Raw genomic sequence first — 106,124 nt, forward strand, 5'->3', positions numbered from 1 at the left:
TCGCCAGGTGAAAGCGCACGTCCGCCTGGGAGGCGATATCCGGGTCGCGGCTTTGCGTGGCCTCAAAGCAGGCGATGAGTTTCTCTTTGTCGGCGTCGGTTGCCCGCATGGCCGCGTGCCAGGCGGTACTGGTTTCGATGGCGTGACGCGCTTCAAGGATGTCGAAGCTGTAGTCCGGGTCGTTCTCCATCAGCGTTTTCAGCGGCTGAACGATGTTTTGCTCGGACCAGTCGTCATGCTGCCAGCGTACAAAGGTGCCGCCGCCGCGACGGCTCACCAGCACCCCTTCGCTGACCAGCGTCGCCAGCGCCTCGCGCAGTGAGTTGCGCGACACGCCAAGCTGGGCGGCGAGCTGGCGTTCGGCGGGCAACTTCATGCCCGCTTCCAGCTGTTGTTCTTCAATCAGCGCCCGCACGCGAGAGGCAATCTCGTCGGACAGGCGTCTGGGCATCACTATCATGGGATCATCCAGGTTAAGACATAGGCCTGCAGGGTGGTGATGACTCCGACCATACAGGTGAATATCAGGCTATGTTTCACGGTAAAGCGGAACAGATCCGACTCTTTACCGACCAGTCCCACCGCCGCACAGGCAATGGCAATGGACTGCGGGGAGATCATTTTCCCGGTCACGCCGCCCGTCGTGTTCGCGGCCACCAGCAGGACGTCCGACACGCCAATCTGCTGGGCCGCCGTTGCCTGCAGTGCGGCAAACAGGGCGTTAGACGAGGTATCGGAACCGGTCAGGAACACCCCCAGCCAGCCGAGGAACGGCGAGAAGAAGGTGAAGGCGTGGCTGGTATGGGCCAGCGCCAGTGCCAGCGTTGATGACAGGCCGGAGTAGTTCGAGATAAACGCGAACGCCAGCACCATGCCGATGGAGTAAATCGGCAGCATCAGCTCTTTAACGGTCGCCGCAAAGGTCTGTACCGCAGCCGCAGGCTTCATGCGCAGCCACACCACGGAAAGAATAGCGGCAAACAGGATGGCGGTCCCGGTGGCGGAGAACCAGTCGAATTTATAGACCGCGGCATACGGCGTGGCGGCGTGCACCACCGGCGGCATACGGGCGACCATCTTGTCGAGGAACGGCACCGAAACGTTAATGACCATGTCGTACAGCGCGCCGCCCGGGGCGAACAGGGCTTTAAACGGCGGGATGCTCCACAGCGTAACCGTGGCGGTCAGGAACAGGAACGGCGACCAGGCGCGGATCACCTGGCCTGCGGTGTAGCCGGTGCGGGCCAGCGTTTGATCGACCTGCGAAGCGCCCATGTCGGCGAAGCGGAAAATACGGACCGGCTGCCAGCGTTTCAGGAACAGCGTCAGGCAGACCAGCGACACCAGCGAAGAGATGATGTCTGGCAGCTCCGGGCCAAGGAAGTTCGAGCTGAGGTACTGGGCAATCGCGAACGAACCGCCCGCCACCATCACCGCAGGCCAGGTCTCCTTCACGCCGCGCCAGCCGTCCATAATCGCCATGATCCAGAAGAGGACGATAATGGTCAGGAACGGCAGCTGGCGGCCAACCATCTGGCCAATCTCAAAGCTGTCCAGACCGGTCACCTGGCCCGCGACCAGAATCGGAATACCCATCGCGCCAAACGCCACCGGCGCGGTGTTCACAATCAGGCACAGGCCCGCGGCATACAGCGGGTTAAAGCCCAGCCCCACCAGCAGCGCGGCGGTGATCGCCACCGGTGCGCCAAAGCCTGCCGCGCCTTCCAGAAACGCCCCAAAGGAGAAGCCGACAATCAGCATCTGCAGGCGCTGGTCCGGCGTGATGGAGAGAATCGACGAGCGGATGATGTCAAACTGCCCGGTTTTCACCGAGATTTTATAGACGAAGACCGCCGCGATGATGATCCACGCAATCGGCCACAGGCCGTAGAAGAAACCGTAGACGACGGAGGCCAGCGCGCGATCGACCGGCATCTTGTAGAAGAACAGCGCCACCATCAGGGCGATGGCGACGGTGTACGTCGCGGCAAGGTAGCCCTTCAGCTTGAGCTTAATCAGCGCAAAGAAGAAGAACAGGATCGGCAGCGATGCGATCAGGCTCGACAGCCAGATATTTCCGGCCGGGTCGTAGTTTTGTTGCCAGAGGCTCATGCAGGTCTCCTGGGGACCAGACAGCCTGCGCTGCGGGTGAGTCTCCGCTCATCTCTGCGTCACAGTCTGTGTAAAAGTGGTCCTGCCAATGTTGTGTTGTAGGGTTAATGACAATGAATGGTTAACCAGATGTTATGAGCTAGCAATGGTTTTGTGAGCGGAAATAATGGAATTGTGAACCGGGGGAGGATTGATTGCGCTATTGGTTGGACCAATTCACGCGAAGGGGAAAAGAGTAGGCCGGGTAAGCGCAGCGCCACCCGGCATGAAATCAGAACGCGGTCTTACAAAAGCCCGTCATCTCTTTCAGGCCCATTTCGCGGCCAAGCTCGGTCATCGGGTGAACCACTACCAGACCACGAACGCTTTTCTTCAGCTTGCCCATGTCGGCCTGCTCTTTTTTGGTGATCGCACGGCGGTGCGGCATGTTCATCAGCTTCTGCGCTTCTTTGCTCAGCTTCTGGCCTTTGACCTCGCGCAGGCGCTCGATCTCCGCTTCCAGCTTCGCGGTCTCTTTTTCAAGCTCGGCGTACTTCTCGGCGGAATCGACCAGCGACAGGCCCGCCATCTGGTGGCGGATCAGATCCAGGCGGTCGCTCAGGCGTTTAATTTCGTTCTTTTCGACTTCTTTCATGACAAATAACTCTGAAAACGGGGAATTTACAGGGAAGGATACACCAATGTGAGCAGGCTTACTTCTGAAACGCTTTTTTTAAGCTGATTCGGGAAATCAGCTCAGTCAGGGAAAGGACCATCGTAGAACGGACAACCTGTTGATAACGCAGCTTTTGCATCGCGTAGAGCTCCGGGTCGCTGTTATCAAACTGCGGTGCCGGAGGGAGCGCGGTGACGCAGTGCAGCTCGCCGAACGGCCCCAGGATCTCATCGTCGGTAAAGGTGTATTCGTTACCGTCATGGTTGAGTTCTTCGCGCAGCGCCATTAACAGCTCCGCATCTTCATACTCTTGTCGGTTCAGCACGCCAAGACCATAAATCAGCTTCAGACGCACGGATAAATCGCCCAGCGGTCCGTCTCCGTCCAGTAACGGTTCTACAGCATATTTTACCGCGTAGTCGTCTTTGCGAAACACCTGAAGCACCAGGATATTCACCGCCTCGGTTAACAGCTCGACGGCGGCAATCAGGAAACTTCGTACGGTTTTGCCAGCATTCAGACGCTCAAGCACACGATTTTCAAAGGCCTGGGTTTGTTCCATTATTGCCTGCATATCTGACAATCTGTAATCAGGGCGCAGGATTACCTGCGCCGCATTCTGCATCATTTGGTTGCGTTGTATGCGTTAACCGCCTCCACAACCACGTCGCTGTTGGCGTCCAGACCGGAAATCTGCGCCAGCGCAGCCTGCGCGCCCTGGGTATCAATCAGCTGAGCCAGTTCCTGCGCCTGTGGATCCTGCTCGCTGCGGTAGTGCATCGCGGCGGCAATTCCTTTCACCAGGTTGGCGTGCGGCAGACCGTATTCCAGCGTGCCCAGCAGCGGCTTAATCAGGCGGTCGCCCGCGCTCAGCTTACGCAGCGGCTGACGGCCCACGCGCTCAACGTCATCTTTCAGATACGGGTTTTCAAAGCGACCGAGGATTTTCTGGATGTATGCTGCGTGTTTCTCAGCATCAAAACCGTAGCGTTTGATCAGCACCGCGCCGCTCTCTTCCATTGCCCCTTTTACCACCGCGCGGATCTTCTCATCGAGGATCGCATCACGAATGGTCTGATGACCGGCCAATTTTCCGAGGTACGCGGTTATAGCATGCCCGGTGTTCAGCGTGAAGAGTTTGCGTTCGACAAATGCCATCAGGTTATCGGTCAATTCCATTCCCGGGATGGTCGGCAGCGCGCCTTTAAACTGGGTTTTATCGACGATCCACTCGCTGAAGGTTTCCACGGTCACTTCCAGCGGGTCGTTGGTGGCAGATTCTGACGGCGGAACGATGCGGTCCACGGCGGAATCCACAAAACCGACGTGCGCTTCCACCCAGGCTTTATCTTCATCTGCCACAGCGTTGAGAACGTGGCCTTTCAGCTGCGTGGTGCCGCGCACCATGTTTTCACAGGCGATGATGTTCAGCGGGGTGTCGATACCCTGCGCTTTACGTTTTGCCAGGCCTTTCGCGACCGCAGGGGCGATGCGCTCAAGCACAACCGGGCCCACGGCGGTGGTGACCAGATCGACGCTGGCGATAAGGTCAATAACGTCGTCGCCGATGCTGCTGACCGCGTTGACGCCAGATACTGTCTCAACCTGCTCGTTTTCGCCCACCACATGGACCTGATAGCTATGACGGGCATTCAGGGCATCCAGGACGACCTGATTCACATCGGCGAATGTCAGGGTAATGCCCGCGTCTGCCAGCAGTTTACCGATAAAACCACGACCGATATTACCTGCGCCAAAATGTAATGCTTTCATAGTGTTAACCTTCATCAATGTTTTTACCCGAGAGGGCTGGGGTGAGGAACGTTTTCCCCTCACCCTAGCCCTCTCCCCGGGGGGAGAGGGAGGAGTACCGTTATTTGTTAAGCAGAGCCAGAACTTCTTCAACGCTGGTGGTGTTCGCCAGACGCTCAATAACCGTCTCGTCATCCAGCGCGTTGGTCAGGCTGGTAATCACCTGAATGTGCTCGTTGTTGCGAGCGGCGATACCAATGACCAGACGGGCGATGTCATCTTCTTCTTCACCGAAGCGCACGCCCTGCGGGTACTGACAGAATACGACGCCGGTTTTCAGGACGCGATCTTTCGCTTCAACCGTACCGTGCGGCACCGCGATGGATTCGCCCAGATAGGTTGGCGTCAGTTTTTCGCGTTCCAGCATCGCGTCGACATATTCAGGCTGAACGTAGCCGCCTTTCACCAGCTGCTCACCGGCAAAGCGAATCGCGTCTTCTTTGGTGGCCGCGGTACGACCGAGGAAGATGTTTTCCGCACCCAGCTTAAACAGGTGGGCGTTGCTCTCGTCAAAGCTGTCCTGCAGGCTGGAGCGCACTTTCACTTCGTTGTCTTCGTGACGCTGCGCGGCAACCAGACGTTCGGTCAGGCTGGTGTACAGGCCGCTGTCGAGGAAGTTGGTCAGCGAAATGTGCTGTGCCTGCGGCACCTGGCGCATGGCGCGTTCGGTCAGATCGCGGTGCGTGATCACCAGGTCAACATCCGGCGGCAGGCTGTTAATGGCGCTGTTGGTCACGGAGATGTTGGTCAGGCCTGCATCCTGCACTTTCTTACGCAGCACGCCTGCACCCATTGCGCTGGAGCCCATACCGGCATCACAGGCAACGATGATTTTACGCACGTGGCTCAGGTCGTTAGAAACATCACCTGCTGCCAGTGGCGTTGCGCCTTTGGATTCGGCTTTCATGTCGTGCATACGACGGGTTGCGGCTTCGATGTCATCATCTTCTTTCACTTTGCTGGTTTTCAGCAGGATAGAAGAGACCACGAAAGAGACGGCCATTGCCGCAAAGATAGCTGCGAGGTTCGCGAAATAAGCGCCTTTTGGCGTCATCGCCAGTACCGCCAGGATAGAACCCGGAGAGGCCGGAGAAACCAGACCACCGCCCAGGACGCTCAGCGTGAACACGCCGGTCATACCGCCGAGGATAACGGCCAGGATCAGACGTGGGTTCATCAGCACGTATGGGAAGTAAATTTCATGGATACCGCCCAGGAAGTGGATGATCGCCGCACCGCCAGCAGACTGTTTTGCGCTGCCACGGCCAAAGAAGATGTACGCCAGCAGTACGCCCATACCCGGGCCCGGGTTGGCTTCAATCAGGAAGAAGATGGACTTGCCGAGATCGTGTGACTGCTGAATGCCCAGAGGCGAGAAGATACCGTGGTTGATGGCGTTGTTAAGGAACAGGATTTTCGCCGGTTCAACGAAGATCGACGCCAGCGGCAGCATCTCATGCGCCACCATGAAGTTTACGCCTGCCGCCAGAACTTTAGACAGCACTTCAACCGCAGGGCCAATGCCGAGGAAAGCCAGAATGGCGAGGATCATCCCGATGATGCCCGCAGAGAAGTTGTTCACCAGCATTTCGAAGCCGGATTTGATCTTACCATCAACCCAGACGTCGAATTTCTTAATCGCCCAACCGCCCAGAGGACCGGCAATCATCGCACCGAGGAACATCGGCATATCCGCACCGACGATAACACCCATGGTTGTGATGGCACCCACGACGCCACCACGGTCACCGCCCACCAGACGACCCCCGGTGAAACCGATGAGCAGCGGCAGGAGATAGGTAATCATTGGGCCAACAAGTTTCGCCAGCGTTTCGTTAGGCAACCACCCTGTCGGAATGAACAATGCAGTGATGATACCCCACGCGATAAACGCGCCGATATTTGGCATCACCATGTTGCTGAGGAAACGACCAAAGCTTTGAACTTTGATCTTGAAATCGGATGACATAAAACACCCCTTCTTCTGTTTACGCTTAGGCTTATGGCCCGAGGTTTATTGTTAATGAGGCGGCAGAGGTAGCCGGGCCCTGTTCTGATGCTGTGAAATCTGGCACTGAATCGTTCAACTGTCCAGACAGGGAAAATTTATGTGATGTGTGTCACGTAAAGGCAGGGGGTAGGGATGTCAATGAAGTGATCTCAATCACAAAATAAGTGGGCAAAAAAAATACGATGGCGATAAAAAAAGCAAAATCCACCCCTTTGTGTGATTACCGTCACGTTTTGTTATGGCGTGTTTGTTTCTGGATTGTGACTGATTTCACAAAATATTTTTATGCAGATTTCTCCGGCTGTGATCGGCGGCAAACTCTGCTTCGCGTTTCAGCGCCAGGATGATATGGCACGACACGATAAGCTAAAAAACCACTTTTGATGTGTGGTATGGCGAAAAGTTAAAAGGTGGATTACGCTCATATTGTAAGGTTAAGTCTATTATTATTCAGGATATATTTTGACACGCTTATAAACTTGCATGGAGATATTATAAAAACTCATACTCCCCGGCTCGGAAATAGTAAGCACATCCCCGTGTTTATAAAAAAATTAATTAGGTTGCGTACCGTTTTATTAATTTAATGAGTTGACGTTGTTTAAGTGAGGAGAATATGTTTCTCAACTATTTTGCGCTGGGCGTATTGATTTTTGTATTTCTGGTTCTTTTTTACGGAATCATCGCCATCCATGATATTCCTTATAATATGGCCAAAAAGCGTAACCATCCGCATGCCGATGCCATTCATACGGCAGGCTGGATTAGCCTGTTTACACTCCATGCCATCTGGCCATTCCTGTGGATTTGGGCCACGCTGTACCGCGAAGATCGCGGCTGGGGCATGCAAAACCACATCACAAAGCCTGATGAAGTTCCGGGCATGGATGCGCTGGCCAAACGCGTGGCGGAACTCGAACAAAAGCTGGCTGCAGTACAGCCCACTGCTGATAAGAACACGCTGGAGCGCTAATCATGGATCTGTTGATTATTTTGACCTACGTGGCATTTGCCTGGGCCATTTTTAAAATATTTCGAATTCCGGTCAACCAGTGGACGCTTGCCACCGCAACATTAGGCGGCGTATTTATTGTTGCCGGTCTTATTCTGTTAATGAACTATAACCATCCGTATACCTTTACGGCGCAGAAAGCGGTTATTTCTATTCCAATCACGCCGCAGGTGACCGGTGTGGTCAGTGAAGTCACGGATAAAAATAACCAGCTTATTAAAAAAGGCGAAGTGTTATTTAAACTGGATCCTGGCCGCTACCAGGCGCGCGTCGACAGACTCCAGGCTGACCTGGTAACCGCGACGCACAATATCGATAACCTGAAAGCGCAGCTGTCGGAAGCGGTTGCCAATACCACACGCGTCTCCGCTGAGCGCGATCGCCTCTATAAAGATTATCAGCGCTACCTGAAAGGCAGCCAGGCGAAGGTGAATCCTTTCTCTGAAAGCGATATCGACAACGCGCGGCAAAACTATCTGGCACAGGATGCCATGGTGAAAGGCTCCGTGGCTGAGCAGGTGCAGATTCAAAGCCAGTTAGACAGCATGGTGAACGGCGAGCAGTCACAGATTGCTTCGTTACGTGCCCAGCTTGCCGAAGCCAAATATAACCTGGACCAGACCGTAGTGCGTGCGCCGAGCGATGGTTACATCACCCAGGTGCTGATCCGTCCGGGGACCTATGCCGCCGCGCTGCCTCTGCGTCCGGTGATGGTCTTCATTCCTGAACAGAAGCGTCAGATTGTGGCCCAGTTCCGCCAGAACTCGCTGCTGCGTCTGAAACCGGGCGATGAAGCGGAAGTGGTGTTTAACGCCCTGCCGGGCCAGGTATTCTCCGGGAAGCTCACCGCAATTCTGCCGGTGGTGCCGGGGGGAACCTATCAGGCGCAGGGTGCGCTCCAGTCTCTGACGGTGGTGCCGGGCACGGATGGCGTTCAGGCCATCATCGAGCTGAGCCCTGACGCTGAAGTCGATGCCCTGCCGGACGGTATCTATGCCCAGGTGGCGGTCTATTCGGACCACTTCGCCCACGTCTCGGTCATGCGTAAAGTACTGCTGCGTATGACCAGCTGGATGCACTACCTCTACCTCGATCACTAATCCTTCCAGGGCAGGAATGCGACATGCAGACCTGCCCTTTTTTCATCGCTTGATCCATACTGACTTTTTTCCGGCATTAAGGATCAGGCAATGAAACTCATCGGCAGCTACACCAGTCCCTTCGTGCGAAAAATCTCGATTCTCCTGCTGGAGAAGGGGATTGAATTTGAATTCGTGAATGAACAGCCTTACAACGCGGAAAACGGCGTTGCGCAGTACAACCCGCTGGGAAAAGTCCCGGCGCTGGTCACGGACGAGGGCGAGTACTGGTTCGATTCTCCAATAATTGCCGAGTACATTGAGCTGCTGGGCGTTGCCCCGGCTATGCTGCCTGCTGACCCAAAAGCGGCGCTGGCGGTGAAGCAGGTCGAAGCCCTGGCCGACGGTATTATGGATGCGGCGTTAACCTCCGTACGGGAACAGGCAAGGCCCGCTGCCCAGCAGTCGGAAACGGAACTGTTACGCCAGCGGGAAAAAATCAGCCGCAGCCTGGACAGGTGTGAACAGCTTATCCGGGAGGGAAAGATCGACACCGACAGCCTGAACCTGGGGACCATCGCCATCGCCTGCGCGATTGGTTATCTCAACTTCCGCCACGTCTCCCCGGGCTGGTGCGTCGACCGTCCGCTGCTGGTGAAGCTTGCAGACACGCTGTTTAGCCGCGAGAGCTTTGCCCGTACCGAACCACCAAAGGCTTGACGCGGGTTATAACACTTCGCCGTCGGAGGCGGTACAATCCCCCCACATGTTAACTCCCTCTCCCGTCGGGAGGGGGGAAGATATTTACTCGCCAGGCGCCTTCATGACTACTCATCATTCGCTGTACAGCCAGATCCCCGCTACCGACCGTCTTCTTCGCGAACCCCGCATTCATGCCGTTGCTGAGCGTTTCGGCCATACCGCGACGGTGGAAATGTTACGCCTGCTTCAGGACGAAGCCCGATGCGCGATTCAGGCAGAAAACGCCTTGCCCGCCTGGTGTAGCGCGTGGGAGCAGGAAGTTGAACAGCGGCTGGATGAGAAGGCGCAAAGCGCATTACGCCCGGTGATAAACCTGACCGGAACCGTGCTGCATACCAACCTGGGGCGCGCGCAGCAGGCGGAAGAGGCCGTTGCCGCGGTCGTGCAGGCCATGCAAGCGCCCGTAACGCTGGAGTACGATCTGGACGGCGCCGGACGCGGGCACCGCGACCGCGCGCTGGCGGAGCTGCTGTGCCAGCTGACCGGCGCGGAAGATGCCTGCATTGTGAATAATAACGCCGCAGCGGTGCTGCTGATGCTGGCGGCCACCGCCAGCGGCAAAGAGGTGGTGGTGTCCCGCGGCGAGCTGGTGGAGATTGGCGGAGCGTTTCGTATTCCTGACGTGATGCGCCAGGCGGGCTGTACGCTGCATGAGGTGGGTACCACTAACCGTACCCATGCGAAAGACTATCGCACGGCGGTGAATGAAAATACCGCCCTGCTGATGAAGGTTCACACCAGCAATTACCATATTGAAGGCTTCACCAAAACGGTTGAAGAGGCGGAGCTGGCGGCGATTGGGCGCGAATTGAATATACCGGTGATTGCCGATCTCGGCAGCGGCTCGCTGGTGGATCTGAGCCTGTACGGGCTGCCAAAAGAGCCGATGCCGCAAGAGATGATTGCGGCGGGCGTTAGCCTGGTCAGCTTTTCCGGCGACAAACTGCTGGGCGGGCCGCAGGCCGGGATTATCGTCGGCAAGCGCGAGCTGATTGCGCAGCTGCAGCAGCATCCGCTCAAGCGCGCCCTGCGCGCCGATAAAATGACGCTTGCCGCGCTGGAGGCGACGCTGCGGCTCTATCTCCATCCGGAAAAACTGGCTGAGCGCCTGCCCACGCTGCGCCTGTTAAGCCGCGATGCCGCCTCGATTCGAGCCCAGGCCGAATTACTGCTGCCGCGCGTCGCCCCGCACTACCCCGATTTTGACGTTCGCATTGAGTCCTGCCAGTCGCAGATTGGCAGCGGTTCGCTGCCGGTGGACAGGCTGCCGAGTGAGGCGCTGACGTTCACGCCGCGTGACGGGCGCGGTAGCCATCTTGACGCCCTGTCGTCACGCTGGCGTGGCCTGCCGACGCCGGTTATCGGGCGGATTTACGACGGCCGAATGTGGCTGGATCTGCGCTGCCTTGAAGATGAAGAGCGATTTCTGGAGATGTTGTTGAAATGATTATTGCCACCGCCGGTCACGTTGACCACGGAAAAACCACGTTACTGCAGGCGATTACCGGCGTAAACGCCGACCGCCTGCCGGAAGAGAAAAAGCGCGGCATGACCATCGATCTGGGCTATGCCTACTGGCCCCAGCCTGATGGCCGCGTGCTGGGCTTTATTGATGTGCCGGGGCATGAAAAGTTTCTGTCTAACATGCTGGCGGGCGTGGGCGGCATCGATCATGCCCTGCTGGTGGTGGCCTGCGATGACGGCGTGATGGCGCAAACCCGCGAGCACCTGGCGATCCTGCAGCTAACCGGCAACCCGCAGCTGACCGTGGCGCTGACCAAAGCCGATCGCGTGGATGACGCGCGCGTCAGCGAGGTGCGCGAAACGGTCCAGGCGACACTGCGGGAGTATGGCTTTGCCGATGCATCGCTTTTTGTCACCGTGGCGACAGAAGGGCGTGCTATCGACGAACTTCGCCACCATTTACAGCACCTTTCATCACGCGCTCACGCCAGCCATCACCGCTTTCGTCTGGCGATCGACCGGGCCTTTACCGTAAAAGGTGCGGGGCTGGTCGTAACCGGCACCGCGCTGAGCGGTGAAGTCAGCGTGGGAGATACCCTCTGGCTGACGGGCGTGAATAAACCGATGCGCGTGCGCGGACTGCACGCACAAAACCAGCCCGCTGACCGTGCCCACGCCGGACAACGTATCGCGCTGAACATTGCCGGGGATGCGGAAAAAGAGCAGCTGAACCGCGGAGACTGGCTGCTGGCCGATGCTCCACCGGAACCGTCTGAACGCGTGATTGTCTCCCTGCAGACACACATACCGTTGACCCAATGGCAGCCGCTGCATATTCACCACGCGGCCAGCCATATCACCGGGCGCGTGTCGCTGCTGGAAAACGACCTTGCCGAGCTGGTATTCGATTCGCCGCTCTGGCTGGCAGACAACGATCGTCTGGTACTGCGTGACATTTCTGCAAGGGAAACGCTGGCGGGGGCGCGCGTGGTGGCGCTTAACCCACCTCGACGCGGCAAGCGTAAGCCGGAATATCTTCAGTGGCTGGCCGCGCTGGCGCAGGCCAAAGAGGATAACGCCGCGCTGCGGGTGCACCTCGATCGCGGGGCGGTGAGTCTGCGTGATTTTGCATGGGCACGCCAGCTGAGCGGGGAAGGCTTACGCCAGCTGACCCAGGAGCCGGGCTTTATACAGGCCGGAGACAGCCTGCTCAATGCCCCGGTTGCTGCGCAATGGCAGCGTAAGATACTGAACACGCTTGCGACTTACCACGAACAGCATCAGGACGAGCCAGGCCCGGGCCGTGAGCGTCTGCGACGCATGGCGCTGCCGATGGAAGACGATGCGCTGGTGCTGCTGCTGATCGAAAACATGCGCGAAAGCGGGGTGATTAAAAGCCACCACGGCTGGCTGCACCTGCCGGATCACAAGGCCGGGTTCACCGCAGATCAGGAGGCGATATGGCAAAAAGTAGCCCCGCTGTTTGGCGATGAGCCGTGGTGGGTTCGGGATCTGGCTCGCGAAACGAATACCGAAGAGCAGCTGATGCGGCAGGTGTTGCGCCATGCGGCGCAGCAGGGGCTAATCGTCGCGATCGTGAAAGATCGTTACTACCGTAACGATCGCATTGTGGCGTTTGCCAACCTGATCCGCGAGCTGGATCAGGCGCGCGGCTCGACCTGCGCAGCGGATTTCCGCGATCGGCTGAACGTGGGCCGCAAGCTGGCGATTCAGATCCTGGAGTATTTCAACCGCATCGGCTTTACCCGCCGTCGCGGTAACGATCATCTGTTGCGCGATTCGTTATTATTTCCTGAAACTCCGTGACCTCCGTCGTAAACACCGTTACCGGTTGGCGAGAAAATCGCCAGCCGGAACTACCCTTGTTGTACACCAACAGCAAGGAGACGGACATGACAAACAATCCTCCCTCATCGCGTATCCAGCCCGGCGAGTATGGTTTTCCCCTCAAGCTGAAGCCCCGTTATGACAACTTTATTGGCGGCGACTGGGTCGCGCCCGTCGACGGCGAATACTATTCCAACCTGACGCCGGTTACCGGCCAGCCGCTGTGCGAGATTGCCAGCTCCGGTAAGCGTGATATCGACCTGGCGCTGGATGCGGCCCACAAAGCGAAAGAGAAATGGGCTCACACCTCCGTGCAGGACCGGGCGGCGATCCTGTTCAAAATCGCCGACCGGATGGAGCAAAATCTGGAGCTGCTGGCGACGGCGGAAACCTGGGATAACGGCAAGCCGATCCGGGAAACGATGGCGGCTGACGTGCCGCTGGCTATCGACCACTTCCGCTATTTTGCCTCCTGTATTCGCGCGCAGGAGGGCGGGATCAGCGAAGTTGACAGCGACACCGTGGCGTATCACTTCCACGAACCGCTGGGGGTAGTAGGCCAAATTATTCCGTGGAACTTCCCGCTGCTGATGGCGAGCTGGAAAATGGCGCCCGCGCTGGCGGCCGGAAACTGTATTGTGCTCAAACCGGCGCGTCTGACCCCGCTCTCGGTCCTGCTGCTGATGGAAATCGTTGGCGATCTGCTGCCGCCGGGCGTGATTAACGTGGTCAACGGTGCGGGCGGTGAGATAGGGGAATATCTGGCCACCTCAAAACGGATTGCCAAAGTGGCGTTTACCGGGTCGACGGAGGTGGGCCAGCAGATCATGCAGTACGCCACGCAAAACATCATTCCGGTGACCCTCGAGCTGGGCGGGAAATCCCCGAACATCTTCTTCGAGGACGTGATGGAGGAAGAGGATGCCTTCTTCGATAAAGCCCTGGAAGGGTTTGCGCTGTTTGCGTTTAACCAGGGCGAAGTCTGCACCTGCCCAAGCCGCGCGCTGGTGCAGGAATCCATCTACGAGCGCTTTATGGAGCGGGCCATTCGCCGCGTCGAGTCTATCCGCAGCGGTAACCCGCTCGATAATGTCACTCAGATGGGGGCACAGGTCTCGCATGGACAGCTGGAAACGATCCTCAACTACATCGACATCGGCAAGAAGGAGGGGGCGGATATTCTCACCGGCGGACGCCGTAAGGTGCTCGGAGGGGATCTGCAGGACGGGTATTATCTTGAGCCGACGATCCTGTTCGGGCAGAACACCATGCGCGTTTTCCAGGAGGAAATCTTCGGACCGGTGCTGGCCGTGACCACCTTTAAAACGATGGAGGAGGCGCTGGCGATTGCCAACGACACGCCGTATGGCCTGGGGGCAGGCGTCTGGAGCCGCAACGGTAATCTGGCCTATAAAATGGGCCGCGGCATTCAGGCCGGGCGCGTCTGGACCAACTGCTATCACGCCTATCCGGCACACGCGGCATTTGGCGGTTATAAGCAGTCGGGCATCGGGCGTGAAACCCACAAGATGATGCTGGAGCATTACCAGCAGACCAAATGTCTGCTGGTCAGCTATTCCGATAAGCCCCTGGGGCTATTCTAGTCGCCCAGCTCAGGCCGTCCGTGGGCGGCCTGAGCGATTTGCTGGCGCAGGCAGTTCAGTACGCCATCCAGAACGTATTGCACGCGCCAGGGCTGGTATTCGCGTTTGCGGAAGATGGCGGTCAGATCGAGCCACCACTCTTCCTGATGCGGGAAGCAGGGGACGAGCATGCCTTTCGTTAATTCTTTTTTCAGGCTCTCTTTTGGCGCAAAAACAATCCCAAGATTATTTCTTGCCAGCTCCAGGGCCGTCTGCGTATTGTCGCAAATATAATTACCGGTCACCCGGTAGTCATGCACGTCATCGCTGCCGTGCACGCGGAAACGCCAGATGTTGGCTTCATCGACCAGCATGGAGTCAATGAGAATACAGGAGTGATTAATTAAATCTTCAGGTCCGGTTAAGGGATGTTTATTTAAATATTCTACGGTTGCGAAGGCCGTAACGGAATATTGTGTCAAAACGCTGGCCACCAGGCTTTCGTCTTTCGGCTGAGCATAGGTAATTAAAATGTCGCAGTCATCCGGAAAGGTAACGCCTTCTGAAAATTCATTCCGGTCCAGATTGTAGGTTTTCAGGGAGATGCGGATGTCGCCGATGTCTTCTATCTGATGGATCACGTGTCGCGCGAGGTAGGTCACGATACCTGTTGGGGCATAGATCGTCACTTTTCCGCGCTTTTCATGCTTATAATCAGCAATGAAATTAACAAGCTGGCTGTTCTTATCCAGCGTGGCATTCACGTAGGGGAGTAACGCTTCACCAAACTGGGTCAGGGCCAGCTGCCGCGTGGTGCGCTCAAAAACCTTGAGCCCAACCCGCGTTTCAAAATCAGACAGATATTTACTGACGTTGGCCTGCGCCATACCCAGCAGGGCGGCGGCATCACCAATGCTGTGGGTGGCTGCAATGACGGAGATAATTTTTAATTCGCGTGGTTTTAGCTGTAATGTACTCATTATGCACACCCATCTATATGATTTTATATATAATATTATATAAACCGCAGCGTTGCATTGGCAATTTTGTAACCATTATTATGCGCCTCGCTTGTTTGGCATATATATGGATTACATGGAATGACTATTAAATACAATTTACTGATCGCTGCCACGTTATTTGCATCAACGTCTGCCATGGCCGGTGAATTTTCACTTGGTGCGGGGGCTGTATTTAATGAGTCTCCTTACAAAGGCTATAACGAAAATACGACCGCAGTACCGTTGATTAGCTACGAAGGCGATCGTTTCTACGTTCGCCAGACCACGGGCGGATGGATCCTGTGGAAAGATGCAAAAAATGAATTGAGCCTGACCGCAACGTGGATGCCGCTGCATTTCGACCCTGACGATAACGACGATCATCAGATGAAGCAGCTTGATGAGCGTAAAGCATCCGCCTTCCTCGGTGGGGCGTACTACCGCCACGAAAGCTGGGGTTCGCTGAAAGTGGCGGTCTCTGGTGATGCCACGGATGAAAGCGGCGGCGTGATCGGCGAAGTATCGTACTTCCGTCCGATCAAAATGGAGCGCCTGACCCTGACGCCTTCCGTAGGTGTGTTCTACAGCGACGAAAGCTATAACGACTACTACTACGGCGTATCCGGTAGCGAGTCTCGCCGCTCCGGACTGGATCAATACACCGCCGGCGACAGCTGGACGCCATACGTTGGCCTGGCGGCTAAATATCAGTTAACCCAGAAGCTGTATCTTAACGCCAGCGCGGTCTACACCGTGTTGCCTGACGACGTGAAGAATAGCCCGATGATCGACCGCGACGACAGCTTCGCGCTGATGACCGGCCTGACCTGGCGTTTCTGATGCGGTAAAGCCGGGTGGCGGCGTTGCCTTACCCGGCCTACGATCTTGCCTGCACTGCTGTTCCTTAAAGCCCATCTCAATGCCCGATCACTGCCCGTAGTAGGCATTCGCCCCGTGCTTACGCAGATAATGCTTGTCGAGCAGCTCCTGCTGCATAACCGGTAGCTGCGGTGCGAGCTGGCGTGAGAACAGGCCCATGTACGCGCACTCTTCCAGCACGACGGCATTGTGGACCGCATCGGCAGCATCTTTACCCCAGGCGAACGGGCCGTGGGAGTGGACCAGCACCGCCGGGATCTGCATCGGGCTAAGATCGCGCTCCTCGAAGGTTTTGATGATCACTTCACCCGTCTGGTATTCGTATTCCCCTGCAATCTCTGCCGTGGTCATCAGGCGCGTGCAGGGGATGGTTCCGTAGAAATAGTCCGCGTGCGTGGTACCCCAGGCCGGTAAATCCAGCCCCGCCTGGGACCAGATAGTGGCGTGTCGCGAATGGGTATGCACGATGCCGCCAATCTCCGGGTAACGACGATACAGCGCAAGATGGGTAGGCGTGTCTGAAGAGGGTTTTTTATTACCCTCGACGACCTGACCCGTGGCGATATCCACCACCACCATATCCTCCGCCGTCATCACGTCGTATTCCACACCGGACGGTTTAATGATCATCATGCCGCTTTCGCGGTCAACCGCGCTGACGTTGCCCCAGGTAAAGGTCACCAGCTGGTGGGCGGGCAACGCCAGGTTTGCTGCCAGTACCTCGGCTTTAAGTTCGTCTAGCATGTCATGCCTCCTTCCTGCATACGGGCTTCAATCCAGCGGCGCGCCTGGATAATCTCCAGCACCGGCTCTTTTGCTTTTTCGGTCCACATTTCAATCAGAAATGCGCCGCGATAGTTCAGTTGATGCAGCGTGTTAAACACGCCAACGAAATCGACGCAGCCCTCGCCAAACGGCACGTCGCGGAACTGTCCTGGGCTTTGTGCGGTGACGGGTTGAGTATCTTTCAGGTGAATAGCCGCAATGCGGTCAATGCCCAGCGTCAGCTCGGCGGTGACGTCGTTACCCCACGCGCTCAGGTTGCCGACGTCCGGATAAACGCTGAACCACGGTGAGGCGAGCATGTCGTCCCACTTTTTCCATTTGCTGATGGAATTCATAAACGCGGTGTCCATGATCTCCACCGCCAGCATCACCTGTGCGGCGGCGGCCTGTTCTACGGCCCAGGCCAGCCCGTCGGCAAAGCGCTGTTGCGTCCCCTCGTCATGCGCTTCGTAATAGACGTCATACCCGGCAAGCTGGATGGTGCGAATGCCTAAGTCACGCGCCAGCCTGATGGCTTTGCTCATGATCGCACGGGCGCGTTCGCGCACGGTTTCATCGCGGCTGCCAAACGGGAAACGACGGTGGGCAGACAAGCACATAGAAGGGATCGCCACGCCGGTTTCCAGCATCGCTTCCACCAGAGAGGCGCGCTGCGTGGTGCTCCAGTCGAGGCGTGATAATCGCTCGTCGGTTTCATCGACAGACATCTCGACAAAATCGAACCCGCAGCTTTTCGCCAGTACCAGCCGCTCGGGCCAGGAGAGATCTTTTGGCAGCGCTTTTTCGTAAATACCTAACGGATGCTGACGCATGGTTACGCTCCCCAGATGTCGCGAATGTGCGAATGGAATGCCTGTGCCACCTGCGGCGGATTGGCGGCGCCTGCCAGCGCGCGTCCGGCAATAAAGGCTTTGACGTTGATTTGCTTAAACAGCGGCAGGTCGGCGGGGGTGATGCCGCCGGTAATAGAAAGCTGCAAACCGATATCGGAGAGCGCTTTCATTTTTGCGAGATCCGCCTCACCCCACTGCTGGCCGCTCGCCTGTGCGTCACGTCCGCGGTGATAAATGGCCTGCTTCACGCCGATGTGATGCCATGCGCGAGCATCGTCCAGCGTCCAGTGACCAAAGAGCTCCATCTGGATTTCTCCCCCGCGGCGCAGGGCCTCCTCGTGGCCGCGTTCAACGGTGGCCAGCGGGGCGGCGCAGATGATGGTCATCCAGTTTGCACCCGCGCCAAATGCCTGCTCTGCCAGGGTTTCTCCGGCATCGGCCACTTTCCAGTCCGCAACGATGATTTTATCTGGGCACTGCTCGCGCAGGGCGCGCACTGCGTTTAGCCCTTCGGTCAGGCACAAAATGGTGCCCGCTTCGACGATATCAACGTGATCGGCAAGCAACGCGACATCACGCTGCGCGGCCTGAAGAGAGGTATGGTCGAGCGCCAGCTGCAGTAATGGTCGGCTCATAGGTTGTTCTCCTTAACTCGGGCGTGATAGCCCTGTAGTGCTGAAATCAGTAGCTGATAGCGCTGATACTTGCGCTGATAGGCCTCATGGGCGCGCATGTCAGGCTCAATGACACGAATGTCGTGTCGGAGGGCGCATTGCGCCGCATGGAAGTCGGGATACACGCCGGTGCCGACCAGGGCGGCCAGCGCCGCGCCAGAACAGCCGGTCTCTTCTACCTGTGGCAGTTCAATCGCCAGCCCGCTGACGTCCGCAAGCATTTGCATCCACACGTCCGAATGGGTTGGACCACCCGTCACGCGCAGGGCATGAACGTGGGTAAAGCGTTCGAGCATGCGGTTGAGGTGGGTCATGTGGCAGAACACCACGCCCTCATAAACCGCCTGCAGCAGGTGCGCGCGTGTGTGTAGCGCCTGCATTCCGTAGAAACCGCTGGTCATCTCCAGCCCGGCGTTGCTGCCATAGAGGAACGGCAGGAAATACACATCGCTTTCGGCTTTCGGCAGGCTGGCGACGGCGTGGTTGATCTCGCTGAACGACATGTCGCCCCACTGCGCGGTGAGCCACTCAAGGTTGCCGGACGAGGTCGGGCTGGCTTCGTGAACGATGTACTGCTGCGGATGCACGTAGCGGCCATAAACGTAGGGGAAGGGTTCGTTGCTGCGAAGCGCACTGGCGATCCCGCTGGTGACGGCCCAGGTGCCCATCACGGCGTTAAGCGTGTGCTCGTCCTGCAGTCCGGCACAGAGCGCGGTGGAAACCACATCAAACAGTCCCCCCACGACGGGCGTGCCCGCCGCAAGACCGGTCAGGGCGGCTGCCTGAGCGGTGATTTCCCCGCAGATTTCTGCTGAACCGACAATCGGCGGTAGGGCGCCGTCAATCTCGCTGATCCCGAGCCAGCGCGTAAGCTGCGGGTCATACTGCCCGGTATTCATGTTGTAGAGATTGGACTCGGAGATGTTGCTCTCTTCACCGCCCTTCACGCCGGTCAGGCACCAGCGCAGATAGTCGTGCGCCATCATCACGCAGCCAATTTGCTGATACCGCTGCGGCTCGTTCTCTTTGACCCAGCGCAGAAGCGAGGCCGGATGCCCGGTCCACAGCGTCTGGCGCGTATGCGGGTAGAGTTTTTCGGGAATGCCGTCCTGCTGCCAGCGCTGCACAATCTCCAGTGCCCGGCGATCGGAGGAGAGGATGGCGTTGCCCAACGGTTGGTCTTGTTTATCGAGCAGAAACAGCCCCTTACCCTGCGCAGAAATGCCGACCCCATTGATCTGGTTGCCGTTTACGCCTGCATTCTTGAGCAACGCGGCGATGGTGGCGTGGCAGTGCTGCCAGAGCTGATGCATATCCCGCTCGGCGTAGCCCGCTCGCGGGCTGAGCGTGGCAACGGAGCGGCGTTCGATACAAACTTCTTTGCCCTGGCGGGTGTATAAACCGGCTTTTAGATAAGTACCGCCACAATCGATACCCAGCCAGAAGGGCTCTTTTTCACTCATCTTCATCTCGCTTAATTGCCGGGTGGCGCTTCGCTTACCCGGCCTACTGTTCGGTTTTCTCCCTCTCCCCGTGGGAGAGGGCTGTGGAGGGCATCAGGCCGCACGCTTATGGGGATTTACCGTGGGATTGGGCTCTGCCCCGGCATCGCATTTCGCCGGCAACAGCAGGGCCAGCAGCGACGCCAGCGCGAGTGAAACGGCCAGGCAGTAGACGCCTGCATCTTTGCTGTACAGGGTGATCAGCACGCCAACGGCATACGGGCCGCAGAAGCCACCGAGGTTACCCAGGGCGTTGATCACGCCGCGCGCGCCACCTGCCATTTCGGCGCTAAACAGTCTTGCCGGTATCGTCCAGAACACCCCCGCGGCGGATTGCAGGAAGAAACCACAGCCCACCAGTGCGGCATAGGCCAGCCAGATGTTTGCTTTCAGGGCAACGGAGAGGAACATGCAGAGCGCGAAGCCAATCAACGGCAGGGAGACAAACAGCTTGCGCTTGCCGGTGCGGTCAGAAAGCGAGGAGAACAGGAACATGCCCGCAATGGCGCCGATGTAGGGCAGGATGGCGAGCATCCCCACCTGACCAATGCTGGTGTGCGTCAGCTCCTTCAGAATGGTCGGCAACCAGAGGGTGTAACCGTAAATCCCGGTTTGATAGAAGAAATTCAGGGCGATCAGCTGCCACATGGTTTTGTCAGACAGCACCGCGCTGAGCGAGGCATTTTTCACCTCTTTTCCGGCGATGGCCTGCTGTTCAGCCGCCAGCGTTTGTACCAGATAGTTTTTCTCGGCCGCTGAGATCCAGCGGGCTTCCTGCGGACGGTCGTACACGGTGAACGCCCACAGCACCAGCACAACGACGGACATCAGACCTTCAATGATGAACAGCCAGCGCCAGTCAAGTGCGGTAATAATCCAGCCCGACAGCGGGGCGGTGATTATCCCGGCGATGGGTACGAACATGATCACAATTGCGTTGGCGCGACCGCGTTCGGCATCCGGGAACCAGTTGCTGATCATGGTGAGCACAACGGGTAGCATCCCGCCTTCCGCCACGCCGAGTAAGAAGCGCAGCACCAGCAGCTGGTACTGATTCGTCACGAGACCCGTGAGCACCGAGATCACCGCCCAGGCGACCAGTGACCAGCCGATAAATTTCTTGCCGCTACCGTGCACCGCAATCTTGCCGCCGGGTACCTGCAGGAACAGATAGCCGATAAAAAATATGCCGCCCGCGAGGCCTGCCATGGTGGCGGTAATACCTAATTCTTCGTCCATACCTCCCGGCATTGCAAACGCGATATTCACGCGGTCCATATATGAAATAATACAGGCGATAAGAATAGGAGGAATGATTCTTAGCCAGCGCTGGCGCGGAATGTCCGTATGTAGAGCATGAGTAGAAATATTCATAGTTAATCTCTCAGTAGGTAACCGGAATAAACTTTTCTTATTGTTATTGCGTTGCTTTATTCATTGCGCTGATACCGTCGCGCAAAATGGCGATGCGATGGCTGACATCAGCATTAGCATTTATTTCCAGTAATTTAATACCGGAGAATTTCAACGTTGCGGCGCTCGCCGCAGTAAAGAGTGATTTTGCATGTTCAGTGGACATCAAACTGTCAGTGCAGAACGAAGAAAATGGCGCGTGCAGATCCTGCCATTCACCGTATTCCCCACCGGGGGTGGTGCCTGAAAACATCAGCGCACCCAGTTTCCCGGCATCAAGCGCGGCCTGAACGTGGTCAAGGGGAAGGGTGGTGTTACGGCCTTCGATGGCCGACCGCGCCCAGTTGATGCAGACGCTGATATCCGTGTCTTTCACCACCTCCAGCACCTGCTCTAAGGGCAGGAAGCCTTTACGGGGTGCGACGCCGGTCATGGCATCGCAGTGTTCCAGCACCAGGTCGCAGCCCCAGTCCCAGCTTGTTATTTCACGGACGGAGCGGGAAAACGCGTCGGTGGCTTGTTCGACCGAGGCATTGCCCGCCTGCGGGGCCGCCTGCATCTCAAGAGCAATCACTTTCCCCGGGAAGCGGGTATTCACGGCGTTAATTTTTTTGTGCAAATGTCGGTAAAAGTCCACGCACGCTTTACGCTGCGCGTCGTCAGCCGAGGCCAGGCCAAACGCGCCGTTGATGCCGCGGCGCCGCATGGTTTCCATAACTGCCGTGACCACGATTTGCCAGTCCCCCGGGGTATGGCGGAACAGCCATTCGTCACCAAGGGGGTGAAGATTTTCAAGGCAAGGCTGTTCCAGCCCGCGAATATTCGGCGTGTCGGAAAGTTCCCGCCAGAAGGTTTGTTCTTCTTGTTCCCCTTTCTGGTGAAACGAGGGTGCGCAGGGGTACGCACCAATAATAAAACCGGTATTAGTCATTTCGCGTTCCTGTATTTATACCCGTCATACTTCAAGTTGCATGTGCGTTGGCTGCGCTCGTTCACCCCAGTCACTTACTTATGTAAGCTCCTGGGAATTCACTCTCTTGCCGCCTTCCTGCAACTCGAATTATTTAGGGTATATCAGAAAATTAATCTAATTCGCTGATTGCCACTTTCACCACAATCTTACGAATTGTGGTTTCCTTGTTTTTAATACAGGCAGGACGGTGCACATCCTGCGGAAAAAATATGGCATAGCTGCCGGGTATCATTTCGATAAACGACTCATTTTCACTGTTGTGATAAAAAATAATATCGCGTTGTTCCAGCAATGATTCGCTTATTTCGTTATTACCGGTATCAATCGCGATACCGATTTTCTCTTCACCCCAGGCCAGGAATTGGATATCCAGATAGCGGCGATGCACTTCCGGGCGATTCTCGTGCAGATCCTTTGTTGTCAGGTCGAGAACCTGGGCAAAAATGTTGCGACCTTCAATTTCTACTACGCCTGGCTCCAGGGTGGTGAAATCCGTCGTGCGCAGAAAATGAAGGGCTTTTTCAATCGCCCGCGGCAGGCGACACGGATTTGGCTGGGAAATATGTCCGAATATCATGGCCCACTCCTTACAGAGACTGGATTTTCGCCCACACGCTGTCGTCAACCGTGATGCCGTTGCGGCGGTTCTCTTCAAGCAAACGGGTAAATTCATGCCCCGGCAGGCGGATGGCGACATTCTCATCCGCGCGTTCGGCGGTGGTGATGAAGTCCATAATGCGCTGCAGTTTGGCATCGCGGGTTGGGCCATCGATCAGGCGATCCACCTCAATGGCGATGAAGATCTGCGATACGCCGTACTCGTCGCTGTTGTCCTGGGTCACTTCCGCGACGGACGATCCGTTTGAGAGCAGGGTGGCGATCATATCGAGCACGATGGATAAGCCGGACCCTTTCCAGTAGCCCATGGGCAGAATACGGCGGTTTTTCTCGATCACGCCCGGCTCTCTGGTGAGGTGACCTTCGTCGTCAAAGCCGCCATCTACCGGCAACGCGCGCCCGGCCAGGCGATTCACCTCCAGCATGCCGTAGGAGAACATCGACATCGACATGTCGACCATGGTGATCGGGTTCGACGGAATGGCAACGATCAGCGGGTTTGTGCCGATGCAGCACTCTTTTGATCCCCACGCGGGCATCACGGCAATCGAGTTGGTCCAGCAAATGCCGATATAGCCCTTCTCCGCCGCCTGCCAGCCGTAGCTGCCGCCGCGCATCCAGTGGTTCGCGTTACGCAGTGCCACCAGACCAATGCCGTGATCGGACGCCAGCTCGGTGGCGCGATCCATCATCTTCTTCGCCGTCAGGTTGCCAATGGAGCGCTGCGCATCCCACTGTTCGATGGCGCCTAATGTCATCACCCGTTTGGGCTGGGCGTCAGGAATGATATCCCCTGCATCAAGCTGCTGAATAAAACGCGGGAAACGGTTTACACCATGCGAATAGACGCCGGATTCCGTGGTGCGGGCAAACATCTCGGCGCAGGCGTCTGCGGTTTCCGCTTTCACGCCGCGGTCGAGCAGAACCCGATTGAACGCCGCTTTCAACTCTTCGAAGGTCACTTTCATCCCTGTTCTCCTGTTCTTTTAAGGGCAAGTGTGAGTGCTTTTTTATCGCTAAATTCCACTATGCGAAATATGATTTCAAATATAGCGATCAAATTTTGTCAGATCAACGACATTCATGTTTTTCAAAATCGATTAAAATCAATTGGTTGTGTTTTTTCTGTTGAGATCGTGAACTGACCCACACTTTGCGCTACCATCAGGGCGCGCTAAACAGGAGCCATGTAATGAGCATGAAAGAGAGCGAAATGACGCAAGAAAAAGAGAGGCCAGCAGGCAGCCAGAGCTTGTTTCGCGGCCTGATGCTGATTGAGATCCTCAGCAACTATCCGAACGGGTGCCCGCTTGCACATTTATCGGAACTGGCGGGGCTGAATAAGAGCACCGTGCACCGCTTGCTGCAGGGGCTACAGTCGTGCGGGTACGTGACCCCGGCACCCGCCGCGGGCAGCTATCGCCTGACCACTAAATTTATCGCCGTCGGGCAAAAGGCGCTGTCGTCGCTGAATATCATTCACGTGGCCGCTCCGCACCTCGAAGCGCTGAACATTGCGACCGGCGAGACGGTGAACTTCTCCAGCCGGGAAGACGACCACGCCATCCTGATTTATAAGCTCGAACCGACAACCGGTATGCTGCGCACGCGCGCCTATATTGGCCAGCATATGCCGCTCTACTGCTCTGCGATGGGCAAGATCTACATGGCTTTTGGTCATCAGGATTACGTGGCAAGCTACTGGGAAAGCCATCAGGAACAGATCCAACCTTTGACGCGCAACACCATCACTGAACTGAGCGCCATGTATGATGAACTGGCGGAAATTCGCGATCGCAGCATGGCGATGGACAAAGAAGAGAACGAGCTGGGCGTCTCCTGTATTGCCGTGCCGGTGTTTGATATTCACGGCCGCGTTCCGTATGCGATCTCTATCTCGCTATCGACGTCGCGCATGAAGCAGGTGGGCGAGAAGAACCTGCTCAAGCCGCTGCGCGAAACGGCAGAGGCTATCTCAAAAGAGCTGGGTTTTAACGTACGCGAGGCGTAACAGATGAACCGATTTATCATGGCGGATGCGGAAAAATGCATCGGGTGCCGCACCTGTGAAGTGGCCTGTGCGGTCGCGCATCAGGATGACTTCACCGCAGAGGCTTTTACCTCTCGCCTGCGGGTGGTGAAGGGGGACGCCTACACTACGGCGGTGGGTTGCCATCAGTGCGAGGACGCCCCCTGTGCCAATGTCTGCCCAACCCATGCCATCAGCCTTACGGCAGGCGCCTGGCTTGTTGAGCAGATGCGCTGTATTGGCTGTAAAAGCTGCATGGTCGCCTGTCCGTTTGGGGCGATGCAGGTACGGCTGGTGGGAAGCAGGGCACAAGCGCTGAAATGTGATTTATGTGTGCAGCGCGAAGGCGGACCGGCCTGCGTGGAGGCCTGTCCAACCCACGCGCTGCGCTGCGTTGATCCTGCCAGTATTCGGGCTGAAAGGCTTACTGCATTTTATTGAAATTCCACGTAAACGTCAGACTGTAGCGCCAGTCTCTGTTGCGACTGTCTGTCGGAACATCCCCGACGGGTCTTGCCGCCTCAACCGTGATGCTATAGTGGCGGGTATCGCCTACCATCACGCCGGCCGCCACTGACCCGAGCCGCTGATGAGGCAAGCCGGAGGTGTTAAACCAGGTTTGCGCGGTATCGGCCAAGATGTAGGGCTGGATTGTGGCAAGCCATGTGCTCTCTTTTCGCATCTGGATATAGCGCAGTTCTACCTGCCCGCCATAGCCGTAATCACCGCTTGCTTCACTGTCCTGGTATCCACGGCCAAACCGCTGGGCACCGAAGCTAACGCGTTCGGGTTCTGGCAACGTGTTATTTGACCAGTCCCCCTCCCAGGACGTTGATAGCCGCCACTTATCGGCAAACAGCCAGGCTGCGTCCAGATAGCTTTTCGTGAGCGTAAAATTAATATCGGGCCTGGGGGCCGAGACGATATCGGCTCCCATCGCATCAATACCCTGACGCACGTTGAGTCGGCCGCTGATGCTGGCGGTTGTGAACTGATGCGCACCGTTGATGCCCACTTCCAGCGCCGGATAACGCGCGTGCTGGTTGACGGAGTCCAGGCTATAGGTTTTGCCCAGCAGTCTGGCCTGCAGGGCATAATCATCCTGGCGGTCGGTGTAATCAAAACCGCTGGTCAGATTAATTTGTGATTTTTGCATCAGCAGCAGGGGGTAGCCAAACGTCACGCCGCCGTTGTATTGCGTTGTTTTTTGCTTCGAATCGACGCTGATATTATTCGGCAAAGAGAGCAGGGGCGAAAAATCTCGCGGATCTTCACGGTAATAGCTGCCTTTGAGCTGCATGGTCAGCCCTTCATCGTTTAAAAACTGCTGCCAGTTGAGCCCGACATAGTTTTTTCGCGTGTTGCTATCTAACGGCACAAGCGTGGCCACGCCAAGCTGATCGCCATAGCTTGTCATGTTGCTGAGCGTGCCGTTCAGCATCATTAAATCTTGCCCTTTACGGGTATCAATCGTCGACGCGATATTCCAGCTCCGCTCCTGGTTGCCGGTGATTTGCATCGCCGCCGCGCCATAGATATTGGTTGGCAGCTGCGCGTTAGCTGTAACCGGAACGTTCGGGGTGCGCGTCATCAGCTGGCTGTAGCGATCGAACGTATCCTGAGACAGCGGTTTTTCCGCCATGATTTTTTCGGACAAACGTTTAAGACGTTCGGCGATGTGCGGGTTATTACTGGTGATGTCGCTATGAGCGACATAGCCTTCAACCAGAACAATTTTAATATTGCCCTGCTGGAAATTATTATCGGGCAGCCAGGCATAAGAGAGTGGAAAACCGTCGGCCTTATAGCGTTCCGTAATATCGTTTACCAGCCCCGTAAGCGTTTTTAGCGGCACGGTTTTTCCAGCGTAAGGCCTGAAGGGCTGAAGTAATTCCTTCAAGGGATAACGCGTGCCGCCAATAAACTGAATGTGATGAATGGTAATAGGCGTTTCAGGCGTCAGCGTTGACTTCGGTTTTTCTATTTTGACGTTCGGCTGCGGCGCGGCCTCAGTCTGTTCGGGGGCAACGTTACGAGAAACTTGCGCCGGGTTATCGGGGTTAATAATAGAGGGCAGAGTATCGGCGCGGGCCATGCTCAGCACAACCAGCCCCGTCAGCGAAAAAAGGAAGTGGTGTTTCATCGCGCTATCCCTGTTCGTCATCCCCGGTTGGGGTAAATGTCGCTGAATAAAGCGCCCCTGAACCAGGGGCGCAGACAGGCAGTAAAAGGATTACTGTTTTGGCGTCAGTAGGCTCGAGGTTAACGTGTTGAGCCCGTTAATCGGGTTTGTCGTAGATGTGTTTTGGGTTGTGCCTGCATTGGCCGTTACACCCGCAGTCAGCGTATTGAGGGTGGTATTGACCGTTGTGCTCAGGCTATTGTTCGTGGCTGTCACATTGGCATCGGCCGTCAGAGATCCTGTGCCGCTGCCTCCGGTGGTTGATGTGGGTTTCACTAGCGTACCGCTATCCGTGACCGTCTGGCCGACATTTTGAACGACCTGACCGACACCGCTAAGCCCGCTATTGCTGCTGCTGATGTTGGTCCCCACGCCGCTGACGGTGCCACCCACCTGGGTCAGCAGACCGTTAACCGGTGTGCCGAGACCCGTTGTGGTGCCTACGGTTTGCGTCACGCCTTGTACTCCGCCCAGCGTCTTGTTAGCCAGGGTCGTGGTATCGGTTGTTACCTGAGTGACAGCAGGGCTGCTTACCGTGTTGGTGAGACCCGTGCCGGTGTTACTGACCAGTTGCCCGGTACTGTTTACCACGCTGCCCGTCAGGCCGGTTACGCCGCTGACCGGGGTTCCGGAAGTGGAACTCGCCAGGCCCGTGCCTACCGTTGAAACGGTATTGCCGAGGGAGGTGACCGACGTGGTCACGCCTTTAACCGTGGTACCCACACCGTTCGGGTTGTTTGGATCGCCAACGCCAGTCGTGACGCCTGTCCCCACGGTGGACACGGCACTGCCAACACCGCTGACGGTGGTTGAGACGGTTGACGTGACGGGATTATTTGTCGGAAGCTGGCTTCCGAGGCTATCCACAGTGGATCCGACGCTGGTCACGGTTTTACCGGCATCACCCAGTATCGTATTTACGCCTGCGGTAGTGGTTCCTCCACTGCCTCCTGAGCCTGAACCTGAACCTGATCCCGACCCTGAACCAGAACCCGTTCCGCCGCCAGCGCCTGTCCCGGTACCTGAACCCGTTCCGGTGCCCGATCCGTTGCTGCCCGAACCGCCATTGCTCGCGGTTGTGCCACTTCCATCATCTGAGCCGCTGCTGCTTCCCGTCGCAGGGTTATTTTTGGCCGTTGAGTGAGATCCGCCACCGCTTCCACTACAGGCAGAAAGAGAGAACGCGAGCAGTACCGCAACAGCAATAGCGCTGATGCGACTAACATTATTAGGTAGCATATGAATACTCCACGCAAAAGAACGCCGAGCGGCGTATTAGTGAGTATATGCAGTATTTTTAAATATGCATGAAAGCGACTCAGGAAGGTATTTTGCTGCGTTGAAGAGGGTTATTTAAAATAACAATAAGTTAGCATATTTAATTTTTACTTAATTATTGAGAGGGTAGTTAGCGAGGCTAAATTAAAGGAATATTCCTAAGAAAACTCAATGGGAATGATAAATGAAGCGCTACAAGATATATCCTTAATATAAGATTCAGATCACGGAAAAATAAGGCTCTTCATTTGAAGAGCCTTATTTTTTAACAATTGCCTTCTTGCCAGGCTTTTTCGATCTCTTCGGCGAGAATTTTAACACCCGCTTCGATTTTTTCCGGGTCGGGGACGTAGTTCATGCGCATGCACTGATGGGTATGCGGCCATGGCTTATCCAGACCCGGGAAGAAATAATCGCCCGGCACCATCAGTACGCCGCGCTTTTTCAGTCGCTGATAAAGCAGTTCGGTGGAGATAGGTAAATCCTTAAACCACAGCCACAGGAAAATCGCCCCTTCCGGTTTGTGGATAAGGCAGCGTTCTTCCGGCAAATAGCGGCGAAGTGTCGCGATCGTCTCCTGAACGCGCTGGTAGTAGAACGGCTTGATAACGTCATTCGACAGACGCAGCAGGTCCTTGCGTTTGATCATTTCGCACATCATCGCCGGGCCAATGCCGCCCGGAGAAAGGCTGATAATGCCGTTCATATTGGTGATGGCGGTGATGATTTTCTCATTGGCGATGATGATTCCGCAGCGGCTGCCCGGCAGACCCAGCTTAGAGAGGCTCATGCACAGGACAATGTTCGGGTTCCACAGCGGACGTGCTTCGCTGAAGATGATGCCCGGGAACGGCACGCCGTAGGCGTTATCGATCACCAGCGGAATACCGTGCTGATTGGCCAGCGCATCCAGCTTCATCAGTTCGTCATCGGTGATCACGTTGCCCGTTGGGTTAGTCGGGCGCGATACGCAGATCATGCCCGTCTCTTCGCCAATATGCAGGTGTTCAAAATCGACGTGATATTTGAACTGGCCTTCCGGCAGCAGCTCGATGTTCGGGCGCGCAGAGACGAACAGATCCTCTTCCAGGCCGGAATCGGCATAGCCGATATACTCTGGCGCCAGCGGGAACAGCACTTTTTTGGTGGTGCCGTCCGCGCGACGTCCTGCGAACAGGTTAAACAAGTAGAAAAACGCGCTCTGGCTGCCGTTTGTCAGTGCAATATTCTGTGGTTCGATATCCCAGCCCAGCTCGTCACGCAGCATTTCGGCGAGGAGTGCCAGCAGCTCGGTTTTCCCCTGCGGGCCGTCGTAATTGCAAAGCGCATCGGTTGCTTTGCCGCTTTCCAGCATCTGAGCGAGCAGGGTCTGGAAATAGGTATTCATCTCCGGGATTTGAGCCGGGTTTCCGCCGCCGAGCATGATTGCGCCCGGTGTGCGCAGCCCGTCGTTGAGGTCCTCCATCAGGCGAGTAATGCCTGAATGGCGGGTAAATTTGTCGCCGAAAAGTGAAAACGTCATAGCAGGTGATCTGTCGAGCTTATTTTGAAAGTGGGTAACCATAACGCTAGCACCGTGTTGGTGCAAATCGGGTGGTGTGGTCGGATTTGTGGTTTTATAGGGCGGGAGTGGATTTGTGTAGTGAATAGTTCTGGAGCTTCTCCCCTCTCCCCATGGGGAGAGGGTTAGGGTGAGGGGTATGATCTACTGATTCCCCGCCCAGACGACCATCACCTTATCGCCATCATGTTCACGTACGAATCCATACCCCTCTTTCAGCGACAGCGTGGTTTGCTTGCCTTCACCAATCGCCGGGTGGCGGGCGCGGAACTGACCCAGCGTTTGCCAGTGGGCGACGGTTAAGGCCTGCTTGCCCGTGACGTCCTGCCAGTTCATATCCGAGCGGGTGCCCTGCAGCGGGTCGGAGCCTGTCGGCCCGAACGGACGCTCGGACTCATCCCCGTAATAGATTTGCACGCTGCCCGGTGCCAGCAGGAGCAGCTCCGCCGCGCGCTGGCCCCCTTCGCGGAACAGACGCGTATCGTGTGATGAGAGGTAGCTCAGCACATTGAAGCTTTGCAGCTTCTCCGCCATCTGCTGCCAGGTGAGATCCATATCGGCCAGGCAATTTACCGCTTTCGCCGCCTGCTCCTGATAATCAAAGTTGATCATCGCGTCGAAGCCGTGGCGGTAATAATCGCTCTGCATCACTCCGTGACCCCAGGATTCGCCGGTCATCCAGAACGGTGCGTTGTCGAGCTTTTTGTCCGGGTGAGCGCCTTTCCAGGCGGCCAGCGCCTGGCTTGCCTGGTCTTTCAGCTGCTGCCAGGCCGCGAGCTCAACGTGCTTCGCGGTATCCACGCGGAAACCGTCGATGCCGTAGTCACGTACCCACTGGCTGAGCCAGTGGGTCAGGTAATCGCGCGGGGTATAGCCCGGAATAGCTTTCGCGTGGGTATCGGGTTTGTGTTGATAGAAATTGGGTAGCCCGGAAGGGGCGGTGGATTCCGTTTTCAGGTCGGGCAGAAACGCCAGCGACATCGTTAAATCGTCGAAGCCGGGGTTGTCGTAATCACCGATGTCGGTGCGGATCCATTTCTTGCCCCACCATTTTTCCCATGCGGCTTTGTCGCTGAAGTTGATGTAGTCGTTGAAGCTATGCCAGGTCTGGCCTGCGCCAGGCTTCCAGTCCGTCCAGTGGTCTCCCAGCGTCTTTTTCAGCTCATCACCCTGCAGGTACAGGGCGCCAAACTGATACGCCTGCATGTCCGCAAGCGTCGCGTAGCCCGTGTGGTTCATGACGATATCAAACAGGATGCGAATGCCGCGCTTATGCGCTTCATCAACAAGCTGACGCAGGTCATCCCCGGTGCCCATGTTGGCGTCGAGCGTTGTCCAGTCCTGGGTGTAGTAGCCGTGGTAGGCATAATGCGGGAAATCACCTTTGGTGCCGCCGCCTACCCAGCCGTGGATCTGCTCAAGCGGGGAGCTTATCCAGAGCGCATTCACCCCCAGCTGCTGCAGGTAATCGAGCTTGCTGGTCAGTCCCTTGAGATCCCCGCCGTGGAACGTACCAATCTCCTGCATGCCGTCTTTGTGGCGGCCGTAACTGTTGTCGTTGCTCGGGTCACCATTCACATAGCGGTCAGTCAGTACAAAATAGACGGTGGCGTTTTGCCAGCTAAACGGCGCAGGCTTGTCGGTTTCGGCGCGCTCAAGCAGCAGCAGGCCGTTACTGTTGGCGGCTGGCTGCAGGGTGATTTTTCCACCTTGTACGGTCACCGTCTGTTTACTGTAGAAATCGCGCACGACGGAGCCTTCCGGGAAGGTATGGCTGACGTCCAGCGTCAGCGGCTTACCGTCCCACTTCGGGCACTGGCGGATAACGTTGGCCACCGGCTGTTCTGTCGCGCTCTGAACCGCCAGCAGCAGCGTGGGCGTGCCGGAGCGTGTATCAATCCGCATCTGGTATTCACCGTCGCGGAAAAGGCGCCACTGCGGCGGTGTGCCGTCACAGGGCTTGAGCGACAGCATCTCATTGAGTTTTATCGCGCCTGTGGGCTGCCAGCACGTCTTGTCAAAACTGAGCGTAAGAGGACGCGTACCCTTCGCAAGCTTTGCCTGGCTGGTGAAAATCCCGGTGCCTTCGGCGCGAAATGCGTCAAACCCCGGCGATGACCAGTCGGCATGCGCCAGTGCGGGTAACATCAGAAAGGCTATTGCGGTGCGTTTCATTCCTGGTTCCTGTCGCGGATTTTTTGACCAGTGTGCCAGCAGGCGGGCGGGAAAAACTCATCCCCTGTCGCTTTCTGCCAGGAGGATGCGTGAGGATGAGTGATCTTGCGCAAAATTAGGCAGTTATCTGCGATAACGCACACATTTTTCCAGAAATGATGTTTTTATGAGCAAGTTTCAGGTGACATAGTTTCGGAATTGGACTATTTCTATACGTGCTCTTGAAGTCTATTTTTGATATGATTTGAGATTCCGCTCTCAAATTTGTGAAAAAAATAAGGTGTTGGGATGATTACATCCGACCAGGAGACCTAATGATATCGACTCCCATTCGACGATATGGGGCTGCGATACTCATGTTACTCACCACGGCATTTTCGGGTGGGGTGCTTGCGAAGACGCACACGGATACAACGAGTAAGAAAGCCCACGTAATAAAGACGACAAGTAGTAAGGTTAGCAGTAAACAAGAGTATTCTCGCAATAGTGCAAAGAGTAGTTCACTTCCTGATTTGCGAAAATACCCTTCCGGAACACCAAGGAAAAAAGCGTTTCTCCGGACGGTAATGCCTTACATCACGAGTCAAAATGCCGCGATTACTGCGGATCGTAACTGGCTGATTTCCAAACAGTACGATAGCCGCTGGTCGCCATCCGAGCGCGCGCGTCTGAAAGATATCACGAAGCGCTACAAGCTGAGCTGGAACGGGAACACGCGTCGTGTGCCGTGGAATGCTCTCCTTGAGCGTGTGGATATCATCCCGGGCAGCATGGTTGCGACCATGGCTGCAGCCGAAAGCGGCTGGGGAACGTCTAAGCTAGCGCGTAACAACAACAACCTTTTCGGCATGAAATGCGTGAAAGGTCGTTGTACGAATGCGCCTGGCAAGGTGAAAGGCTATTCGCAGTTTGAATCCGTGAAGGATTCCGTGAACGCCTATGTGGTGAATCTGAACACGCACCCGGCCTACTCATCGTTCCGTAAATCACGCGCTCAGCTGCGTAAAGCGGACCAGGAAGTGACGGCCAGTACGATGATCCACAAGCTGAAAGGGTATTCGACGAAGGGACAGAGCTATAACAACTATCTGTTCGCCATGTACCAGGATAACCAGCGCTTAATCGCCGCTCATATGTAATCTCAAAAAAACGCCTTCCACTGGAAGGCGTTTTCTTTTCTAGATCAGCACCTCGCTGTGGCGATCCCGATACTCCTTCGGCGTGGTGTCATACTCTTTGCGGAACACCGAGTAGAAATATTGCAGAGACGGGTAACCGCACATCTGCGAGATTTCGTTGATCGACAGCGACGTGGAAACGAGCAGGCTGCGTGCTTTCTCCAGCTTTTCAGCATGGATGACGGCATGAATGGTTTCACCCACCTCTTCTTTAAAACGCTTCTCCAGATTCGAACGCGAAATGCCCACCGAATCCAGCACCTGATCGACCTTAATCCCTTTGCAGGCGTGGTTGCGAATATAGTGCATGGCCTGAATGACGGCCGGGTCGCTTAAGGAGCGATAATCGGTCGAGCGACGTTCCACGACGCGAACCGGTGGCACCAGCAGGCGCTGAAGCGGCAGAGATTCTTTATCCAGCAGACGGTGCAGCAGCTTCGCCGCCTGATAGCCCATTTGACGCGTGCCCTGAGCCACGGAAGAGAGCGCCACGCGGGACAGATAGCGGGTAAGCTCTTCGTTATCAATGCCAATCACGCACAGTTTTTCGGGCACCGGAATGTGTAAGTGTTCGCAGACCTGCAGCACGTGGCGGGCGCGGGCGTCCGTTACGGCAATAATCCCGGTTTGCGGCGGCAGCGTTTGCAGCCAGTCAGCGAGACGGTTCTGCGCGTGCTGCCAGTTTTCCGGGGCGGTTTCCAGCCCCTGATAGACCACGCCGCGATACTTCTCCTGCGCGACCAGCTGGCAAAATGCGTGTTCACGCTCAACGGCCCAGCGCTTGCCGCTGGTGGCGGGTAAACCATAAAACGCGAAGCGGTGGACGCCTTTCTCTTTTAAATGGAGAAACGCGGCTTCGACCAGGGCATGGTTATCGGTGGCAATATAGTGAACCGGCGGATAGTGTTCGGGCGAGTGGTAGGAGCCGCCGACGCCCACGATCGGCACGTCGACGTCGGTCAGCAGCTGTTCAATGACGGGGTCGTCATAGTCGGCGATGACGCCATCGCCCAGCCAGTCTTTAATGTTCTCCAGACGGGTGCGGAAATCTTCTTCAATAAAAATATCCCATTCGGATTGCGACGCCTGCAAATATTCACCCACGCCTTCTACCACCTGACGGTCATAGGCTTTGTTGGCATTGAATAACAACGTAATGCGGTGACGCTTTTCAAACATGGCTCACTTCCCAATTAAGTCACAATACCGTTATCAGGCCCGTCGCTTGGTGGCCGAGTCCATCCAGACTGCCAGTAAAAGAATGGCTCCCTTGACGATATACTGCCAAAACGTCGGGACGTCCATCATACTCATCCCGTTATCCAACGACGCCATGATAAATGCCCCCATCACCGCGCCCGCGACGCTGCCGATACCCCCTGCGAGGCTGGTACCGCCAATAACGCAGGCGGCGATAGCATCCAGCTCGGCGATGTTGCCCGCGGAGGGTGAACCGGCCCCCAGACGCGAGCTGAGGATCAGCCCGGCGATGGCGACCATCAGGCCGTTAATGGCGAAGACCGCGAGTTTGGTGCGTTCGACGTTAATCCCCGACAAACGGGCAGCCTCAAGGTTGCCGCCGATGGCATAAATACGGCGGCCAAACGCGGTGCGCGTCGCCATAAACATGCCGCCCAGCAGCAAAAGCGCCAGCAGCAGGACGGGGGTCGGAACGCCGCGATAGTCGTTAAGAAGCCAGATGGCGCCCAGCACAATGACCGCCGTCAGCGCCTGACGTCCCACCACCGAGGTTGATGCTGGCGACGCCAGCCCCAGCGCCTGACGGCGCATGCGTCCACGCCACTGCCACGCGACAAACGCCAGCAGCCCCGCCACGCCGATGGTAAAGCCCACGCCATCCGGGAGATAGCTTTGACCAATCTGCGACATGGCCGCGCTGGTCGGGGAGACGGTGGTACCGTTGGTGATGCCGATTAAGATCCCGCGGAAGGCCAGCATCCCCGCCAGGGTGACAATGAACGACGGCACTTTACGGTAGGCTACCCACCAGCCGTTCCAGGCCCCCAGAACCAGACCCAGCACCAGCGTGACCGCCACGGTCAGCGGCAGCGGCCAGCCGAGCCAGACGTCAAAAATGGCCGCCACGCCGCCGAGGAGCCCCATCATCGAGCCGACCGACAGATCGATTTCCGCGGAGATAATCACGAACACCATGCCCACGGCCAGAATGCCGGTGATGGCGGTCTGGCGGAGCAGGTTGGAGACGTTACGCGCGCTCAGGTATGAGCCATCGGTCATCCAGGTAAAGAAGAGCATGATGACGATAATGGCCGCGATCATCACGAACACCTGCAGGTTCAGCGCTTTTAGCCCTGCGAACGCACCGGGCGTCGGAACGGCGACTTTGATATCAGACGGATTGCTTTTCGACATGACGTTCGCTCCTTAAAGCGGCTTCCATCACCTGCTCCTGCGTCAGGTTCTGGTTAATCAGGTTGGCTTTCAGTTTTCCCTCGTGCATAACCAGCACACGGTCGCTCAGGCCGAGCACTTCGGGTAACTCAGACGAAATAACAATGACGGCAATCCCTTGCTGTACAAGCTGATTAATCAGTTTGTAGATTTCATATTTGGCACCGATATCAATCCCGCGCGTGGGCTCATCGAGGATTAATATGCGCGGGTTGAGCAGCAGGCAGCGCGCCAGAATCGCCTTCTGCTGGTTGCCGCCGCTCAGGCGGCCAATGGCCAGTTCCGGTGAGGAGGTTTTGACCTTCAGACGGGCAAGCGACTGGAGGATGCACTGCTGCTCCGCGGCATCGTCAAGGCTGCTCAGCGCGCCGGAGAAGCGATCGAGTGCCGCAAGCGTAATGTTTTTCCCCACTGCCATGACCGGCACGATGCCGTCCTTTTTGCGGTCTTCCGGCACCATAGCAATGCCGTGGGCAATCGCCTGCTGGCAGTTGTCGATTTTCACCGGCTGGCCGTCGATATAAATCGTGCCCTCCCAGCGCCCCGGCCATACGCCAAACAGACACTGTACGGCCTCCGTGCGCCCGGCGCCGACTAACCCGGCAATACCGAGAATTTCGCCGCTGTGCAGAGAAAACGAGACGTTATTGACGCGCTTGATGTGGCGGTTAACGGGGTGCCACGCGGTCAGGTTTTCCACGCGCAGCACTTCATCACCTTTGGTGTGAGGCTCATTCGGGTAGAGCGCCGTCAGCTCGCGCCCCACCATCATGGTGATGATGTCATCTTCGCTCATGCCCGCGGCTTCACGCGTGCCGATGTGCTGACCGTCGCGGATCACGCAGATGGTGTCCGAAATGGCTTTGACCTCGTTCAGCTTGTGCGAAATGTAGATACAGGCGATGCCGTGATTTTGCAGATCGCGAATGATATTGAGCAGTACCGCAGTTTCCTGTTCGGTGAGCGAAGCCGTTGGCTCATCGAGGATCAGCAGCCTGACCTGCTTATTGAGCGCTTTAGCGATTTCAACCAGCTGCTGTTGCCCCAGTCCCAGGTCGCCCACGCGGGTATCCGGTGAAATGTGGAGGCTCACCTGCGCCAGCAGCTTTTCACAGCGGAGCGTCATGGTGTCGTAATCCAGTACGCCGTGGCGGGAGATTTCGGCTCCGAGGAAAATGTTCTCCAGCACGGTGAGATGTTTCACCAGCGCCAGTTCCTGGTGGATGATGGCGATACCTTTGCGTTCGGTATCGCGAATGTGAGTTGCCTGGATCACTTCGCCGGCAAAGACGATTTCGCCTTCGTAGCTGCCGTGCGGGTAGATCCCACACAGCACTTTCATCAGCGTTGACTTGCCTGAACCGTTCTCGCCACACAGCGAAACCACTTCGCCGGGATTTAGCCGGAGACTGACGTTGTCGACGGCTTTCACCGTGCCGAAGCGCTTGGTGATGCTTTTCATTTCAAGTAAATAAGGCATAACTGCTCCACATAACCCGAGGAAAGAACAGTGCAACGTGATGCGCCCCCGCAGAGCAGGGGCCGCGCCGGATTACAGTTCGCTCTTCTTGTGGAAACCGTCCTTAATGACGGTGGCGTCAATGTTCTCTTTATTGACTTCAATAGGGGTGAGCAGGCGAGCAGGAACGTCTTTCAGCCCGTTATTCAGCGTGGCGTCTGCTTTTGGTTGCTTACCGTTGCCCAGTTCCACGGCGATTTCCGCCGCCGTATTGGCCAACTCGGTAATCGGTTTGTAGACCGTCATGGTTTGGGTGCCGGCGATAATACGTTTTACGCCAGCCAGATCGGCATCTTGCCCTGAAATGGCGACTTTACCCGCCAGCCCCTGGGCGCTCAGGGCCTGAATCGCACCGCCTGCGGTGGCATCGTTGGAGGCCACAACCGCGTCAATTTTGTTGTTGTTGGCCGTCAGCGCGTTTTCCATAATCTTCAGGGCGTTTTCGGGTAACCATCCGTCGGCCCACTGATCGCCAACCACTTTTATTTTCCCGTTGTCGATGTACGGCTTAAGGACCTTCATTTGCCCTTCGCGGAACAGCTTGGCGTTGTTATCTACCGGCGAACCGCCCATCAGGAAATAATTGCCCTGAGGCACTTTGTCGATCAGGCTTTGTGCCTGTAATTCGCCGACTTTTTCATTGTCGAACGAAATATAATAATCAATGTCCGCATTATTAATCATGCGGTCATAGGCCAGCACTTTTATGCCTTCTTGTTTGGCTTCTTTCACTACGTTACTTAATACCTGGCCGTTATAGGGGATAATGACCAGCACATCGACGCCGCGGTTAATCATATTCTCGATCTGCGACATTTGCGTTTCTTCGTTGCCGTTAGCCGACTGGACAAACACGTTTGCGCCGAGTGATTCCGCTTTTTTCACAAAAATATCGCGATCTTTTTGCCAGCGCTCCAGACGCAGGTCGTCAATCGCCATGCCAATTTTGACCTCCTTGGCATGCCCTGCAAAGCTTGCAAGGAGGAGCGTAGTGCAGAGCGTTAGGGTCAGGTTCTTTATCTTCATAATTATTAGGCCTTTTTGTAGGGGTATGTGTTGCTGAGATAAAAGAAACATTCACTGCTGGGACGCAGCAAATTTTTAACGCGGAAAGGCAGGCTGGCAATTACAGATTTTTATCTTCTCATTATGATATTTGGTTTATTTCTGAATTTATGACCGCGATCGGATTTTAAAATACGTAACGTCTTAATTACATTTGATTCTGGAATCCGCGCCGAAAAATAGTTCGTCTGCGCATTATTTTGCGAGCCAGCGCACAGTTGTGCATTCTCTCAATAGCAGTGTGAAATAACGTAATTGAGCAACCCAAAATGTCTATTCACTATTACTCCTGTATCAACGACTCGCCGCATACCCTGATTATGGAGCTCAATATGCAAGCTTATTTCGACCAACTCGATCGTGTTCGTTACGAAGGCCCGAAAACGACCAATCCTTTAGCATTTCGTCACTACAACCCGGATGAGCTGGTGCTGGGTAAGCGCATGGAAGATCATCTGCGCTTTGCCGCCTGTTACTGGCATACCTTCTGCTGGAACGGCGCCGATATGTTCGGCGTGGGCTCCTTTGACCGCCCGTGGCAGCAGCCGGGTGAGGCCATCGAACTGGCAAAGCGCAAAGCCGATGTGGCGTTTGAGTTCTTCCACAAGCTGAACGTGCCGTACTACTGCTTCCATGATGTTGACGTGTCGCCGGAAGGGGCGTCGCTGAAAGAGTACCTGAACAACTTTGCGCAGATGGTGGATGTACTGGCGGCAAAACAGCAGGAAAGCGGCGTGAAGCTGCTGTGGGGCACGGCAAACTGCTTCACTAACCCACGCTACGGCGCAGGTGCGGCAACCAACCCGGATCCGGAAGTGTTTAGCTGGGCGGCCACGCAGGTGGTGACGGCAATGAATGCCACGCATCAGCTGGGTGGCGAAAACTATGTCCTGTGGGGAGGCCGTGAAGGCTATGAAACCCTGCTCAACACCGACCTGCGTCAGGAGCGCGAGCAGATTGGCCGCTTTATGCAGATGGTTGTCGACCACAAGCACAAAATCGGCTTCCGCGGCACGCTGTTGATTGAGCCAAAACCGCAGGAACCGACGAAGCACCAGTATGACTACGACGTGGCGACGGTGTATGGCTTCCTGAAGCAGTTCGGTCTGGAAAAAGAGATCAAAGTGAACATTGAAGCCAACCACGCCACGCTGGCGGGCCACTCTTTCCACCACGAGATTGCGTCGGCGATTGCGCTGGGCATCTTCGGCTCTGTCGATGCGAACCGCGGCGACCCGCAGCTGGGCTGGGATACCGACCAGTTCCCGAACAGCGTGGAAGAGAATGCGCTGGTGATGTATGAGATCGTCAAAGCGGGCGGCTTCACTACCGGCGGCCTGAACTTTGACGCCAAGGTGCGTCGCCAGAGCACCGACAAATACGATCTGTTCTACGGCCACATTGGCGCGATGGACACCATGGCGCTGGCGCTGAAGGTAGCGGCACGTATGATTGAAGACGGCGAGCTCGATAAACGCGTGGCGAAGCGCTACAGCGGCTGGAACAGTGAGCTGGGCCAGCAAATTTTGAAAGGTCAGTTATCGCTTGCGGAGATCGCGAAGTACGCTGAACACCATCAGCTGGCGCCGCAGCACCAGAGCGGGCACCAGGAGCTGCTGGAAAATCTGGTCAACCACTACCTGTTCGATAAATAACGGCATCCAGCTTGTAGGCCCGGTAAGCGCAGCGCCACCGGGCATTTTCACTTAAGGAATCCACTATATGTATATCGGGATCGATCTGGGCACATCGGGTGTGAAAGCCATCCTGTTAAGCGAGCAGGGCGAGGTGTTAGCAACGCAGACTGAAAAGCTGCAGGTTTCACGTCCGCATCCGCTGTGGTCGGAACAGGACCCGGAGCAGTGGTGGCAGGCAACGGATCGTGCAATCAAGGCGTTAGGTGAACAGCATTCTCTGCGTGACGTGAAAGCGCTGGGGATTGCCGGGCAAATGCACGGCGCGACGCTGCTCGATAGCCAGCATCGCGTGTTGCGACCCGCCATTCTCTGGAACGATGGCCGCTGTGCAGAAGAGTGTGCGCTTCTTGAGGAACGCGTACCCACTTCCCGCGCGATCACCGGCAACCTGATGATGCCCGGCTTTACCGCGCCTAAGCTTCTGTGGGTGCAGCGCCACGAGCCGGAGATTTTCCGGCAGGTGGCGAAAGTCCTGCTGCCGAAAGACTATCTGCGCTTTCGCATGACGGGCGATTTTGCTTCCGACATGTCAGATGCCGCCGGCACGATGTGGCTCGACGTGGCGAAACGCGACTGGAGCGAGGCGATGCTGGATGCCTGCCATTTGACCCGTGAACACATGCCCGCCCTGTTCGAAGGTAGCGAGGTAACAGGCACACTGCTGCCGGACGTTGCGGAACGCTGGAATATGTCTGCCGTGCCGGTGGTTGCCGGGGGCGGTGACAATGCCGCAGGGGCCGTGGGCGTCGGCATGGTTGAGGCAGGTCAGGCGATGCTGTCGCTGGGAACCTCTGGCGTCTATTTTGCCGTCAGCGACGGCTATCGCAGCAATCCCGAAAGCGCGGTGCACAGTTTCTGTCATGCGCTGCCAGGAAAATGGCATTTGATGTCGGTGATGCTGAGTGCAGCGTCGTGCCTGGACTGGGCGGCGAAGCTGACCGGGATGGCCGATGTTCCTGCGTTGATTGCCGCAGCACAGCAGGCGGATGAAAATGCCGGTACCGTCTGGTTTTTACCGTATCTGTCCGGTGAGCGTACGCCACACAACAACCCTGAAGCGAAAGGGGTGTTCTTTGGCTTAACCCATCAGCATGGTCCGGCAGAACTGGCGCGTGCGGTTCTCGAAGGCGTCGGATATGCGCTGGCTGACGGAATGGACGTGGTTCACGACTGCGGCCTGAAACCCGCAAGCGTCACCCTGATTGGCGGCGGTGCGCGAAGCCCTTACTGGCGACAAATGCTGTCGGACATCAGCGGCTTGCAGCTGGATTTCCGCACCGGTGGCGATGTTGGCCCCGCGCTCGGCGCCGCGCGTCTGGCGCAGATTGCTATGAACCCGGAAAAACCGCTTTCACAACTGCTGCCGCAGCTTACGCTTGAACAGGCGCATTTGCCTGACGCGGCGCGCCATGCGCGGTACGCGGAAAGGCGCGACGTGTTCCGCAAAATCTACCAGCAGCTGCTGCCGCTGATGACGTAAATTCGCTTGTCCGGGAGAGGCACGAGGATGTCCTTTTTTGGTCTGTGCGTGCCTTTCTTTCCTTGCCAGTATGGTGTCACACCCACTGGCGAGGAGAACCATCATGTCACGCATTGCACTCATCAACATTGATACTCAGCAGTCCTTCCATCACCGCAATTACTGGCAGGAGGATGACATTCCCGCGTTTCAGCAGGCGATGCTGGGGCTGATTGAAGGCTGCCAGGCGCGCGGTATTCCGGTCGTTGATATTTTTCATGTGGATGAAGACGGCCCATTTACGCTGGAAAGCGGCTATGTCAAACCGATGGCCTTTTTGCGTCATCAGCCGGATGTGGTTTTCCAGAAACACGTTCATAATGCCTTCACGGATACCGGGCTCGATCGCTGGCTGCGCGAGCGCGATATCAATAGTGTGATTATCTGCGGCATTCGCACGGAGCAATGCTGTGAAACCACCGCCCGGGTGGCATCCGATCTGGGTTATGCTGTGACCTTTGTGAGCGAGGCAACGCTGACGTTCCCCATGACCTACAAGGGCATTACCCTTAGCGCAGCGGACATTCGCCACCGTACCGAAACGGTACTGTCCGGGCGTTTTGCCGACATTAAAACGGTAGCGGAGACGCTGGAGTCACTGTAATGCCCATCGACGTCTGGTTCGTGATGTTGCCCGGGGTGCTGTCATTAGACATGACCGGCCCGGCAGAAACCTTTGTGCTGGCAGGCGACGCGTTTCGTCTGCATTACATTGGCCCGCAGCCGGAGGTTCCGACGTCGATAGGTCTGACGATGAGCGGCATCCAGCCGTTGCCGGAACGTCTTCCAGAGGGGTGCCTGCTGGTATTGCCCGGCGTGAGCGACTCCCGCTCTCAGTTTTCGACACCACAGGCGTTACGGATACAGCACTGGCTGATGCGCCTGCAGCCGATTATTCAGCGCCGGGATATCACGGTGATGTGCGTCTGTTCTGGCGCGCTGCTGGCGGCGAAATCGGGCCTGCTGAATAACAAACAGTGCACAACTCACCATGACGTTATCAGCCGTTTACGCACCGCGGCCCCTACGGCGACGATTAAAGAAAACCGCATCTTTGTGCAGGACGAAAACATCTGGACCAGCGCGGGGATCACGTCGGGCATCGACCTGGCGCTGTATATGATTAACCGCCTGTGCGGCCCCGAAAAGGCGCTGAATGTGGCGCGCGAGATGGTGGTCTGGTTCCGCCGTTCTGGTGACGATCCCCAGCTCTCCCCGTGGCTACGCTACCGCAATCATCTTCATCCGGCGATTCATCGGGCGCAGGATGCGCTCACCGCCGAGCCGCAAAAAGCGTGGAACTTGCCTGATATCGCCGCGCTGGCGCACGTCAGCCCGCGCCATCTCACCCGGCTTTTCCAGACACATTTAGGGATTAGCGTCCGCGATTATCTGGAGCAGCTGCGTCTGGCGGTGGCGGAACAGTGGCTATTGCAGGGGCGCGGCGTGGAGCAGGCTTCCCTGGCGGCAGGGTTTTCCTCCCCGCGCCAGTACCATCGCGCCCGGCAGCGAAGCGTTAGCTGACGAAGCGGCGAACGTCTATTTTTTGCAGCAGCATCGACAGCAGCAGGCTGATCGCCAGGGTCGCAGCAAAAATCCAGATGATATCCAGCACCGGCCAGGTTTTAAGCTCGATGCCTCGTGTCCGAAGCGCGTGGATCACCAGCGCGTGAAAACCGTAAATCCCGAGAGAGTGTCGTGAAATGACGCTCAGTACGGGAAGGGGACGCGCATTCAGGGTGTTTTTAACGAGCGTGAGCAGCGATACGGCACAGATAAAGACCATCGGCCCGCAGTAGAGATACCAGGTATCGGCAAAATTACCGCGCCATTGAAGCTCATGCAGCGTCCCGCGTGAAATCACCGCCACGCCGGCGATAAACAGTGCCCCGCAGAGCCAGTTCAGACCGCGTTTTTGCGTGTCCATCATCCCGATGGCGCGCCCCAGCATGCCGTAAAGCACGTAATAGAAGGTATCGCCGTTGATATAGAGGTTCACCGGCAGCCACTCAAATCCGTCGATTTTCTGCGAGACCGTATTCGGGTTGGCGACAATGCCAATCACCACCATCAGGGCCAGAAGCATTTTCCCGCTGACGTTTTTCACCTGAATGAGCGGAGAGACCAGATAGATCACGATAATGGCGAAGAAGAACCACAGGTGGTAGAACACCGGTTTTTGCAGCAAATATTTGAGGGATAACCCGGCGTTAATGGAGGTGAACAGGGTGATATAGAGCAGGGCAACGGCGCTGTAGAACCCCAGGCAGGCCGCGATGCGGATGAAGTGCCGCGGCTGCGCGCTGCGTTCACCAAAAAAGAGAAAGCCAGAAATCATGAAGAACAGCGGCACGCTGACGCGCGACGCAGAGTTGAGAATATTGGCGATATCCCAGTTAACGGGGCTGATGCTGTGGGCGTTCGTGACGTACCAGGTCGTCGTGTGGATCATGACCACCATCAGACACGCTATTCCTCGCAGGTTATCAATCCAGTTAATTTTTGACGGCATCAGTTCCTCGTATTCCCTGTAAAGTGAATGTGACTCCCATTGTCCAAAAGTCTTCGTTTGGAAAATTCTGAGTTTTATTCGCAGGCTTGCCGGGAGACCGCGAGATTCGCAGAATGGCTGACCATAATCTATAAACGTGTTGATACTAAAAATAACAGCCACTGACCAGGACGGTAATAAAAATGATGATGAAGCGTGTGGCATCACTCTTTCTGCTTTTCATGCTGGCAGGATGCAGTGCGCCACAAGAAGCACCAGTGCAAAAAGCCCAGCAGGGCAGAATGAGCCCGGAACGTTCACTGAATATGGAGTCACTTTGCAAGGACCAGGCCGCACGCCGCTATAACTCGGACGTGCAGAAAATCAACGTCACCGGGTTTGAGCGCTTTCAGGGCAGCTATGAGCTCAAGGGCTATACGGCGCGTAAAGAAGGCTTTGTCTGCTCGTTTGATGCGGACGGCCAGTTTTTACACCTCTCCATGCGCTAGCCTGCTCGCATAATCAACAGCCAGACGCCGTCAGCGCCCTGGCGTGAATGCTTATTTCCCAATTTTCCCTAAACAACCCCGTTTCGTACTGTATATCTTGCAGCCAGCGGGTATACTGGTCCCTTCCATTTAAAACCACACGTATCCAGCACGAAATACTATGCAAAAGTTTGATACCAAGACCTTCCAGGGCCTGATCCTGACCTTACAGGATTACTGGGCTCGTCAGGGCTGTACCATTGTTCAACCTTTGGACATGGAAGTCGGCGCCGGCACTTCACACCCGATGACCAGCCTGCGCGCGTTGGGGCCAGAGCCAATGGCGACCGCGTATGTGCAGCCTTCCCGTCGTCCGACCGATGGTCGTTACGGTGAGAACCCGAACCGTCTGCAGCATTACTATCAGTTCCAGGTGGTGATTAAGCCATCACCCGACAACATTCAGGAACTGTACCTCGGGTCGCTGAAAGAGCTGGGTATGGATCCCACCATCCACGACATCCGTTTCGTGGAAGACAACTGGGAAAACCCAACGCTGGGTGCCTGGGGTCTGGGTTGGGAAGTGTGGCTGAACGGCATGGAAGTGACCCAGTTCACTTACTTCCAGCAGGTTGGCGGTCTGGAATGTAAGCCGATCACCGGTGAGATCACCTACGGTCTGGAACGTCTGGCGATGTACATTCAGGGCGTAGACAGCGTTTACGACCTGGTCTGGAGCAACGGCCCGCTGGGTAAAACCACCTACGGCGACGTGTTCCATCAGAACGAAGTGGAACAATCCACCTATAACTTCGAATACGCGGACGTGGACTTCCTGTTCACCTGCTTCGAGCAGTATGAGAAAGAAGCGCAGCAGCTGCTGGCGCTGGAGACTCCGCTGCCGCTGCCTGCCTACGAGCGTATTCTGAAGGCCGCCCACAGCTTCAACCTGCTGGACGCCCGCAAAGCGATCTCCGTGACTGAACGTCAGCGCTACATTCTGCGTATTCGTACCCTGACCAAAGCCGTTGCAGAAGCTTACTATGCGTCCCGTGAAGCCCTTGGCTTCCCGATGTGCAACCGAAACAAATAAGAGGCGGCCATGTCTGAGAAAACTTTCCTGGTGGAAATTGGCACCGAAGAGCTGCCACCAAAAGCCCTGCGCAGCCTGGCTGAATCTTTTGCTGCGAACGTGACTGCCGAGCTGGATAACGCTGGCCTGGCGCACGGTAAAATTGAGTGGTTTGCTGCTCCGCGTCGTCTGGCGCTGAAAGTGGCAAACCTGGCGGCGTCCCAGCCGGATCGTGAAGTGGAAAAACGTGGCCCGGCGATTGCTCAGGCGTTTGACGCGGAAGGCAAGCCGAGCAAAGCGGCGGAAGGCTGGGCGCGCGGCTGCGGCATCACCGTCGATCAGGCCGAGCGTCTGACCACCGATAAAGGTGAATGGCTGCTGTATCGTGCCCATGTGAAAGGCGAAAGCGCGGAAGCGCTGCTGCCGGACATGATTGCCACGTCTCTGGCGAAGCTGCCCATTCCTAAGCTGATGCGCTGGGGCGCGTCCGACGTGCACTTCGTGCGTCCGGTTCACACCGTGACCCTGCTGCTGGGCGACACCGTTATTCCGGCGACCATTTTGGGCGTGGCGTCCGATCGCGTGATTCGTGGCCACCGCTTTATGGGCGAGCCTGAATTCACCATCGACAATGCCGACCAGTATCCGCAAATCCTGCTGGAGCGCGGCAAGGTCATTGCTGACTACGAACAGCGTAAAGCCAAAATCAAAGCGGACGCGGAAGACGCGGCGCGTAAGATTGGCGGTAAAGCCGATCTGAGCGACAGCCTGCTGGAAGAAGTGACCTCGCTGGTGGAATGGCCGGTTGTGCTGACCGCGAAGTTCGAAGAGAAATTCCTGGCCGTTCCGGCTGAAGCGCTGGTGTACACCATGAAGGGTGACCAGAAGTACTTCCCGGTTTACGCCAACGACGGCAAACTGCTGCCAAACTTCATCTTCGTGGCGAACATCGAATCGAAAGATCCGAGCCAGATTATCTCCGGTAACGAGAAAGTGGTACGCCCACGTCTGGCGGATGCCGAGTTCTTCTTCAACACCGACCGTAAAAAGCGTCTGGAAGATCATCTTCCACGCCTGCAGACCGTACTGTTCCAGCAGCAGCTGGGTACGCTGCGCGACAAGACCGACCGTATTGCGGAGCTGTCCGGCTGGATCGCTCGTGAAATCGGTGCCGACGTTAACCACGCGACCCGCGCAGGCCTGCTCTCCAAGTGTGACCTGATGACCAACATGGTGTTCGAATTTACCGACACCCAGGGCGTGATGGGCATGCACTACGCGCGTCACGATGGTGAAGCGGAAGACGTGGCGGTTGCCCTGAACGAGCAGTATCAGCCGCGCTTTGCGGGTGACGAACTGCCGTCCAACCCGGTAGCTTGTGCTGTCGCAATTGCCGATAAGATGGACACCCTGGCGGGTATCTTCGGTATCGGCCAGCATCCGAAAGGCGACAAAGACCCGTTTGCGCTGCGTCGTGCTGCGCTCGGCGTGCTGCGTATCATCGTTGAGAAGAACCTGAACCTGGATCTGCAGACCCTGACCGAAGAAGCGGTGCGTCTGTACGGCGACAAGCTGACCAACGCCAACGTTGTGGATGACGTGATCGACTTTATGCTCGGTCGTTTCCGCGCCTGGTATCAGGATGAAGGTTACACCGTCGACACCATTCAGGCGGTGCTGGCGCGTCGACCGACCCGTCCGGCTGATTTCGATGCGCGTATGAAGGCGGTTTCCCACTTCCGTACGCTGGAAGCGGCATCTGCTCTGGCGGCGGCCAACAAGCGTGTCTCCAACATCCTGGCGAAGTCCGACGAGACGCTGAACGAGCGTGTGAACGCCGCGACGCTGAAAGAGCCGGAAGAGATCGCCCTGGCGATGCAGGTTGTGGTGCTGCGCGACAAGCTCGAGCCGGTCTTCGCGGAAGGTCGCTACCAGGAAGCGCTGGTGGAGCTGGCCGAGCTGCGTGACGTCATCGACGCCTTCTTCGAGAAAGTGATGGTAAACGTAGAAGATAAAGAGCTGCGTATTAACCGTCTCTCTATGCTCGAGAAACTGCGTGAGCTGTTCCTGCGCGTGGCGGATATTTCGCTGCTGCAGTAATGTGCCCGTTGTGACAAATGCTAAAAACCCGCTTCGGCGGGTTTTTTTATAGTGTGTTGCTGAAAATTTAACCTTGAAATGGTCAACACATTCCCGCTATCCTTATCCCCGTTAACTTTCTCGCGCTGGAGTGCCCCCCAAAAATGAACAAACACGACTGATGAATTTCGATCCTTGCTAAAACGCCACCGCGTCGGCAGGGGATGTTTTGATTTCATTCAGGAGTGCTTATGGCTCATTTTGCGCAGTCCCCTTCTTTTATTTTGCATCAGGTCACCTGTCAGTTTCCGACGGGCGATACCCTTTTTGGTCCGCTGAATCTCACGCTGGAACCCTCCCTGTGCGCGCTGGTTGGCCGCAACGGCAGCGGAAAAACGCGTCTGCTGCGCTTGCTGGCGGGGCTGGACGAACCGGCTACCGGTCATATTGAACGCTTTGGCTCGCATGCCTGGGTGGCGCAGCAGCATGTTATTTCTTCGCAGACGACGCTGGCTGAACTTCTCGGGTATGACGCGATTTTTACTGCGCGTAAGCGCATTGACAGTGGTGATTATCAGCCTGACGATCTGGCGTTGCTCGACGGCCACTGGGATATAGCCGAACGTCTGAGCGAAGCGTTTATCAGTGCGACGCTCCCACCGTTTGAGCCTGATAAGCCCGCCATAGAACTCAGCGGCGGCGAGCGCATCCGCGCCCTGCTGTGCGGGGCGTTTACGGCGGGCGCGGACTTTCTTCTGCTGGACGAACCGACTAACCATCTGGATCGACAAGGCCGGGCGTGGTTCTACGACCAGTTGAGTCGGTATCAGGGCGGCGTGCTGGTGGCCTCGCATGACCGCGAACTTCTGGAGCAGGTGCCGCGTATTCTTGAGCTGAGCGCCTCGGGTCTGCGCAGCTACGGCGGAAATTATGCGGATTATCAAGCCCAGCGCGATGCCGAACAGCAGGCTGCCCGCGCGGCGCTGGAACATGCGGCAACCGAGCGCAAACGCACCCGCGCGCGCATGCAAAAAGAGCATGATGACAGCCAGCGGCGGTCAGCAAAGACGTTACGCACCGTCGATACCCTGAATATCGCATCGTTCGAGCGGGTCAAATATAAAGGCGCGGCAAAGGAGCGGATTGGCTCCTGGAAAAAACAGCACAGCGAGCAAAATGAAGCGCTGAACGCCGCGGTTAACAAGGCGCGTGAGCGGGTTGAAGACGATAACCCGGTCATGTTCACCCTGCCGGGAAGTCAGATCCCGGAGGGGAAGCAGGTGCTGGTGCTGGAGGATCTGGTGCTGCAGCATGTACCTGTTCCTCCGCTCAACTGGCGGATGGACGGACCGATGCGCGTGGCGTTAAAGGGACCGAACGGCTGCGGGAAGTCGACGCTGTTAAAAACCCTCCTCGGCGAGGTTGCCCCCCGTTCGGGTAGCTGTAAAGTGTCCGTCAGCTGCGCTTATCTCGACCAGCATCTCTCCCGTCTCGATCTCTCGCAGTCGGTCATGACGCATCTCAATTTGAGTCATACCCCTCTGGAAGAGGGGGTATTGCGAACCCGTTTAGCGCAGCTTCAACTGGGGGCTGACAAAGTGATGCTCCCATTGGCGGCGCTCAGCGGCGGTGAGCGTCTTAAGGCTGCCCTGGCCTGCGTGCTGTGGCGCGCGGAGGCCACGCAGCTTCTGCTGCTGGATGAACCGACCAACCATCTGGATCTGGCTTCAGTCCAGGCCATTGAAGCGGCGCTGGCCGGTTTCCCTGGGGCACTGCTGGTGGTATCACACGATGAGGCGTTTTTAAGCGGCTTAACGTTAACGCATGCGCTGGTGTGGGAAGAGGCGGGGTGGCGTTGTGATAGCCTGTAAAACACAAGCCCCCGCAAAGGCGGGGGCATTCAATCTTCACTACGCGATCTGCTTGCTGAGTGCAGGGTTGGCCTGAATCAGGCGCATCAGCCGTAACTCGGTTGGGGTGGGTTTCTCACGTTTTGACTCCCACTCCTGCACCATAGCCACGCTGACACCCATCGCTCTGGCGAATTCTTCGGTTTTCAGTCCTGTCCCTTTGCGCAATTGCTCATATTCTGTAAAGGGATTGGATTTTTGTTGCAGGGTAATCGTCTGCGGTACATCTTTAAAAATGATCTGTTCCAGGCTGCTCAGCAGCTCAAACTCAGGATCTTTATATTCCATTGAGGACTCCTCTTAAATCTCACATCGTGATCAAGAACATCAGAGAGCCAGTTAAGAATAGTCCCTAATACCAACCCAGGATCGTCACGGGTGTGATTAATCGTGCGGTAACGATCGCTGTATCCGATTCAGCAATATGGAGAGTTATGCTAATTCCCTGATTAGTCATATGTCGGCTTCGCCAGGTATTTTTTTGTAAATGGTAAGAAATAAATCGGCAATAGCCGTTTTGCATGAAAAGAGTATCTTGCAAGGCTGACCTGGACTATCCTTGTCAGCGTCGGGCACGCGTGTGCCGGTGTGCGCTTTTTTGGGTGAAAGGAGTAATAAAATGGCGACAGGAAAGTCCTGCTCTCGCTGGTTTGCGCCTATTGCGGCGTTGTTGATGGTTGTTAGCCTGAGTGGGTGTTTTGATAAAGAAGGCGATCAGCGCAAAGCGTTTATCGATTTTCTGCAGAATACAGTGATGCGCAGCGGCGAGCGGTTGCCAACGCTGACTGCGGATCAGAAAAAGCAGTTTGGCCCCTTTGTGTCCGATTACGCCATTCTTTATGGTTATTCACAGCAGGTGAGCCAGGCGATGGATTCCGGTATCCGCCCGGTAGTGGATAGCGTGAACGCCATCCGCGTTCCACAGGATTACATGACGCAGCGTGAACCATTGCGTCAGTCCAACGGTGCGCTTGGCGTGCTGAGCCAGCAGCTGCAGAATGCGAAAATGCAGGCTGACGCGTCACGTTCTGCGCTGAAGCAGGGCGACGATCTCAAACCGGTCTTCGACAAAGTGTATGAGAAAGTGGTGACCAAACCGTCAGAAGCACTGCAACCGTTGATTCCGGCCGCGCAAATCTTCACGCAGCAGCTGGTCCAGGTGGGTGACTTTATTGCCCAGCAGAATACGCAGGTAAGCTTTGTTGCCAACGGTATTCAGTTCCCAACCTCCCAGCAGGCAAGCCAGTACAATACGCTGATTGGGCCGCTGGCCTCTCAGCATCAGGCCTTCAGCCAGGCCTGGAGTGCCGCAGTCGCTGCCACAGAATAAACCGAAAAAACCCCGCTTCTGGCGGGGTTTTTTTATGCGTTGCGAAAATAACGCTTGTCATTCCTCTACCACATCGGTATAACTATTCCCGTCGGTTTGTTACACAGACCTAAAGCAGTTTAGTAAAGCAGTCCAGATTGTTATCCATAGATACCCTTCGTAGTGACCCTTCCTTCATCGCTTAAAAATCTGTAACGCAATCCATCAAGCCGGAAGGCACAATATATTTGTTAATAAGGTAATTTCTATGTCTGCTAAAATGACTGGTCTGGTAAAATGGTTCAACGCTGATAAAGGTTTCGGCTTCATCACTCCTGACGATGGCTCTAAAGACGTGTTCGTACACTTCTCTGCTATCCAGAACGATGGCTACAAATCTCTGGACGAAGGTCAGAAAGTGTCCTTCACCATCGAAAGCGGCGCTAAAGGCCCAGCAGCTGGTAACGTTGTAAGCCTGTAAGCTTCCAACCCAGTAGCAAAGAATTTAAAAACCCGCCTTCTGGCGGGTTTTTTCGTTTCTACCGTTGCACCTGCGGGTTCACGCAGTTTCTCTCCACCTTTCCGCTAAGGGCGGCAATAAGGTTATCGACCGCGGTGGCCGCCATGTTGTAGCGCGTCTCATGGGTGGCTGAGCCGATGTGGGGCAGGGCAACCACGTTAGGCATTGTCAGCAGCGGGGAGTCCACCGGCAGCGGCTCCTGCTCAAACACGTCCAGACCTGCTGCATGGATCTCACCGTTTTTCAGAGCCTCAATCAGCGCCTTCTCATCCACCACCGGGCCACGACCCGCGTTGATGAAAATGGCAGATGCCTTCATTTTTTCAAACGCCTCTTTACCAATCAGATGACGGGTTTCATCCGTCAGCGGCAGCACCAGGCAGACAAAATCGGCTTCCTGCAGCAGGGCATCCAGCTCGCAGTAACGGGCGTTGAAGCGTTCTTCGGCTTCACTGTGATGGCGACGCGCGTTATACAGAATCGGCATGTTAAAACCAAAATGGGCGCGCTGCGCCAGCGCCAGCCCGATACGCCCCATACCGACAATGCCCAGCGTTTTGCCGTGAACATCCACGCCGAACCAGTCCGGACCAATGCTTTTTGTCCATTCGCCCGCTTTGACGCGCTCAGCCACTTCCACCACGCGACGGGCCGTGGTGAGCATGAGCGCCATCAGCGTATCGGCAACGGTTTCCGTCAGAGCATGCGGGGTATGCATCAGCAGGATTTTGCGGGCGTTAAGCGCATCCACGTCGAAGTTGTCGTAACCCACGGAAACGGTTGAGGTAGCACGAAGCTTCGGCATTTTCTCCAGCAGGGCGACATCCACTTTTTCGCTTGAACCCAGCAGGCCTTCCGCGCTCGCGAACGCGTCGGCGTGCTGTGCCACGGTTTCCGGGCGCAGGTTCTTCACCTGCGTGACGGTGAAGTGCTCTTCAAGGCGTTTCTGCAGATCTTCCGGCAGGGTTTTATACAAAATGACGGACGGCTTCATGCTAATCTCCGTTGATTTTTTAAGGATTCAGGCGTGGCGAGCGCCGACAGGGTGTTGTTGATTATTAGCAGGCTTAACAATCAGAGTAAGCCATACCGAGGCGAAAAGCGCCACCCCCATAAAGATGTACGATGCGGATGGGCTGCCGGTGGCACCGTTCAGGTAACCGACGAACCAGGAGCCGCAGAACGAACCTAGCGCACCCATACTGTTAATCAGCGCCATCGCACCCCCCGCCACGTTACGAGGCAGCATCTCGGGGATGATGGCAAAGAACGGTCCGTAAGGGGCGTACATGGCCGCACCGGCAACCACCAGCAGCGTATAAGAGACCCAGAAGTGGTTTGCGCCCACGGCCCAGGAGCCAATAAAGGCGAAGGCAGCAATCAGCAGCAGCGGCCAGACAAAGAGCTTGCGGTTCTGCAGCTTGTCCGACGCCCAGGAAACGATAATCATCGCGATGGTTGCCGCCAGATACGGTACGGATGACAGCCAGCCTACTTCGACCATGCCGAGGTTTTCACCGCCGCTGCGGATAATGGACGGCAGCCACAGCACAAAGCCGTACACGCCAATGCTCCAGGTAAAGTACTGCGCGCAGAGCAGGATCACGTTACGCGAGCGGAAGGCTTCACCATAGTTACGCACCGCCTTCAGGCCTTGCTGTTCTTTGTCCAGCTGCGCCTGCAGCGCCGCTTTTTCGTCTTCGGAAAGCCATTTCGCCTGGGCTGGTTTATCTTTCACCAGCACCCACCAGCAGAAGGCCCAGATAATTGCCGGCACCCCTTCAATGATAAACATCTCGCGCCAGCCGAAGGCCTGGATCAGGTAGCCGGACACCACCGACATCCACAGTACCGTGACCGGGTTACCGAGGATCAGGAAGGTATTCGCGCGCGAGCGCTCAGATTTGGTGAACCAGTTGCTGATGTAGATCAGCATCGCGGGCATAACCGCCGCCTCAACCACGCCGAGGATAAAGCGAATGGCGGCCAGGGCAGGAATATTGTTCACCATGCCGGTCAGCGACGCGCAGGCGCCCCACAGGATCAGACAGATGAAGATCAGCTTACGCACGCTGCGGCGTTCCGCATAGATCGCGCCGGGGATCTGGAAGAAGAAGTAGCCCAGGAAGAAAAGGGCACCCAGCAGGGAGGAGATCCCTTTAGTGATCCCGAGGTCCTCGGTGATCCCCGCGGCGGACGCGAAGCTGAAGTTGGCACGGTCAAGGTACGCCAGGCTGTACGTGATAAACACGATTGGCATGATGTACCACCAGCGTTTTACTGCATTGGTCGAACTGTTCATAGGCTTGCCTCTGTTGTTGAGGTTGTTACCGCCGTTGTCTGTAGGGTACACGGTGGCTTAATTATCTGGTGCGGCTTGCTGCCTCACCCTGGCCCTCTCCCACAGGGAGAGGGAATTTAAACGCCGAGCTGTGCTCGTGTTGGTAATCCTTCGCTGTCGCCCTGCACCTGAATGGCCAGCGAGCCAATCTTGTTGCCTCGCGCGACGGCCTGCGGCAGCGTTTTACCTTCCAGCAGGGCGCTAATCACGCCCACGGCAAAGCCGTCACCTGCGCCGACGGTGTCGACGACGTTCTCGACCTTCACTGCCGCGACCGCGCCCTGCTCGCCATTGGCCGTTTTAAACCACGCGCCATCGGCACCGGTCTTCAGCACCACCGCTTTTACCCCTTTATTCAGGTAGAAGTCGGCGATGCCTTCCGGCGTGCTTTCGCCGGTCAGAATCATCCCTTCTTTCAGGCCTGGCAGAACCCAGTCCGCCCGGAACGCCAGACGGTTCAGTTTCTCCACCATTTCCGCTTCGCTTTTCCACAGCACCGGACGCAGGTTGGGGTCGAACGATAGGGTTTTCCCCTGGGCTTTCATGGTGGTCGCGGCATGATCCAGCAGCTCATACGAGCTGGCAGAGAGTGCCGCGGCTACGCCGCTCAGGTGCAGATGGCGTGCGGAGGCAAAGTAATCGGCGTGGTAATCCGCGACAGAAAGGTGGCTTGCAGCAGAGCCTTTGCGGAAATACTCCACGATGGGATCGGTTCCATTTTCGACCTTGGATTTAAGCTGAAAGCCGGTAGGGAAGCGTCCGTCGAGGGTGACCCCTGCAGCATCAATCCCCTCTTTTTTCAGCGAATCGAGAACGAAATGGCCAAAGCTGTCATCCCCCACGCGGCTGACCCAGCCCACGTTCAGGCCGAGACGCGCCAGGCCGGTCGCGACGTTGAGCTCAGCGCCTGCGACGCGTTTGATAAAGTGCTCCACCGCACTCAGCTCGCCCGTTTCGGTGGCGACAAACATGGCCATGGCCTCGCCGATCGTGATGACATCCAGCGTCTTGTGCATGGTTTACTCCTCGCGCAGCAGGTTGACGTAATGGCGGGTAACGGCGGTTAAATCCGCCCCTTCCAGCGGGAACTCGATACCGCGCGGGGCATCGGCAGGCAGCTGGCCCAGCAGATCCAGCCAGCGCGCATCGGCGCGGTCCGGTGCGACGGCGCGGAAGTTATCTTTATGCGGCACGGCGGCCTTCACGTGGATATAGCTCACGGCAGGGGCCAGGTGACGCGCGGCCTCTTCAGGGGAGTCGCCCACCCACAGCCAGTTCCCCATATCGAAGGTCAGCGTGACGGGGAGCGCCATTTCCCGACAGGCGGCCTGGAAGCGCTGCATGGGCGCGAGCTGTCCGCAGTCGGTCTGATCGTTCTCCACGACCAGCGCCATGCCGCTGGTATTCAGCAGCGTACGCAGAGCGTCCAGAGGTTGCGCGTCGCGGAAATGGCCCAAGGACACCTTCAGCCAAAGTGCGTTCAGGGTGTTGGCTTCAGAAAGATAGCGGGGCAGGTCCGGGTTGAGGGTGCCGTCGGGCATAAACAGGGCGGCGGGTGCGGAGTAGCACGCCAGCAGACCCAGCAGCTCAATGGATTCGCCCAGCGCGGGCAGCGCCAGCAGCTCTTCGCTGTTGAACAGTTCCCGGCGGATCTCAACGCCGTCTGCCCCCGCGCCAGCAATTACGGGGAGCATCGCCCGTTGACCGCCCGCCTGTCGCACCTGTTCCGCACCGTACGCGGCGGTGACCACCATAATTTTCCTGCCCATCTTCGGACTCCATCGCAACATATCAATACTATTACGCTAGATGGAACCGGTTCCAAAGAAAAGGTCAGGATGTTGAATTTATGATCGCTATCACAAGGGAAATTTAACGCGCGGTGGAGCCACGAACGATCAGTTCGCCGGAGAAGACCTGCTCGCGAACGGCATCGCTGGTGCCTTCAATACGACGAACGACTTGTTCAACAGCAGCATAGCCAATCTGCCAGGTGGGCTGTTTGAGGGTAGTAATGCCGACGCCAGCCAGCTCCGCCCACTCCAGTTCATCAAACCCCAGCAGACCGATGTCGCTGCCCCAGTGCAGGCCAATGCGCTTGAGCGAGCGGGCAACCTGCAGCGTCAGCGCCCCGTTGGCGGAGATAACCGCTTTGCGCATCCCACGATGGCGCGTATGGAACTGACGCAGGGTGTTGTCGAGCTGCCCAGCTTCGTGAAGCGGCGTTTCGGCATTTTCGGCGATCACGCCGGGATAACGCTCCAGCGTGGCGCGAAATGCGCTCAGGCGTTCACGACGGGTGTTGACCATCCCCAGCGGTTCACTCAGAAACAGAATGGCCTCGAAGCCCTGTTCAATCAGATGTTCGGTGGCGGTCGTGGCGGCCTGGATGTTATCCAGCCCGACCACGTCGCAGGCAAATTCCGGGATTTTACGGTCGATGAGGACCATGGGCAGGGAGGATTGCTGCAGGCGATTTAAGCCTTCTTCACGCATGCCTACCGCGTTGACCACAATCCCTTCCACCTGATAGCTGCGCAGCAGGTCGAGATAATGCAGCTCCTGGTCGACTTCGTTGTTGGTATTACAGACCAGCGGCGTAAAGCCTTTCTCGCGACAGGCGGCTTCGATACCGCTGAGCACGTTCACGGAGTAGGGGTTGGTGATATCGGCGATGATCAGCCCGATAAGGCGGGTGCGGCCGCGTTTGAGCCCGCGCGCCATGAGGCTGGGACGGTAGTCGAGATCGGCAATGGCCTGTTCAATACGCGCCAGCAACGCATCGGACAGCAGGTGTTTCTCGCCGTTAAGGTAGCGCGAAATGCTGGTTTTACCGGTTTTGGCGGCTTTCGCCACGTCGCTGATGGTGGCCCGGGCTGGTTTGCTCATCGCTGATTTCCCTGAATTTAGTGAGAATACCTTAGCGGGAAAATCGGACGAATCAAGTAATTTGCCCGGTGGCGCTGCGCTTACCGGAGGTTGCGGTCTGATACCCTCACCCCAACCCTCTCCCACGGGAGAGGGCGCAAACACTAAAAACGGCAACGGGGTTGCCGTTTTGCTTTTACCTACTGAATTGGGCTTAACGTAATCTCTACGCGGCGGTTCTGCGCTTTGCCTTCCGCCGTGCTGTTGCTGGCGATAGGGTTGGCAGGGCCCATGCCGCTGGTGCGGATGCGGTTTGCTTCAACGCCCTGGGTAATCAGCGAGCTGGCCACGGAATCGGCGCGCTGCTGGGACAGACGCATGTTCAGATCCTGGCTGCCGGTGCTGTCGGTGTAGCCAATCACGTTCACGGCGGTCTTGTTGTACTCTTTCAGCACCATCGCCACGCCGGTAAGGGTGTTCGCACCCGCGGGTTTCAGCGTTGCGCTGCTGCTGTCGAAGGTGACGTTGTTCGGCATATTCAGGATGATGTTATCGCCGCTGCGCGTCACGCTCACGCCGGTTCCCTTCATTTTGTCGCGCAGTTTTGCTTCCTGCACGTCCATGTAATAACCGACGCCGCCGCCCAGGGCCGCGCCCGCCGCTGCGCCAATCAGCGCGCCTTTGCCGCGGTCTTTCTTGGAGGAGGAGAGCGCCCCAACGCCTGCGCCGACCAGCGAGCCGATACCCGCGCCAATGCCGGATTTACCCGCTTCGCGCTCACCGGTGTAAGGGTTGGTTGTGCAGCCAGAAACAGCCAGTGCACCGCTCACCAGAGCGGCAATAACGAGTACGCGTTTTTTCATCTTCTTTCCTTAATCCTTTTTATTCTTTGCCACGGCGAACGTGGCAGTTGATTATGACGTCCAGATACGGAGAAAATTCCGGGTATAACTCTGAAATTTGTGACAAACCATAAACGGTCTCAGCAAGAAGGCCGTAAAACCTGCACGCAACCAGGAGCGCACGCTTGAGCACCTCAACGAAAACCATTCTGACCGCCGCCCACTGGGGGCCAATGCTGGTCGAAACCGATGGCGAAAATGTTCTGTCGTCTCGCGGAGCATTGCCAACACAACATCCCAACTCTTTACAGACCGTCGTTCGCGATCAGGTGCACAGCAAAACACGCGTGCGCTGGCCGATGGTGCGTAAAGGTTTTCTCGCCTCACCTGACAAGCCGCAGGGCATTCGCGGTCAGGATGAGTTTGTTCGCGTGAGCTGGGATGACGCGCTGGCGCTGATCCACACCCAGCACAAGCGCATTCGCGACAGTTACGGTCCGTCGTCCATTTTCGCCGGGTCCTACGGCTGGCGCTCTAACGGGGTGCTGCACAAGGCGTCGACGCTGCTGCAGCGCTATATGAGCCTGGCGGGCGGCTATACCGGTCATCTGGGGGATTACTCCACCGGTGCGGCGCAGGCGATCATGCCGTACGTCGTGGGCGGGAACGAGGTGTACCAGCAGCAGACCAGCTGGCCGCTGGTGCTGGAACATACCGACGTGGTGGTGCTGTGGAGCGCTAACCCTCTTAACACGCTGAAAATTGCCTGGAATGCCAGCGACGAGCAGGGCATTGGCTATTTCGACGCGCTGCGCAAAAGCGGCAAGCGCATCATCTGCATTGACCCGATGCGCTCTGAAACCCTGGGTTTCTTCGGCGACAGCGCCGAGTGGATTGCCCCACATATGGGCACCGACGTGGCAATGATGCTGGGTATCGCCCATACCCTGGTGGAAAACGGCTGGCACGATGTCGAATTCCTGACGCGCTGTACCACCGGCTTCGATAAATTCGCCGACTATCTGACGGGTAAAACGGATGGCGTGGCCAAAACGGCAGAGTGGGCGGCTGACATTTGCGGTGTTTCTGCGGATAAACTCCGCGAACTGGCGGCGTTATTCCATAAAAACACCACGATGTTGATGTCTGGCTGGGGGATGCAGCGCCAGCAGTTTGGCGAGCAAAAACACTGGATGCTGGTGACCCTCGCCGCGATGCTGGGGCAGATCGGTACGCCGGGCGGCGGTTTTGGTCTCTCCTATCACTTTGCCAATGGCGGTAACCCCACGCGTAAAGCGGCGGTGCTGGCGTCTCTGCAAGGTTCGGTGCAGGGGGGCGTGGACGCCGTGGATAAAATCCCGGTGGCGCGTATTGTTGAAGCCCTGGAAAATCCGGGCGGTTTTTATCAGCACAATGGTCTCGACCGCCACTTCCCGGATATTAAATTTGTCTGGTGGGCGGGCGGGTCGAACTTCACGCACCATCAGGATACCAACCGCCTGATCCGCGCCTGGCAGAAGCCGGAGCTGGTGGTGATTTCAGAGTGCTTCTGGACCGCCTCGGCGAAACACGCTGATATCGTGCTCCCGGCGACCACCTCGTTTGAGCGTAACGATCTCACCATGACCGGCGACTACAGCAACCAGCATATGGTCCCGATGAAGCGCGTGGTGGCCCCGCGCGATGAGGCGCGTGATGATTTCGACGTGTTTGCTGAACTGAGCGAGCGGTGGGAAGCGGGCGGTCGCGCGCGTTTTACCGAAGGAAAAACCGATCTCGAATGGCTGGAAGCCTTCTACCAGATTGCCGGACAGCGCGGCGCGGCGCAGGGCGTGACGCTCCCGCCATTTACTGAGTTCTGGGAGGCGAACCAGATCGTCGAAATGCCGGAGAGTGAACAGAACGCGAAGTTTGTTCGTTTTGCCGATTTCCGGCGCGATCCGGAGAACCACCCGCTGAAAACCGAGAGCGGCAAGATCGTGATCTACAGCGAGCGCATCGCCAGCTTTGGCTATGCTGACTGCCCGCCGCATCCCACGTGGCTCGAGCCGGACGAATGGCACGGCAACGCCCGGCCGGATCAGCTGCAGGTGTTATCTGCCCATCCCGCACACCGTCTGCACAGCCAGCTTAACTATACCTCCCTGCGCGAGCAGTATGCGGTCGCCGGGCGAGAGCCCATCACGCTGAATACCCTCGACGCGAAAGCGCGCGGGATTGCGGACGGCGACGTGGTGCGCGTCTGGAACGCGCGTGGACAGGTGCTGGCAGGGGCGGTGGTGAGCGACGGGATTAAGCCGGGCGTGATCTGTATTCATCAGGGCGCATGGCCTGACCTTGAGCTCGCCGAAGGCGGTATCTGTAAAAACGGGGCGGTTAACGTGCTGACCAAAGATCTCCCCAGCTCGAAGCTGGGGAATGGTTGCGCAGGGAACACGGCGCTGGCCTGGGTCGAGAAATATACGGGTCCCGAGCTTACCTTAACGGCGTTTGATCCGCCTGCCAGCTCATGATCCACGTCGGGTGTTGGGTGTCATCCTGCCAGGCGCTGTCTTCAATGCGAAAGCCCTGAGCATGGTAGAAATTCACCGCCCGGACATTTTTCTGATACACCTCCAGGGTTAAGTGCGGGAAGCGCTGTTGAACATGTTTCAGCAGCGCGCGCCCGATGCCTTTCCCGATGCATGACGGCGCCACAAACAGGGCGCCGACAAACTGAGACTGCATCACGCTGATAAATCCGCAAGGTTCGCCGTCCTGCTCCCAGACCCAGGTTTCAGCGGACGGCAGATAAACGTCCCGCACCATGGCCTCATTCTCTTTCCAGTAATTCGGCGCGATGAACGGATGCGCTTCCGTGGTACTTTCCAGCCACAGGCTCAGCAGCGGCGCGGTATTTTCATTTTGCCATTTGCGGATCATGATGGCCTCCCGGATGACAGAAGCAGCCGGTAACGTGGTCGTTGACCAGGCCACAGGCCTGCATAAAGGCGTAGCAGATGGTGGAGCCGACAAACTTAAAGCCGCGTTTTTTCAGGGCCTTCGAGAGCGCATCCGAGGCTGGGGTGGAGGCCGGGATGTCCGCGAGTGTGGCGGCCTGCGTGACTTGCGGAGTGTTGTTCACAAACGTCCAGACAAAATCTGAAAATGATTCGCCGTTTTGCTCCATCGCCAGATAAGCCCGTGCGTTACCGATGATGGCCTGGATCTTGCCGCGATGGCGGATGATGCCGGCATCCTGCACCAGTCGTTCCACGTCCTCATCGGTCATCGCGGCGACGGCGACGGGGTCGAACTGGTGGAAAGCGCTGCGGTAATTTTCGCGTTTTTTCAGTACCGTAATCCATGATAACCCCGCCTGCTGGCCCTCCAGGCAGATCATCTCAAAGAGCTTTTTGCCATCCCTTTCCGGCACGCCCCATTCCCGATCGTGATAGTCGATATAAAGCTGATCCTGGCTTACCCAACCGCAACGTTCCATCCGTCATCTCCCTTATTGATACTGATTTCGCAAAAATTTCGTTCTGACTGGCTTGACGTGTTTACTATAAAGACAATAGTTAATACAGGGCCATATGCTCTCTAAGCTCTTCCTGAATAACGACAAATATCGCCGAATTCGGCTCTCTCTGGGGTCGCGTTGAAGATGATAAAAAAAATCAGTGGTCGCCATGCTGTGTCTGGCCTGGTGGGGATTTCAGCCTGCCTGTTTTTTTGTAATACAGCGTCTGCCTGGCAACAGGAATATATCGTTTCAGACGCCCAAAATAATACGGCGGAACGCTATACATGGGACGCGGATCACCAACCGCGCTATGAGGATATTCTCGCGGAGCGTATTCAGTCTTCGCAAAATGCGCCGGGTCTTGCTCTGAATATACCGTCTGGCAGCACGACAGAGGGGGCGATGAGCGTAGGCTGGAATTTTCCCGTTTCAGCGCGAATTACCACCGGCCCGGTGGTGGCGTGGCGGTACGACGGCACGGCTCCTATGATGATCAACGAGTTTGGTGATAGCGCGTCGACACAGTCAGTTACGGACCCGCTCTGGCATGCCAGCGTCAGCACGCTGGGGTGGCGTGTTAACACCCAGTACGGCGATCTCCGGCCCTGGGCGCAGATCAGCTATAACCAACAGTTTGGTGAAAACCAGTGGAAATCGCAGTTTGGTATGCCGCAAACGCCAGCTCCTGCCCAAAACGGCAGCTGGATGGATGTCACCGTGGGAACGGATATTCCCTTTAATACGCACATGGCGGCCTATGCCTCGCTGGCTCAGGGGGAGCATACCACCACCGGTGAGGAGTTTTTATACACCCTCGGCGTCAGCGCCAATTTCTAGAATTGTTACTTTTTTAAACGTTACGATAACATCTCGAATACAATAACCACGGGCTTTACAGCGATAGCAGATACTAACACGCTGTCGCTTTATTCCCGTGCCAGGTCATTCATTCCCGATTCCAGGCATTTCATTCCGTTCCGCCTGCATTTCATGCCGTTTTACCCCAGGCATATTGAGGTTTTGTTTATCGTTGTCCTCAGCGAATTCCCTCAATTTATCTTGCAGGACAACTGCCATGAACACATCAACCTATAACCGCACGCGCTGGCTCACGCTCTTTGGTACCATCGTCACTCAGTTTGCGCTGGGATCGGTCTATACCTGGAGCCTGTTTAACAGTGCGCTTTCTGACAAACTCGGCGCACCGGTCAGCCAGGTCGCGTTCTCCTTTGGTTTGCTGAGCCTGGGTCTGGCGATTTCATCTTCCGTCGCGGGCAAGCTGCAGGAGCGTTTTGGCGTGAAGCGCGTGACCATGGCGTCCGGCATCCTGCTGGGGTTGGGCTTTTTCCTGACCGCGCATTCCAGCAACCTGATGATGCTCTGGCTGAGTGCGGGCGTGCTGGTGGGACTGGCGGACGGCGCGGGCTATCTGCTGACGCTGTCAAACTGCGTGAAGTGGTTCCCGGAACGTAAAGGTTTAATCTCCGCGTTTGCCATTGGTTCTTATGGTTTGGGCAGCCTCGGGTTCAAATTTATCGATGCCCATCTGCTGGCGTCCGTCGGCCTCGAAAAAACCTTCATGATCTGGGGCGCAATCGTGCTGGTGATGATTCTGTTCGGCGCCACGCTGATGAAGGATGCGCCGCAGCAGGAAGTGAAATCCGTGAATGGTGTGGTGGAGAATGATTTCACCCTCGCGCAGTCCATGCGTAAACCGCAGTACTGGATGCTGGCGGTGATGTTCCTGACGGCCTGCATGAGCGGCCTGTATGTCATCGGCGTGGCGAAAGATATCGCGCAGGGGATGGTGAAACTGGATGCAGCCACGGCGGCCAACGCGGTGACCGTCATCTCCATTGCTAACCTCTCCGGTCGTCTGGTCCTCGGTATTCTGTCCGACAAAATCGCCCGCATCCGCGTGATTACGATTGGGCAGGTGGTTTCGCTGGTCGGTATGGCGGCGCTGCTGTTCGCTCCGCTGAATGAAGCCACCTTCTTCGCGGCAATTGCCTGCGTGGCCTTTAACTTCGGCGGCACCATTACCGTCTTCCCGTCACTGGTGAGCGAGTTCTTTGGCCTGAACAATCTGGCGAAAAACTACGGCGTGATCTATCTGGGCTTCGGGATCGGCAGTATCTGCGGCTCGCTGATTGCTTCCCTGTTCGGCGGGTTCTACGTAACCTTCTGCGTCATATTTGCCTTGCTGATTATCTCCCTGGCGCTGTCAACCACGATTCGCCAGCCGCAACGTGAAGTTTTTAAAGAAGTTCATGCATAATCGCGACGAGAAAGGCCGGTAATCCGGCCTTTTTATTTTCTTAACCTGGAAATAAAGCGATTTTGTCTGTTTTTGGATTTGCTTTTTTGTAAATAACTGTACTGATCACACTCTCTGCTGCCACTTTTCCGCTTCCCTGTGGTCTACTTACCACGCCTGTAGACGTTTCATTGAACGATCCCCTGAGCGTATGTCTAATCTGCCCACTTTTTAATCGAGGTGGGCGGCGGTACTGTCCCTTTTTCCGGGTAGCTTGCATGAAATACATTAAATCGATGGCGCAACAAAAGCTCTGCTTTTTGCTGGCGTTGTACATCGGCCTGTTTATGAACGGCGCAGTTTTTTTCCGTCGGTTTGACGGTTACGCGCATGATTTTACCGTCTGGAAAGGAATTGCAGCGGTTGTCGAATTGGTCGCTGCGGTATTGGTCACCTTCTTTTTATTCCGTATTCTTACCCTGTTTGGCCGTCGCGTGTGGCGAGTGCTGGCAACGTTTATCGTGCTGTGCTCGGCGGGTGCCAGCTATTACATGACTTTTATGAACGTGGTGATTGGCTACGGCATTATTGCCTCGGTGATGACCACGGATATCGACCTCTCTAAAGAGGTTGTGGGGCTGCACTTTATCCTCTGGCTGGTAGCGGTCAGCGCCTTGCCGCTGCTGCTCATCTGGAGCAACCGCTGCCGCTATACCCTTGTTCACCAGATCCGCACGCCAGGAAAGCGATTCAGAAGCGTCGCCGTGGTGCTGCTGGCGGGCCTGATGGTCTGGGGGCCGATTCGTCTGCTGGAGGTGAAGCAGAAGAATGATGAGCGTACCTCCGGCGTGGATATGCCGAGCTACGGTGGCGTGGTTGCCAACTCGTATTTACCGTCTAACTGGATCTCCGCGCTAGGGCTGTATGCGTGGGCGCAGGTGGATGAGTCCTCGGATAATAAGTCGCTGATAAACCCGGCGAAGAAGTTTACCTATGTGGCGCCAAAGGATATCGACGATACCTACGTCGTCTTTATTATCGGAGAGACCACGCGCTGGGATCATATGGGCATTCTCGGCTATAACCGTGATACCACGCCTAAACTGGCGCAGGAAAAGAACCTGATTGCCTATCGTGGCTATTCCTGTGATACCGCCACCAAGCTTTCCCTGCGCTGCATGTTTGTGCGCGAGGGCGGGGCGAGCGATAACCCGCAGCGTACGCTAAAAGAGCAAAACGTCTTCTCGGTGCTGCATCAGCTTGGGTTTACCTCCGACCTCTATGCGATGCAGAGTGAGATGTGGTTCTACAGCAACACCATGGCGCAAAACATCTCCTACCGCGAGCAGATTGGCGCAGAGGCGCGCAACCGTGGCAAACCTGTCGATGACATGTTGCTGATTGATGAGATGAAACTCTCACTCAACGGGAACCCTGATGGTAAGCATATGATCATCCTTCATACCAAAGGGTCGCACTTTAACTACACGCAGCGCTACCCGCGCAGCTTTGCCAAATGGACGCCGGAGTGCGTCGGAGTGGATAAAGACTGCACCAAAGCCCAGTTGATTAACTCTTATGACAACTCCGTGATGTATGTGGATCACTTTATTGATTCGGTGATTGACCAGGTTCGCGATAAGAAGGCTATTGTCTTCTATGCGGCGGACCACGGTGAATCTATCAATGAGTTCGAGCATCTGCACGGTACACCACGCAAGATGGCGCCGCCCGAGCAGTTCCGCGTGCCAATGATGGTGTGGATGTCCGATAAGTATCTGGAAGACCCGGAGAAAGCGAAGATGTTTGCCCATCTGAAGAAAGAGGCGGAAATGAAGGTGCCGCGTCGTCACGTTGAGCTGTACGACACCATTATGGGTTGTCTCGGCTACACCTCACCGAACGGTGGGATTAACGAAAACAACAACTGGTGTAAACTCCCTGATAACAGCGCAAAAGCCGCGCAGTAGCTGCTCTGGCGAGAATATCGCCAGTTGAATGGCTTTTTGAAAATAAGGGATTGACGGGGGCGCACCTCAGCAGTAAGATGCGCTCCGCATTCGGCGAGTAGCGCAGCTTGGTAGCGCAACTGGTTTGGGACCAGTGGGTCGGAGGTTCGAATCCTCTCTCGCCGACCACATTCTGAAAAGGGCTAACCGTAAGGTTAGCCCTTTTTGCATTATGGCCTTAGCTCTTCAGAGTAATCAAAACGCCCCTTACGCCCGCTTCTCCCTGCCTGTTAACGATTTTGTGACATAATCCATTGTATTTTTTTATATATAGATTGATCTTTTTTCGCGTTGCTTATGGATAACCTCAGCATTTTTCGCTGTGCGTTTTAACGTTCGCGGTATTTAGTGCTCAGATAATCACCATTCTGCAAGAAAATTTACCCATTCTGAATAAAAGTTAATCACTGATTGTTGCGAAATATGAAGATAGTTGTGCTGCAACATGGCGAGTAGCATAAATTTCCCTGCTGAAAACTGACGCTCATGGTTTTTTTAATCTTTGTTTGCGGTTTCTCACACTCAGCGTAAATCCCCGTCACCTGTATTGACGTTTTCACATTCTGTTGACAGATTGTAGGGCATGAGGGGCATTTCAGGGACGATCTGCGCTGCAACTCAAACGCTCTTCTGAAAGGATTCTCCATCCCTTTAACGCCTTCGGGCACCTCCGACCGGACCGGGTAAAAAATAAATAAAGGTCTGGCGGCGTAACACAACAAAGCAAAACATCACATTGGAGCAGAATAATGAGTATTTCCTTGAAGAAGTCAGGGATGCTGAAGCTTGGTCTGAGCCTGGTGGCTATGACCGTGGCAGCAAGCGTACAGGCAAAAACCCTGGTTTACTGTTCTGAAGGCTCGCCGGAAGGCTTTAACCCACAGCTCTTTACCTCTGGTACGACTTACGACGCAAGCTCTGTACCGATCTATAACCGTCTGGTTGAATTCAAAACCGGCACCACGGAAGTGATTCCGGGTCTGGCCGAGAAGTGGGACGTCAGCGAAGACGGTAAAACCTACACCTTCCACCTGCGCAAGGGCGTGAAGTGGCAGGACAGCAAAGAATTCAAACCAACGCGCGACTTTAACGCCGACGACGTTGTGTTCTCCTTCGACCGTCAGAAAAACGCTCAGAACCCGTACCACAAAGTCTCTGGCGGCAGCTATGAATACTTCGAAGGGATGGGTCTGCCGGATCTGATCTCTGAAGTGAAAAAAGTGGACGATAATACCGTTCAGTTCGTGCTGACACGTCCGGAAGCACCGTTCCTGGCTGACCTGGCCATGGACTTCGCCTCAATTCTGTCCAAAGAGTACGCGGACAACATGCTGAAAGCCGGTACGCCGGAAAAAGTCGACCTGAACCCAATCGGTACCGGTCCATTCCAGCTGCTGCAGTACCAGAAAGACTCCCGTATTCTGTATAAAGCATTCGAAGGCTACTGGGGCACCAAGCCGAAGATCGACCGTCTGGTCTTCTCCATCACGCCTGATGCGTCAGTACGTTATGCAAAACTGCAGAAAAACGAATGCCAGGTGATGCCATACCCGAACCCGGCTGACATCGCCCGCATGAAGCAGGACAAGAACATCAACCTGCTGGAGCAGGCTGGCCTGAACGTGGGCTATCTCTCCTTCAACACCGAGAAGAAACCGTTTGATGACGTGAAAGTGCGTCAGGCGCTGACCTACGCGGTGAACAAAGAAGCGATCATCAAGGCGGTTTACCAGGGCGCTGGCGTTGCAGCCAAAAACCTGATCCCACCAACCATGTGGGGCTATAACGACGACGTTAAAGACTACTCCTACGATCCTGAGAAAGCGAAAGCGCTGCTGAAAGAAGCGGGCCAGGATAAAGGCTTCACCGTTGAGCTGTGGGCGATGCCGGTACAGCGTCCGTACAACCCGAACGCACGCCGTATGGCAGAAATGGTTCAGGCTGACTGGGCGAAGATTGGCGTACAGGCCAAGATTGTGACCTACGAGTGGGGCGAGTACCTGAAGCGCGCCAAAGCGGGTGAGCACCAGGCAGTGATGATGGGCTGGACCGGTGACAACGGGGATCCGGACAACTTCTTCGCTACCCTATTCAGCTGTGCTGCAGCGAAAGACGGTTCTAACTACTCTCGCTGGTGCTACAAGCCGTTTGAAGACCTGATCCAGCCGGCGCGTGCGACCGACGATCACAACAAACGTATTGAACTGTACAAGCAGGCGCAGGTTGTTATGCACGATCAGGCTCCGGCGCTGATTGTTGCTCACTCCACCGTGTACGAGCCAGTGCGTAAAGAAGTGAAAGGCTACGTGGTTGATCCACTGGGCAAACACCACTTCGAAAACGTATCGGTTGAATAATTAAAAGCAACGCCAGGCGGCGCTGCGCTTGCACTGGCCTACGGTATGTAGGCCGGGTAAGCGTAGCGCCACCCGGCAGCAGTGCTTAATTCTCTCTCTGAAAGGAGAGGGGATAAGATTTGTGAGCAATACAGACGTCACGCCACTGGTCGTGCGTCATCAGAGAGAATCCGGGTTATGTTGCAGTTCATCCTCCGACGTCTGGGACTTGTTATCCCCACGTTTATCGGTATCACCCTTCTCACTTTTGCCTTCGTCCATATGATCCCCGGCGACCCGGTAATGATTATGGCGGGCGAGCGTGGTATTTCCCCTGAGCGCCATGCACAGCTGCTGGCTGAACTTGGCCTCGATAAGCCAATGTGGCAGCAGTATCTCCACTATATCTGGGGCGTGCTGCACGGTGATTTAGGGATTTCACTGAAAAGCCGTCTTCCGGTGTGGGACGAGTTCGTGCCGCGTTTTAAAGCGACGCTGGAGCTTGGCGTCTGCGCCATGATTTTCGCCACCGCGGTGGGTATTCCTGTCGGGGTACTGGCTGCCGTTAAGCGTGGCTCTATTTTTGACCACACCGCTGTGGGCCTGGCGCTGACCGGCTACTCCATGCCTATCTTCTGGTGGGGCATGATGCTGATCATGCTGGTCTCGGTGCAGCTTAACCTGACACCGGTCTCCGGGCGCGTCAGCGATATGGTCTTCCTGGATGACTCCAACCCGCTCACTGGCTTTATGCTGATTGATACGGCTATCTGGGGCGAAGAGGGCAACTTCATGGATGCCGTCGCGCATATGATCCTGCCTGCCATGGTGCTGGGCACCATTCCTCTGGCGGTGATCGTGCGTATGACCCGTTCATCGATGCTGGAAGTGCTGGGTGAGGATTATATCCGCACCGCGCGCGCAAAGGGCCTGACGCGTATGCGCGTTATCATCGTCCATGCGCTGCGTAACGCCATGCTGCCGGTGGTGACCGTTATCGGTCTCCAGGTGGGGACATTGCTGGCGGGGGCGATCCTGACCGAAACCATCTTCTCCTGGCCGGGCCTGGGCCGCTGGCTGATTGACGCGCTGCAACGCCGTGACTATCCGGTGGTGCAGGGCGGTGTGCTGCTGGTCGCGACGATGATTATCCTCGTCAACCTGCTGGTCGATTTGCTGTACGGCGTGGTGAACCCGCGTATTCGTCATAAGAAGTAAGGGGCCATCATGTCACAGGTTTCTGAAAACAAAGTTGTTGCTGCACCGGTTCCGATGACGCCGATGCAGGAGTTCTGGCACTACTTCAAGCGCAACAAAGGCGCGGTGGTGGGGCTGGTGTATGTCGCTATCATGATCCTGATTGCGGTGTTTGCTAACGTCCTCGCGCCGTATAACCCGGCGGATCAGTTCCGCGATGCGCTGCTCGCCCCGCCTGCCTGGCAGGATGGCGGTAGCCTGGCGCACCTGCTGGGGACCGATGATGTGGGCCGCGATGTGCTGTCGCGTCTAATGTACGGTGCGCGCCTGTCGCTGCTGGTCGGCTGCCTGGTGGTGGTGTTATCCCTGATTATGGGGATCGTACTGGGTCTGGTTGCCGGCTACTTCGGCGGTATCGTTGATAACATCATCATGCGTATCGTCGACATCATGCTGGCGCTGCCAAGCCTGCTGCTGGCCCTGGTGCTGGTGGCGATCTTCGGTCCGTCGATCGGTAACGCCGCCCTGGCGCTAACGTTCGTGGCGCTTCCTCACTACGTGCGTTTAACCCGTGCGGCGGTGCTGGTGGAAGTGAACCGCGATTACGTCACCGCCTCTCGCGTGGCGGGTGCCGGTGCGATGCGCCAGATGTTCGTCAATATCTTCCCGAACTGCCTTGCGCCGCTGATCGTTCAGGCGTCGCTCGGTTTCTCTAACGCCATTCTTGATATGGCCGCTCTTGGCTTCCTGGGCATGGGTGCGCAGCCGCCAACACCGGAGTGGGGCACCATGCTCTCCGACGTGTTGCAGTTCGCACAAAGCGCCTGGTGGGTTGTCACCTTCCCGGGTCTGGCAATCCTGCTGACGGTGCTGGCATTTAACCTGATGGGTGATGGCCTGCGTGATGCGCTTGATCCCAAACTGAAGCAGTAAGAGGCACGAGATGGCGTTATTAAATGTAGATAAATTATCGGTGCACTTCGGCGATGAAGGCACCCCGTTTCGCGCCGTGGACCGCATCAGCTACAGCGTAAATCAGGGCGAAGTGGTTGGCATTGTCGGGGAGTCCGGTTCCGGTAAGTCAGTGAGCTCGCTGGCGATCATGGGGCTGATTGATTACCCGGGCCGCGTGATGGCGGAAAACCTGCAGTTCAACGGTCAGGACCTGAAGCGCATTTCTGAGAAACAGCGCCGCCAGCTGGTGGGTGCGGAAGTGGCGATGATTTTCCAAGATCCGATGACCAGCCTGAACCCGTGCTACACCGTCGGTTTCCAGATTATGGAAGCAATCAAGGTGCATCAGGGCGGGAATAAGAAAACCCGTCGTCAGCGGGCGATCGATCTGCTGAACCAGGTGGGCATTCCTGACCCGGCATCGCGTCTGGACGTTTACCCGCACCAGCTTTCAGGTGGGATGAGCCAGCGCGTGATGATCGCCATGGCGATTGCCTGTCGGCCAAAGCTGCTGATTGCCGATGAACCGACGACGGCGCTGGATGTGACCATCCAGGCGCAAATCATCGAGCTGCTGCTGGAGCTGCAGCAGAAAGAGAACATGGCGCTGGTGCTGATTACGCACGATCTGGCGCTGGTGGCTGAAGCTGCGCACAAAATCATCGTGATGTATGCCGGCCAGGTGGTCGAGACCGGAAATTCACACGATATCTTCCGCGCGCCGCGTCACCCGTATACCCAGGCGCTTTTACGCGCGCTGCCGGAGTTTGCTCAGGATAAAGCGCGTCTGGCGTCGCTGCCGGGTGTGGTGCCGGGCAAATATGACCGTCCGCAGGGCTGTCTGCTCAATCCGCGCTGTCCGTATGCGACGGACAAATGCCGGGCAGAAGAGCCAGAGCTGAACCAGCTGGCTGACGGTCGTCAGTCGAAATGCCACTACCCACTCGATGATGCCGGGAGGCCAACACTATGAGTACGCAACAGGCCACCACGCAACAGCCGCTGTTGCAGGCCATCGACCTGAAAAAATATTACCCGGTGAAGAAGGGGCTGTTTGCCCCTGAACGCCTGGTGAAAGCGCTGGACGGCGTCTCCTTTAACCTCGAACGCGGTAAAACGCTGGCGGTGGTGGGGGAGTCCGGCTGCGGGAAATCCACGCTGGGCCGTCTGCTGACGATGATTGAAGTGCCAACCGGCGGCGAGCTCTATTATCAGGGGCAGGATCTGCTCAAGCACGACCCGCAGGCGCAGAAGCTGCGTCGCCAGAAAATCCAGATTGTGTTCCAGAACCCGTACGGTTCTTTGAACCCGCGTAAAAAAGTGGGGCAGATTCTGGAAGAGCCGCTGCTGATCAACAGTAATCTGAGCAAAGAGCAGCGCCGTGAAAAAGCGCTGGCGATGATGGCGAAGGTCGGCCTCAAAACCGAGCACTATGACCGCTACCCGCACATGTTCTCCGGCGGCCAGCGCCAGCGTATCGCAATCGCGCGCGGTCTGATGCTTGACCCGGACGTGGTGATTGCCGATGAACCTGTTTCAGCGCTCGACGTCTCCGTGCGGGCGCAGGTGCTGAACCTGATGATGGATCTCCAGCAGGAGCTGGGGCTCTCCTACGTGTTCATCTCCCACGACCTGTCGGTGGTGGAGCATATTGCCGATGAAGTGATGGTGATGTACCTGGGGCGCTGCGTGGAGAAGGGGACCAAAGACCAGATCTTTAATAACCCTCGTCACCCGTACACCCAGGCGCTGCTGTCTGCGACGCCGCGTCTGAACCCGGACGATCGTCGTGAGCGCATAAAGCTGACGGGAGAGCTGCCAAGCCCGCTGAATCCGCCGCCGGGATGTGCATTCAACGCCCGCTGCAGCCGCCGCTTTGGCCCCTGCACCCAGCTACAGCCGCAGCTGAAGGATTATGGCGGCCAGCTGGTTGCCTGCTTCGCGGTCGATCAGGATGAAAATGGCGAGAAGCCACAGGCATAACGAAAAAAACCGGCGATAAGCCGGTTTTTTTATGTCTGCTTGATTATTTCCGCAGGCGAATCTGGTCGACGGCGTGCTTCTCGCTCTTGGTGAGGATCAGGCTCGCGCGCTCGCGCGTCGGCAGGATGTTCTCTTTAAGATTCACATAGTTGATTTCATTCCACAGTCCCGTGGCCACATTGATCGCTTCTTCTTCAGAAAGCTGAGCATAGTGGTGAAAATAGGAATCCGGGTCAGTGAACGCCCCTTCGCGGAACTTCAGGAAGCGGTTGATGTACCAGTTTTGCAGCAGGTCTTCCGGCGCATCGACATAAATAGAGAAATCGACGAAATCCGAGACAAAGACGTGATGCGGATCGTGAGGATAGTCCATGCCGCTTTGCAGCACGTTGAGTCCTTCCAGAATGAGAATATCCGGCTGGACCACCGTCTTATCCCCACCCGGGATGCGATCGTAGATCAGGTGCGAATAGACCGGCGCCGTCACGTGAGGCACGCCGGATTTCAGATCGGAGACAAACTTCACCAGACGGTGCATATCATAAGAGAGCGGGAAGCCTTTCTTCTTCATCAGCCCGCGTTCTTTTAATACTTCGTTTGGATGCAGGAAGCCGTCGGTCGTGATCAGCTCCACGCTGCGGTGTTCCGGCCAGCGGCTCAACAGTGCCTGCAGGACGCGTGCGGTGGTGCTTTTACCCACGGCCACGCTGCCTGCGATACTGATGATATAAGGAATGCGTTGACCGTTCGTCCCGAGAAACTGCTCCAGCACCGCCTGACGACGCAGGTTCGAGCTGATATAGAAGTTAAGCAAGCGCGAGAGGGGGAGATAAATTTCTGCCACTTCTTCAAGGGACAGATCTTCGTTTATCCCTTTTAACCGTGCGATTTCACCTTCCGTCAGCGTCATAGGGACGGAATCACGCAGGGCAGCCCACTGGCTGCGGTTAAAGTGAAGATAAGGCGTCATTAACGTTTGCTCTTTTTTGCTCATAAGCATGCTTCAGTGAGCCAGCATTAAACTGCCGGATCGTGGCTCATCACACAGTTAATTTTGGACAATGGGCAGGAGGTTAACACCAGATGACAGGAATAATAAGAAAAAAGATGGAAAGCGCTGCGTTACGCGGAGGCCGTCACGCTACGGTGTTTACAGTGCAAATACCCCTTACATGTTGATTATTTGACCGCGAATGACTACTTTTACAGCGCTCAACACGCTGTTAGCATAAATTGTGAGCGAAAGAACGTTTTATGCAAATTTTTAGTTGCATGACCGCGCAGGTATCCATAGAATGCGCGCTACTTGATGCCGACTTAGCTCAGTAGGTAGAGCAACTGACTTGTAATCAGTAGGTCACCAGTTCGATTCCGGTAGTCGGCACCATCAAGTCCGGTGGGGTTCCCGAGCGGCCAAAGGGAGCAGACTGTAAATCTGCCGTCACAGACTTCGAAGGTTCGAATCCTTCCCCCACCACCACTTTCTGGCAGCGTAAATGCCGCCGGAGCTGGTTGGAAAAATTAGCCAGCTCAAACTGAAAAAGAGAGAAATCTCTTTTTTTGTTACAGAAAGAACTGGGTAGCCGAGTTTCAGGATGCGGGCATCGTATAATGGCTATTACCTCAGCCTTCCAAGCTGATGATGCGGGTTCGATTCCCGCTGCCCGCTCCAATACGTGCTGATATGGCTCAGTTGGTAGAGCGCACCCTTGGTAAGGGTGAGGTCCCCAGTTCGACTCTGGGTATCAGCACCACTTCACTTCTCCTTCCCGTTTCTCTCTGTTTCAATTTTACTGTATTCAACAATTCAGGCATTTCGCCTGGTTGATGTGGTGATATCACCGATTTATCCGTGTCTTAGAGGGACAATCGATGTCTAAAGAAAAGTTTGAACGTACAAAACCGCACGTTAACGTCGGTACTATCGGCCACGTTGACCATGGTAAAACAACGCTGACCGCTGCAATCACTACCGTTCTGGCAAAAACCTACGGTGGTTCTGCTCGTGCATTCGACCAGATCGATAACGCACCAGAAGAAAAAGCTCGTGGTATCACCATCAACACCTCTCACGTTGAGTACGACACCCCGACTCGCCACTACGCACACGTAGACTGCCCAGGCCACGCCGACTATGTTAAAAACATGATCACCGGTGCTGCGCAGATGGACGGCGCGATCCTGGTTGTTGCTGCGACTGACGGCCCAATGCCTCAGACTCGTGAGCACATCCTGCTGGGTCGTCAGGTAGGCGTTCCTTACATCATCGTGTTCCTGAACAAATGCGACATGGTTGATGACGAAGAGCTGCTGGAACTGGTAGAGATGGAAGTTCGTGAACTGCTGTCTCAGTACGATTTCCCAGGCGACGATACCCCAATCGTTCGTGGTTCTGCTCTGAAAGCGCTGGAAGGCGACGCAGAGTGGGAAGCGAAAATCATCGAACTGGCTGGCTTCCTGGATTCTTACATCCCAGAACCAGAGCGTGCGATTGACAAGCCATTCCTGCTGCCAATCGAAGACGTATTCTCCATCTCCGGTCGTGGTACCGTTGTTACCGGTCGTGTAGAGCGCGGTATCATCAAAGTTGGTGAAGAAGTTGAAATCGTTGGTATCAAAGAGACTGCGAAGTCTACCTGTACTGGCGTTGAAATGTTCCGCAAACTGCTGGACGAAGGCCGTGCTGGTGAGAACGTTGGTGTTCTGCTGCGTGGTATCAAACGTGAAGAAATCGAACGTGGTCAGGTTCTGGCGAAGCCAGGCTCAATCAAGCCACACACCAAGTTCGAATCTGAAGTGTACATCCTGTCCAAAGACGAAGGCGGCCGTCATACTCCGTTCTTCAAAGGCTACCGTCCACAGTTCTACTTCCGTACTACTGACGTGACCGGTACCATCGAACTGCCAGAAGGCGTTGAGATGGTAATGCCAGGCGACAACATCAAGATGGTTGTGACGCTGATCCACCCAATCGCGATGGACGACGGTCTGCGTTTCGCAATCCGTGAAGGTGGCCGTACCGTTGGCGCGGGCGTGGTTGCTAAAGTTCTCGGCTAATTGCTGATAACATTTGACGCAATGCGCAATAAAAGGGCATCATTTGATGCCCTTTTTGCACGCTTTCACGTCAGAACCTGGCTCATCAGTGATTATTTTTGTCATAATCATTGCTGAGACAGGCTCTGCAGAGAGCGTATAATTCGAAAAGCGAATTAGCATTTCGATTTGGTTTGCCTCGCAATCGCGGGGTGAAAATGTTTGTAGAATACTTCTGACAGGTTGGTTTATGAGTGCGAATACCGAAGCTCAAGGGAGCGGGCGCGGCCTGGAAGCGATGAAATGGGTAGTAGTAGCCGTTCTGCTGATCGTAGCGATTGTCGGCAACTACCTTTATCGTGACATGATGCTGCCGCTACGCGCGCTTGCAGTGGTAATTCTGATTGCTGCAGCGGGTGGTGTCGCGCTGTTGACGACGAAAGGCAAAGCGACCGTCGCTTTTGCTCGCGAAGCGCGTACCGAAGTCCGTAAGGTAATTTGGCCGACTCGCCAGGAAACATTGCACACCACGCTGATCGTAGCGGCGGTTACCGCTGTAATGTCACTGATCCTGTGGGGACTGGATGGTATTCTGGTTCGCCTGGTATCCTTTATCACTGGCCTGAGGTTCTGAGATGTCTGAAGCCCCTAAAAAGCGCTGGTACGTCGTTCAGGCGTTTTCCGGTTTTGAAGGCCGCGTAGCAACGTCGCTGCGTGAGCATATCAAATTACACAACATGGAAGAGTTATTTGGCGAAGTTATGGTTCCGACCGAAGAAGTGGTCGAGATCCGTGGCGGCCAGCGTCGCAAAAGCGAGCGCAAATTCTTCCCGGGTTACGTGCTGGTTCAGATGGTGATGAACGACGCGAGCTGGCACCTGGTGCGCAGCGTACCGCGCGTGATGGGCTTTATCGGCGGCACGTCTGACCGTCCGGCGCCAATCAGCGACAAAGAAGTGGATGCGATTATGAACCGCCTGCAGCAGGTTGGTGATAAGCCGCGTCCGAAAACGCTGTTTGAACCGGGTGAAATGGTTCGTGTTAATGACGGTCCGTTTGCTGACTTTAACGGCGTTGTTGAAGAAGTGGACTACGAAAAGTCCCGCCTGAAAGTTTCTGTATCTATCTTCGGTCGTGCGACCCCGGTAGAACTGGACTTTGCGCAGGTCGAAAAAGCCTAAGCAGCGATCAAAAAAGCGACGATTTAATCGTTGCACAGGGCGCGAGATTGGAATACAATTTCGCGCCTTTTGTTTTTATGGGCCCGGCCCGTAAAACGAATTTTATTCACGGGGAGCCTCACTGAGGCGCTATTACCCAATCAGAGGATTTTAGAATGGCTAAGAAAGTACAAGCCTACGTCAAGCTGCAGGTTGCAGCTGGTATGGCGAACCCAAGTCCACCAGTTGGTCCAGCTCTGGGTCAGCAGGGTGTGAACATCATGGAATTCTGTAAAGCGTTCAACGCAAAAACGGAATCCCTGGAAAAAGGTCTGCCAATCCCAGTCGTAATCACTGTTTACGCTGACCGTTCTTTCACTTTCGTTACCAAAACCCCTCCTGCAGCAGTTCTGCTGAAGAAAGCGGCTGGTATCAAGTCTGGTTCCGGTAAACCGAACAAAGACAAAGTGGGTAAAATTTCCCGCGCTCAGCTGCAGGAAATCGCGCAGACCAAAGCTGCCGACATGACTGGTGCCGACATTGAAGCGATGACTCGCTCAATCGAAGGTACTGCACGTTCCATGGGCCTGGTAGTGGAGGACTAAGAAATGGCTAAACTGACCAAGCGCATGTCCGTGATCCGTGACAAAGTTGATGCGACCAAACAGTACGACATCAACGAAGCTATCGCTCTGCTGAAAGAACTGGCAACTGCTAAGTTCGTTGAAAGCGTTGACGTTGCCGTTAACCTGGGCATCGACGCGCGTAAATCCGATCAGAACGTTCGTGGCGCAACTGTACTGCCACACGGTACTGGCCGTTCCGTACGTGTAGCTGTATTTGCTCAGGGTGCAAACGCTGAAGCTGCTAAAGCTGCCGGCGCTGAACTGGTAGGTATGGAAGATCTGGCTGATCAGATCAAGAAAGGCGAAATGAACTTTGACGTTGTTATTGCTTCTCCAGATGCAATGCGCGTTGTTGGCCAGCTGGGCCAGGTTCTGGGTCCACGCGGCCTGATGCCAAACCCGAAAGTGGGTACTGTAACCCCTAACGTTGCTGAAGCGGTTAAGAACGCTAAAGCAGGTCAGGTTCGTTATCGTAACGACAAAAACGGCATCATCCACACCACCATCGGTAAAGTGGACTTTGACGCTGACAAACTGAAAGAAAACCTGGAAGCTCTGCTGGTTGCGCTGAAAAAAGCAAAACCAACTCAGGCGAAAGGCGTGTACATCAAGAAAGTTAGCATCTCCACCACCATGGGTGCAGGTGTTGCAGTTGACCAGGCTGGCCTGAGCGCTGCTGCAAACTAATGCCTTTACGTGGGCGGTGATTTTGTCTACAATCTTACCCCCACGTTTGCTAACGAAAGTTAGCGGCTAAAAGAATTGTTCGTTGGAGCCTGGCCTAATCCAGGCCTCCGTCGAAGACCGCAGGTGTTTCGCAAGAGACTTAATCCCCTGCGTAGACGGTGACAGAACGCTAAGATTATTTTTGGATACTCTGGCTTGTTTCTGCTCACCGTATTAAGACGCTCTTTCCGTTGGGGAGAGTGAAGTGAGTTCCGGAACATGAGTTCCGGCAAACATCCAGGAGCAAAGCTAATGGCTTTAAATCTTCAAGACAAACAAGCGATTGTTGCTGAAGTCAGCGAAGTAGCCAAAGGCGCGCTGTCTGCAGTAGTTGCGGATTCCCGTGGCGTTACTGTAGACAAAATGACTGAACTGCGTAAAGCAGGTCGTGAAGCTGGCGTTTACATGCGTGTTGTTCGTAACACCCTGCTGCGCCGTGCTGTTGAAGGTACCTCTTTTGAGTGCCTGAAAGACACGTTTGTTGGTCCGACCCTGATTGCATACTCTATGGAACACCCGGGCGCTGCTGCTCGTCTGTTCAAAGAGTTCGCGAAAGCGAATGCAAAATTTGAGGTCAAAGCCGCTGCCTTTGAAGGTGAGCTGATCCCGGCGTCTCAGATCGACCGCCTGGCAACTCTGCCGACCTACGAAGAAGCAATTGCACGCCTGATGGCAACCATGAAAGAAGCTTCGGCTGGCAAACTGGTTCGTACTCTGGCTGCTGTACGCGATGCGAAAGAAGCTGCTTAATCGCAGTTATCTTTATAAAGCATCTGCTTACGTATAAACTTATTCTGATATTCAGGAACAATTTAAATGTCTATCACTAAAGATCAAATCATTGAAGCAGTATCCGCTATGTCCGTAATGGACGTTGTTGAGCTGATCTCTGCAATGGAAGAAAAATTCGGTGTTTCTGCTGCTGCTGCTGTAGCTGTTGCTGCTGGCCCAGCTGCTGACGCTGCTGAAGAGAAAACTGAATTCGACGTAATTCTGAAAGCTGCTGGCGCGAACAAAGTTGCAGTAATCAAAGCTGTTCGTGGCGCTACCGGTCTGGGTCTGAAAGAAGCTAAAGACCTGGTAGAATCTGCTCCAGCTGCGCTGAAAGAAGGCGTGAGCAAAGACGACGCAGAAGCACTGAAAAAATCTCTGGAAGAAGCTGGCGCTGAAGTTGAAGTTAAATAAGCCAACTTTTCTGGTTGCAGCCTAAGTCATTAGGCTGATGGCTGGTGACTTTTTAGTCACCAGCCTTTTTGCGCTGTAAGGCCTCGGTAGCATTTCACACTGTTTGACTATCGATGTGTCTTTCAATGCTTGTTTCTATCGACGACTTAATATACTGCGACAGGGTGCTCGCTCTGTGTAAATCGCAATGAAATGGTTTAAGCGTGATAGCAACAGGTATTGCGGAAAGTATTCAATTTTCCGGTCCACAAAATGGTGTTGCACAAACTGTCCCTTCGTCGGACAGATGGGTCGACTTGTCAGCGAGCTGAGGAACCCTATGGTTTACTCCTATACCGAGAAAAAACGTATTCGTAAGGATTTTGGTAAACGTCCACAAGTTCTGGACATTCCATATCTCCTTTCTATCCAGCTTGACTCGTTCCAGAAGTTTATCGAGCAAGATCCTGAAGGGCAGTACGGTCTGGAAGCAGCCTTCCGCTCCGTGTTCCCGATTCAGAGCTACAGCGGTAACTCCGAGCTGCAGTACGTCAGCTACCGCCTTGGCGAACCGGTGTTTGACGTTCAGGAATGTCAGATCCGTGGCGTGACCTATTCCGCACCGCTGCGCGTGAAACTGCGTCTGGTGATCTACGAGCGCGAAGCGCCGGAAGGCACCGTAAAAGACATTAAAGAACAAGAAGTCTACATGGGTGAAATTCCACTCATGACAGACAACGGTACTTTCGTTATTAACGGTACTGAGCGTGTTATCGTTTCCCAGCTGCATCGTAGCCCGGGCGTCTTCTTCGACAGCGATAAAGGTAAAACGCACTCTTCCGGTAAAGTACTGTATAACGCACGCATCATTCCTTACCGTGGTTCCTGGCTGGACTTCGAGTTCGATCCAAAAGACAACCTGTTTGTCCGTATCGACCGTCGTCGTAAACTGCCTGCAACCATCATTCTGCGTGCACTGAACTATACCACTGAGCAGATCCTGGACCTGTTCTTTGAGAAAGTGATCTTTGAAATCCGCGACAACAAGCTGCAGATGGAGCTGGTGCCGGAACGTCTGCGTGGTGAGACCGCGTCGTTCGACATCGAAGCCGACGGCAAAGTGTATGTGGAAAAAGGTCGCCGTATCACCGCGCGCCACATCCGCCAGCTGGAAAAAGATGATATCAAACACATCGAAGTTCCGGTTGAATACATTGCAGGAAAAGTAGCCGCGAAAGATTACGTTGACGAATCAACTGGCGAGCTGATCTGCCCGGCTAACATGGAGCTGAGCCTGGATCTGCTGGCTAAGCTGAGTCAGGCTGGCCACAAACGTATCGAAACGCTGTTCACCAACGATCTGGACCACGGTCCGTACATCTCTGAGACTGTACGCGTCGACCCAACCAACGATCGTCTGAGCGCGCTGGTAGAAATCTACCGCATGATGCGTCCTGGTGAGCCACCAACTCGCGAAGCGGCTGAAAGCCTGTTCGAGAACCTGTTCTTCTCCGAAGACCGCTACGATCTGTCCGCGGTTGGTCGTATGAAGTTCAACCGTTCTCTGCTGCGCGACGAAATCGAAGGTTCCGGTATCCTGAGCAAAGACGACATCATCGAAGTGATGAAGAAGCTCATCGATATCCGTAACGGCAAAGGCGAAGTGGACGACATCGACCACCTCGGCAACCGTCGTATCCGTTCCGTAGGCGAAATGGCGGAAAACCAGTTCCGCGTTGGCCTGGTACGTGTAGAGCGTGCGGTGAAAGAGCGTCTGTCTCTGGGCGATCTGGATACCCTGATGCCTCAGGATATGATCAACGCCAAGCCGATTTCTGCAGCAGTGAAAGAGTTCTTCGGTTCCAGCCAGCTGTCTCAGTTCATGGACCAGAACAACCCGCTGTCTGAGATTACGCACAAGCGTCGTATCTCTGCACTCGGCCCAGGCGGTCTGACCCGTGAGCGTGCAGGCTTCGAAGTTCGAGACGTACACCCGACCCACTACGGTCGCGTATGTCCAATCGAAACGCCTGAAGGTCCAAACATCGGTCTGATCAACTCCCTGTCCGTGTATGCACAGACAAACGAATACGGTTTCCTCGAGACCCCGTACCGTAAAGTGACCGACGGTGTTGTTACCGACGAAATTCATTACCTGTCTGCTATCGAAGAAGGCAACTACGTTATCGCTCAGGCGAACTCCAACCTGGATGACGAAGGCCACTTTGTAGAAGATCTGGTTACCTGCCGTAGCAAAGGCGAATCCAGCTTGTTCAGCCGCGACCAGGTTGACTACATGGACGTATCCACCCAGCAGGTGGTATCCGTCGGTGCGTCCCTGATCCCGTTCCTGGAACACGATGACGCCAACCGTGCATTGATGGGTGCGAACATGCAACGTCAGGCCGTTCCAACTCTGCGTGCTGATAAGCCGCTGGTTGGTACCGGTATGGAACGTGCTGTTGCCGTTGACTCCGGTGTTACTGCAGTTGCTAAGCGTGGCGGTACTGTTCAGTACGTGGATGCCTCCCGTATCGTTATCAAAGTTAACGAAGACGAGATGTACCCGGGCGAAGCAGGTATCGACATTTATAACCTGACCAAATACACCCGTTCTAACCAGAACACCTGTATCAACCAGATGCCTTGCGTATCTCTGGGTGAGCCAGTTGAGCGCGGCGACGTGCTGGCAGACGGTCCGTCCACCGACCTCGGTGAACTGGCGCTCGGTCAGAACATGCGCGTAGCGTTCATGCCGTGGAACGGTTACAACTTCGAAGACTCCATCCTCGTCTCCGAGCGTGTGGTTCAGGAAGATCGTTTCACCACCATCCACATTCAGGAACTGGCGTGTGTGTCCCGTGACACCAAGCTGGGGCCAGAAGAGATCACTGCTGACATCCCTAACGTGGGTGAAGCTGCGCTCTCCAAACTGGATGAATCCGGTATTGTTTACATCGGTGCGGAAGTGACCGGCGGCGACATTCTGGTTGGTAAGGTTACGCCGAAAGGTGAAACCCAGCTGACGCCAGAAGAGAAACTGCTGCGTGCCATCTTCGGTGAGAAAGCGTCTGACGTTAAAGACTCTTCTCTGCGCGTACCAAACGGTGTTTCCGGTACGGTTATCGACGTTCAGGTCTTCACTCGTGATGGCGTTGAGAAAGATAAGCGTGCGCTGGAAATCGAAGAGATGCAGCTCAAACAGGCTAAGAAAGACCTGTCTGAAGAACTGCAGATCCTCGAAGCGGGTCTGTTCAGCCGTATCTATGCGGTGCTGGTTGCCGGTGGCGTTGAAGCTGAGAAGCTCGACAAACTGCCACGCGATCGCTGGCTGGAACTGGGCCTGACCGACGAAGAGAAACAAAATCAGCTGGAACAGCTGGCTGAGCAGTATGACGAACTGAAACACGAGTTCGAGAAAAAACTCGAAGCGAAACGCCGCAAAATCACTCAGGGCGACGATCTGGCACCAGGCGTGCTGAAGATTGTTAAGGTCTATCTGGCTGTTAAACGTCAGATCCAGCCTGGTGATAAGATGGCAGGTCGTCACGGTAACAAGGGTGTTATCTCTAAGATCAACCCGATCGAAGATATGCCGCACGATGCTAACGGTACGCCGGTAGATATCGTACTGAACCCACTGGGCGTACCGTCTCGTATGAACATTGGTCAGATCCTGGAAACTCACCTGGGTATGGCTGCGAAAGGCATCGGCGACAAGATTAACGCCATGCTGAAACAGCAGCAGGAAGTCGCGAAACTGCGCGAATTCATCCAGCGTGCCTACGATCTGGGTACCGACGTGCGTCAGAAAGTCGACCTGAACACCTTCAGCGATGAAGAAGTGCTGCGTCTGGCAGAGAACCTGCGCAAAGGTATGCCAATTGCAACGCCGGTATTCGACGGTGCAAAAGAAGCTGAAATTAAAGAGCTGCTGCAACTGGGTGGTCTGCCAACGTCTGGTCAGATTACGCTGTTTGACGGCCGTACCGGTGAACAGTTCGAACGTCCGGTAACCGTAGGTTACATGTACATGCTGAAACTGAACCACCTGGTCGACGACAAGATGCACGCTCGTTCTACCGGTTCTTACAGCCTGGTTACTCAGCAGCCGCTGGGTGGTAAGGCACAGTTCGGTGGTCAGCGCTTCGGGGAGATGGAAGTGTGGGCGCTGGAAGCATACGGCGCGGCATACACCCTGCAGGAAATGCTCACCGTTAAGTCTGATGACGTGAACGGTCGTACCAAGATGTATAAGAACATCGTGGACGGCAACCATCAGATGGAACCAGGCATGCCAGAATCCTTCAACGTACTGTTGAAAGAGATTCGTTCGCTGGGTATCAACATCGAACTGGAAGACGAGTAATTCTCGCTCAAACAGGTCACTGGTGCCGGGTTAATCCCCGGCACCGGATTGTGCTAACTCCGACGGGAGCAAATCCGTGAAAGATTTATTAAAGTTTCTGAAAGCGCAGACTAAAACCGAAGAGTTTGATGCGATCAAAATTGCTCTGGCTTCGCCAGACATGATCCGTTCATGGTCTTTCGGTGAAGTTAAAAAGCCGGAAACCATCAACTACCGTACGTTCAAACCTGAGCGTGACGGCCTTTTCTGTGCGCGTATTTTCGGGCCAGTAAAAGATTACGAGTGCCTGTGCGGTAAGTACAAGCGCCTGAAACACCGCGGTGTGATCTGTGAGAAGTGCGGCGTTGAAGTGACCCAGACCAAAGTGCGCCGTGAGCGCATGGGCCACATCGAGCTGGCGTCTCCGACTGCTCACATCTGGTTCCTGAAATCACTGCCGTCCCGTATCGGTCTGCTGCTGGATATGCCGCTGCGTGATATCGAACGTGTTCTGTACTTCGAATCTTATGTGGTTATCGAAGGCGGGATGACGAACCTGGAACGTCATCAGATCCTGACTGAAGAGCAGTATCTGGACGCGCTGGAAGAGTTCGGTGACGAATTCGACGCGAAGATGGGTGCGGAAGCTATTCAGGCCCTGCTGAAGAGCATGGATCTGGAGCAAGAGTGCGAGCAGCTGCGTGAAGAGCTGAACGAAACCAACTCCGAAACCAAGCGTAAAAAGCTGACCAAGCGTATCAAACTGCTGGAAGCGTTCGTTCAGTCTGGTAACAAGCCAGAGTGGATGATCCTGACCGTTCTGCCGGTTCTGCCGCCAGATCTGCGTCCACTGGTTCCGCTGGATGGTGGTCGTTTCGCAACGTCCGATCTGAACGATCTGTATCGTCGCGTGATCAACCGTAACAACCGTCTGAAACGTCTGCTGGATCTGGCTGCGCCGGACATCATCGTACGCAACGAAAAACGTATGCTGCAGGAAGCGGTAGATGCCCTGCTGGATAACGGTCGTCGCGGTCGTGCGATCACCGGTTCTAACAAACGTCCTCTGAAATCTTTGGCCGACATGATCAAAGGTAAACAGGGTCGTTTCCGTCAGAACCTGCTCGGTAAGCGTGTTGACTACTCCGGTCGTTCTGTAATCACCGTAGGTCCATACCTGCGTCTGCATCAGTGCGGTCTGCCGAAGAAAATGGCACTGGAGCTGTTCAAACCGTTCATCTACGGCAAGCTGGAACTGCGTGGCCTGGCCACCACCATCAAAGCCGCTAAGAAAATGGTTGAGCGTGAAGAAGCTGTCGTTTGGGATATCCTGGACGAAGTTATCCGCGAACACCCGGTACTGCTGAACCGTGCACCAACCCTGCACCGTCTGGGTATCCAGGCATTTGAGCCAGTCCTGATCGAAGGTAAAGCGATCCAGCTGCACCCGCTGGTTTGTGCGGCATATAACGCCGACTTCGATGGTGACCAGATGGCTGTTCACGTACCGCTGACGCTGGAAGCCCAGCTCGAAGCGCGTGCGCTGATGATGTCTACCAACAACATCCTGTCTCCAGCGAACGGTGAGCCAATCATTGTTCCTTCTCAGGACGTTGTACTGGGTCTGTACTACATGACCCGTGACTGTGTTAACGCCAAAGGCGAAGGCATGGTGCTGACTGGCCCGAAAGAAGCTGAGCGTATTTATCGCGCTGGCCTGGCCTCTCTGCATGCGCGCGTTAAAGTGCGTATCACCGAATACGAAAAAGATGCAAACGGCGAATTCGTTGCGAAAACCAGCCTGAAAGACACGACCGTTGGCCGTGCCATTCTGTGGATGATCGTACCGAAAGGTCTGCCTTTCTCCATCGTCAACCAGGCGCTGGGCAAGAAAGCGATCTCCAAAATGCTGAACACCTGTTACCGCATTCTGGGCCTGAAGCCGACCGTTATCTTCGCTGACCAGACTATGTACACCGGCTTTGCTTATGCAGCGCGTTCAGGTGCATCTGTTGGTATCGATGACATGGTCATCCCAGAGAAGAAACACGAGATCATCTCTGAAGCGGAAGCTGAAGTTGCTGAGATCCAGGAGCAGTTCCAGTCTGGTCTGGTTACCGCGGGCGAACGCTATAACAAAGTTATCGATATCTGGGCAGCGGCGAACGATCGTGTATCCAAAGCGATGATGGATAACCTGCAGACCGAAACCGTGATTAACCGTGACGGCGTAGAAGAGCAGCAGGTTTCCTTCAACAGCATCTACATGATGGCCGACTCCGGTGCGCGTGGTTCTGCAGCACAGATTCGTCAGCTGGCAGGTATGCGTGGTCTGATGGCGAAGCCAGATGGCTCCATCATCGAAACGCCAATCACCGCGAACTTCCGTGAAGGTCTGAACGTACTCCAGTACTTCATCTCCACGCACGGTGCGCGTAAAGGTCTGGCGGATACCGCACTGAAAACCGCGAACTCCGGTTATCTGACGCGTCGTCTGGTAGACGTTGCGCAGGATCTGGTTGTGACCGAAGACGATTGTGGCACCCTAGAAGGTATCACCATGACCCCGGTTATCGAGGGTGGTGATGTTAAAGAGCCACTGCGCGATCGCGTACTGGGTCGTGTGACCGCGGAAGACATCCTGAAGCCGGGCACCGCAGACATTCTGGTTCCACGCAACACCCTGCTGCACGAACAGTGGTGTGACCTGCTGGAAGCGAACTCTGTTGACTCCGTGAAGGTGCGTTCCGTTGTATCCTGTGACACCGACTTTGGTGTATGTGCGCACTGCTACGGTCGTGACCTGGCGCGTGGCCACATCATCAACAAAGGTGAAGCCATCGGCGTTATCGCGGCACAGTCCATCGGTGAGCCGGGTACACAGCTGACGATGCGTACGTTCCACATCGGTGGTGCGGCATCTCGTGCGGCTGCTGAATCCAGCATCCAGGTGAAAAACAAAGGTAGCATCAAGCTCAGCAACGCGAAATCGGTTGTGAACTCCAGCGGTAAACTGGTTATCACTTCACGTAACACCGAGCTGAAGCTGATCGACGAATTCGGTCGTACCAAAGAGAGCTATAAAGTGCCTTACGGTGCGGTTATGGCGAAAGGTGATGGCGAGCAGGTTGCCGGCGGTGAAACCGTTGCAAACTGGGATCCACACACCATGCCGGTTATCACCGAAGTAAGTGGTTTCATCCGCTTCACTGACATGATCGACGGCCAGACCATTACTCGTCAGACTGACGAGCTGACCGGTCTGTCTTCTCTGGTGGTTCTGGATTCTGCTGAACGTACTACCGGCGGTAAAGATCTGCGTCCTGCACTGAAAATCGTTGATGCTCAGGGTAATGACGTTCTGATCCCAGGTACCGATATGCCTGCGCAGTACTTCCTGCCGGGTAAAGCGATTGTACAGCTGGAAGATGGCGTACAGATCAGCTCTGGTGACACCCTGGCGCGTATTCCTCAGGAATCCGGCGGTACCAAGGACATCACCGGTGGTCTGCCACGCGTTGCGGACCTGTTCGAAGCACGTCGTCCGAAAGAGCCGGCAATCCTGGCTGAAATCAGCGGTATCATCTCCTTCGGTAAAGAGACCAAAGGTAAGCGCCGTCTGGTTATCACTCCAGTAGATGGCAGCGAACCGTACGAAGAGATGATTCCTAAGTGGCGTCAGCTCAACGTGTTCGAAGGTGAACGCGTAGAACGTGGTGACGTGGTTTCCGACGGTCCAGAAGCGCCGCACGACATCCTGCGTCTGCGTGGTGTGCATGCTGTTACTCGTTACATCGTTAACGAAGTACAGGACGTATACCGCCTGCAGGGCGTTAAGATTAACGATAAACACATCGAAGTTATCGTTCGTCAGATGCTGCGTAAAGCAACCATCGAAAACGCGGGCAGCTCCGAGTTCCTCGAAGGCGAGCAGGTTGAATACTCACGCGTCAAGATCGCTAACCGCGAACTGGAAGCGAACGGCAAAATCGGTGCGACCTTCTCGCGCGATCTGCTGGGTATCACCAAAGCGTCTCTGGCAACCGAGTCCTTCATCTCTGCAGCATCGTTCCAGGAAACGACTCGTGTCCTGACCGAAGCCGCTGTTGCAGGTAAACGTGATGAACTGCGCGGTCTGAAAGAGAACGTTATCGTGGGTCGTCTGATCCCGGCTGGTACCGGTTATGCGTACCATCAGGATCGTATGCGTCGTCGTGCTGCAGGCGAACTGCCAGCTGCACCGCAGGTTACTGCTGAAGATGCATCCGCGAGCCTGGCAGAACTGCTGAACGCAGGTCTGGGTGGCTCCGACAACGAGTAATCGTTGAGTCGCTAATAAAAAACCCGCTTCGGCGGGTTTTTTTATATCTGCACTATTTCAGTTTACTAATGGGATCCGTCGATACAGCTCAATCATATCGCCCGCCAGGTCCTGTATGACCATGGCGTTCATCAGGTGATCCTGCGAGTGGACGGTGATCAGGTTAACCGGAAGCTTCCCGGTCCCTTCATCAAGACCGATAAGCTGCGTCTGTATGGTGTGCGCATGCTTCACATATTCCCGCGACTCTTCCATCGCTTTTTCGGCTTCGTCAAACTCACCTTTACGCGCCATCTGCAATGCCGTCAGGGCCGCACTGCGCGCCGCGCCTGCGTTAACAAGCAGTTCCATAATCGTGGTTTCTAAGTCTTCCATTATGACTCCAGAAGTTTGAGCGCTTTATCCAGTACGGCATCACCTTTCATCATGCCGTAATCCATCATGTCGATCACCGCGACCTTTTTGCCCAGCGGGTCGGCCTGCGCCTGTAATTTAGCCTGCTCGTATTTAACCTGTGGCCCCAGCAATACGATGTCGGCCGTTGCGATGTTGTCTTTAAACTCCGCAACCGGAACGGCTTTAATGGTGACTTCAACCCCTTTTTTCTGCGCGGCGTCTTTCATACGTTGAACCAGCATGCTGGTTGACATTCCCGCTGCACAGCATAAAACGATGTTCTTCATAATCAGCCTCGATCTACATGTGTTTATTGATAATTATCCCGTGCAGACCGCTTCAACAACCGCTTTACCGCGATTGTGTGTCAGGCATCACAAAGAAACAGGCGTTTTTCTGAAACCGGTTACAATTTTACATTGCTGGGTACCCGGCCCGTCGAAACGGGCAGGGTGAAAGCGAGAGGATTAGCTGATGGATGTGCGAACGATTCGATTTTTTCCCTGCTGTTTGGCGCTGTAGAGGGCGTTATCAACGCTTCCGACAAATTGTTCCAGCGGTTCAAAATGCCACTCTCCAAGACCGCCGCTGAACGTAACCCGCAGGTTTTCTTCCCGCCAGACGCGTTTTTCAACGGCGGTACGCCACGCTTCCAATAATGAGAGCGCGGAAGACATCTGCTCCGCCTGGAAGATTACGGCGAACTCTTCTCCGCCATAACGGTAAACCGAGACGTGATGTGGCTGCATAATCTGGATCCCTTCACGAGCCACGTTGCGCAGAACGATATCACCGGTCAGGTGACCCAGCGTGTCGTTAATTGACTTGAAGTTATCAATATCCACCAGCGCCATCGCGAAGGGCTGATGGGCATTCAGCAGCTCTGCGATATCGCTGTCGAACGCGCGGCGGTTTTTACAGCCCGTCAGCGCATCGTGGGTAGCCTGGCGGACATACGCCATTTCGCGCTCTTTATTGGACTGAATCGTGTGGCTCAGCATCGCTTCCAGGCGCGGTGCCTCGTTAACGTCGCCAGTTTTGATGGCATTGATAATGTGCATCAGCACGCTACGCGAGGCGTGGCGGAGGTATAAGCCGAAAAGGATGATGATGATGGCCGCCAGCGCAAACCCCCAGCCAACGATCGTCGTTTCGTGGCGGGTGATATCGGTGAGCGTCGCACCGGATACCCGGTAGATGACAAACCAGTCCGGGTTGGTAAAAGAGTAATAGTAATACCAGGCGTTGCTTTTCTTGTCGTAAAGATGGCCTTCGCCGCTGGTCATTTTGTCCATCAGCGCTTCGCTCACGTACTGCTTGAAGAGCGCGCCGGTATCCGGATGCAGCACCACAGCACCGTCGCGTTCGACGACGAAGAATTCCCCCTGAACGGGCGCCACCATCTGGCGCAAGGTATAGCCCATCGACGTCAAATCGAGATGAAAGGCGATCGTTCCCTTCAGTCTGCCTTCCGGCGAGATCAACGGCTTATAAAGGGTTACTGTCGGATGGCCGGTAAAGTAGTCCATGTAGGGACGGGTATAGTGGCTGAAGATGCTGGCTTCCGCCTGAGCGACAAACCACGGCCGCGTTCGGGGATCGAAGGTTTTACTCTTCTCCGTGGGGAGCACCTCCGGTGCGCGCAGATAATGCCCCTGCGTATCGGCAAGCGAAATGGAGGAGACGGTCGGCATCAGGTTCTGCAAATGCATGACCATCTGCAGCCCCTGCGTCGGGTTAAGGTTTAGCGTCTCGTTTAGCCTGTCGTCGCGCGCAAAGTACATCGCGGAACGGCCCAGAATATAGTCGTTTTCACGCAGGATAGATTCGGTGTAGTTCACCGCCAGGTTGTGCGTGAAGTTGCTATTGATCTTATGATAATCCTCAAGAAAATCCTTTCGTTGCGAAAGCGTCACCGCGATCGCGATCACCGCAAAACTGCAGAGGATCCCCGCAAAGCTGAGCATAATGGGCCGGGTAAAAGAGAGCTTTTTGCTGTGAAGTGCCATGAGCTGTACATCGTTCCTGATGGTGAATACTTTTCGTCTGCCGATATCCTCTCAGCATAGTCGCTGCCCTGCGGTTAGCGGTGAATTATACGGCACGCGATTTTTGACAGGATGATTTATCTTAAGAACCATTAAGAAAATACTTATTAAACTGGCATGAGCCGTTTGAGCAATGAACCAGAGGCAGGGCGAAACGAGGAAGAAGCTTTTCGCCCTGGTCAGCATCCGTTGCTGACCGTGTGACAATAAAAAACCGGACGATTGCCGACAACCATCCGGTTTTGCCTTTTCGTCGCGGCTCGACAGTTTTTTAACGTGTTGCAGTGCGTTTCAACGTCACTGCGAGGCTCTTCCCAGCCAGCTGTCCCAGTCTTTCCAGACGGGCTGAAGACCCTGCGCCGTCAGGGCGGCGGCGACCGCTTCCGGGCGTCGTCCGTCATGGGGTGCAAATTGTTCCAGTTCCGGATGGTCGTCGGCGTAGCCGCCAGGCTGCGTTTTGGAAAACGCGCTGACGTTGTTAATCGCAAGCGGGATGACGCGATCGCGAAACGCCGGGGACTCGCGCGTTGAGAGCGATAATTCCACTTCCGGAGCGAGCAGGCGAAACGCGCAAATGGTCTGCACCAGCTGGCGTTCATCCATCAGCGAAGCCGGTTCAATTCCTCCCGCGCAAGGACGCAGGCGCGGGAAGGAGATGGAGTATCGGCTCTGCCAGTAGTGCTGCTGCAACCACAGCAAATGTTCCGCCACCATGTAACAATCCACCCGCCAGCTGTCGGAGAGCCCGATCAGCGCACCCAGACCGATTTTGTCGATACCGGCGCGACCCAGCCTGTCCGGCGTTTCCAGGCGGAAGAAGAAATCCTGTTTCTTGCCCTTCAGGTGGTGTCGGGCGTACGTCGCCTCGTGGTAGGTTTCCTGATAGACCATGACGCCGTCCAGCCCGAGCGTTTTGAGCTCCGCGTACTCCTCCTGCGACAGAGGCTGCACTTCCATCTGCAACGACGCGAACTGACGACGAATGGCGGGAAGGTGCCGACGGAAATAGTCCATTCCCACTTTCCCCTGATGTTCGCCCGTGACCAGCAAAAGATGTTCAAAGCCCATTTCACGGATGGCCGCACACTCACGGGCAATCTCAGCCTCATCGAGCGTTTTACGCTTGATGCGGTTGCTCATGGAGAAACCGCAGTAGGTGCAGTCATTGGCGCACAGGTTGGAGAGATAGAGCGGCACGTAGAAACTCACCGTGTTGCCAAACCGCTGGCGGGTAAGCCGCTGCGCTCGCTGGGCCATCGGTTCGAGGTAGGCGCTGGCCGCCGGGGAGAGCAGGGCCATCAGATCCTCGCGGGTCAGATGACGGGCCTGCAGCGCGCGCTCCACGTCAGCCGCCGTTTTGCTGTTGATACGCAGGGCAATGTCGTCCCAGCTAAGCTGGCGCCAGCGCTCGGTAAACGTGCTCATGAGATCGCCTCCAGAAAACCGGTCAGCGGGCTGGTGGCCTGCGCCTGGAAACTGCGCGAGCCGGGGCCGGATCCCCTTGCCAGCAGGCCTGCCTCTACGGCCAGGCGGAATGCACGCGCCATCATGACCGGATCGTCGGCAACCGCGATAGCCGTATTCACCAGCACCGCGTCGGCGCCCATCTCCAGCGCCTGCGCGGCATGGCTGGGCACGCCAATGCCTGCATCCACCACCACCGGTACGGTGGCCTGTTCAATAATGATTTCCAGCATCGCGCGGGTCTCCAGCCCCTGGTTAGAGCCAATGGGGGCCCCCAGCGGCATGACGGCGGCGCAGCCGACCTCTTCCAGCCGTTTGCACAGAACAGGGTCGGCCCCGCAGTAAGGCAGGACGGTAAACCCTTGCTGAACCAGCTTTTCAGCCGCTTTCAGCGTTTCAATCGGATCGGGCAGCAGCCAGCGGGCATCCGGATGGATTTCCAGCTTCAACCAGCGGGTGCCGAGCGCCTCCCGTGCCAGCTGTGCGGCAAAAATCGCCTCTTCTGCCGTTTTGGCACCGGAGGTGTTGGGCAACAGCGTGACGCCCGCTTCCAGCAACGGAGCCAGAATGGCATCGCTGTGATGGCGCAGATCCACGCGCTTGAGCGCCAGCGTCACCAGCTGGCTGCCGCTTTCGCGAATGGCCTCCACCATCAGCTGCGGCGAGGCGAATTTTCCGGTTCCGGTAAACAGATGCGAATCAAAATCCTTATCGGCAATACGTAACATCTCAGCCCCCTGCGATAACCTGAAACAGCAGGATCTGGTCGCCGTCATTGACCTGCTGATGTTCCCACTGCTCGCGCGGCAGGATCTGTTGATTGAGCGCCAGCGCCGTTCCCGGCTTGAGCTGACGCAGCTTGTCGAGCAGTGCGGCAACGGTGAGCCCGTCGTCGCAGCTCATCGGCTCATCGTTAAACAGAATGCGCATCGCGGCCTCCGCACACCGGGCAGTGGCTGGCGCGATGCAGCGCCAGATGACGCCAGCCGCTGGAGCGGGCATCAAACAGCCGCAGCGTATTGCGTTCCGTCTCCATGCCGCTGAGCAGCTTGATGGCCTCCAGCGCCTGCATCGTGCCCATCACGCCGACCACCGGACCCAGAATGCCCGCCGTACGGCAGTTGCGCGTCGGCTCGGCATCGTCCGGCCACAGGCAGCGATAGCAGCCCTGCGTCCACGGTGGCGTCAGAACCATCATTTGCCCGCCGAACCCCACCGCGCTGGCGGTGATAAGCGGCGTATGATTTGCCACGCAGGCGGCGTTGATCGCCTGGCGCGTCGCCATGTTGTCGGTACAGTCCAGCACCACGTCGGCAAGGGCGACTTCACGGTGCAGGCTTTCACCGCCAAGCCGCTCCTGTAGGGCAATCAGTTCGATATCCGGGTTAAGCTGATGCAGCCGCTGCCGGGTGATCTGCGCTTTCGGCTGGTTGATATCCTCGGTGGTAAAGAGGATTTGTCGCTGCAGGTTGCTGAGGTGGACCTCGTCGTCGTCGGCCAGCACCAGCGTGCCGATACCCGCGCCTGCCAGATAGAGCGCGGCGGGTGCGCCTAATCCCCCCAGGCCAACAATCAGCACCCGGCTGGCGAGCAGTTTTTGCTGCCCGTCGATGGCGATATCCTCCAGCAGGATCTGACGGCTGTAGCGCATAAAGTCGCGATCATTCATCGCCTGCTCCTGCCAGCTGTAACAGCTGTTCGGTGGCGGCCTGCCAGTCTGCGGCCTGGGTGATGGCGCTGACGACGGCGATGCTGCCCACGCCGGTCTCCAGCACTGCCGGGGCGCGTTCCAGGCTGATTCCGCCGATGGCGACGGTGGGGTAGTCGGCAAGGCGTTTAACGTGACCCGCCAGTTGCGTCAGACCCTGCGGAGCGGAGGGCATCTGCTTGGTTTGCGTCGGGAAGACGTGACCGAGCGCGATGTAAGAGGGACGGGCCGCCAGGGCCACGTCGATCTCCATGTCATCGTGTGTTGACACGCCAAGACGTAACCCGGCGTCACGGATTGCGCTCAGATCCGTTGTTTCCAGGTCCTCCTGACCCAGATGCACGCCGTACGCCCGGTGCTTAACGGCCAGCCGCCAGTAGTCATTGATAAACAGGCGGGCGTTATACCGACGCCCCAGCGCAATGGCGGCAACCACATCGGCTTCCACCTCCTCATCGCGTTTATCCTTGATGCGCAGCTGGAGGGTGCGAACGCCTGCCTCCAGCAGGCGCGCTATCCACGCCACGCTGTCCACCACCGGATAGAGCCCTAAACGGTAGGGAACGGGTGGGAAATCGGGCTGGTACATTACGCCTCCTCTTTTTTGAGGTAGATTTCGCCGCCTTTGGCGCGGAAGGCTTCGGACATGTCCGCCATACCCACTTCAATGGTTTGCGCGGCGGCGTAGTCGCGCACCTCCTGGCTGATCTTCATCGAGCAGAACTTCGGCCCACACATGGAGCAGAAGTGCGCGACTTTGCCCGATTCCTGCGGCAGGGTTTCGTCGTGGTAGGCGCGGGCGGTGAACGGATCCAGCGCCAGGTTGAACTGGTCTTCCCAGCGGAATTCAAAGCGCGCCTTCGACATGGCGTTATCACGGATTTGCGCGCCCGGGTGGCCTTTGGCCAGATCCGCCGCGTGGGCGGCAATTTTGTAGGTGATCAGCCCCTGCTTCACGTCCTCTTTGTTAGGCAGGCCGAGGTGCTCTTTCGGCGTCACGTAGCAGAGCATGGCGCAGCCGAACCAGCCGATCATCGCCGCGCCAATGCCTGACGTGAAGTGGTCATAGCCCGGCGCGATGTCGGTGGTCAGTGGCCCCAGCGTGTAGAACGGCGCTTCGTGGCAGTGCTCCAGCTCTTCGGTCATGTTGCGGCGGATCATCTGCATCGGCACGTGTCCCGGGCCTTCAATCATCACCTGCACGTCATACTCCCAGGCGATTTTGGTCAGCTCGCCCAGCGTGTGCAGCTCGGCAAACTGTGCTTCGTCGTTAGCATCGCGGATGGAGCCCGGGCGCAGGCCGTCGCCCAGCGACAGAGAGACATCGTACGCGGCGCAGATTTCGCAGATCTCGCGGAAGTGTTCGTAGAGGAAGTTCTCCTGGTGATGGGAGAGGCACCACTTCGCCATGATCGAACCGCCGCGCGAGACGATGCCGGTCAGACGCTTCGCGGTCATCGGCACGTAGCGCAGCAGCACGCCCGCGTGAATGGTGAAGTAGTCCACGCCCTGTTCCGCCTGCTCCAGCAGCGTGTCGCGGAACGCTTCCCAGGTAAGGTTTTCGGCGATGCCGTTGACCTTCTCCAGTGCCTGATAAATCGGGACGGTGCCAATCGGAACCGGGCTGTTACGCAGGATCCACTCGCGGGTTTCGTGAATATAGCGGCCGGTGGAGAGATCCATTACCGTGTCCGCGCCCCAGCGCGTTGACCAGACAAGCTTTTCAACCTCTTCTTCGATGGAGGAGGTGACGGCCGAGTTACCGATGTTAGCGTTGACCTTCACCAGAAAGTTGCGGCCGATAATCATCGGCTCGGATTCCGGGTGGTTAATGTTGGCAGGGATGATCGCGCGGCCAGCGGCCACTTCGTTACGCACAAACTCCGGCGTGATGTTCTCCGGCAGGCGCGCGCCAAAGCCTTCGCCTGGGTGTTGGTAGCGCAGCACTTCGCTGCGGATACGCTCGCGGCCCATGTTCTCGCGGATGGCGATGAACTCCATCTCCGGCGTGACGATCCCCTGGCGGGCGTAGTGCAGCTGGGTCACGCATTTGCCCGCTTTGGCACGTTTTGGCGTCAGCAGGCCGGTAAAGCGCAGCGCGTCCAGACCGTCGTCGGCCAGGCGTTCTTTGGTGTACGCAGAACTGCGTACGCTCAGTTCTTCGCAGTCGTTACGCGCCTCTATCCACGGCTGGCGCAGCTTTGCCAGACCCTGCTGAACGTTGATAGCAACATCAGGATCGCCGTACGGGCCGGAGGTGTCATACACCGGCACGGCTTCGTTGTCTTCATACTGCGGATTCTCTTTGCTGCCGCCGATGAGCGTCGGGCTGAGCCGGATTTCACGCATCGGGACGCGGATATCGACCTGCGAGCCGGAAATGTAGATGCGTTTCGAGTTCGGGAAAGCGGTGCCTTCCAGGGTGTCGATGAAGTGTTGGGCCTGTGCACGCTGTTCGCGGCGGGTCAGTTTTGCAGTAGACATAGCTCATTCCAAAAGTGAAGGACATGGCTTGTCAGACGACGGATGAAGCAAGAGAGGATCGCCCGGGGGGCGATACAACAGCAGTGTGACTCTTGTTCCCTTCGCAGGTATTAGCCTGATCAGGTTCCGCGGATCCCGAATTAACGGTCTCAGCCCGGCTTTCGCTCTGGGCACTCCGACAAGAAAAATCCCCCTCGTGAGAGGGGCGAATGGTTGTAAATTACTCGTTAACGATTAAGAACTCAAGCCGGGCGCGCGATGTTATCTTCGGGGCTGGCGTCCAGGACGAGGCTAATCAGCTTATCTTCCAGCGTGAATCGCTCTTCCAGCGCTTCGCCAAGGTCGGAAAGCGCCTGCTGGAACTCAAGATAGTTATCGTGATCGATGGCGTTCTCAAGCGTGGAATCGTAGTAATCCATGATCTGCTGGGTGTTGGCTTCCAGCAGCGGACAAAGTTTGCTGGCCGCTAAATACGGCGTTGTCCCTTCCATTTCGCGGATAATGCGTTCATAAATATTGAAATGGCCGTCGGACAGATAGTCGACCAGGCTCTGACAAAAATCATCCAGCGCTTTTTCATTCAGCCGCATAAACGATTCTTTGCCAGGCTTAAGACCGACCAGATTGTAATAAGCCACGAGTAGATGCTTGCGCACATGTAGCCAGCGATCCACCAGTTTGTTACTTCCTCTAACGCGCTCAGTCAGGCTTTCTAGCTGGTTTAACATGGTCGACTCCGCAAAGTGTAGGATTGAATCTGCTCATCCAGAATGTAACCACAATGCTAACAACATGTCAGTGAAGCGAAGGTAGTGCAATAGATATGGATCGTATTATTGAAAAATCAGATCTGGGTTGGTGGATCGTCAGTCACGAACAAAAATTATGGTTGCCCGGTGGAGAGCTGCCCTACGGTGCGGCGGAAACGTTCGATCTCGTGGGCCAGCCTGCGCTGAAGATCGGCGAGTGGCAGGGTGAACCCGTGTGGTTGATCCAACAATCGCGTCGTCAGGATATGGGATCCGTTCGCCAGGTGTTGGATCTGGACGTAGGCCTGTTCCAGCTGGCGGGGCGGGGCGTGCAGCTGGCGGAGTTTTACCGCTCGCACAAATACTGCGGCTATTGCGGCCATACCATGCACCCGAGTAAAACCGAGTGGGCGATGCTCTGCAGCCACTGCCGCGAACGTTATTACCCACAAATTGCGCCGTGCATTATCGTCGCTATCCGTCGGGATGACTCTATTTTGCTTGCACAGCATACCCGCCATCGCAACGGCATTCATACCGTGCTGGCCGGGTTCGTCGAAGTGGGCGAAACGCTGGAGCAGGCAGTGGCGCGCGAAGTGATGGAAGAGAGCGGAATCAAAGTGAAGAACCTGCGCTACGTCACCTCCCAGCCGTGGCCGTTCCCGCAGTCGCTGATGACGGCCTTTATGGCCGACTATGACAGCGGCGAGATCGTTATCGATCAGAAAGAGCTGCTGGATGCGAACTGGTATCGCTATGACGATCTACCGCTGCTCCCCCCACCGGGTACCGTGGCGCGTCGGCTGATAGAAGATACCGTAGCGATGTGTCGGGCCGAGTATGAGTAGTGTTACACTGAGGCCATGACGCTTAAGGAACTGCAAAAATGACCGAACTGAAGAACGATCGTTATCTGCGTGCGCTGCTGCGCCAGCCCGTTGATGTCACCCCGGTGTGGATGATGCGCCAGGCGGGACGCTATCTGCCAGAGTACAAAGCCACGCGCGCGCAGGCGGGCGATTTTATGTCGCTGTGCAAAAACGCCGAGCTGGCCTGTGAAGTGACGCTCCAGCCGCTGCGCCGCTTCCCGCTGGATGCGGCGATCCTCTTCTCGGATATTCTGACCATTCCGGATGCGATGGGCCTTGGCCTGTACTTCGAAACCGGTGAAGGCCCGCGTTTTACCTCTCCGATCAGAAGCAAAGCCGACGTGGACAAACTGCCGATCCCCGATCCGGAAGGCGAGCTGGGCTACGTGATGAACGCCGTGCGCACCATTCGCCGCGAGCTGAAAGGTGAAGTGCCGCTGATTGGCTTCTCCGGCAGCCCGTGGACGCTGGCGACCTACATGGTGGAAGGGGGCAGCAGCAAAGCCTTCACCCTGATTAAAAAGATGATGTACGCCGAGCCGCTGGCTCTGCATGCGCTGCTCGACAAGCTCGCGAAGAGCGTCACGCTCTACCTCAACGCGCAGATTAAAGCCGGTGCGCAGTCGGTGATGATTTTCGATACCTGGGGCGGCGTGCTGACCGGGCGTGATTATCAACAGTTCTCCCTGTATTACATGCATAAAATCGTTGACGGCCTGCTGCGCGAAAACGAAGGCCGCCGCGTGCCGGTCACGCTGTTCACCAAAGGTGGCGGTCAGTGGCTGGAAGCCATGGCGGCAACCGGCTGTGACGCCCTGGGTCTCGACTGGACTACCGATATCGCTGATGCCCGCCGCCGCGTGGGCGACAAAGTAGCGCTTCAGGGCAATATGGACCCGTCCATGCTCTATGCGCCGCCTGCCCGCATTGAAGAAGAAGTGTCGACTATACTGTCTGGTTTCGGCCAGGGGGAAGGCCACGTCTTTAACCTCGGCCACGGTATTCATCAGGATGTGCCGCCAGAGCACGCAGGCGTATTTGTGGAGGCGGTGCATCGGCTTTCTGCCCAGTATCACAAGTAAGGAGTAGTTATGGATCTCGCGTCGCTACGCGCTCAACAAATCGAACTGGCCTCATCGGTGATCCGCGAGGATCGTCTGGATAAGGATCCTCCGCAGTACATTGGCGGAGCCGACGTCGGGTTTGAGCAGGGTGGGGACGTGACGCGAGCGGCGATGGTGGTCCTGAAATACCCTTCGCTCGAGCTGGTGGAGTACAAGGTCGCGCGTATTGCCACCACCATGCCGTACATTCCGGGCTTTCTCTCCTTCCGCGAATATCCCGCGCTGCTGGCAGCGTGGGAGCAGCTTTCGCAAAAACCTGACCTGCTTTTTGTCGATGGGCACGGTATCTCACACCCGCGCCGTTTAGGCGTTGCCAGCCACTTTGGGCTGCTGGTGGATGTGCCGACCATTGGCGTTGCCAAGAAACGCCTGTGCGGGGCGTTTGAGCCACTCTCCGCCGAGCCGGGTGCGCTGGCGCCGCTCATCCATAAGGGCGAGCAGCTGGCGTGGGTCTGGCGCAGCAAGGCTCGCTGTAATCCGCTGTTCATCGCCACCGGCCATCGGGTGAGCATGGACAGTGCTCTGGCGTGGGTACAGCGCTGCATGAAGGGCTACCGTTTACCGGAGCCGACGCGCTGGGCTGACGCGGTGGCCTCTTCGCGTCCGGCTTTTGTTCGTTGGCAGGAAATTCAGCGATGATTCAGGTAAACTGCGCCTAATTTTCGATTCGAGAGATCATCATGCTACAAAACCCGATTCACCTGCGCCTTGAAAAGCTGGAAAGCTGGCAGCACGTCACCTTTATGGCTTGCCTGTGCGAGCGCATGTATCCCAACTATGCCGCGTTCTGCAAGCAGACCGGCTTTGGTGATGGCCATATCTACCGCCGCATTCTGGATCTGATCTGGGAAACGCTGACGGTGAAAGACGCGAAGGTGAATTTCGACTCTCAGCTCGAAAAGCTGGAAGAGGCGATCCCGGTGGCGGATGATTTTGACCTGTACGGCGTCTACCCGGCAATTGATGCCTGTGTGGCGTTAAGCGAATTGCTCCACTCCCGCCTGAGCGGTGAGACGCTGGAGCACGCTATCGAAGTCAGTAAGGCCTCTATCACCACCGTGGCGATGCTGGAAATGACCCAGGAAGGTCGCGAGATGACCGACGAAGAGCTGCGTGCAAATCCGGCCGTTGAGCAAGAATGGGATATCCAGTGGGAGATTTTCCGCCTGCTGGCAGAGTGTGAAGAACGCGACATTGAGCTGATAAAAGGGCTGCGCGTGGACTTACGTGAGGCCGGTGAGAGTAATATTGGTATAATTTTTAACCAATGAGATAAGAAAACTTGAGATAACGCCCGTTTTGTCGCTCCTCGACTCTTCCCTTTCGACCCTTGTCTGGTCTACATTTGGGGGGCGAAAAAAAGTGGCTATCGGTGCGTGTATGCAGGAGAGTGCTTTTTTGGCATTTTCGTCGCACTCGATGCTTAGCAAGCGATAAACACATTGAAAGGATAACTTATGAACAAGACTCAACTGATTGATGTAATTGCGGACAAGGCTGATCTGTCTAAAGTGCAGGCTAAAGCTGCTCTGGAATCTACCCTGGCTGCTATTACTGAGTCTCTGAAAGAAGGCGATGCTGTACAACTGGTTGGTTTCGGTACCTTCAAAGTGAACCACCGCGCTGAGCGTACTGGCCGCAACCCGCAGACCGGTAAAGAAATCAAAATCGCCGCAGCGAACGTGCCGGCATTTGTTTCTGGTAAAGCACTGAAAGACGCAGTTAAGTAAGACGCGTGGCAGTGAACAGTTTTAGCGAAGGGGCGGCAACGCCCCTTTTGTCTTTCTGGCGCGGAACGCTCGCGCTGGCAGGTGCGCTGCTGCTGTCAGCCTGTAGTCACGACACCACTCTGCCGCCGTTTACCGCCAGCGGCTACGCTGACAACCAGGGCGCGGTCAGGATCTGGCGTAAAGATTCCGGCAATGAAGTTCATCTGTTGTCTGCCTTCAGCCCGTGGCATAGCGGCAATACGTCGACGGCAGAATATCGCTGGCAGGGAGATGACCTCTCGCTGATTGAGCTGAACGTCTACAGCAAGACCCCCGAACACGTGAAAGTGCGTTTTGACGACCATGGCGAGCTGAGCTTTATGCAGCGTGAAGTCAGCGGTCAAAAACAGCAGCTTTCCAGCGACCAAATCGCCCTCTACCGTTACCGTGCCGAACAAATCCGCCAGACCAGCGATGCGCTTCGTCTGGGACGCGTTGTGCTGCGCCAGGGGCGCTGGCATAACGATGGAACGGTAACCACCTGCGAAGGGCAAACGGTGAAGCCTGAGCTTGAATCCTGGGCGACCGAACACATTCAACGCCGTCAGCGTCATTCATCAATGGAAGTGAGCGTGGCGTGGCTTGAGGCGCCGGAAGGCTCTCAATTGCTATTGGTGGCGAACGAAGATTTCTGCACCTGGCAGCCGACAGAGAAGAGTTTTTGAGTTCTGTGGATTAAGCCGGATGGCGCTAACGCTTATCCGGCCTACGAACGATTCCCTCTCCCTGTGGGAGAGGGTGAGGGCGAGGAGGAATTACTTCCCCTGCTCACGCGCAATCGCGCGATAGCCGATATCCTGACGGCTAAAGCTACCGTTCCAGTGAATATCCGCCATCAGCGCATAGGCGCGCTTCTGTGCTTCTGCCACGGTATGGCCCAGCGCGGTCGCACACAGCACGCGTCCGCCGTTGGTCAGAACGCGATCGTCCTCAGCCAGCTTCGTACCGGCGTGGAACACTTTCGCACCGTCAATCTCTTCCAGCGGCAGACCGTGGATCTCATCACCGGTGCTGTAGTTGCCCGGATAACCGCCCGCAGCAATCACCACGCCGAGAGACGCACGCTCGTCCCACTCGGAGGTTTTCTCGTCCAGCTTGCCATCGCAGGCAGCCAGGCACAGCTCCACCAGATCGGATTTCATGCGCAGCATGATGGGCTGGGTTTCTGGATCGCCAAAGCGGCAGTTGAATTCGATGACCTTAGGGTTACCCTGCTTGTCGATCATCAGGCCTGCATAAAGGAAACCGGTGTAGGTATTGCCTTCTGCCGCCATCCCCTTCACGGTAGGCCAGATGATGCGATCCATGGTGCGCTGGTGGACGTCGTCAGTCACGACCGGCGCAGGGGAGTAAGCGCCCATCCCTCCGGTATTAGGCCCCGTGTCGCCATTGCCCACACGCTTGTGATCCTGGCTGGTGGCCATCGGCAGAACGTGCTCGCCGTCGACCATGACGATAAAGCTCGCCTCTTCACCGTCGAGGAACTCTTCAATCACGATGCGGTGGCCCGCATCGCCAAAGGCGTTACCTGCCAGCATATCCTGAACCGCGGCTTCGGCTTCTTCGAGCGTCATCGCGACGATCACGCCTTTACCCGCGGCCAGACCGTCGGCCTTGATAACAATCGGCGCGCCCTTCTCACGTAACCAGGCCAGAGCAGGCTCCACTTCAGTGAAATTCTGATATTCCGCCGTCGGGATGTTATGACGCGCGAGGAAATCTTTGGTGAAGGCCTTGGAGCCTTCCAGCTGCGCGGCGCCTTCCGTTGGGCCAAAGATTTTCAGGCCCGCTGCGCGGAACGCATCCACCACGCCAATCACCAGCGGCGCTTCAGGGCCGACGATGGTCAGGTCGATTTTCTCCTGCTGAGCAAAGCTTAACAGCGCCGGAATGTCGGTCACGCCGATAGCCACGTTCTGCAGCGCGGGTTCCAGTGCGGTACCGGCGTTGCCCGGTGCCACGAAGACCGTTTTAACCAGCGGAGACTGGGCCGCTTTCCACGCCAGCGCGTGCTCGCGTCCGCCGTTACCAATCACTAATACTTTCATTTTCTGCTCCGGGAATTAATGGCGGAAGTGACGCATGTCGGTGAAGATCATCGCAATGCCGTGTTCGTCGGCAGCGGCAATCACTTCGTCATCGCGGATTGAACCGCCAGGCTGGATCACGCAGGTGATGCCGACAGCGGCTGCGGCATCGATGCCGTCACGGAACGGGAAGAAGGCGTCAGAGGCCATGGCGGAGCCTTTGACTTCCAGGCCTTCATCGCCTGCTTTAATACCCGCGATTTTCGCAGAGTAAACGCGGCTCATCTGGCCTGCGCCTATCCCGATGGTCATGTTCTCTTTCGCGTAGACGATGGCGTTGGATTTGACGAACTTCGCCACCTTCCAGCAGAACAGCGCGTCACGCAGCTCCTGTTCGGTCGGCTGACGTTTGGTCACCACGCGCAGGTCGGCTTCTGTCACCATACCCAGATCGCGGTCCTGAACCAGCAGGCCGCCGTTCACGCGCTTGAAGTCCAGGCCCGGCACGCGTTCCGCCCACTGGCCGCAAACCAGTACACGCACGTTCTGTTTTGCCGCGGTGATTTTCAGCGCTTCTTCGGAGGCCGATGGCGCGATGATCACTTCGACAAACTGGCGGGAGATGATGGCCTGTGCGGTTTCGGCATCCAGCTCGCGGTTGAAGGCGATAATGCCGCCGAACGCGGAGGTCGGGTCGGTTTTGTAGGCGCGGTCATAGGCGTCCAGAATGGAGGTGCTCACGGCAACGCCACATGGGTTCGCATGCTTGACGATAACACAGGCCGGCTCGCTGAATTCTTTCACGCATTCCAGCGCGGCGTCGGTGTCAGCAATGTTGTTATAGGAGAGCGCTTTGCCCTGAACCTGCTGTGCGGTAGCGACAGAAGCTTCTTTTACCTCTTCTTCTATATAGAAGGCCGCCTGCTGGTGGCTGTTCTCGCCGTAGCGCATATCCTGCTTCTTAATGAAGTTCAGATTCAGGGTGCGCGGGAAGCGGCCTGAAGGATCTTTGCTTTCACCGTGGTAAGCCGGCACCAGGCTACCGAAGTAGTTGGCGATCATGCTGTCGTACGCGGCGGTGTGTTCGAAGGCTTTGATGGCGAGGTCGAATCGCGTTTCCAGGGTCAGCGACCCATCGTTGGCGTCCATCTCATTAATAATGGTGGTGTAATCGCTGCTCTTGACCACGATGGCGACATCTTTATGGTTCTTGGCCGCAGAGCGCACCATGGTCGGGCCGCCGATATCAATATTCTCTACGGCATCTTCCAGAGAGCAGCCTTCGCGGGCAACGGTCTGGGCAAAGGGGTAGAGATTAACGACAACCATGTCGATAGGCGCGATGTCGTGCTGTTCCATAATGGCGTCGTCCTGGCCGCGACGGCCCAGAATACCGCCGTGGACTTTCGGGTGCAGGGTTTTGACGCGTCCATCCATCATTTCCGGGAAACCGGTGTAATCGGACACTTCGGTTACCGGCAGACCTTTATCTGCTAACAGGCGAGCGGTTCCACCTGTGGAAAGCAGCTCTACACCGCGTGCAGAAAGTGCCTGAGCGAATTCGACGATACCGGCTTTATCAGAAACACTGAGCAGAGCGCGGCGGACTGGACGACGTTGTTGCATGGTAAATCCCCTGGATTTCACGATTACAGAGAGCGTTAGATGAATTTTCCTGTGAAAAACTCATCTAACACACCTGACGAGGCATCCTTGTAAAGCGCGAGCATTTTAACGAAAACGTTTGCGCAACGCTCGCACATTTTCACTTTTTCGTATCATTGTGGATAAGTCTGTGCGTAAAAAGGTATAAGGCGGGGTTTTGCTGTGGAATGCAGCAGTCAATCATTTTTCTGTCATTTAGCGGTTGCGGCCTGCGGAGAACTCCCTATAATGCGCCTCCATCGACACGGCGGATGTGAATCACTTCACACAACAAGCGGTTCGGTTGAAGAGAAAAAATCCTGAAATAACGGGTTGACTCTGAAAGAGGAAAGCGTAATATACACCACCTCGCAACGGTGAGCGAAAGCCGCGTTGCACTGCTCTTTAACAATTTATCAGACAATCTGTGTGGGCACTCAAAGTGACATGGATTCTTAACGTCCTCGGACGAAAAATGAATACCAAGTCTCTGAGTGAACATACGTAATTCATTACGAAGTTTAATTCACGAGCATCAAACTTAAATTGAAGAGTTTGATCATGGCTCAGATTGAACGCTGGCGGCAGGCCTAACACATGCAAGTCGAGCGGTAACACAGGGAGCTTGCTCCTGGGTGACGAGCGGCGGACGGGTGAGTAATGTCTGGGAAACTGCCTGATGGAGGGGGATAACTACTGGAAACGGTAGCTAATACCGCATAACGTCGCAAGACCAAAGAGGGGGACCTTCGGGCCTCTTGCCATCAGATGTGCCCAGATGGGATTAGCTAGTAGGTGGGGTAACGGCTCACCTAGGCGACGATCCCTAGCTGGTCTGAGAGGATGACCAGCCACACTGGAACTGAGACACGGTCCAGACTCCTACGGGAGGCAGCAGTGGGGAATATTGCACAATGGGCGCAAGCCTGATGCAGCCATGCCGCGTGTATGAAGAAGGCCTTCGGGTTGTAAAGTACTTTCAGCGGGGAGGAAGGCGTTGAGGTTAATAACCTCAGCGATTGACGTTACCCGCAGAAGAAGCACCGGCTAACTCCGTGCCAGCAGCCGCGGTAATACGGAGGGTGCAAGCGTTAATCGGAATTACTGGGCGTAAAGCGCACGCAGGCGGTCTGTCAAGTCGGATGTGAAATCCCCGGGCTCAACCTGGGAACTGCATTCGAAACTGGCAGGCTAGAGTCTTGTAGAGGGGGGTAGAATTCCAGGTGTAGCGGTGAAATGCGTAGAGATCTGGAGGAATACCGGTGGCGAAGGCGGCCCCCTGGACAAAGACTGACGCTCAGGTGCGAAAGCGTGGGGAGCAAACAGGATTAGATACCCTGGTAGTCCACGCCGTAAACGATGTCGACTTGGAGGTTGTGCCCTTGAGGCGTGGCTTCCGGAGCTAACGCGTTAAGTCGACCGCCTGGGGAGTACGGCCGCAAGGTTAAAACTCAAATGAATTGACGGGGGCCCGCACAAGCGGTGGAGCATGTGGTTTAATTCGATGCAACGCGAAGAACCTTACCTACTCTTGACATCCAGAGAACTTTCCAGAGATGGATTGGTGCCTTCGGGAACTCTGAGACAGGTGCTGCATGGCTGTCGTCAGCTCGTGTTGTGAAATGTTGGGTTAAGTCCCGCAACGAGCGCAACCCTTATCCTTTGTTGCCAGCGGTTCGGCCGGGAACTCAAAGGAGACTGCCAGTGATAAACTGGAGGAAGGTGGGGATGACGTCAAGTCATCATGGCCCTTACGAGTAGGGCTACACACGTGCTACAATGGCGCATACAAAGAGAAGCGACCTCGCGAGAGCAAGCGGACCTCATAAAGTGCGTCGTAGTCCGGATTGGAGTCTGCAACTCGACTCCATGAAGTCGGAATCGCTAGTAATCGTAGATCAGAATGCTACGGTGAATACGTTCCCGGGCCTTGTACACACCGCCCGTCACACCATGGGAGTGGGTTGCAAAAGAAGTAGGTAGCTTAACCTTCGGGAGGGCGCTTACCACTTTGTGATTCATGACTGGGGTGAAGTCGTAACAAGGTAACCGTAGGGGAACCTGCGGTTGGATCACCTCCTTACCTTAAAGAACCTGCCTTTGTAGTGCTCACACAGATTGTCTGATGAATGATGAACTTCTGAATGTACTTTTGAGTGCATTAAGAAGTTTTGCTCTTTAAAAATCTGGATCAAGCTGAAAATTGAAACGACACATCTTAATGGTGTGTTCGAGTCTCTCAAATTTTCGCAATCAGAAGTGAAACATCTTCGGGTTGTGAGGTTAAGCGACTAAGCGTACACGGTGGATGCCCTGGCAGTCAGAGGCGATGAAGGACGTGCTAATCTGCGAAAAGCGCCGGCGAGGTGATATGAACCTTTGACCCGGCGATGTCCGAATGGGGAAACCCAGTGTGTTCCGACACACTATCGTTAACTGAATACATAGGTTAACGAGGCGAACCGGGGGAACTGAAACATCTAAGTACCCCGAGGAAAAGAAATCAACCGAGATTCCCCCAGTAGCGGCGAGCGAACGGGGAGCAGCCCAGAGTCTGAATCAGCTTGTGTGTTAGTGGAAGCGTCTGGAAAGTCGCACGGTACAGGGTGACAGTCCCGTACACGAAAGCACACAGGTTGTGAACTCG

The 106,124-nt window shown here is 56.0% G+C and carries 91 protein-coding genes, 5 tRNA genes, 1 rRNA gene, 1 riboswitch and 1 other annotated feature (2 of these 99 only partly in view); of the genes, 50 read left to right on the forward strand and 47 right to left on the reverse strand.

Annotated features, from left to right (window positions below; genetic code table 11):
* From lldR to L362_RS03990, 6 genes are all read right to left on the reverse strand, one after another.
* Positions 1-460 carry the 5' portion of a transcriptional regulator LldR gene (lldR, locus tag L362_RS04015; protein ID WP_008502722.1) on the reverse strand. 314 nt of this gene lie to the left of the window's left edge, so 460 of the gene's 774 nt are visible here — the first part of the coding sequence; it begins with the start codon at positions 458-460; its stop codon lies beyond the left edge, outside the window.
* Positions 457-2,112: an L-lactate permease gene (lldP, locus tag L362_RS04010; protein WP_023294815.1), complete on the reverse strand. Its 1,656-nt coding sequence runs from the start codon at positions 2,110-2,112 to the stop codon at positions 457-459. The genes lldR and lldP overlap by 4 nt, the downstream gene beginning before the upstream one ends.
* Positions 2,113-2,383: 271 nt before the next feature.
* Positions 2,384-2,746, reverse strand: coding sequence for a YibL family ribosome-associated protein (locus tag L362_RS04005; RefSeq protein WP_008502724.1), 363 nt, complete (start codon positions 2,744-2,746; stop codon positions 2,384-2,386).
* A 58-nt stretch (positions 2,747-2,804) separates the two neighbouring features.
* Positions 2,805-3,395, reverse strand: a complete 591-nt coding sequence (gene mtlR / locus L362_RS04000; protein WP_008502725.1) for a mannitol operon repressor MtlR — start codon at positions 3,393-3,395, stop codon at positions 2,805-2,807.
* Positions 3,392-4,540: a mannitol-1-phosphate 5-dehydrogenase gene (mtlD, locus tag L362_RS03995; protein ID WP_023345214.1), complete on the reverse strand. Its 1,149-nt coding sequence runs from the start codon at positions 4,538-4,540 to the stop codon at positions 3,392-3,394. Before mtlD ends, mtlR begins: the two co-directional genes overlap by 4 nt.
* Before the next feature lie 100 nt (positions 4,541-4,640).
* A complete protein-coding gene (locus L362_RS03990) occupies positions 4,641-6,548 on the reverse strand; it encodes a PTS mannitol transporter subunit IICBA (RefSeq protein ID WP_021242437.1) in 1,908 nt (635 codons plus the stop codon).
* 658 nt (positions 6,549-7,206) lie between these two features.
* Between L362_RS03990 and L362_RS03985 the strand changes: the two genes are divergently transcribed.
* From L362_RS03985 to aldB, 6 genes are all read left to right on the forward strand, one after another.
* Positions 7,207-7,563, forward strand: coding sequence for a DUF3302 domain-containing protein (locus tag L362_RS03985; protein ID WP_008502729.1), 357 nt, complete (start codon positions 7,207-7,209; stop codon positions 7,561-7,563).
* Positions 7,564-7,565: 2 nt separating this feature from the next.
* On the forward strand, positions 7,566-8,702 hold the full coding sequence (locus L362_RS03980) for an HlyD family secretion protein (protein ID WP_023345215.1): 1,137 nt from the start codon (positions 7,566-7,568) through the stop codon (positions 8,700-8,702).
* A 90-nt stretch (positions 8,703-8,792) separates the two neighbouring features.
* A complete protein-coding gene (locus L362_RS03975) occupies positions 8,793-9,401 on the forward strand; it encodes a glutathione S-transferase (RefSeq protein WP_008502731.1) in 609 nt (202 codons plus the stop codon).
* A gap of 103 nt (positions 9,402-9,504) precedes the next feature.
* Complete coding sequence (gene selA, locus L362_RS03970) at positions 9,505-10,890, forward strand: L-seryl-tRNA(Sec) selenium transferase (RefSeq protein ID WP_023345216.1); 1,386 nt, start codon at positions 9,505-9,507, stop codon at positions 10,888-10,890.
* The gene (selB, locus tag L362_RS03965; RefSeq protein WP_023345217.1) at positions 10,887-12,734 is read left to right on the forward strand and encodes a selenocysteine-specific translation elongation factor; all 1,848 of its coding nucleotides are present in this window, start codon (positions 10,887-10,889) and stop codon (positions 12,732-12,734) included. Before selA ends, selB begins: the two co-directional genes overlap by 4 nt.
* Before the next feature lie 86 nt (positions 12,735-12,820).
* On the forward strand, positions 12,821-14,359 hold the full coding sequence (gene aldB, locus L362_RS03960; RefSeq protein ID WP_023345218.1) for an aldehyde dehydrogenase AldB: 1,539 nt from the start codon (positions 12,821-12,823) through the stop codon (positions 14,357-14,359).
* Here aldB and L362_RS03955 read toward each other — a convergent pair.
* The gene (locus tag L362_RS03955; protein ID WP_008502735.1) at positions 14,356-15,318 is read right to left on the reverse strand and encodes a LysR family transcriptional regulator; all 963 of its coding nucleotides are present in this window, start codon (positions 15,316-15,318) and stop codon (positions 14,356-14,358) included. The two genes, aldB and L362_RS03955, sit on opposite strands and share 4 nt — an antisense overlap.
* Positions 15,319-15,438: 120 nt before the next feature.
* Between L362_RS03955 and L362_RS03950 the strand changes: the two genes are divergently transcribed.
* Positions 15,439-16,179, forward strand: coding sequence for a MipA/OmpV family protein (locus L362_RS03950; protein ID WP_021242443.1), 741 nt, complete (start codon positions 15,439-15,441; stop codon positions 16,177-16,179).
* 87 nt (positions 16,180-16,266) lie between these two features.
* Here L362_RS03950 and araD read toward each other — a convergent pair whose 3' ends face one another.
* The 8 genes from araD to yiaK form a co-directional block, all read right to left on the reverse strand.
* Positions 16,267-16,962 carry an L-ribulose-5-phosphate 4-epimerase gene (gene araD, locus L362_RS03945; protein ID WP_023345219.1) on the reverse strand — a complete coding sequence of 232 codons (696 nt, stop codon included), beginning with the start codon at positions 16,960-16,962 and terminating at the stop codon, positions 16,267-16,269.
* Positions 16,956-17,816, reverse strand: a complete 861-nt coding sequence (locus L362_RS03940; protein ID WP_023345220.1) for an L-ribulose-5-phosphate 3-epimerase — start codon at positions 17,814-17,816, stop codon at positions 16,956-16,958. Before L362_RS03940 ends, araD begins: the two co-directional genes overlap by 7 nt.
* Positions 17,817-17,818: 2 nt before the next feature.
* Positions 17,819-18,472 (reverse strand): 3-keto-L-gulonate-6-phosphate decarboxylase UlaD, encoded by a 654-nt coding sequence (gene ulaD, locus L362_RS03935; RefSeq protein WP_023345221.1) that lies wholly within the window; start codon positions 18,470-18,472, stop codon positions 17,819-17,821.
* Positions 18,469-19,974 carry an FGGY-family carbohydrate kinase gene (locus L362_RS03930; protein WP_023345222.1) on the reverse strand — a complete coding sequence of 502 codons (1,506 nt, stop codon included), beginning with the start codon at positions 19,972-19,974 and terminating at the stop codon, positions 18,469-18,471. Before L362_RS03930 ends, ulaD begins: the two co-directional genes overlap by 4 nt.
* Before the next feature lie 93 nt (positions 19,975-20,067).
* Positions 20,068-21,387 carry an MFS transporter gene (locus L362_RS03925; protein WP_023294826.1) on the reverse strand — a complete coding sequence of 440 codons (1,320 nt, stop codon included), beginning with the start codon at positions 21,385-21,387 and terminating at the stop codon, positions 20,068-20,070.
* Between the two features lie 43 nt (positions 21,388-21,430).
* A complete protein-coding gene (locus tag L362_RS03920; protein ID WP_023345223.1) occupies positions 21,431-22,357 on the reverse strand; it encodes a DUF4862 family protein in 927 nt (308 codons plus the stop codon).
* A 151-nt stretch (positions 22,358-22,508) separates the two neighbouring features.
* Complete coding sequence (locus L362_RS03915; RefSeq protein ID WP_023294828.1) at positions 22,509-22,976, reverse strand: YhcH/YjgK/YiaL family protein; 468 nt, start codon at positions 22,974-22,976, stop codon at positions 22,509-22,511.
* A gap of 10 nt (positions 22,977-22,986) precedes the next feature.
* Entirely contained in the window at positions 22,987-23,985 is a 999-nt protein-coding gene (yiaK, locus tag L362_RS03910; protein ID WP_021242451.1) for a 3-dehydro-L-gulonate 2-dehydrogenase, read from the reverse strand.
* Positions 23,986-24,209: 224 nt separating this feature from the next.
* On the opposite strand from yiaK, the gene yiaJ reads away from it, so the two are divergent.
* Positions 24,210-25,028, forward strand: coding sequence for an IclR family transcriptional regulator YiaJ (gene yiaJ / locus L362_RS03905; protein WP_021242452.1), 819 nt, complete (start codon positions 24,210-24,212; stop codon positions 25,026-25,028).
* A 3-nt stretch (positions 25,029-25,031) separates the two neighbouring features.
* Entirely contained in the window at positions 25,032-25,487 is a 456-nt protein-coding gene (locus L362_RS03900; RefSeq protein ID WP_023345224.1) for a 4Fe-4S dicluster domain-containing protein, read from the forward strand.
* Here the strand turns inward: L362_RS03900 and L362_RS03895 are convergent.
* The 5 genes from L362_RS03895 to L362_RS03885 form a co-directional block, all read right to left on the reverse strand.
* The gene (locus L362_RS03895) at positions 25,471-27,189 is read right to left on the reverse strand and encodes a ShlB/FhaC/HecB family hemolysin secretion/activation protein (protein WP_023345225.1); all 1,719 of its coding nucleotides are present in this window, start codon (positions 27,187-27,189) and stop codon (positions 25,471-25,473) included. The genes L362_RS03900 and L362_RS03895 overlap by 17 nt on opposite strands.
* 90 nt (positions 27,190-27,279) lie before the next feature.
* Positions 27,280-28,116: a collagen-like triple helix repeat-containing protein gene (locus tag L362_RS0123210; protein WP_223861891.1), complete on the reverse strand. Its 837-nt coding sequence runs from the start codon at positions 28,114-28,116 to the stop codon at positions 27,280-27,282.
* Positions 28,117-28,145: 29 nt separating this feature from the next.
* Complete coding sequence (locus L362_RS24460) at positions 28,146-28,454, reverse strand: hypothetical protein (protein WP_050583063.1); 309 nt, start codon at positions 28,452-28,454, stop codon at positions 28,146-28,148.
* A gap of 317 nt (positions 28,455-28,771) precedes the next feature.
* Entirely contained in the window at positions 28,772-30,028 is a 1,257-nt protein-coding gene (avtA, locus tag L362_RS03890; RefSeq protein ID WP_023294831.1) for a valine--pyruvate transaminase, read from the reverse strand.
* A gap of 183 nt (positions 30,029-30,211) precedes the next feature.
* Entirely contained in the window at positions 30,212-32,242 is a 2,031-nt protein-coding gene (locus tag L362_RS03885) for an alpha-amylase (protein ID WP_023294832.1), read from the reverse strand.
* A gap of 314 nt (positions 32,243-32,556) precedes the next feature.
* On the opposite strand from L362_RS03885, the gene L362_RS0123215 reads away from it, so the two are divergent.
* Positions 32,557-33,381 (forward strand): protein bax, encoded by an 825-nt coding sequence (locus L362_RS0123215; protein WP_021242459.1) that lies wholly within the window; start codon positions 32,557-32,559, stop codon positions 33,379-33,381.
* A gap of 39 nt (positions 33,382-33,420) precedes the next feature.
* Here the strand turns inward: L362_RS0123215 and xylR are convergent, their stop codons facing one another.
* The 4 genes from xylR to xylF form a co-directional block, all read right to left on the reverse strand.
* Positions 33,421-34,599 (reverse strand): D-xylose utilization transcriptional activator XylR, encoded by a 1,179-nt coding sequence (gene xylR / locus L362_RS03880; protein WP_023345227.1) that lies wholly within the window; start codon positions 34,597-34,599, stop codon positions 33,421-33,423.
* Positions 34,600-34,632: 33 nt separating this feature from the next.
* Positions 34,633-35,814, reverse strand: a complete 1,182-nt coding sequence (xylH, locus tag L362_RS03875) for a xylose ABC transporter permease XylH (RefSeq protein ID WP_008502744.1) — start codon at positions 35,812-35,814, stop codon at positions 34,633-34,635.
* On the reverse strand, positions 35,792-37,333 hold the full coding sequence (locus L362_RS03870) for a xylose ABC transporter ATP-binding protein (RefSeq protein WP_008502745.1): 1,542 nt from the start codon (positions 37,331-37,333) through the stop codon (positions 35,792-35,794). Before L362_RS03870 ends, xylH begins: the two co-directional genes overlap by 23 nt.
* Positions 37,334-37,405: 72 nt before the next feature.
* Entirely contained in the window at positions 37,406-38,398 is a 993-nt protein-coding gene (gene xylF / locus L362_RS03865; protein ID WP_008502746.1) for a D-xylose ABC transporter substrate-binding protein, read from the reverse strand.
* A gap of 371 nt (positions 38,399-38,769) precedes the next feature.
* On the opposite strand from xylF, the gene xylA reads away from it, so the two are divergent.
* From xylA to L362_RS03845, 4 genes are all read left to right on the forward strand, one after another.
* Positions 38,770-40,092: a xylose isomerase gene (gene xylA / locus L362_RS03860; protein ID WP_095428923.1), complete on the forward strand. Its 1,323-nt coding sequence runs from the start codon at positions 38,770-38,772 to the stop codon at positions 40,090-40,092.
* A gap of 67 nt (positions 40,093-40,159) precedes the next feature.
* On the forward strand, positions 40,160-41,614 hold the full coding sequence (gene xylB / locus L362_RS03855) for a xylulokinase (RefSeq protein WP_023345228.1): 1,455 nt from the start codon (positions 40,160-40,162) through the stop codon (positions 41,612-41,614).
* 103 nt (positions 41,615-41,717) lie between these two features.
* Entirely contained in the window at positions 41,718-42,257 is a 540-nt protein-coding gene (locus L362_RS03850; protein ID WP_008502749.1) for an isochorismatase family protein, read from the forward strand.
* The gene (locus tag L362_RS03845; protein ID WP_023345229.1) at positions 42,257-43,177 is read left to right on the forward strand and encodes a GlxA family transcriptional regulator; all 921 of its coding nucleotides are present in this window, start codon (positions 42,257-42,259) and stop codon (positions 43,175-43,177) included. Before L362_RS03850 ends, L362_RS03845 begins: the two co-directional genes overlap by 1 nt.
* Here L362_RS03845 and L362_RS03840 read toward each other — a convergent pair.
* Positions 43,170-44,165, reverse strand: coding sequence for an acyltransferase (locus tag L362_RS03840; protein WP_023345230.1), 996 nt, complete (start codon positions 44,163-44,165; stop codon positions 43,170-43,172). The two genes, L362_RS03845 and L362_RS03840, sit on opposite strands and share 8 nt — an antisense overlap.
* Before the next feature lie 182 nt (positions 44,166-44,347).
* Between L362_RS03840 and L362_RS03835 the strand changes: the two genes are divergently transcribed.
* From L362_RS03835 to L362_RS03820, 4 genes are all read left to right on the forward strand, one after another.
* Positions 44,348-44,653 carry a YsaB family lipoprotein gene (locus L362_RS03835; RefSeq protein ID WP_023345231.1) on the forward strand — a complete coding sequence of 102 codons (306 nt, stop codon included), beginning with the start codon at positions 44,348-44,350 and terminating at the stop codon, positions 44,651-44,653.
* A gap of 160 nt (positions 44,654-44,813) precedes the next feature.
* The gene (gene glyQ / locus L362_RS03830) at positions 44,814-45,725 is read left to right on the forward strand and encodes a glycine--tRNA ligase subunit alpha (protein ID WP_023345232.1); all 912 of its coding nucleotides are present in this window, start codon (positions 44,814-44,816) and stop codon (positions 45,723-45,725) included.
* A 9-nt stretch (positions 45,726-45,734) separates the two neighbouring features.
* On the forward strand, positions 45,735-47,804 hold the full coding sequence (gene glyS, locus L362_RS03825) for a glycine--tRNA ligase subunit beta (protein ID WP_008502753.1): 2,070 nt from the start codon (positions 45,735-45,737) through the stop codon (positions 47,802-47,804).
* Between the two features lie 230 nt (positions 47,805-48,034).
* Positions 48,035-49,654 carry an ABC-F family ATP-binding cassette domain-containing protein gene (locus L362_RS03820; protein WP_023345233.1) on the forward strand — a complete coding sequence of 540 codons (1,620 nt, stop codon included), beginning with the start codon at positions 48,035-48,037 and terminating at the stop codon, positions 49,652-49,654.
* Between the two features lie 39 nt (positions 49,655-49,693).
* Here the strand turns inward: L362_RS03820 and L362_RS03815 are convergent, their stop codons facing one another.
* On the reverse strand, positions 49,694-49,981 hold the full coding sequence (locus L362_RS03815) for an HTH-type transcriptional regulator (protein WP_008502755.1): 288 nt from the start codon (positions 49,979-49,981) through the stop codon (positions 49,694-49,696).
* 331 nt (positions 49,982-50,312) lie between these two features.
* Between L362_RS03815 and L362_RS03810 the strand changes: the two genes are divergently transcribed.
* Both L362_RS03810 and cspA read left to right on the forward strand, forming a co-directional pair.
* On the forward strand, positions 50,313-51,023 hold the full coding sequence (locus L362_RS03810; protein ID WP_008502756.1) for a DUF3053 domain-containing protein: 711 nt from the start codon (positions 50,313-50,315) through the stop codon (positions 51,021-51,023).
* A gap of 247 nt (positions 51,024-51,270) precedes the next feature.
* On the forward strand, positions 51,271-51,483 hold the full coding sequence (gene cspA, locus L362_RS03805; RefSeq protein ID WP_003860775.1) for a transcription antiterminator/RNA stability regulator CspE: 213 nt from the start codon (positions 51,271-51,273) through the stop codon (positions 51,481-51,483).
* 58 nt (positions 51,484-51,541) lie between these two features.
* Here the strand turns inward: cspA and ghrB are convergent, their stop codons facing one another.
* The 6 genes from ghrB to L362_RS03775 all read right to left on the reverse strand — a co-directional run bounded on the left by ghrB (position 51,542) and on the right by L362_RS03775 (position 57,594).
* Positions 51,542-52,516, reverse strand: a complete 975-nt coding sequence (gene ghrB, locus L362_RS03800; protein WP_023345234.1) for a glyoxylate/hydroxypyruvate reductase GhrB — start codon at positions 52,514-52,516, stop codon at positions 51,542-51,544.
* 27 nt (positions 52,517-52,543) lie between these two features.
* Positions 52,544-53,824 carry an MFS transporter gene (locus L362_RS03795; RefSeq protein ID WP_021242469.1) on the reverse strand — a complete coding sequence of 427 codons (1,281 nt, stop codon included), beginning with the start codon at positions 53,822-53,824 and terminating at the stop codon, positions 52,544-52,546.
* Between the two features lie 116 nt (positions 53,825-53,940).
* Entirely contained in the window at positions 53,941-54,879 is a 939-nt protein-coding gene (locus L362_RS03790) for a sugar kinase (protein WP_023294842.1), read from the reverse strand.
* 3 nt (positions 54,880-54,882) lie between these two features.
* A complete protein-coding gene (locus L362_RS03785) occupies positions 54,883-55,632 on the reverse strand; it encodes a sugar phosphate isomerase/epimerase family protein (protein WP_032623049.1) in 750 nt (249 codons plus the stop codon).
* Between the two features lie 103 nt (positions 55,633-55,735).
* Positions 55,736-56,752, reverse strand: a complete 1,017-nt coding sequence (locus L362_RS03780; RefSeq protein ID WP_023345235.1) for a LacI family DNA-binding transcriptional regulator — start codon at positions 56,750-56,752, stop codon at positions 55,736-55,738.
* 179 nt (positions 56,753-56,931) lie between these two features.
* Positions 56,932-57,594, reverse strand: coding sequence for an OmpA family lipoprotein (locus tag L362_RS03775; RefSeq protein ID WP_008502762.1), 663 nt, complete (start codon positions 57,592-57,594; stop codon positions 56,932-56,934).
* A gap of 212 nt (positions 57,595-57,806) precedes the next feature.
* Between L362_RS03775 and L362_RS03770 the strand changes: the two genes are divergently transcribed.
* On the forward strand, positions 57,807-60,086 hold the full coding sequence (locus tag L362_RS03770; RefSeq protein ID WP_050583073.1) for a molybdopterin guanine dinucleotide-containing S/N-oxide reductase: 2,280 nt from the start codon (positions 57,807-57,809) through the stop codon (positions 60,084-60,086).
* On the opposite strand, the gene L362_RS03765 is transcribed toward L362_RS03770, so the two are convergent.
* Both L362_RS03765 and tag read right to left on the reverse strand, forming a co-directional pair.
* On the reverse strand, positions 60,049-60,495 hold the full coding sequence (locus L362_RS03765; protein WP_023345237.1) for an N-acetyltransferase: 447 nt from the start codon (positions 60,493-60,495) through the stop codon (positions 60,049-60,051). The genes L362_RS03770 and L362_RS03765 overlap by 38 nt on opposite strands.
* Positions 60,473-61,054: a DNA-3-methyladenine glycosylase I gene (tag, locus tag L362_RS03760; RefSeq protein ID WP_023345238.1), complete on the reverse strand. Its 582-nt coding sequence runs from the start codon at positions 61,052-61,054 to the stop codon at positions 60,473-60,475. The genes L362_RS03765 and tag overlap by 23 nt, the downstream gene beginning before the upstream one ends.
* A 165-nt stretch (positions 61,055-61,219) precedes the next feature.
* Between tag and L362_RS0123225 the strand changes: the two genes are divergently transcribed.
* From L362_RS0123225 to dppF, 9 genes are all read left to right on the forward strand, one after another.
* Positions 61,220-61,915 carry an autotransporter domain-containing protein gene (locus L362_RS0123225; protein WP_021242477.1) on the forward strand — a complete coding sequence of 232 codons (696 nt, stop codon included), beginning with the start codon at positions 61,220-61,222 and terminating at the stop codon, positions 61,913-61,915.
* 238 nt (positions 61,916-62,153) lie between these two features.
* Positions 62,154-63,356: an L-lactate MFS transporter gene (locus L362_RS03755; protein ID WP_008502767.1), complete on the forward strand. Its 1,203-nt coding sequence runs from the start codon at positions 62,154-62,156 to the stop codon at positions 63,354-63,356.
* Between the two features lie 257 nt (positions 63,357-63,613).
* On the forward strand, positions 63,614-65,305 hold the full coding sequence (gene eptB, locus L362_RS03750; protein ID WP_008502768.1) for a kdo(2)-lipid A phosphoethanolamine 7''-transferase: 1,692 nt from the start codon (positions 63,614-63,616) through the stop codon (positions 65,303-65,305).
* Between the two features lie 91 nt (positions 65,306-65,396).
* Positions 65,397-65,473, forward strand: a tRNA-Pro gene (locus tag L362_RS03745).
* A gap of 620 nt (positions 65,474-66,093) precedes the next feature.
* Complete coding sequence (gene dppA, locus L362_RS03740; RefSeq protein ID WP_008502769.1) at positions 66,094-67,701, forward strand: dipeptide ABC transporter periplasmic-binding protein DppA; 1,608 nt, start codon at positions 66,094-66,096, stop codon at positions 67,699-67,701.
* 177 nt (positions 67,702-67,878) lie between these two features.
* The gene (dppB, locus tag L362_RS03735; protein WP_008502770.1) at positions 67,879-68,898 is read left to right on the forward strand and encodes a dipeptide ABC transporter permease DppB; all 1,020 of its coding nucleotides are present in this window, start codon (positions 67,879-67,881) and stop codon (positions 68,896-68,898) included.
* A gap of 9 nt (positions 68,899-68,907) precedes the next feature.
* On the forward strand, positions 68,908-69,810 hold the full coding sequence (gene dppC, locus L362_RS03730) for a dipeptide ABC transporter permease DppC (protein ID WP_008502771.1): 903 nt from the start codon (positions 68,908-68,910) through the stop codon (positions 69,808-69,810).
* A 10-nt stretch (positions 69,811-69,820) separates the two neighbouring features.
* Positions 69,821-70,804, forward strand: a complete 984-nt coding sequence (gene dppD, locus L362_RS03725; RefSeq protein ID WP_008502772.1) for a dipeptide ABC transporter ATP-binding protein — start codon at positions 69,821-69,823, stop codon at positions 70,802-70,804.
* The gene (gene dppF / locus L362_RS03720; protein WP_023309965.1) at positions 70,801-71,814 is read left to right on the forward strand and encodes a dipeptide ABC transporter ATP-binding subunit DppF; all 1,014 of its coding nucleotides are present in this window, start codon (positions 70,801-70,803) and stop codon (positions 71,812-71,814) included. The genes dppD and dppF overlap by 4 nt, the downstream gene beginning before the upstream one ends.
* 43 nt (positions 71,815-71,857) lie before the next feature.
* On the opposite strand, the gene coaA is transcribed toward dppF, so the two are convergent.
* Positions 71,858-72,808 carry a type I pantothenate kinase gene (coaA, locus tag L362_RS03715; RefSeq protein ID WP_021242480.1) on the reverse strand — a complete coding sequence of 317 codons (951 nt, stop codon included), beginning with the start codon at positions 72,806-72,808 and terminating at the stop codon, positions 71,858-71,860.
* 317 nt (positions 72,809-73,125) lie between these two features.
* On the opposite strand from coaA, the gene L362_RS03710 reads away from it, so the two are divergent.
* The 13 genes from L362_RS03710 (at position 73,126) to rpoC (ending at position 87,195) form a co-directional block, all read left to right on the forward strand.
* A tRNA-Thr gene (locus tag L362_RS03710) sits at positions 73,126-73,201 on the forward strand.
* Between the two features lie 8 nt (positions 73,202-73,209).
* Positions 73,210-73,294 (forward strand) — tRNA-Tyr (locus L362_RS03705).
* Between the two features lie 117 nt (positions 73,295-73,411).
* Positions 73,412-73,486 (forward strand) — tRNA-Gly (locus L362_RS03700).
* Between the two features lie 6 nt (positions 73,487-73,492).
* Positions 73,493-73,568 (forward strand) — tRNA-Thr (locus L362_RS03695).
* A 118-nt stretch (positions 73,569-73,686) separates the two neighbouring features.
* The gene (tuf, locus tag L362_RS03690; RefSeq protein WP_014830236.1) at positions 73,687-74,871 is read left to right on the forward strand and encodes an elongation factor Tu; all 1,185 of its coding nucleotides are present in this window, start codon (positions 73,687-73,689) and stop codon (positions 74,869-74,871) included.
* Positions 74,872-75,100: 229 nt separating this feature from the next.
* Positions 75,101-75,484 carry a preprotein translocase subunit SecE gene (gene secE / locus L362_RS03685; RefSeq protein ID WP_003862342.1) on the forward strand — a complete coding sequence of 128 codons (384 nt, stop codon included), beginning with the start codon at positions 75,101-75,103 and terminating at the stop codon, positions 75,482-75,484.
* 1 nt (position 75,485) lies between these two features.
* A complete protein-coding gene (gene nusG / locus L362_RS03680) occupies positions 75,486-76,031 on the forward strand; it encodes a transcription termination/antitermination protein NusG (RefSeq protein WP_003862341.1) in 546 nt (181 codons plus the stop codon).
* 155 nt (positions 76,032-76,186) lie between these two features.
* Complete coding sequence (gene rplK, locus L362_RS03675) at positions 76,187-76,615, forward strand: 50S ribosomal protein L11 (RefSeq protein WP_008503452.1); 429 nt, start codon at positions 76,187-76,189, stop codon at positions 76,613-76,615.
* Positions 76,616-76,618: 3 nt separating this feature from the next.
* Positions 76,619-77,323, forward strand: coding sequence for a 50S ribosomal protein L1 (gene rplA / locus L362_RS03670; protein WP_006810530.1), 705 nt, complete (start codon positions 76,619-76,621; stop codon positions 77,321-77,323).
* A gap of 291 nt (positions 77,324-77,614) precedes the next feature.
* Positions 77,615-78,112, forward strand: a complete 498-nt coding sequence (rplJ, locus tag L362_RS03665) for a 50S ribosomal protein L10 (RefSeq protein ID WP_013095001.1) — start codon at positions 77,615-77,617, stop codon at positions 78,110-78,112.
* Positions 78,113-78,178: 66 nt separating this feature from the next.
* A complete protein-coding gene (rplL, locus tag L362_RS03660) occupies positions 78,179-78,547 on the forward strand; it encodes a 50S ribosomal protein L7/L12 (RefSeq protein ID WP_013095002.1) in 369 nt (122 codons plus the stop codon).
* Between the two features lie 319 nt (positions 78,548-78,866).
* Entirely contained in the window at positions 78,867-82,895 is a 4,029-nt protein-coding gene (gene rpoB / locus L362_RS03655; protein WP_008503453.1) for a DNA-directed RNA polymerase subunit beta, read from the forward strand.
* A gap of 76 nt (positions 82,896-82,971) precedes the next feature.
* A complete protein-coding gene (rpoC, locus tag L362_RS03650) occupies positions 82,972-87,195 on the forward strand; it encodes a DNA-directed RNA polymerase subunit beta' (RefSeq protein WP_008503454.1) in 4,224 nt (1,407 codons plus the stop codon).
* Between the two features lie 57 nt (positions 87,196-87,252).
* Here the strand turns inward: rpoC and L362_RS03645 are convergent, their stop codons facing one another.
* The 10 genes from L362_RS03645 to L362_RS03600 form a co-directional block, all read right to left on the reverse strand.
* Positions 87,253-87,570: a PTS lactose/cellobiose transporter subunit IIA gene (locus L362_RS03645; protein ID WP_008503455.1), complete on the reverse strand. Its 318-nt coding sequence runs from the start codon at positions 87,568-87,570 to the stop codon at positions 87,253-87,255.
* Positions 87,570-87,878, reverse strand: a complete 309-nt coding sequence (locus tag L362_RS03640) for a PTS sugar transporter subunit IIB (protein WP_008503456.1) — start codon at positions 87,876-87,878, stop codon at positions 87,570-87,572. The genes L362_RS03645 and L362_RS03640 overlap by 1 nt, the downstream gene beginning before the upstream one ends.
* 180 nt (positions 87,879-88,058) lie before the next feature.
* On the reverse strand, positions 88,059-89,600 hold the full coding sequence (locus L362_RS03635; protein ID WP_023345239.1) for a sensor domain-containing diguanylate cyclase: 1,542 nt from the start codon (positions 89,598-89,600) through the stop codon (positions 88,059-88,061).
* Between the two features lie 336 nt (positions 89,601-89,936).
* The gene (gene thiH / locus L362_RS03630) at positions 89,937-91,064 is read right to left on the reverse strand and encodes a 2-iminoacetate synthase ThiH (protein ID WP_023345240.1); all 1,128 of its coding nucleotides are present in this window, start codon (positions 91,062-91,064) and stop codon (positions 89,937-89,939) included.
* The gene (gene thiG, locus L362_RS03625; RefSeq protein WP_023345241.1) at positions 91,061-91,831 is read right to left on the reverse strand and encodes a thiazole synthase; all 771 of its coding nucleotides are present in this window, start codon (positions 91,829-91,831) and stop codon (positions 91,061-91,063) included. The genes thiH and thiG overlap by 4 nt, the downstream gene beginning before the upstream one ends.
* 1 nt (position 91,832) lies before the next feature.
* Positions 91,833-92,033 (reverse strand): sulfur carrier protein ThiS, encoded by a 201-nt coding sequence (thiS, locus tag L362_RS03620; RefSeq protein ID WP_008503460.1) that lies wholly within the window; start codon positions 92,031-92,033, stop codon positions 91,833-91,835.
* Positions 92,017-92,772, reverse strand: coding sequence for a HesA/MoeB/ThiF family protein (locus L362_RS03615; RefSeq protein WP_008503461.1), 756 nt, complete (start codon positions 92,770-92,772; stop codon positions 92,017-92,019). Before L362_RS03615 ends, thiS begins: the two co-directional genes overlap by 17 nt.
* The gene (gene thiE, locus L362_RS03610; RefSeq protein ID WP_021242961.1) at positions 92,765-93,400 is read right to left on the reverse strand and encodes a thiamine phosphate synthase; all 636 of its coding nucleotides are present in this window, start codon (positions 93,398-93,400) and stop codon (positions 92,765-92,767) included. The genes L362_RS03615 and thiE overlap by 8 nt, the downstream gene beginning before the upstream one ends.
* Positions 93,400-95,295, reverse strand: a complete 1,896-nt coding sequence (gene thiC, locus L362_RS03605; protein WP_023345242.1) for a phosphomethylpyrimidine synthase ThiC — start codon at positions 95,293-95,295, stop codon at positions 93,400-93,402. The genes thiE and thiC overlap by 1 nt, the downstream gene beginning before the upstream one ends.
* Positions 95,296-95,374: 79 nt before the next feature.
* A riboswitch (TPP riboswitch) is annotated at positions 95,375-95,483 on the reverse strand.
* Between the two features lie 54 nt (positions 95,484-95,537).
* Positions 95,538-96,023 (reverse strand): Rsd/AlgQ family anti-sigma factor, encoded by a 486-nt coding sequence (locus tag L362_RS03600; protein ID WP_008503464.1) that lies wholly within the window; start codon positions 96,021-96,023, stop codon positions 95,538-95,540.
* A 95-nt stretch (positions 96,024-96,118) separates the two neighbouring features.
* Between L362_RS03600 and nudC the strand changes: the two genes are divergently transcribed.
* The 6 genes from nudC to L362_RS03570 all read left to right on the forward strand — a co-directional run bounded on the left by nudC (position 96,119) and on the right by L362_RS03570 (position 100,471).
* Positions 96,119-96,892: an NAD(+) diphosphatase gene (gene nudC / locus L362_RS03595; RefSeq protein WP_008503465.1), complete on the forward strand. Its 774-nt coding sequence runs from the start codon at positions 96,119-96,121 to the stop codon at positions 96,890-96,892.
* A gap of 38 nt (positions 96,893-96,930) precedes the next feature.
* On the forward strand, positions 96,931-97,995 hold the full coding sequence (hemE, locus tag L362_RS03590; RefSeq protein WP_008503466.1) for a uroporphyrinogen decarboxylase: 1,065 nt from the start codon (positions 96,931-96,933) through the stop codon (positions 97,993-97,995).
* A 9-nt stretch (positions 97,996-98,004) separates the two neighbouring features.
* Entirely contained in the window at positions 98,005-98,676 is a 672-nt protein-coding gene (gene nfi / locus L362_RS03585) for a deoxyribonuclease V (RefSeq protein WP_021242964.1), read from the forward strand.
* Between the two features lie 41 nt (positions 98,677-98,717).
* The gene (locus L362_RS03580) at positions 98,718-99,308 is read left to right on the forward strand and encodes a YjaG family protein (RefSeq protein ID WP_023345243.1); all 591 of its coding nucleotides are present in this window, start codon (positions 98,718-98,720) and stop codon (positions 99,306-99,308) included.
* A 186-nt stretch (positions 99,309-99,494) separates the two neighbouring features.
* Positions 99,495-99,767 (forward strand): nucleoid-associated protein HU-alpha, encoded by a 273-nt coding sequence (gene hupA, locus L362_RS03575; protein ID WP_002445246.1) that lies wholly within the window; start codon positions 99,495-99,497, stop codon positions 99,765-99,767.
* Between the two features lie 11 nt (positions 99,768-99,778).
* The gene (locus L362_RS03570) at positions 99,779-100,471 is read left to right on the forward strand and encodes a DUF1481 domain-containing protein (RefSeq protein ID WP_023345244.1); all 693 of its coding nucleotides are present in this window, start codon (positions 99,779-99,781) and stop codon (positions 100,469-100,471) included.
* Between the two features lie 90 nt (positions 100,472-100,561).
* On the opposite strand, the gene purD is transcribed toward L362_RS03570, so the two are convergent.
* Both purD and purH read right to left on the reverse strand, forming a co-directional pair.
* Entirely contained in the window at positions 100,562-101,854 is a 1,293-nt protein-coding gene (purD, locus tag L362_RS03565; RefSeq protein ID WP_023345245.1) for a phosphoribosylamine--glycine ligase, read from the reverse strand.
* Between the two features lie 15 nt (positions 101,855-101,869).
* On the reverse strand, positions 101,870-103,459 hold the full coding sequence (gene purH / locus L362_RS03560) for a bifunctional phosphoribosylaminoimidazolecarboxamide formyltransferase/IMP cyclohydrolase (protein ID WP_023345246.1): 1,590 nt from the start codon (positions 103,457-103,459) through the stop codon (positions 101,870-101,872).
* Positions 103,460-104,020: 561 nt separating this feature from the next.
* Between purH and L362_RS03555 the strand changes: the two genes are divergently transcribed.
* Positions 104,021-105,560 (forward strand): 16S ribosomal RNA (locus L362_RS03555).
* A gap of 243 nt (positions 105,561-105,803) precedes the next feature.
* Positions 105,804-106,124, forward strand: a sequence feature (23S ribosomal RNA rRNA prediction is too short); it runs 47 nt beyond the window's last position.

Source organism: Enterobacter sp. MGH 16 (genome assembly GCF_000493175.1).
Taxonomy (GTDB): Bacteria; Pseudomonadota; Gammaproteobacteria; order Enterobacterales; family Enterobacteriaceae; genus Enterobacter; species Enterobacter roggenkampii.

Excerpts from the sequence above, each read along its gene's own strand:
- lldP (WP_023294815.1), bottom strand. The coding sequence starts at position 2,112 with ATGAGCCTCTGGCAACAAAACTACGACCCGGCCGGAAATATCTGGCTG.
- L362_RS04005 (WP_008502724.1), bottom strand. The coding sequence starts at position 2,746 with ATGAAAGAAGTCGAAAAGAACGAAATTAAACGCCTGAGCGACCGCCTG.
- mtlR (WP_008502725.1), bottom strand. The coding sequence starts at position 3,395 with ATGATGCAGAATGCGGCGCAGGTAATCCTGCGCCCTGATTACAGATTG.
- mtlD (WP_023345214.1), bottom strand. The coding sequence starts at position 4,540 with ATGAAAGCATTACATTTTGGCGCAGGTAATATCGGTCGTGGTTTTATC.
- L362_RS03990 (WP_021242437.1), bottom strand. The coding sequence starts at position 6,548 with ATGTCATCCGATTTCAAGATCAAAGTTCAAAGCTTTGGTCGTTTCCTC.
- L362_RS03985 (WP_008502729.1), top strand. The coding sequence starts at position 7,207 with ATGTTTCTCAACTATTTTGCGCTGGGCGTATTGATTTTTGTATTTCTG.
- L362_RS03980 (WP_023345215.1), top strand. The coding sequence starts at position 7,566 with ATGGATCTGTTGATTATTTTGACCTACGTGGCATTTGCCTGGGCCATT.
- L362_RS03975 (WP_008502731.1), top strand. The coding sequence starts at position 8,793 with ATGAAACTCATCGGCAGCTACACCAGTCCCTTCGTGCGAAAAATCTCG.
- selA (WP_023345216.1), top strand. The coding sequence starts at position 9,505 with ATGACTACTCATCATTCGCTGTACAGCCAGATCCCCGCTACCGACCGT.
- selB (WP_023345217.1), top strand. The coding sequence starts at position 10,887 with ATGATTATTGCCACCGCCGGTCACGTTGACCACGGAAAAACCACGTTA.
- aldB (WP_023345218.1), top strand. The coding sequence starts at position 12,821 with ATGACAAACAATCCTCCCTCATCGCGTATCCAGCCCGGCGAGTATGGT.
- L362_RS03955 (WP_008502735.1), bottom strand. The coding sequence starts at position 15,318 with ATGAGTACATTACAGCTAAAACCACGCGAATTAAAAATTATCTCCGTC.
- L362_RS03950 (WP_021242443.1), top strand. The coding sequence starts at position 15,439 with ATGACTATTAAATACAATTTACTGATCGCTGCCACGTTATTTGCATCA.
- araD (WP_023345219.1), bottom strand. The coding sequence starts at position 16,962 with ATGCTAGACGAACTTAAAGCCGAGGTACTGGCAGCAAACCTGGCGTTG.
- L362_RS03940 (WP_023345220.1), bottom strand. The coding sequence starts at position 17,816 with ATGCGTCAGCATCCGTTAGGTATTTACGAAAAAGCGCTGCCAAAAGAT.
- ulaD (WP_023345221.1), bottom strand. The coding sequence starts at position 18,472 with ATGAGCCGACCATTACTGCAGCTGGCGCTCGACCATACCTCTCTTCAG.
- L362_RS03930 (WP_023345222.1), bottom strand. The coding sequence starts at position 19,974 with ATGAGTGAAAAAGAGCCCTTCTGGCTGGGTATCGATTGTGGCGGTACT.
- L362_RS03925 (WP_023294826.1), bottom strand. The coding sequence starts at position 21,387 with ATGAATATTTCTACTCATGCTCTACATACGGACATTCCGCGCCAGCGC.
- L362_RS03920 (WP_023345223.1), bottom strand. The coding sequence starts at position 22,357 with ATGACTAATACCGGTTTTATTATTGGTGCGTACCCCTGCGCACCCTCG.
- L362_RS03915 (WP_023294828.1), bottom strand. The coding sequence starts at position 22,976 with ATGATATTCGGACATATTTCCCAGCCAAATCCGTGTCGCCTGCCGCGG.
- yiaK (WP_021242451.1), bottom strand. The coding sequence starts at position 23,985 with ATGAAAGTGACCTTCGAAGAGTTGAAAGCGGCGTTCAATCGGGTTCTG.
- yiaJ (WP_021242452.1), top strand. The coding sequence starts at position 24,210 with ATGAGCATGAAAGAGAGCGAAATGACGCAAGAAAAAGAGAGGCCAGCA.
- L362_RS03900 (WP_023345224.1), top strand. The coding sequence starts at position 25,032 with ATGAACCGATTTATCATGGCGGATGCGGAAAAATGCATCGGGTGCCGC.
- L362_RS03895 (WP_023345225.1), bottom strand. The coding sequence starts at position 27,189 with ATGAAACACCACTTCCTTTTTTCGCTGACGGGGCTGGTTGTGCTGAGC.
- L362_RS24460 (WP_050583063.1), bottom strand. The coding sequence starts at position 28,454 with ATGTTAGTCGCATCAGCGCTATTGCTGTTGCGGTACTGCTCGCGTTCT.
- avtA (WP_023294831.1), bottom strand. The coding sequence starts at position 30,028 with ATGACGTTTTCACTTTTCGGCGACAAATTTACCCGCCATTCAGGCATT.
- L362_RS03885 (WP_023294832.1), bottom strand. The coding sequence starts at position 32,242 with ATGAAACGCACCGCAATAGCCTTTCTGATGTTACCCGCACTGGCGCAT.
- L362_RS0123215 (WP_021242459.1), top strand. The coding sequence starts at position 32,557 with ATGATATCGACTCCCATTCGACGATATGGGGCTGCGATACTCATGTTA.
- xylR (WP_023345227.1), bottom strand. The coding sequence starts at position 34,599 with ATGTTTGAAAAGCGTCACCGCATTACGTTGTTATTCAATGCCAACAAA.
- xylH (WP_008502744.1), bottom strand. The coding sequence starts at position 35,814 with ATGTCGAAAAGCAATCCGTCTGATATCAAAGTCGCCGTTCCGACGCCC.
- L362_RS03870 (WP_008502745.1), bottom strand. The coding sequence starts at position 37,333 with ATGCCTTATTTACTTGAAATGAAAAGCATCACCAAGCGCTTCGGCACG.
- xylF (WP_008502746.1), bottom strand. The coding sequence starts at position 38,398 with ATGAAGATAAAGAACCTGACCCTAACGCTCTGCACTACGCTCCTCCTT.
- xylA (WP_095428923.1), top strand. The coding sequence starts at position 38,770 with ATGCAAGCTTATTTCGACCAACTCGATCGTGTTCGTTACGAAGGCCCG.
- xylB (WP_023345228.1), top strand. The coding sequence starts at position 40,160 with ATGTATATCGGGATCGATCTGGGCACATCGGGTGTGAAAGCCATCCTG.
- L362_RS03850 (WP_008502749.1), top strand. The coding sequence starts at position 41,718 with ATGTCACGCATTGCACTCATCAACATTGATACTCAGCAGTCCTTCCAT.
- L362_RS03845 (WP_023345229.1), top strand. The coding sequence starts at position 42,257 with ATGCCCATCGACGTCTGGTTCGTGATGTTGCCCGGGGTGCTGTCATTA.
- L362_RS03840 (WP_023345230.1), bottom strand. The coding sequence starts at position 44,165 with ATGCCGTCAAAAATTAACTGGATTGATAACCTGCGAGGAATAGCGTGT.
- L362_RS03835 (WP_023345231.1), top strand. The coding sequence starts at position 44,348 with ATGATGATGAAGCGTGTGGCATCACTCTTTCTGCTTTTCATGCTGGCA.
- glyQ (WP_023345232.1), top strand. The coding sequence starts at position 44,814 with ATGCAAAAGTTTGATACCAAGACCTTCCAGGGCCTGATCCTGACCTTA.
- glyS (WP_008502753.1), top strand. The coding sequence starts at position 45,735 with ATGTCTGAGAAAACTTTCCTGGTGGAAATTGGCACCGAAGAGCTGCCA.
- L362_RS03820 (WP_023345233.1), top strand. The coding sequence starts at position 48,035 with ATGGCTCATTTTGCGCAGTCCCCTTCTTTTATTTTGCATCAGGTCACC.
- L362_RS03815 (WP_008502755.1), bottom strand. The coding sequence starts at position 49,981 with ATGGAATATAAAGATCCTGAGTTTGAGCTGCTGAGCAGCCTGGAACAG.
- L362_RS03810 (WP_008502756.1), top strand. The coding sequence starts at position 50,313 with ATGGCGACAGGAAAGTCCTGCTCTCGCTGGTTTGCGCCTATTGCGGCG.
- cspA (WP_003860775.1), top strand. The coding sequence starts at position 51,271 with ATGTCTGCTAAAATGACTGGTCTGGTAAAATGGTTCAACGCTGATAAA.
- ghrB (WP_023345234.1), bottom strand. The coding sequence starts at position 52,516 with ATGAAGCCGTCCGTCATTTTGTATAAAACCCTGCCGGAAGATCTGCAG.
- L362_RS03795 (WP_021242469.1), bottom strand. The coding sequence starts at position 53,824 with ATGAACAGTTCGACCAATGCAGTAAAACGCTGGTGGTACATCATGCCA.
- L362_RS03790 (WP_023294842.1), bottom strand. The coding sequence starts at position 54,879 with ATGCACAAGACGCTGGATGTCATCACGATCGGCGAGGCCATGGCCATG.
- L362_RS03785 (WP_032623049.1), bottom strand. The coding sequence starts at position 55,632 with ATGGGCAGGAAAATTATGGTGGTCACCGCCGCGTACGGTGCGGAACAG.
- L362_RS03780 (WP_023345235.1), bottom strand. The coding sequence starts at position 56,752 with ATGAGCAAACCAGCCCGGGCCACCATCAGCGACGTGGCGAAAGCCGCC.
- L362_RS03775 (WP_008502762.1), bottom strand. The coding sequence starts at position 57,594 with ATGAAAAAACGCGTACTCGTTATTGCCGCTCTGGTGAGCGGTGCACTG.
- L362_RS03770 (WP_050583073.1), top strand. The coding sequence starts at position 57,807 with ATGCTGGTCGAAACCGATGGCGAAAATGTTCTGTCGTCTCGCGGAGCA.
- L362_RS03765 (WP_023345237.1), bottom strand. The coding sequence starts at position 60,495 with ATGATCCGCAAATGGCAAAATGAAAATACCGCGCCGCTGCTGAGCCTG.
- tag (WP_023345238.1), bottom strand. The coding sequence starts at position 61,054 with ATGGAACGTTGCGGTTGGGTAAGCCAGGATCAGCTTTATATCGACTAT.
- L362_RS0123225 (WP_021242477.1), top strand. The coding sequence starts at position 61,220 with ATGATAAAAAAAATCAGTGGTCGCCATGCTGTGTCTGGCCTGGTGGGG.
- L362_RS03755 (WP_008502767.1), top strand. The coding sequence starts at position 62,154 with ATGAACACATCAACCTATAACCGCACGCGCTGGCTCACGCTCTTTGGT.
- eptB (WP_008502768.1), top strand. The coding sequence starts at position 63,614 with ATGAAATACATTAAATCGATGGCGCAACAAAAGCTCTGCTTTTTGCTG.
- dppA (WP_008502769.1), top strand. The coding sequence starts at position 66,094 with ATGAGTATTTCCTTGAAGAAGTCAGGGATGCTGAAGCTTGGTCTGAGC.
- dppB (WP_008502770.1), top strand. The coding sequence starts at position 67,879 with ATGTTGCAGTTCATCCTCCGACGTCTGGGACTTGTTATCCCCACGTTT.
- dppC (WP_008502771.1), top strand. The coding sequence starts at position 68,908 with ATGTCACAGGTTTCTGAAAACAAAGTTGTTGCTGCACCGGTTCCGATG.
- dppD (WP_008502772.1), top strand. The coding sequence starts at position 69,821 with ATGGCGTTATTAAATGTAGATAAATTATCGGTGCACTTCGGCGATGAA.
- dppF (WP_023309965.1), top strand. The coding sequence starts at position 70,801 with ATGAGTACGCAACAGGCCACCACGCAACAGCCGCTGTTGCAGGCCATC.
- coaA (WP_021242480.1), bottom strand. The coding sequence starts at position 72,808 with ATGAGCAAAAAAGAGCAAACGTTAATGACGCCTTATCTTCACTTTAAC.
- tuf (WP_014830236.1), top strand. The coding sequence starts at position 73,687 with ATGTCTAAAGAAAAGTTTGAACGTACAAAACCGCACGTTAACGTCGGT.
- secE (WP_003862342.1), top strand. The coding sequence starts at position 75,101 with ATGAGTGCGAATACCGAAGCTCAAGGGAGCGGGCGCGGCCTGGAAGCG.
- nusG (WP_003862341.1), top strand. The coding sequence starts at position 75,486 with ATGTCTGAAGCCCCTAAAAAGCGCTGGTACGTCGTTCAGGCGTTTTCC.
- rplK (WP_008503452.1), top strand. The coding sequence starts at position 76,187 with ATGGCTAAGAAAGTACAAGCCTACGTCAAGCTGCAGGTTGCAGCTGGT.
- rplA (WP_006810530.1), top strand. The coding sequence starts at position 76,619 with ATGGCTAAACTGACCAAGCGCATGTCCGTGATCCGTGACAAAGTTGAT.
- rplJ (WP_013095001.1), top strand. The coding sequence starts at position 77,615 with ATGGCTTTAAATCTTCAAGACAAACAAGCGATTGTTGCTGAAGTCAGC.
- rplL (WP_013095002.1), top strand. The coding sequence starts at position 78,179 with ATGTCTATCACTAAAGATCAAATCATTGAAGCAGTATCCGCTATGTCC.
- rpoB (WP_008503453.1), top strand. The coding sequence starts at position 78,867 with ATGGTTTACTCCTATACCGAGAAAAAACGTATTCGTAAGGATTTTGGT.
- L362_RS03645 (WP_008503455.1), bottom strand. The coding sequence starts at position 87,570 with ATGGAAGACTTAGAAACCACGATTATGGAACTGCTTGTTAACGCAGGC.
- L362_RS03640 (WP_008503456.1), bottom strand. The coding sequence starts at position 87,878 with ATGAAGAACATCGTTTTATGCTGTGCAGCGGGAATGTCAACCAGCATG.
- L362_RS03635 (WP_023345239.1), bottom strand. The coding sequence starts at position 89,600 with ATGGCACTTCACAGCAAAAAGCTCTCTTTTACCCGGCCCATTATGCTC.
- thiH (WP_023345240.1), bottom strand. The coding sequence starts at position 91,064 with ATGAGCACGTTTACCGAGCGCTGGCGCCAGCTTAGCTGGGACGACATT.
- thiG (WP_023345241.1), bottom strand. The coding sequence starts at position 91,831 with ATGTTACGTATTGCCGATAAGGATTTTGATTCGCATCTGTTTACCGGA.
- thiS (WP_008503460.1), bottom strand. The coding sequence starts at position 92,033 with ATGCGCATTCTGTTTAACGATGAGCCGATGAGCTGCGACGACGGGCTC.
- L362_RS03615 (WP_008503461.1), bottom strand. The coding sequence starts at position 92,772 with ATGAATGATCGCGACTTTATGCGCTACAGCCGTCAGATCCTGCTGGAG.
- thiE (WP_021242961.1), bottom strand. The coding sequence starts at position 93,400 with ATGTACCAGCCCGATTTCCCACCCGTTCCCTACCGTTTAGGGCTCTAT.
- thiC (WP_023345242.1), bottom strand. The coding sequence starts at position 95,295 with ATGTCTACTGCAAAACTGACCCGCCGCGAACAGCGTGCACAGGCCCAA.
- L362_RS03600 (WP_008503464.1), bottom strand. The coding sequence starts at position 96,023 with ATGTTAAACCAGCTAGAAAGCCTGACTGAGCGCGTTAGAGGAAGTAAC.
- nudC (WP_008503465.1), top strand. The coding sequence starts at position 96,119 with ATGGATCGTATTATTGAAAAATCAGATCTGGGTTGGTGGATCGTCAGT.
- hemE (WP_008503466.1), top strand. The coding sequence starts at position 96,931 with ATGACCGAACTGAAGAACGATCGTTATCTGCGTGCGCTGCTGCGCCAG.
- nfi (WP_021242964.1), top strand. The coding sequence starts at position 98,005 with ATGGATCTCGCGTCGCTACGCGCTCAACAAATCGAACTGGCCTCATCG.
- L362_RS03580 (WP_023345243.1), top strand. The coding sequence starts at position 98,718 with ATGCTACAAAACCCGATTCACCTGCGCCTTGAAAAGCTGGAAAGCTGG.
- hupA (WP_002445246.1), top strand. The coding sequence starts at position 99,495 with ATGAACAAGACTCAACTGATTGATGTAATTGCGGACAAGGCTGATCTG.
- purD (WP_023345245.1), bottom strand. The coding sequence starts at position 101,854 with ATGAAAGTATTAGTGATTGGTAACGGCGGACGCGAGCACGCGCTGGCG.
- purH (WP_023345246.1), bottom strand. The coding sequence starts at position 103,459 with ATGCAACAACGTCGTCCAGTCCGCCGCGCTCTGCTCAGTGTTTCTGAT.